The organism is Gramella sp. AN32 (assembly GCF_023718305.1).
GTDB classification, from domain to species: Bacteria; Bacteroidota; Bacteroidia; order Flavobacteriales; family Flavobacteriaceae; genus Christiangramia; species Christiangramia antarctica.
Map to the genome: position 1 here is coordinate 1 of NZ_QEYO01000007.1, position 115,343 is coordinate 115,343.

Consider the following 115,343-nt stretch of genomic DNA (forward strand, 5'->3'; position numbering starts at 1 on the left):
ACCAAAAGCGCAAATTAAAAATCGTAACCAGACTCAAAAAAAATATTGCTAAATTGGAACTCAAACCAGAAGATTTGGGGTTTTTACCAGGTTTAATACAAAACAACATTTGACGTTAGTCAGAATTATAAAAACCCGAATGTAATGTTTAGAAATACACCGACTAAATGGTTGGATGAACTTTATGGATTTGATTGGGACAGTCAGTTAGATAGTGATATAGGTATCATCTATACACACGTAAATCAATTTACTTCAAACCATATTTATCAGACCAAGGGCTTAGGACTGCGTATTGAACGTGAAGCTGTAACTAAAAAACAAGATGAAGGTTTAACCGAAAAAATTCAAAGCCTTACTTGACACGCGAAGGTACTTGCAGAATATGCGGCAAATTTGGCAAACTAACGTTTGAGCACGTTCCGCCTCAGAGCGCGTTCAACACTAACCCCGTATTTTTTCAGAAATCAGTACATCTTCACGATAAGAAAAGTCCCCTGTATGGAAAGCGTATTCGCAGTAATCAAGGTGCTGGCGGCTATTATCTTTGTAAATCTTGCAATAACCTAACAGGTAGTTATTATGGGGAAAGTTATAAGAAATTTGCCTACATAGGAATGATGGCCTTGACTAATAGAATCTGGGCATCAAAAATTATAACCTTTGAATATGCCATACAACCGTTAAATATTTTGAAACAGGTATTGTCAATGTTTATGTCCATTGACACGAGCGACCAACTTTTAAATTTAAAGGGGCTTTCAGTATTTATTTTGGATAAAAATTCCAATGAATTACCAGATAGTTTAAGGGTTTTTATCTATCATACAGCAACAAAACAAGTCAGAAATGGCTGGGGAATGGCAAGAACCGAAAAAGGTACTCACTTCCTTGGGGAAATTACTTTTCCGCCTTTTGGCGTTGTTTATGCATTGAATTCTGAACCTACTCGAAAAGATTTTTATGAAATTACTGACTTCAAGAATTATCAGTTTAATCAAACTGTTCAGACAAGATTGAAAATCCCTTTTTTGACACCCAAAACTTATATTCCCGGATTGTATCTTTAGAACGAAATATTAATTATTCTAAATATTCTTCATCCGTAACAACTTCCAGCCATTTAGTAGGTCCATCAACCCGACTTGTAATCGCAACTTGAATGAATTCTTTATCCTCTGATGCTCCGTGCCAATGAGGAATGTTAGCAGGACATTTTACTAAATCTCCTTTCAGTAATATTTTTTTTGGACTACCTTTCTCCTGATAATAACCTTTTCCATCAATTGCTAAAATGATTTGACCGTTCGGATGTGAATGCCAATTCGTTCTTGCCCCAGGTTCAAAAGTGACATTTCCAACAGAGTTTTTATTTATACTATCTGCATAAACCATCATTGATAAGTAAGCATTACCAGTAAAATTATTGTTCTTAATTAATTCCCCTTTTGGAAAAACCAAAGATTGTTGGACTTCAGCATTATTTGTTGGTTTTTGATTGCAAGAAAATAGTGCAGCTCCAACCAATAATATGACTAATCTATTTTTAAAATTCATTTTTTTAGGTTTTAAAGATTTGTTTGATAAAATTCAACCAATTTATTTACTGCTTGTGATACATATTCAGGCTTCCAATACGTTTGGATATGTGTTGCACCATCAATTAAAAATAATTCTTTGGTTTTAGCATTAGTTGCTTTTGGAAAAGCATCTAAAGTCAAGTATAATGTTTGCGCCTTACTACCTGCTATCATTAATAGTGGTTGATCGATGAGGTCAATGTTGTCAGTAGCATCCCAAGACATTAAATCCATCAAACTGCTTGTGGTATAAAGAAAAGTTGAATTAGGATGTGCGTGGGTTCTAAAGTAATATTCATACCCTTGTCTATAAAAAAGTGTTGAAACTTTTGCTAATTCTTCATCGGTAATACCATCTACGCCAGAATACATAATCTCTTCACCCGAAGCTTCCTTTCTTCTTGCATCTGAAGCCTCTTGTAACCTTTTTTGAATTGTATTGGTTTGAGAGTTTAAAAAACCATTTCTTCTAACAACTCCTGTATTAAACATACTCAAAGTTGCTACCGTTTTAAATCGTTTATCCGATTGTACCGCTTTCAGCGTATAGCCACCACCACCGCAAATGCCTAAAGCTCCCAAACGCGCGGTATCTACCCCTGGATATTGCAAAATAAAATCTGCCATACCGTGAATATCTTCGGTTCGGAATTGCGGTTTGTCGGTGTGACGTGGTTCACCACCACTTGCGCCTTGATAAGCTGCATCGGCTGTAATGGAAATATAACCGAGTTCTGCTAAACGTTGGGCGTATAATCCGGCTGTTTGCTCTTTTATACCTCCATTGGGGTGTGCAATTGTTATTGCAGGATATTTTTTTGAAGGGTCGTAATTAGCGGGTGTATAAACATTTGCTGCAATATCAATACCGTTCAACTTGTAGGTAACGGGATGAATGTTTACTTGCTCTTTTACGTTCTCGGTTATGGCACTGGCATAGACCAGACCGAAATCATTTTTAATCCTATTTTGGGCTATTGCTGTGTTCATAAAAAATAAGCATATAAGAATTTTAACTGTCCTAAATTTCATTTTGATATTATTCTTCGCTGTTTTCTAAATACCTCTATTTTGTAGTTTCGTCCTGATTTTTACAGCTTTCTCAATCAAATCCAATCTAACTTGTCTAGTATCTGATTTGCCTATAATTTCACCGTCTGGCTGTATCTCTAAAATCTGATTGTTCTCTGTATTGTATTGGGGCCACACGGGTAAACCATCACCGTTTGGATTACCGCTTTTTGCAAAATTTGCCCAATATGCATTCATTATATTGGCTATTATTTCATCTGTCGGGGATATTACAGGATTTCCCCAACGTGCATTCAAAGTATTGAAAACGTATGAGATGTCAGTACCGTGCCCAGCTCCATAGGGCATACGTTCTTTCATAGGATCAGAAACATAATCAAAATGAAAGACATAAGTAGGTTCACCGGCTTCAAAAAAGGTATTGGCTGCAAAACGAGCTGGTTCACCCCATACCCAATCTGTATTGAACTTTGCAATAACCTCGACAAATTCTTTTTTATCCTTTGGATCGTAAGCCATTTTCGCTTTATCAGCCAAATCTCCAAACAAATTGAAGAGCTCTTCTTTTGTAGCACTATTGTTTACGAAACTCCCGCCAACCTCTGCACTGCAAGACCCTATCATTAAAGGCACTTTGGCTTGTCTACCGGTATTGTATGCGCTTTCGGCGGTTTCTACAACAAGCCTACCATCAAGTATAGGTCCAGAATAGATACGAGGACCTCCTTGTCCATCGGTTTCTTGACCGCTATCCACAATTTCCTCAACGGGTAAAGCTCGCAGTCTTGCCAATGCATCTGCATCAAATCCTTCAATACCGTGTTTTTTGGCAAAATTAACTCCTATGGTTTCCGCAGAGATTTTATAAAAAATATCAGCATTTTCATCCCGGATGGGTCTGCCTGTTAGCACACCATCCCTTGAACCCCCAGAATGACTTATAGCTTTTTGAAATAAACCTTGCGCACTTGGTATTGTTAGTAGGGAATGTACCGATACACCACCTGCAGAAAAACCGAAAATAGTGACATTTTCAGGGTCTCCGCCGAATGAGGCTATGTTTTTTTTCACCCATTCTAGTGCAGCAATTTGATCCATATAGGCATAACTCCCTTTAGGTTCATCAGGATGCTCTTTACTGAGGGCAGGAAAGGCAAAATGCCCCAATCTACCTAATCTATAATTGAATGTAATTAAAATTACCTGCTGTTTAGCAAATGCATCACCTGCAATTCCAGAACCAGAACCGCTTCCTCCTGTAAAACCTCCCCCGTGTATCCAGACCATTACGGGTAGTTTAGCATCTTTAGAAAGTTTTTCAGGTTTCCAAATGTTGAGATATAAGCAATCTTCAGAGGAACCTTCGGAAATAGTTCCTGGCTCACCTCCCCAGCCCGATTGAGCACAATTAGCTCCATAATCGGAAGCATCCAATTCTCCTTCCCAAGGTTTTACTGGTTGTGGCGGTCTCCATCTCAATTCACCAACAGGTGGTGAAGCATAAGGAATTCCTTTAAAGGACACTACACTTTCTTCAATAACCCCTCGTACTTTTCCTTCATTTGTCTGGACAACTTCGGCATATAAATTTTGATCTTCCTTTTTTTGGGCTGTAACACTCCCGATAAAAAGAAGTATCAAAATCAAAGAGTATTTTATTTCAGTTTTTAAAAGTACCACTGCAACTATTTTTAAACATTCTATTTTATGTTTCATTATTGATGAAGTTTTTTCGCCACGTTATCATAGTATTCTTGGGTTAAAACCTCTGTCCAGGTGGTTGGTGTATCTCCACCGTATATTGCCAAGTACGTGACATCACTTTCTTTGGAGGAAGAGTGCCAATGCTCTACCTCTTTTTCACATTTAAGAATATCGCCCGCTTTAAGTATGATTGGGTCTTTTCCTCTTTCTTGGTAATACCCTATTCCTTCAACATAAATCAACACTTGCGTTGAGGCGTGTTTGTGCCAGTCGAGTGTAGAATTTGCCTTAAAATTAGCTTTAGTAATGTGAAAGTTCAAGTCTCCTTCAACCTCTAAAACGCCGTTTAGCCAAGCTTCACCGATATAATGTGTGTTGGGAGCCTTAAAACCTTCGTCGTGAAACGAAGAAATACTATACTCTTCTGTTTGTGCGGAAATAAATAGTGGAGCAATAAATAAAAATGTTGCAATTAGATTCTTCATTTGTGTAAATTTTAATTTAATCCTTTTTCTTTGAGCCAATCATACATTAATTGTGCTATCTCTTTATTATTCAAGTCCGACATAGGAAAATGAGTATTACCCTTTATACCCTTTTCAGGCAATACGACAAGGGTTACATCACCTCCAGCATCGTTTACTGCCTTTGTCCATTTGCGTGCCATAAGTAGTGCAGCCCGCCATTGTTCTTGACCTGGATTCTTAACTTCCTCTTCAGGTATGTAATCGCCATAATAAATAACAATGGGGATCTTTGTCAGTTTCTCAAATTCTTTCATCGGTACCCCTCGGGCACGTAAAATACCACCAACATAAGGGATTGCATCAGGCACCTGAGTTTCTGGGAAAATGAAATTACTTCCTGGTTCGTAGGCCACAATCCCTTTAATATTATTCGTTTTAAGTACTGTACCCCAACCTTGACCACCACTGTGGGAGTGGGTTACCAAAACACCATCACCAACTTTATCAAATAAATTGGCCACTGCATCCATATTTAAATTAATATCCAAGGGCCCAGTATCGGGAGTGCTTTGTCGAAAAAACTGGTTAAGAGCTTCTGGGTCTTTGGAGAACTGAATATTTGGATAAAATTTTGTCCCTTCCCCCATTCGGAAAATACCAAACCAGAGCTGGTCTTCTGTTCTTGCTTCTAACATTCTAGGTTCTAAACTCTGACCTGCAAGACCTCTTCTAGGCTGATCCAATAAATAGATTGAAAAACCCTTTCTCAAAAAAATGCTTTGAAATCCTTCCCTGCCATCTGGTGTTGTTTGCCAGGTACGCATAGACTGGCCATAGCCGTGCCAGAAAAGAAGGGGTAGTTTACGAGGTTCGGCAGGAATTTGATATAAAACTGAAGCGTGATCGCCGTGGAGTGTCTGTCCTTGTGTACTTTGGTTTGTAGGATTGAACGCTCCGTGCTCAATAGGATCAAAAATACCTTCACTCTTTTTTATTGAACCCCCAACAGCAAATGTACCCTGCTCCTTAATAATTATAAGGTCTTTTCTATCTTCCTGCGCCTTGCTTGAAAAAAGAAATAATAGGAACAAAAAAGTTAATATGTATGTTTTCATTTTAATGATTTTCAATATTATAGGACAAATTTCAGAATAAAATCACATTAAAACTTATATGTATTACAGAGGTACCTACCAATGTTACAGATACAGTTATGCTTTTGCCTTAATTTCTCATAATCCTTCAATTATGTCATTGGCAGATTTTAATTTATAATTATTTAAATAAGGCTTTAAAGTTTCGACTACTTGAATTAATTGATCTTTAGTAAGGCCCTGTTTTATACAAATTCCCAAATGCCCTTTAAGCATAGGTTCTACATTGCCCAAAGCAATTAATGCTGAAACAGTAATCAATTCCCGCTGTTGAAAGGACAATACATCTCGCTCGAAAATATCGGCAAATAGATGTTCTTTTAAAAAGGTGTCAATCTCGGGTGAAAATTGTTGGTAATCGGGTTTTGTCTCTGATAATGGATTTTTAGTAAGTTCTTCCAAAACTTTTTTACCTCTCTCGTATTTTGGATTGGTATCATCAATAGGCGATGCTTCTTTTCCCAAATTGTCCTTAATACCATTGGCTTTTCGTTCATCTAAAACAGTAAGGAAGGTTCGTAAACCCATTATACTTTTAGGGAAGCCAACATAGGCATACAAATGCACCAGTTCTTCTTTTATTTGATTAATGGTCAATCCGTTGTCCAGTCCTTTGGAAAGTTCAGTTTTTAATACTTCCCAATCGCTTTTTGCCGTTAGTGCGGAAATTGAAGCTATGCTTTTCTGTTGCTTATCTAAATTTTGGTGTTGTGCATACAAACTGATATTGCATATCAATAGTATTATTATAACTCTAATTGTTTTCATTTTCTATTTTGTTTTTATACCTATTTTTTGAAGCCATTCTGATACTTGTCTTTCAACTTCAATTAGTTTCTCACCTTCCATCACGAAGAGAATTCCATCTCTTTCAATTACTCCTTTGGGAGAATATCCCTCTAAAATATTTGCATTAGGACAAAGTGCTTTTACAGTTTTAAACCCACTACCTACACCATATCCGGCATTAGTATTAAATGGAATTACTGTTTTACCATCTAAATTGTAATTTGTTAGGAAACTTTTCATTGGTGGAGGCATTTGCATATCCCAAGTGGGAAAGCCAAGAAACACAATATCATATTCATCCAAATTATTGATTTGGGTTTTTAAATCGGGTAAAAAATCTTTCTCATTTTCACTGTCCACCTGTGCAACAATTTCTTTATAGTTTTCGGGATATGGGTTTACCAATTCCAAACCTACAAGTTTGCCACCTACCTTATCTTGAATAATTTCTGCAACCGTTTTGGTATTGTTTGTTCTTGATAAATAAACGATAAGCACATTACCTTCAGTTATTTTTTTTGTTGCTTTTTGGGCACAGGCCGATACTCCCATTAGTTGCAGGATGCAAAAAAACCATATTGTGATTTTTGAAAGATTCATTTATTTGTTTACATATTTTTTAGAGTTGCCAGAATATCTTTCGCCTATAATTTCAATTTTATTTAAAGCTGTCTCAATTTGGCTTAAATCATTATGAGTCAAGTTAATTGAAGTACTACCAACATTTTCTTGTAAACGATGTTTTTTAGTTGTACCCGGTATTGGTGCTATAAATGGTTTTTGAGCTAACAACCACGCTAAAGCTATTTGTGCAGGTGTTGCTTGTTTTTGTGTTGCTATCTGCTTTACCAAATCTACCAAAGCCTGATTTGCTTTCCGGTTTTCTTCTGAAAAGCGAGGAACAGTATTCCTGAAATCAGAGGCTTCAAACTTTGTATTTTCATCAATAGCTCCTGTTAAAAAGCCTTTTCCTAATGGGCTAAAAGGCACAAAACCAATATTCAATTCTTCCAATAAAGGCAAGATTTCTTTTTCAGGCTCACGGTAAAACATTGAATACTCGCTTTGTAAAGCTGTAAGTGGCTGTTCTTTATGCGCTCTTTTAATGATGTTAACACCAGCTTCCGACAATCCCCAATGCTTCACTTTTCCTTTGGCAATCAAGTCTTTAATAGTTCCCGCAACTTCTTCAATAGGTACATTAGGGTCCACTCGGTGTTGGTACAACAAATCGATAAAATCGGTATCTAAATACCGTAATGAGTTTTCAACTACTTGTCTAATGCGTTTTGGTGAGCTATCTAAACCTTGTGTTGGGTCGCCATTTTTAAAACCGAATTTGGTTGCCAATACCACTTCATCACGAAACGGTTTTACTGCTTTACCCAACAATTGTTCGTTAAAACCTTTACTGTAAGCTTCTGCGGAATCAAAAAAAGTAATGCCTAAATCGTGAGCTTTTCGGATTAAATCAACACCAGTTTTTTCATCTGTTGGTGTACCGTAGCCAAAGGTTAAACCCATACAGCCCAAACCCAGTTCGGAAACTTCTAATCCTTGTCCTAATATTCTTGTCTTCATTTTCTAATTTTTTAATGGTGCTTCTACTTTAGAGAATTGCAATACAAATTCAGGCAATCTCAATCCTTTAATCTCGATAGCATCAATTTGACTGTTCAAGCTATTCAATTCTTCAGCAGTAAACTTTATGTTATCTGCTCCAATGTTTTGCTCCATATGCGCCATTTGTGTAGTACCAGGTATCGGAACGATAAACTGTTTTTGAGCCTGTAACCAGGCTAACGAAATTTGAGCTGGTGACGCATTTTTCTCTTTAGCCCAAGTTTTAATAACATCGACTAATTTCAAATTTTGCGGTAAATTTTCAGGTGAGTAGCGAGAGGTATTAGCACGAATATCTGAAGTCACAAAACGTGTTTGTTCGTCAATATTCCCTGTGAGAAGTTGGCAAGCTAATGGCCACCAAGGCACAAAGCCTATTCCTAATTCTTCACATAGTGGTATTATATCAGTTTCTGGTTCTCTCCAAATCATAGAATATTCATTTTGAATAGCTGTAAGCGGAAGTTCAGCGTGAGCACGTCTTACCGTTTGAAGTCCAGGTTCTGATAATCCCCAGTTAAGTACCTTACCTTCATCAATTAAATTTTTTACAGCTCCAGCTACATCCTCAATAGGTACTTCTGGGTCAACTCTGTGTTGATAAAGCAAATCGATTCGGTCTGTGCGAAGTCTTTTAAGCATTCCTTCGACAGCTTTTTTTATATGTTCGGGTTTGCTGTTTAAACCAGGTAAACGCTGTCCGGTTTCTAAATCTATGTTCCATCCAAATTTTGAAGTAATCACAACATCGCTTCTGAAAGATTGAATTGCTTCGCCCAGAATTTTCTCATTCTCAAAAGGCCCATAAGCTTCGGCAGTATCAAAAAATGTTACGCCTTTATCATAAGCCGCTTGAAGAATTTTAATCATATCTGGTCTGTAAGGTACAGTTGACGTGTATTTGCGGTGCATATTCTGAACACCCATACCAATGGCAGAAACTTCAAGGTTTCCTAATTTTCTTTTACCTGAAAGTACAACCGATTTAACGCCTTCTTTGTTTTTCTTTTCTTCATCGGTGCGCGATGCCAATAAAGATGATGGTACTAACGCAGAAGCAAAGGTTGCCAATCCTGCTGTTTTTAAGAGATTTCTACGATTCATTGTATTATGGTTTTAGGATGTTAGAATTTATTTATACGTTAAGAACTAATATCCTGCCCAAGTTTTAAATTGCTCAACCATTTTTACATCTCTATGGTCAAAGAATTTAGTTGTATTGGTGTTTAATGTTGAAATGGCATCCATATCTTCGTTAGAAAGTTTAAAATCAAAGACATCAATATTTTGTTTGATTCTGGAAGGTGTAACCGATTTTGGAATAACCACAATATTTCTTTGAATCATCCAACGTAAAGTAACTTGTGCAACAGATTTTCCATATTTCTTACCAATGTTGGTCAATAATTCATTTTGGAAGAAATCGCCATTACCCTCTGCAAATGGTGCCCAACTTTCGTGTTGCACGTCATACTCGACCATTACCTTGTTATCTTCTTCTCTTTGGTGAAACACATTGGTTTCAATTTGATTTAAAGCAGGTTTGATTTCGTTAAAACTTATTAAATCTACTAATCTATCAGGATGGAAGTTGCTCACGCCAATAGCACGAATTTTACCTTCTTTGTATAATTCTTCTAAGGCTTTCCAAGAACCATACACATCGTTAAACGGTTGGTGCAATAAGTACAAGTCTAAGTACTCTAATTGCAGTTTTTCCATAGAGTCTGCAAATGCTTTTTTTGCCTTTTCATAACCATAATCGGAAACCCAAAGTTTTGTTGTGATGAATAATTTCTCTCGCGGAATACCACTTTCTTTAATAGCATCACCAACTGCTTTTTCGTTGCCATAAGCTTGAGCTGTATCTATGCTTCTATAACCCGCTTTTAGTGCTTCTAACACACTTTTTTTACATTCTTCATAATCTGAAATTTGAAAGACACCATATCCGAGAACAGGCATTTCAACTCCGTTATTCAACGTTATATTTTTCATTATATATGTGAATTAAAATATTGGTTTTTATGACATTACAAAATTAAGAAACCATTCCCGCGTTGTGGTTATACCAATTACAGATGCACCTACCAATATTACTGATATCACTTATATATTAGTTATTTAGAAGTGCAATTGACTATTTTTGAATTGTAATTCTGAAGATATGAAAGCAATATATAATTTTGATTCGGTTGCCGACTACAACAAATTCAATCAGCACGAAACATTGCATCCTTTGGTGAATATCATCGATTTTTCAAAAGCCGATGTTCGTACTGGCTCTAAAATGTTTTTTAACCTGTATTGTGTGTTTTTGAAAGATGTAAAATGCGGTGATTTAAAGTATGGCAAACAAACTTACGATTACCAAGAAGGAACTTTGGTATTTGTGTCTCCAGGTCAGGTAATTGACGTTTTGAACAAAACCGATGCTTATCAGCCAATGGGACACGGCTTGGTCTTCCATCCTGACTTGTTATTGGGAACTACGTTGAGCAATGTTATTCACAACTATAATTTTTTCCACTATAATTCCAATGAGGCTTTGCATATCTCCAAAAAGGAACAGCACATTGTTTTTGATTGTTTCAATAAAATAAATTTTGAATTACAGCAAGGTGTTGACAAACACAGCAAAAAGTTGATTACAACCAATATTGAACTGTTTTTGGATTATTGCGAACGTTTTTATGACCGCCAATTTATCACAAGGGAACACGTAAACTCTGGCGTTTTGGCCAAGTTTGAAATGCTCTTGATTGATTATTTCAATTCAGAAAAACCTGAAGAAATAGGTTTTCCTATGGTTCAATACTTTGCAGAAATAATGAATTTTTCGCCTAATTATTTTGGTGATTTGATAAAAAAGGAAACAGGCCACACGGCGCAGGACTATATACAAGCCAAAGTTATTAATATAGCTAAGGAACGGGTTTTTGACCTTAATAAATCCATAAGCGAAATTGCCTATGAAATGGGTTTTAAATACCCTCAACACTTTACTAGGCTTTTTAAACAAAGGGTTGGTGTTAGCCCGAGTGAGTTTCGAAATTTGAATTGACACTTTAGATAAAAAGGCTAAAGATTATTAGGTTATAGGTAGTTTAATTTTTTAATGAGCATACCAAAAATGATATATATTATTACAACTGGTGGCACCATCGAAGGACTGGATTATATAGATGGTAAAGGAATCACCCAATCAAACATTACTATTCAAGGTTTTCTTGAGAAAGCAAATATAGATTTTGATTACACCATTGAAAGTGTACTCAAAAAGGATAGCAGAGCTATAACAGATGAGGACAGAGCGCAGTTGGTTTGGAAGATTAAAGAATCTGCCGCGACAAAGATTTTAATTACTCACGGTACTTTCACGATGGAAGATACCGCAAAATATATAGGAAAACTCAACCTGAATAAAACCATTGTACTGGTTGGGTCTTTCATTTTAGGTTCATCTGCAGAGACAGATGCACCGTTTAATTTAGGCTATGCACTGAGCTCATTACAGCTTCTAAAACCGGATGTTTATATTGCTATGAACGGAAAGATTTTCAATTGGAACAATGTTTCAAAAAATTTAGAAACCAACAAATTTGAGCGCAATGACCAATAATATAAATGTTTGGCACATCAATACATTGGACCACATTCTTCTATCTTTTAACAGATACGGTCATTGTATTGCTCACGTTTTATTTTTCGAGAAGAAATACACGTAGTAGCCTTAGACGCTTTCTATATCTAGGCATCTTATTCATTGCCTACAATGCAACTGGCGGTTTTTTACCCGTCAGCAATTTCCCTGGCCCATTCATACTACAATATATCATTACGTATGGCGTGGCTATTGCATTGTGCGTTTACATTGTTTACTACCTTTACAAAGAATATGATATCGTTGTATTAAAATTCAACTCTTCGATTAGAAATCTTGCATTGTTGGCAAGTGGCAGTTACGTTGTTCTTTTTTTGATGCCTTATTTTCTGACGGATTCATTGGATGCATCTCGCTTTCTTTTTACGATTCCCATATCCGTATTGGCCTTTATATTTCTCATTATTTTCTATCGTCGTATTTCCAATCCAAGCAACCCGAATGCCTTTATCTTAAGGCGAAACAAACTGTCTATGGTAAGTGTAGCAAGTATAGCCCTGTTACCCATCTGCACCGTAATAGGTGATTATCAATGGATAACCTTTACCGTAATGAACTTGGCTTTTTTTGCCATTACAGCCATAGAGGTAGACAGGTATCTGTACTTTTTGGAAAACAATACCCGAATGTATGAAGTGTTTGCCCTGAAGAAAAAACAACGCGAAGAATCTTTAGAGCGCAAGATAATCTATGAGGATTTAACCCGACGGGAAATAGAAGTAGCACTTTCAATACTAAGCAATTTAAGTTATAAAAATATTGCCAAAGACCTGTTCATTGCCGAAAGCACCGTATCAAAACACGCCTCAAACATCTTCAAAAAAACTGGTGTGAAGAATCGCCGTGAATTCTTAAAGCGATTTCGTAAAAAAAGATGAGAAAATTACCTCGGAAAGAATCCCTGTGAATTCAGCGTCTCACAGGGTTTCCGTAGAAAAATACGGCACGTTCCGTAATTAAATACGGTGAGTTTTCCTTGTACGTTTACGAAGTAAAATTATTTTAGTGAGAGTTCCATAAAATACACCAATGAGCCACAAAATAAATGACCCGTGGCATTCATTTATACCGTTTTGCAGGACTATGATTTCATCAAACCAACCGTAACAACTAAATCCCATTTCTATGGTTTCATATCAAAAAACACCTGCTTATGGACTTTCGATTATTAACACAACAACTAAAAAAAGAACTCAATGATATAAAACTTCAAAATGAGAGCATTCTTGAAAGGGCACACCGTTCAATTGGGCTATGTCGTGATTCATTGAGCACACTTAAAAAAGAGGTCTTGGCACAAGGCTTTGAATCCATACAAGAAGAAATCCATTTTTTCAAGGTAATTAAACAAGTTGCGCTCGTTGAGTTAATTTATTTTTCTGAAATCCATTCTTTTGAAATCCAATTCCCAAAAATCGACCTAAAAAGCCAGCTTAAATCCATCAAAAAGAAAAGCAACAAACTCAATCGATTCTTTCTCTACAATCTCGATTTTGGCAGGTATATCGAGTCTGGACAAACCCACTTTGACAAAGAATATTACACTCGTGATTATCTCAATGGATACCATATCACACTTTCCAGATTCTACTTCCAGGACCCAGAATTTTGTACAGCAAGAGATATGTTGCTCGGCAAGTACAATGCCTATAAATCCTTGACAAAATATTTAGTGGACAAGCAAAATAGATTGAAGAACGGACTGAATGGAAATGAGATTTCCGTTTCTAACACCGAAAAAATGCATTGGCCTTTCAGTAATACGGACTATGTGGAACTCATTTATGCGCTTCACGCTAAAGGGCTTGGCGCTAAAAACAATCTGAGCATTGTTAAAATTTCAGATAATTTAAGCCAGCTTTTTGATGTTGAGCCAAAAGACATCTACAAAACCTATCAGGACATCAAATACAGGAAAAAAAGCCGGACGCTTTTCCTTGATGAGCTGTCCACTTCCCTTCTTTCTGAAATGGACAGAAGCGAGAAATAGTAGCTTGTACCAGCTATTTATACTTCTAATCCAAAGGTTAAAAAAAGACCGTAGTACGGTTGACCTACGGTGATTTCATTTTGCCTTATTTACCATAAAATTCAGTTCGTTTTGAGTGTAAGTTTCGGAATTAACTCTATTAAATAATACCAAATCACACCAAAATTCAAGATGTTAAATTTTCACCGTACCACGGTCGTACTGGGGAAGAAAATCCATTAATCCACATCAAATTTGTAGAACGAAAGTCAAATTGGGTCAGGGGCTATCAAATTAGTTGACAGCGATGCGATAGTCCCTTTCTTTTAAAATCCTTCTATTATGCCGACAAGTATCATTACCACAGACGACCTTCGGGAATTCAAGATGGAATTGCTCGATGACATTAAAAAGCTGCTAACCAATCAAACCAAAGGAAAGCTCAAAAAATATCTCAAATCTTCGGAAGTAATGGATTTGCTTCAAGTAAGTCCAGGCACGCTTCAAAATCTTCGCATCAATGGCACATTACCCTACACAAAGGTGGGCGGCATTATCTATTACGATGCAGAAGAAATTCAAAAGGTTATGGATGCCAACCGTGTGCACCACGCATTAAATTCCTGATGTTATGAACTACATAAAGCTACTCAATGCGGCTTTTGAAACGTTCTATTTTGATGACCGCCTAAATCCTACCCATATAAGTCTGTATATGGCGCTGTTCCAAGAATGGAACAGTTGCCGTTTTATGGACGAATTCTACGTAAACCGCAGGGAACTGATGCGAGTGGCCAAAATTGGCTCAAAATCTACCTACCATCGATGCATAACCGAGCTTCACACTTGGGAATACCTATCCTATTTCCCGTCCAACAATCCATACAAGGGCAGCAAAATCAAGATGTCCATTATTGGGACAAGTGATGAACCAGTTTCGGGACAGTACAATCCCATATTGGAACAGCTTGCGGAACAGTACTATCCCAGAGGTGTACCGCTTGAAGGACACCACCATCCCAAAAATGGACAAGTAATGAACCAACACCGTCCCACCAATGGACAAGCATTGGTATCTAATACAAACAATACCAAACAAGAAAACTATATAAAACAGCCAAAGGACTGTCTGGCTGTCGTTGATTTTTTTGAAGAAAAGAATTTTGATAAAGCTGAAGCTGAAAAGTTCTACCAGCACTACGCTGACCGAGATTGGCAAACAGGCGATGGTGAACCGATTCGCGATTGGCGAGCTGTGGCCATCAATTGGATGGACAGGACAGAATTATTTGACGCTGAAAACAAACCAAACAAAAAACGAACGTCCCAAATCAAGGACAACTTGCGAACCACTAAAACAAAAGACTATGGACAACCCCTCTAAAATTACCGAAGGCGGCGTGGAATATTCGCTGGGAAAATTTGATGGGAAAAGCGTGTTATACGACTTCCCTAAAATTTTGATTTACCTGAATGCCAAAGGCAAGCTATTGTTTGGTAAAAAGTTTAGGATTTATGACGAGGACAAAGGCATTCTGTTGAAGCTCTGTTCTTATTTCATAAAGGACAAGGAAAATTGCGAAACCTACGGCATCGACGTGGATAAAGGCATCTTGCTTTCTGGACCGGTAGGTTGTGGAAAGACCAGTTTAATGAAATTGCTACGGCATTTAGTACCCTTGCAACGACCTTACGAAATGATTCCCTGTCGGAATGTCACATTTAGTTTCAATCATCTTGGCTTTAAAACGGTTGAGGAATATGGCAACACCAAATTTTATTGTTTTGATGATTTGGGTGTCGAACCCGCTGGAAGATTCTACGGTAAAGATTTGAACGTTATGGGCGAAGTGCTATTATCGCGATATGAGCTCTATCTCGATACCAAACGAAAAATCAAGACCCACGCCACAACCAATCTCAACGCCGAGGAATTGGAAGAACGTTATGGTAACCGAGTCCGTAGCCGTATGCGGGAACTCTTTAATTTGATTGCTTTTGATAAAGGGGCTGGGGATAAAAGGAAGTAGCTCAATTTCTGAAGGACTTATACAGCAGAATCACTTCTGAGATGAATTGTAACACAATATCCTTTAAGCTCTTGGTTAACTCTAAAAATAGTTCTTTCATAATACTAATATTTTTGAAGGGATTGTAATATGGTCATTGCAATAGGTTGGATGCCATTGGAATCTGAAATATACTTGCCTTCATCCTCATTACTCAAAAATCCCAATTCCAAAAGTACAGAGGGACAATCATCAATAGTTTCCCGAAGCACCTGAAAGTTGGCAAACTTTACGCCTCTACTTTCAAAACCCAACTGCTTATTCAAGTCAGCTTGCAACTGAAATGCCAACCAAGGAGCGTCATTACTATATTCAGATTTCTGATTTGCTACATACACTTCCACACCTCTCGCATTTGGATTATCCGAATGGTTACTATGCAAGGACACAAACAAATCAGCTTTAAGGGCTTTAGCCAACTTCGTTCTATCAAATAAAGAAATGAGCGTATCGGTGTACCTGGTCAAGTAAATATCTAAAGGGGTATCTAATTCATTATTTAGCTTCAGAATGGCATTTGCAATATTGAGCGCAACATCCTTTTCTTGGATGCCATTTATACCGATTGCACCCGAATCTTTTCCACCGTGTCCAACATCAATTACAATTCGTTTTTGAGTACTCGTTTCCTGTCCGAAAACGATGCACATTTTCAAAAGCAAAAAGACAAAACTGACGTTTTTGAGCACTTTTTTCATTTTCAATTTTCGGGTTATCAACAACTTCACTTCAAAAATCCATAGCATTTGATGCCAAATAATAGCAACGGAATTCAAACAAAACCAAATAATATTTTATACACAAATATTTGATTTTCAGTTATTTATATTCAAATATATGTAAATTTCCCATAGCGAAAACAACACAAAAATTTAAACTGTTACGTTATGAAAAAATCACTTTATTTAGCATCCTTTCTTTCGCTCTTATCCACTTCGCTATTTGCTCAAATTGGTGGCATTGAAGATTCCGTTAACGATGTGGGCGATACCATCAGGACCGTATTTCCCATTTTACTTGGTGTCATTTTCCTTGTTGGTTTCCTCTTTAATGCAGGCCATTTCTTTGGCGAAAATGCTGACCTTAAAAAAGGGATTACCCGAGTTCTCGTCTTTGTTTTGATTGCCGGTGCGGTAGTCGGCATCTTCACTTACCTCATAGGAATTGTTGTGTAAATGAAACGGTTCGAGGTCTATAAAAACATCAGGAAACGGGCGGTTATTTTTGGGCTGCCCATTTCCCTGTTTGCCTTAATGATGGTTTCCATACTCGCATCGCTTTTGGTAATTATTTTCTCTTTCAGCTTCGGGATGATTATAGGTGTACTGGTTTTTAATGCTGGGCTTTACGTGGCATTGACGAGAATAACCCATAACCCACAGCTATTTCAAACTGTCAATGCATTCCCTAAAATTATCAGCAACAAAAGAAATTTAGGTTTCAACTATGAACAAGATTAACCTTTCTAAATATCAACCCATTGCAGATATTCAGGACAATATCGTGTTTGCCAATAATGGCAATGTGGTTTTGTGCTATGAAGGGAATTTGCCAGAAATCTATTCTTTATCCGAAAAGGATTTTGAGGATATGCACGGTGCTTGGTTTCAGGCTCTGAAATCATTGCCTGTTGGGACTGTGGTTCACAAACAGGATATCTACCTCAAGAAATCCTATACTTCAGAACAGCTTCCTAATACAACCTTTCTGGAAAAAGCAACACACGAACATTTTAAAGGTCGTGGATACATAAAACATAAGTGTTATCTGTTCTTCATTTTGACCAAGAACAAGGCACTTAATAATTCAAAATATGTTAATCCTTTCAGAAAAGTTTCAAAGGGAATCGTGCAAGAACTGGATGACAACGTTAAGAGCTTTGTCAACTCGGTAAGTGATTCTGTTTCGTTTATCAATAATAGCCGAAAGATGGAATTCATTTCGCTTAAGGCGAAAGAGATTCAGCAACTCACAAATGGCTACTTCAATGGCTTCAACGAAGGTTTTGACACCGACATCATATTAGAAAAGAAAAGCGTCAATATTGGCGAAAACCATTTTGATGCCCTGGCCATCAATAGCGAACTGTGCTTTGGCGAAAGTGTACAAAGTAGCAAGACCAATGAGAAATTCACTTCAGACGAATTTGTGTTTCATCAAGGGTTTATTGATGGTTTGGGGCTTACGCTTAACGAAAATCATATCGTAAATCAGATTCTCTATCTCGACGACAAACAGAAGTGGCGCAAGCTACTGGATAAGAAAATCGAGGAACTCAACAAAAGCTCAAATTTTGGTTCACAGAATAAAGTGGTACTTGGTAAAATCCAGCACATCCTTGACCAAATCAATGCCGATGATAATGCACGGATTATTCGAGGTCATCTTAATGTGGTGTATTGGGCAAAGGACAAAAAGAGCCTCGATTCCATTACCTCAAAAATTAAGACCGAGTTTAAGGAACTGGACATCATCCCATATTATCCAAGAGGCGAAGAGCGAAAGAATTACATCCTGAATAGCTTCTGCTGTTTCTCTTCCAACTTTTCAAACAACGATTTGTACGTAACGGATTTGAAGCACGCACTTTGCCTGTTCATTAATAATACCAACTACAAATCTGATAATACCGGAATCATCTTCAATGACCGAGAGCATAACATTCCTGTACTGAAAGATGTTTGGGACGAACGAAAGAAACGCATCAAAGCTCGGAACTTTGCCATTTTTGCACCAACGGGCGAAGGCAAATCGTTCCTTGCCAATAACATACTGCGCCAATATTTTGAAAGTGGCGTTCGCTTGGTTATTATCGATTTGGGTGGATCCTACACCAAGTTTGCCAAACTCTATCCTGAAAAATATACCGTGCTTCGCTATGAAAGTGGAAAGAACTTGGGCATCAATCCATTTTACATCAGCAATTCAAATGACCTCACACCGGAACGATTAGAGGATTTATCGGTGTTCCTATTTGAACTTTTTGCTTCTGATTTAAAGGTGACCAAGGCACAGTCCGTTTCCGTTAAAAAGATACTGCGCCATTATTACGACAGCACTTCAGAAAACCATTCTCTGGATGGCTTTTACAATTTTATAGAAAGGAATCAAGAAAATCTTCTTGACACCCTTAAAATCCATCCCGACTACTTCAATATTACGAGTTTTTTGCACGTAATGTCTGAATACGTCGGTGATGGTCTATATAGCTTTCTTTTTGAGGTCAGTGAAGACCAAACCTATAAAATCGAGGACAAACGTCTGATTGTTTTTGAACTTGATGAAGTCAAGGACAACAAGGAAATCCTATCGGTTATGTTGAAGCTTATTAAGTCAGCCATACAACGGACCATTTGGAAGAACCGTGCTGAAAAAGGTATCATCCTGTTCGATGAGTTTGCCAAGCAGCTGAAGTTTGAAAACGTTCTGGAAAGTGTGGAATTCTACTATCAGGCTATCCGTAAACAGAATGGTGCGATTGGCATCATCCTACAATCCATCAATCAACTGCCCAACAATTCCACCTCGGCAAGCATCCTTGAAAATACGCAGGTCATCTATAGCCTGAACAATGAAAAAGGCTATACCGAACTGGTCAAACGCCTCAATCTGTCCAGCCACGACCTGAACCAGTTAAAATCCATCAAGAACAATCTTACAGGACCTCGCAAGTACACGGAGATGTTCATCAAAATAGGAAAAGAAAGCAACATTTTTAGGCTCGAAGTTCCTAAGGAAGTGTATGCAGCTTATCTAACCGATGGACAGGAAAACGAGGCCATAATGGCCATTTATGAAAAGACCCAAGATATGGAGAAAGCTATCATTGAATTCACATCTAAAACATAATATTATGAAATCAAAGATTCACGAATACCAAAACAACTATTTGGCGATGAGCAAAACGAAAATCAAAACAATTTTGTTGGGGTTAATCCTTATGATTGCCATTTTATCGCCTGGCGGTGCTACCGCCCAAGGAATGCCTACCTATGACAACACCAACTTTATCAGCTTGGTAAAGCAATTGGTGGAATCCGGGAAGCAGACCGCCCAACTTATCAAGTCCGTTAAATTCCTCAAGGATGCCAAGGAAAGCATCGAGAAAGTCTCCAATGTAGTCAGACAACTTAGGGCTGTGGAAGAAATTGGAAGAAACAACCAACGTCTTATTGAGGTAATGCAAAATGACTTGCAGGATATTCTGAACTCACCCTATATCAAACCCGATGAAGTGGCCAGGGTGTCCGAATCCTTTAACACCATTGTCCAGAATTCCTTGGACACAATGGACTTCATTGACGAAATCCTGTCCAGCGACTACCTCAAAATGAGCGATGCCGAACGTGCAGAAATATTAAAGCAAAAGGAAACCGAGTCCAAGGAAATGGTCTCCGATATCACCATCCGGACCAAACGCTATCGGGATATAATTTCTTTCCGAAAAATGCAGGATAAAATCAATAACCGCGAAACAGAATACTAAAGATGACCGCAAACATCATTTTGGGGATAGGGCTTGAATATGTAGATACCGTATTCCAGACGATTCAAAACAGCGACTTCTCACAATATACCATTGTGGGAATGAAAACGCTTGCCGTTCTGTTTTTCCTGGTCAATATCCTTAAAAAATATAATGAAGGTGTTGCGGATAAGGACGGGTATACTTGGGGATTGAGTCCGGGAGAATTGGCCAAGAATTTTGCAGTCGTTCTCCTAGTAATTTTCTCGACTCAGGTCTTGGGCTTTTTTGATGCCATCCTCGTGTCCATCGAAGGACAGTATCGGGGAACTGCTCCTGCCTTGTTACCCTTGCAGATGCAGGATATTCCTATTGAAGAGGACGTTAGTCTAATAGATGCAGCAAAAAATGCAATGACTTTGCTTTATGAAGCTCTGGTTACACCCCTTTTTGGGTTTAAGATATTTGCCTTTATCGTCAGCATCATCCTTTGGATTCTGGATCTTTTCATCTATCCGCTATTCTTGGCGGAACGCTTTTTCCTTTTGGGAATTATGCAGGCATTTTTTCCTTTGGTCATCAGTTTGGCTGTTTTTGAAAAATTCCGCTCCTTGGCCTATACCTTTTTTAAATTGTATGCTGCGGTGTATATGCTGGTACCGGCATTCTTTCTGGTCAATGTTTTTGTCAATACGCTCTATACGGAAATCAATACCAACTTCTGGAACAACCTTTTTGGTACGGATGTCGGTCAAGGTTTCTTTGCCCCCGTGGTGCAATTGGGTTCTGTTGGCTTTATCGTGTTCTTGAAATTCAAGTTGTACCGACGTGCCACTTCCTTCACCTTACGACTTTTCACCAACTAATCGAACATCTATGAAAACACCTTATAAAAACATCTATGCCATTCTAAAATTAAACAAGTTCATTGTTTTGGCGGTTATTATATGTGCCACACTCTTGGGCATATTTTCGGTTATAATGGCTTTTAATATGCACAGGAAAGCATTGAACAGTGCCTTTGCCATCAACACCGATGGCAGTATTATTCCTTTAAAATTGGTTACTCAAAAGGAAAATTTTAAAGTGGAGGCTTTGGCACACCTGGAACTGTTCCACACCTATTTCTATAATATCGATGCGAGCAATTATGAAAAGAACCTAAAAAAAGCCCTTTGGTTGGGTAATAGCTCCGTAGACAATCTTTATCGGCAAAAGAAAGCGGATGGGGTGTATAATCGCCTTCTGCAATATTCCTTGGTACAAAAAGTACTGCGTATCGATTCTCAAATTGCGGAAAAGAATGATACTTATAGCTTCCGAACGGTTACCCTATTTGAAATCAATCGAGGGTCGATAATCGACACCTACGAACTGGTTTCCACCGGAAACCTGATTACGGTTGACCGAAACTTTCCTAACAATCCACACGGACTGTTGATTACAGATTACTTCGAGAACACTTTAAAAAAACAATCCAATGAAAGCAGAAAAGAATAAAATAGTATTTGCAGCCGTACTTGCCGTACTGTTCATTTTCCTGATATCATACTCCCTTATGATAATGGGTGATGACGATAGTGAAAATGAGAACCTTGAACAGACCTTGATCCCAGAATTGGAACAGAACCAAAAGGAATATGACTCAAAATTGGATGCCATCAATGATCTAAAAGAAGTGCGAGAAACCAACGCACCGAGTATCTATGATGAAAAGATGATAGATTCGCTCGGGTTCTATAATCGAGATTTGCCCGAAATGGAAAAAGAACGCATAGTAGACAGCATTTACGCTGCTGGAAAAATTAAATATTCAGCTACGTCCTACGAACATATCGGCAAAAAAAGAACTGCTCCAAAGAACGAAAAGGAAATTGATTCCACGGAACTGAAGAAAGAACAAAAAATTGCAGCCAAAGAGCTGGGTCTGGAGCATCAACTGTTTTTCGCAGCTGCTCCCAAGAAAAATGAGCTATCGATTTTGGGTAGTACGGACAAAATGATGTATGCGGTTGTGGATGGAGACCAAGTGGTACAGGCCAATTCCAGATTGCGGATGCGTCTGGTTCAGGACGCAGTCATTAATAATAAAAAAGTATCAAAAAACACACCTATTTATGGGTTTATCAGTTTTCAACCCAATCGTGCCTTGATTACGATTGAAAATATCCAAAACCATCCCACCAGTTTAAAAGCTTTTGACCTCCAAGATGGCAGCGAAGGGATTTATGTAGAAAACAATTTTCGTGCAGACGCCACCAGTGAGGTTTTAGATGACATTATAGGTGACATCAATATCCCTAGTGTACCACAAGTCGGTGGAATCACAAAAGTACTAAAGCGCAATAATCGAAAAGTAAAGGTGACCGTACTCAATAATTACCAACTGCTATTAAAACCTAAACTATAAGCTCATACTGGGCATTTTAAAACGCACTCTTATGAAAAATCATCTATTTATTTCCGCCTTTATCTTGGTTTCCACATTTACTAAAGCACAAAATACTATAGTACTGGATACCATTTATGCCAATGACCAAAAGAATGTCGCGCTATTCTTTCCTGAACCCATCCGCCAGGGCATAACCGGATCGGATAATTTTGTGTTCACCTATAATCGGGAAAAAGAACAACATTTAGGACTTTTGCAGGCAAAACCCGGAAAGGAAAGTAACTTACTGGTCGTCAATAGAGATGGTTCGGTTTTCTCCTATATTATAAAATATAAGGAGCGACTATCTAAACTAAATTATTTTATCCCGATGTCAAGTAGCATCGGGAATGAAAGGCCGATAGCGAACGACTCGATAAAAGTTGCCAATTCTGAATTCAGTATTGCAAACAGAGAGCATTATTATAAAAGATTCTGCTCTTACCTTCTTGATAGAAAACAACGTATTGGTCGGATCAAAAAACGCAAGGAGGGCGTCGCTTTGAGTGTTGAAAACATTGTTTTTGACAAAGATGGGCTCTATTTCTTAATCCAAATAAAGAACAGTTCCAGCTTGGATTATGACTTGAATTTCCTGAACCTTTCCATAGAAACTAGACAGAAAGGCAAAAAGAAATCCTTGCAGAAATTATATCAAGGACCTTTGTTCCAATATAATGTACCTTCCAGAATTGCTAAAAACGAAACCGTGAGATTGGTGTATGTTTTGCCTAAATTTTCATTGTCCAATGAACGTAGAGCTGTTTTGGAGCTGAACGAGAAGGGTGGCGAACGAAATATAATACTGAGCATATCCCATAGATATATCAATAATCCAAATTAATAATATTATGAAAAAAATTGTCATTTGTTCATTCGTACTTTTTTCATTTCCTGTTCAGAAAACAAGAAGATGGCCAATGAAAGGCTACACCTAATGGGCTTAAGCATAAGGGGACTTTATAAAAAAATCATCTTATAGTAGATAAAAGATTTTTAAAATTATCATTTACAATTTTATTGGCTTCAGAATAAGAACAGTTCCACAATTGCGATAAATAAATAATTATTTCCTTCACATCGCTAGATTTAACAGGTTTGCCTTTAATTTCCACAAAAGGGCCATCAGTTTCGGTTAAAATTTTATTTCGAGGAATTTTAGAAATTCTAGCTTGACCGGCTTTACTTTTAATCATAGCATTATTTATAGAAAAAAAATAGCCAGAATTTGCAATTTCTAGTATAAGTTTAATTGGACCCGAATACCAATGGAATATAGCTCCTTTTGCCTTAAATTCGATTAAATGGGATAGTACTTCTCGTTCGGCCTTTCTTGAATGAATGCTAAGTATTTTTTTTTTATCCTGAATCAATTTTAATATTTTACGAAAACTGCTAACCTGTATATCTTTTGTTGAAAGACCCTCTCTAGAAAAGTCCAAACCCACTTCGCCAATATAACTAGTGATATCAACCAATCTTGTAAACGACGGAAATTCCTTGAAGTGATTTTCCGCATATAGTGGATGCATTCCTAGCGCCAATCTAATTCTCTTTAAAGATTTGAAATATGGTATTCCCATCTCGAAATGACTTGGAAGATTAGTCACTGATATTACGGTAATTCCCTGTTTATCTAATTCTCTGAGAAGTTTTTCAGGATTGGGGTATAAATCAATATGACAATGAGTGTCAATCATCGGATTTTAAGTATTTCTTTCAGTTGGTCATTACCTTTATCACGAATCCAATTTAAAATCTCAACCCTTGAAGTATGTACTAGTTTAGCATATGCATCAAGATCCGACATTTCAATACTACCATTTACTAGCAGATTCCGTTTAATATCTTTTAAACTGATAGATGTTCCAAGGTAATCAAATAAAGCTCTTATATCAGGTTTAGCATCTTTTATGCTTCTTATGGATAATAAGTCATTTCCATAAGTATCAGTATCCCAACCTCTTTTGTGCAATGCCGCCCTTCTATAAATACAGGGCATACAAATTCCGCATTGCTTTGCGTTACGATTTTCCCAATGGGTTTTGTGACCTCTTTTACCGCAAGAAACGGAAAGTGGATATGTTTTTTGAAGTATGACTGTGTTATCACATTCAACGACCATTTTCCCTTTAGTATCCAAATTGAAGGGATTAATTAAAGAAACATTCAAATTGGCTATTGCTAATGATTCTTGCAGCTTTCTAAAAAAGTACGGGTGAGTCGTTCTGGTACTTAATGAACTTGTCCTTGATTTGGTCAAAGGATGGTTCAAAGAAATAGTACCATTCTCTGGAATTAAAATTGTGTTTGAGGACGGCACTTTGTTCAAAAGGTAAGTCGCTATTCCTATAAATAGAATTGATCTACTCCTCTGATTAGTATCCCTGGTTATTTCATCTCCATTAGTATATGTTTGGGAAATACCAATCGTGGCTCTGATATGCTTATATCTATTAACAAAATTTTTGTAGAATTCATTTAGAATAAGATTTTGGTCTTTTTTAGGACCATTATAAGCAGGGTCAAAATGGGACACAAGTAATCCTATATTGTCATTATCTATTTTATTCAACATATTAATCACTCCTATTAATGAGTCAAGACCACCAGAAAATAAGCTTACAAACTCAATATGGGAATAATTATATTCTGGTATTTTACTTTTCCAGCGTTTCTTCTTTGGTAAATAAAGCACTTTTACTTCTAATTGTCTGAAAGCAATAGACCAAGTGTCCCCAGTTAGAAAATTAAGAGTTTCTTCAAGTTGAGGAATGGCAGGTTCCCAATAATCGATATTATTTACGGGAAATTCGATTTCAATCTCCCTAGTCCAACCATTATACGAGTACAGTTTTCGTGCAAGTAAATCATCTGTTCCATATACGATTGCAGCAATTAGAAAAAAGTCAAAACCTGTTGATGATGTTTCTTTAGTAAAATCATATAAACTGTGAAAATGAGCTATATTTAATTGTACCTTTTTCTGCGCCCCGTTAATCTCCTGACATAAGAATGTCTCCGAAAATTGGCCATTTTTTGCGGGATTTATTTCTACATTAATTTTCATCTTCAAATACTTTTAACACATCTTCTTGAATATTCTTAATAAGCCTATCTCCATCATCACCACCCCAATCTATTTTGTCTAAAGAATTCGTCTTGTTCATTTCAGCTAGGCTAGAATTTATAAAGTCTTTAATCTGCTTAAAAAGACTTGAGCATTCCGTTTTTCCTTTACTTTCCACTAACTTTTCATAAAACATTATTGACAAATGTTCTAAAATATAATGACTGAAGTACTTAATTATTACTTCTTCCAGAGACTCACTATCAAGGGTCGTTTTTAAGGATATTTCTAAATCCTCTGCGGTTTCAGCCCCAGCGGCTAATTCTTCCAGTAATTTTCGGGTGGCTTCCTTGGCAGCGCTATCGTCAATGGTAGAGGCAGGACCGCTACAATATTCTATGAGATGGTTAATAATATCTTCAGCGGATTTACTTTTTAAATCCGTTAGACCAATTGAGTTTAGGGCTTCTGAAAGATTACCTCCATTAGATGAAAAACTACCTAAAAACCTTCCGATATTCTTGGCATTTCTAATGCCGCTTCGACCTGCGATGCGAGAATTACCTCTTCCCGCTCTTTTTGAACCGCCAACCACTCTAACAAATTTCCCTGCTATATTTCTAAGGTTGTCAGTAGGTATCTTCGCCGTTGTACAATTTCGTGTAACCTCACTACTAAGTTCTCCCCACTGAGGTTGACCTTTAACAGAAGCTGAATATGATTTTGATGTTCCCATACTTATTTTTTAAATGCCTTTGCTACCTTGGAGTTAGAAGTTGATAATAATTCTGAAAGAAAGTCTCCCAGAACTGGATTATTCTTGAGACTTCTCAAATCAACGCCAATAGCAGGCGGTATTTTTTCCAAATCTATTAGGTTAAGCAAATATTTATATGACTCCTCAGAACCTCTTACACCTTCTTCTATCATAAATTGAAAAAGTTTATATGAAAGGGTACTTTCTTGATTTCTTTGTGCCATAGCTACGGCGAACTCAAGGAACTGATTTAATTCCGATTCGTTTAGTAACATAACATCTTTTTTGATTATCGCCTTTGTTGCTTTAACCGGCAACCCTTCTTGGTTCAACTTATTATAGGTGGATTTTATAATTGGCGGAATTAGACTTGCTCCAGAAATAGTAGATGAGATATTATCTCTTGAAATCCAATAATAATCACGAAGGTCGATTTCGCACAAAGCTGGTTCTACCTTTAACCACTGTATTACTTTATCCTTATTCCAATTACTATAATCTCCTTTGGTCAAAAACTCTTTGAAATCAGTTTCAGAATATTCCGAACACTTATTTTCTAGCTCCAAAATTTGATCTGGTCTGCCCTCTTTGGTAGATTGCCATTCATATAGTTTAAGGAATAATGGTAACTCTGTATATTCAAGAATCATAAGTTTAGCTAGAACAGATTCATCAAACCCAGAGATGTTAGCGACTTTAGCCAATCTATTTCTTAATATAAAAGTGTTTAGAAAACGCTTTATCTGTCGTGGATTTCCGTAAAGGCTTTGTGTTATTATAGATGATAATGCAGGAAGAGAACCCAAACTTTTTGAAAGTTTTTCATAATCATCAGGACCTATTACTTCTTTAATATTGGTCAGACCAAAAACGCTATATCGATTTTTTTCGCGATATTCATTAAATGTATCTAAAACTTTTTGAAATATCTTCAGATCTAATTCTCTTTTGCATATTAATAAGGAGATATAAGTTTCAACTTCAGAATCTGATAGCTTTGGCAAATAATAAGGTATTTGAATAAGTTTTTCTAAATAGTCATCAACAACTCTATTTGTGGTACCAGGCTCTACATCTCTTACCTTAAATCTATGTGAAATAGCGTGTCTAACAATTCGTGGATCTGCACCTATAATAAATGCTGTATTCTCTACATTAAGAAAAAGTTTAATCGCTTCAAGGTTTTCAATAATTCTATCCGGCTGACAACGATCCAAATCATCAATGATTATTACCAGCTTACTTATTTTCGATTCCTTAATTAACTCTTTAAAATTTTCTCGAAATTCCCTGACTAGCATTGAAGGATCATCTTTCGGTAAATCCTCCACCAAAGATTTAAGAAAATTTTCTGCTCCATCTCCTTGAAGGTTTTCAATAATATGAGAACCATCTATTTTTGATAGTTTTCCCGCCAAAAAAGGCAAGATCGAAACTCCTCCTGTAAAATAGGCGTCTGCAACTGGAAGTGCTATATTTTTGAAACCAAGCCCCAAAATGCGCATCCAATTAACCGATTTAATCAATTTTTTGGCTTTTTGTTTTATTTCAGGGGTAAATCTTTTATTCTCCTCAAATTCTTTTATAATTGATTCCAAAAGAGCTGCCTTTGCATCGTCATATCCCTCGAAAAGCCAACCATTAAAATAGAGCACAAACGTTCCGTCCTCTTCTTGCTTTAAATGATTACTTAATATTTTTAGAATACTAGACTTGCCACTTCCCCAATCCCCAAAGATGCCCATTGTAATTGGCAATAAATCTGGATCGTTAATGACCTCTGCAATTAAATCTGCGTGTACTTTAAAACCTAGAAGGTCTTCGGTTGTTTCATTATCTGACCACATATATTGCCATTAAAATTTATATCACAATATAACGATATTGTTAAATTTTTAACAATAAATGTAACGATAAATTTTAAATGAGCTTTTATTAGGTTGGGAAGTCACACCGTCTTCTTCTTAAGCTGTCCTTACACCATCTATAGTAATTATATTACCAGCAAAAATGATTCTTAAAAAGTTATCGGAGAAATTGAAACTTTATTTTCCATAATACTGTAGTATAGAGGGGTACAAAACCCAAATGCTCTACTAATTCCAAATCTTTATGAAGCGTTTAGCTTTTATATGTTACCATTTGGCTTTTATCCGATATTAAATGGATTGCTCTTCAAAACGTGGTTAATTAAATTGTCCATATTGTCAGCAAACCATTTCAACGGTTTTGTTCTGTACTTTTTTATCCGGGTGATTTTTGCAAAAGGAATTTCTAAAATTTTATCATCCTGTCTGTTCAATTTCATAATCTTGAAAAACTCTTTTCTTGGATAATAATCGTCATCTCTAACTGAAGTAATGAGAATATTGCACCTAACATTTGCGTCAAAAAAGTCTTTAAATGCTTTAATAATATCTTCCGTATCTGTGGCCGAATTGATTATTACCGTAACTCTTTTTCCATTATTATCTATTCCGTCCAAAACAACCATAAAATCTTTAAAAGACAATGGAATTGAACCTTTGATAACTTTAAATCCTTTTGTTTGTAAAGTGTGCGCTATTTTGTAAATCGCTTGACTTTTACCAGTATTTTGAGCTCCACCGATTAGAAGAATATTCATTATTTTCTTTTTTTAATTGAATTTATTACCTTTTCTTGAAACTTACCAATTAAATAGCTTTCAACTTCTAATCTCCCAAAATTAATAGGCAAAAATGAAACGTAAATATTATTAGCAAAATATTCATCCAATAGCATTTCGATATCGTCAGTAAATTTTTTTCTTGATTTAATTCCCCGGTATCTTAAATATCCGAATTGCTTTCTAAAAGAATGATTTACGGTTCTATTTATTTCATTCATTCTATCCTTTAAATTTCCGCTTTCTCCAATGTAAATCAAATTATCATCATTCTCAAAAATCGCATAAATTCCGGGCTCGTTCGGTACATTATTTTTTCTCCAATCTTTACACTTTTTAAATTTAATACGCTTGGAGTTAAATAATTCTTTTTCTATTCTTTCTAAAATTTCAATGAGTTCAGATTGGTTCAATTTGTATTTCATTTAGATGTTTTTTAACTTGATAGCAACGTGCTTTTTATATTCCCATTTGAAGCTCGTAGCTTTTATTTTCTCACATACTTTCTAAATGCTGAAATAAACTGAAAAATAAAAAAACCTACAATTAATTTATTTCCAAAATCGAGAAACAATGTCCAAAATGTATATTCCGATTTAGATATTAAAAAATCCTTTCTGTGAGTTAAATCCAAGAACGAAAAATAATGTCCGACCAAATTCCAGTCAAATTCTGTGGACTTAAAAATTCTACCAATACTTGAAAGATAAAAAATGTAAAAGAGTATAGAGAAGAATAAAAGTCCCACAATTGGTCGTTTAATTGATAAGCCGTGATTATTTGAAATACTGTTTAAACAGAGAATAAATTTGTCAGATGTCGGTAAACTCGAAATCTTTCTCAAAGAATCTTTTGAAATAGCATCAAGTTTTTGCGCCTCAAAATAATTTCCAGAGGCCTCTAATGATTTTCTCAATTGAAGAAACGTTTCATACTGGTCTTTATAATAGTTTTGTGGTTTTTGTTCGGGGTAATGTATGTTTTCTAACGTCTTAAATTTTTCAAAGCTCAAACTATCTTTTGGAAAATTACAACTTGTAAAAGTTGCTTTAGCAAAACGTGTTCTATAAAAGGATAATGTCTTATAACCATTAAAATCAATATTATCAAACCAACTGTTATCCATATTTGATTTATGAACTTCAACTTTGGAATCAGTTAAGTAAGGCGAAATGTTATAAAGTAGCATTTCTGATTGAGAGCTAAAATCTCTAATAAAAAGGTTGTTTATTTCTGTATTTTCAATAGATATTTTGCCATTGGCTGAACCTCTAAATGAGAGAGAATTTAAGATGCAATTTTCAATTTTTAGTTGTTCGTCGTTTTCTTTGGAAAGATCTAAACTTAAATTGATATTAAGTTTCTTTTTATCCTCCTTGGTTAAATAATAACGAATTTTATATTCTTTGATTTGTTCGTGTCGTGAAAGATAAACACCAGATTGTTCTTTCTTATTATGGCTGAAACGAACATTTACGTTTTTTGAATGATTAACATAAACGGATTGCTTAAGCCCTATTAATCCATTCGCTGATTTCACGTCTGAGCCTGTAAGTAAAGTTTTCCACTTGCTTATAAAAATGTTTTCCTCCGTATAAGATATATCTATTCGCTTTTGATACTGTAGGAATAGGGAAGGCGTAATACAATTATTAATTGAGATACTTTTAATCTTACTGTTATTAATATTGCCACTAATAATGCAACCGTGAAAATGAAATGAAATTTGTTCTGTTGTAATTGATTCAATTTGAATATTTTGAATTTGACAGAAAGAAAAGTTTAATGAAATGCTTTCAAATTCAATTTCAGATTCATTGATTAAAACTAACTTTTTAAATCGGCAATTCTCAAAGTTCAAAACTGTTTGATTATTCACAAACGCAATGTCCTTGAAAACCTCCTGCGTTATTTTTATTTCCGCAGTTCCGTAATCTTGATCCTTAATTGTTTTGTATGGTTCTAATTTTATTTCCAAGGTTTTTCAGCTTGTGGATAATTTAACAAATAGGTTACAAAGATAGAAGTATTGATTAATTTAACAGAGTTAAACCTACATTCTATTGAAAATCAAAGCAATATCTAATTAAAAATAGAATGTGCCTCCTCATAAATCCGCTCAAAATTATCCTCTAAATCAGACATTGAAAATTGCTTTGAATCCTCTGGTAACCCCTTTTGAATATTGGCTAATTTAAACTGCACTTTTTTGTCAGTTCCATCTGCATACGTAATAAACTCCCCCTGCTTCAGCCGAAAGAAAACATCCGCCCTGATTTTTGGAATTTCCTTTTCTCCGGTGGTTATACGGGTATCAAAATCCAGATTATGCCCACGGCTCACGCTCTTTGTCGGGTAGTTTATAATCTCAAAAAAACGTTCGTAATATTTTGCGGTGTCCGGGTCATTGACCTTTCCAAAGAATTGATAAGAAAGGTTACTCAATATTGCCTTACTAGCCTTATCTCCATACATCATATCGTTCTGGATCTTGTCCTGCATCACATAGACCGTAGAAATATTATAGCTCCGTAATGTTGCCGGAATGCGGTGCATATTCAATAAGCGTATGGTAGGTGCTTCTTCCATTAACAAGAATGAAGGTTTGAAATTCCGCACACTCATTTGTTTGGTGATGGTATGGACAATGGTAGCAATCACCGGTGAATACGAAGTCTCAAATTTTGGATTATTTACGACTGAAATTACCGCAGGATTTTCTTCACTATTGATATTGAGTGGGACTTCATCTGCGGACAAGGCCATAAAAATTCGTTGTGTACTGATGCGTTTTAATGCATTGGCCAGGGTACTTTTTACCCCGGCAGTTTGCCGTTCCGAATCCTTACCACTTATAAAGGCATCTGCCATAGCCCTTGAGGTGGTATTGGTTTCCAAAAACTGTATGAGACTGTCGGTGTCCAGATATTGATAAATAGCAATCAAATGGGGAAGGGTGCAGAATTGGGGATAGGTCGTTTTGAGTTTCCAGATGAGTCCGCCAATCAAGCCTTCGGCAGCATCGTTAAAGAATTTAGTCGTTCCTGTCGTGCCCGATTCCCTTTGCTCCAATAGGTTCTCTATCAGTACCCGAGAAACTTCGTTGACGCTTTCCTCGTTCTCTAAATACCGGGGAGCAATCGGATTGACCCGATGGATGATTTTATCAAAGGAAATCACCTTAAACGGAATATGCCCATCCTTAAAAAGTGGATACGCCATTTCGGTCAGCTCAAAATCCTTGTAATCGTGGATGATGCCACAAAAACCTTCTTTCCGAAAATGTTTCAAAAATCCATACACTACACTTTCGGTCTTTCCGCTTCCTGCAGAACCAATGATGGATGCCCCGCGCTTGATATTGTCAAGCTTAAAATTCCCTTTCGTAGTTTCAAAATTAACTTGATATCGGTCGTCACCATTTTTTGGTCTTTCTTTTTTATGCAAGAAAACATACAATGTTATATTGATCAACAAAAGTGGACAGACAACATTCAGCAACACTAAAACCAAACCGTTCCAATGCTGTAAAAAATAAACTAGCATACACAACACAAAGCTGCTCAGCGCAAATGCATATCTTGATATTCGATATAATCCATAAAATAGCATACTGACCAAGCCAATGGTTAAAAGAACGGTAAAAAGGTTATCTATATACATCATACTGGAATTAGATTCCTATAGAACTTGATTTGATGGCCACTTCCACGCCACGGCGCAGTCGGTTGAATACTTTCATTGCCAATTGCGCCTGTGTTACCGGAATGCTTGGCAGCATTGGAACACCACTTTCCTTCATCATTTTAAAGGCGATTACCTTTTCATTGGTGGGCAATTTCATCAGCGAGGCAAAATAGACTTTGGGATTCTTTATAAAATCCTTTCGAGCTTTGTAGGTCTCGGCAAAGTTTCTTTGATAGCCAAAAGTCCTATCAAAGGTCTTTTCCGCACGTTCAAAAAACTGGTCACGGTCAAAGCCCCGTTTTACATTCTTACCGTGCATTTCCACTTCCGATGCCTTATGCTTGCTCCCCGGGGAAAGGCTGAAGGTGTTGGAGGCATCCTTCCGGCTTACGATGATATGGATATGGCTTTGGTTTCCCGCCTTTGGCATTCCCTGGACAATTCGTTTCCCGTCCTGTTGGTACGGGGCTTCCTTTTCCAATCGATCAATTTTCTTCTGCAATAGTTTGCTATTGCCCTCAGTCTGCCCTTCTTCAATACTTCTGATTTCAGTTTTGAGCTGAAGGATTTTCGTTGCATAAGGCTGGTTTTCCTTGATCTGCCAATCCGTTCCCTTGAAAGTGCGTTGGTGTTCGATTTTCGCATAATATTTTATATCATCAATTTTAATGGGTCTTCCGTTTATTTCACGGTTAAAGGATGCCACATAATCCTTCATCAGTTCACGGGTGTATCTTTTTAAATCTTGGCTACTGTTCTGTAACCGGTTCAGTTCGTATTTGGAAGGACTGACCGTAATGGAATAGAATTTGGGTTCGGTCTTTTTGAGTTTGGCACCGTTGCCATCAATTTCCTTTACGACTTTGTCAGCCGATATTTCATCATCATATTGATTGAAAAAATGCTCCATTCCCGCCTGTCCGGCCGGCAGGTCTTCCTGTTCCAGACTCTGGTTTTCCTTCTCCAGATAGCCGACAAAATCGCCTGAACTTTGTGAATAATTTCCTCCCAGTTTTTGAGGTGTAATTGTGATATACATAGCTCAAAAATTTAGAGTTCGTTAGTATGGTTTTGCTTTTCCTGAAATCTTACTTTAGGTTTTTCTTCGACCGTTTTCTTTTCCAAAATCAAAGGTTTTTTTGAAGGTTCGCTCGTCTGAAAAAGGGATTCAATCATTGCCACGGTGGGTTTGGTCTGTGTCTTTTCCATATCCCGCATTATGGCGATGACTGCATTGATGCGTTTCTTTAGGGAAGCTTCGATTGTCCTTCCCGTTGGTCCCAATTTTTCCTTTGGGGAAATCTCGTTGTAGAAGAAAAAGTCGAGCATTGTTTCCAATGCTTCGGTGTGTGATTTGAAGTGTGTCCTTGAAAATTCTTGAAAACGTTTTGCCGTTTCCTTTTTGAACCTGATGCCGATAAATGAGTCCATAATTCGCCGATTTGTCGCAAATCCTTCCCTAAAAATGGACGTTCACAGGGCATTTGTCGCAAATTGTAGGAGGTCGGGAATTTTATATTTTTTCAAATTACTGAATATCAGTTATTTGAAAATAAAAAGGAGTTCTAAACATCGCATCGCGTGTTACCCTCTTGCTACTCCTTTTCGTCCCGCCCAGCGGGACAAAATTCCGTACAATTTGGCTCAAAGCCAATTGCCAGTTTCAGGGAAATAATTTCCTGTTATGTAATTTTTCGATGGGTACGGTTATCGGCGAAAGTCAAAAAATGGATAACCCTACGTAAATTTGAATGCTGAATTTCAGCGAAATAAAGATAGTGATTTTTATTGAATTGAAATCGGTGAAACAGAAAAACACCTCCAAGAATTTAGAGGTGCTTGACTATGCAGTTTATAAAATCAGATGTTGAATACAAACGTATAGGAATACAAATTGCATAAAGCTTCTTCGGCTATCATCTTTTCAAAACTGGTGTGATTTTTTCTTACGTATTTGCGGATGTCCTCCCCAAATTTTCGTTCCACATCCTTCTTGGAATTTTCCAAAAGTCGGGTTTGAGCCTCTTCGCTCAAGTCTGTAAAATTTAGATAAATCATACCCTTGATTTTAAAGGATTCCGTTATCTGCAAAACTGTAATAGTCGCCATCAGGGGTCAATATCAAATGGTCTAAAACTTTGATATCAAGTAGCTCCCCAGCCTTTTTAATTTTTTGGGTCAGGCTTTTATCCGCTTCACTGGGCTTTAAAGTACCGCTCGGGTGGTTGTGAGCTTTATGTAAAGCTTTACATAAAGCCCATTATGCAAAGTAAATAGTTATGTAAAGTAAACGGCTGAACCTCCTTATTCCCCTGATTAATCTACCAAATTACTTTACATAGCTTTTTTAGAATTTCTTCAGCCACATCATTAGATTTTCATTTTTTGTCCATGTGGCTGTTTCGTCAGGATTAATATTTACATAAGCCTTTTCTAAAGCTTTGCGTTTTTGTTTGGAATCTGCCCTGGCATAGATTTCTGTAGTTTGAACGGATACGTGCCCCAGTATATCCCGGATATAGACCAGGTTCACTCCTGCTTGCAGTAGGTGCATTGCTTTAGAGTGCCGCAGGGAATGACAGCTTATTTTGTCAGGTAGCAGCATCTTATTTGCTTCCTTTGCCTTTTTATAATATTTCTGTACAATGTAATGGATCCCGGCACGGGTGAGTTTCTCCTTTCTACTATTAAAGAACAGCGGATACCTATTAGCAAAAGCTGCATCTAACCGGTTTTCTTTTAAATAGTTCTTTAGGTGCCGGGTTTGAGCATCCAGCATCGGTACCACACGCGCTTTATTTCCCTTTCCAATGATTTTGATCACAGGAGGAGTATCCAGTCTGACCATAGATGGGGTCAAGTCAATAATTTCTTGTACCCTGGCCCCGGTATCATACATTAAAGACATTAGCGCCAGGTCCCTCCGGCCTTTGAGGCTAGTAGTGTCCGGTTGTTCCAATAATAATTTCATTGCTTCGATGGTGAGGTAGGTAATGGATTTATGCTGAGATCTTTTAAACCTGATGGATAAAATCTTTTGGCATTGGTGCAGATATTCCAGGCTTTCATGTTGTAAAAACCTGTAGAATGAATGGATGGCCGCCAGGCGTGCATTGCGAGTAGCATTGCTACAGCTCCTAGTGCTTTGTAGCCAGTCGAGATAATCCAGTACTACTTCTTTGGTTACCTTATCTAAAGTGAGTTTCTCTACTTTTAAGCATTTTTCCTTTTGGAGGTACTCTAGTAGTAAAACAAAGGTATCCCGATACGCCCTAATCGTATTGTTACTTAGCCCTTTCTCATGGGGCAGGTACCTGGATATAAAATCAGAGATATACTTGGAAAAATCAGTTGGCTTCATAGTTATTATATTTAGGAAATACATTCAGGGAGGTCATATCTACGTCCCTGATCAAATCCGGGTACATATTGGCCGTGAGCCTTACATAATGATTAGTGGCCCCTATTGACCCATGGCCCAGATAATTGGAAAGAACCGGTAAGGAAGCATAAAGGTCCACACCAGCTTCAGCCATACTCGCCAATGATGTCACTGCAAAGGTATGTCGGAGATCATGGACACGTGGTCCATGGTTTCGGCCAGTATAAGGGATAGCTGCTTTGCCTAAACACTTTTTAAACCAGCTTCCCACCCCTTGGCCACATTTATTTCCGTTGGTGTTCACAAAGAAATATTCCGATCTGTTCTCAATAGGGAGTTGATCCCTGTAAAGTTTGTATTCTTTACAAACAGCGACCAGCGAAGTTGAAATAGGAATGATACGCTCCTTCCCATTCTTGGAGTCTTTCACCTGTAAATAATTTTCTTCCAGGTTTACATCCTCATCTGTCATGGCCAAAGCTTCTCCAATACGAATTCCGGTGCAGTACAATAGCCTGATTAGTGCCGGCATACAAATCAAACAGGAATTCATATTCCTTTTTACAGATCTTAATTCATCAGCAGCCTTAAATAAGGCATGGACCTCCTTTTGGGAATAGATGTAGGGAATAAAGGTATTTTTCGGATAACGTGGAAGCTTGGAAATATAAGAGGGGATACCCAAATCACAGAGGTAAGAAGAAAATTGTGCAAGGAACCTTATTCTATCATACCGATATCGTTCAGACTCATTGCATCGCTCTTCACCCCATTTTTGGGCAAACTCCTTTGTGATCCCTTTCGTTTTTTCTTCACGTTGATGGGCTAATTGGTCAATTTGGGATAAGATAAGTTTCCCCGTGGTATACTTAAAACCCAGCTTTGTTTTCATATCAATGAATTGGGTAATATCCGGGCCGTATATGCTGTCATAACTAATCATAAAAAGTACCCCCTTTCTGCAAGTAAAAATCAGGGGATACAGGAGGTACTTCCAGTATACATTGCTGCATGGATTTAAGATCGATCCTTAAGTAATACCGTGTGGATTCCGTGCTTTTATGTCCCAGTACTTCAGAGATGACAGGGAGCACTGTACTTTCTTCCAGCATCCTAAACCCAAGGCTGTGCCGCAGGGAGCGAGGGCCGTACCTTCTACCCTTAATATTGATCCCTGCTTTTATATAAGCCCTTTGGACAATATGGGTAACCACATTGCTTGAAGTAAAATAACTATAGGGTGGCCTTTCCGATAAAAAGATACATGCCTCCTCTGACTTTGCCCGTCCGTATTTTAAATAATCGATGATCGCATTTCCAACGTCAGGTAATAAGGGGAGTATTAATTCTATGCCTGTTTTGACTTGTTCTATTTCAATAGTACTTGTATCCCAATGCAGGTTCGTAAACTTCAATCTGGCAATATCCGAAGCCCGAAGCCCCAGTCTTGCAGCCAAAAGGATAATGGCATAATTCCGTTTTCCTATTGGACTGGACCGTTCCACCGATGCAATTAGTTTTTCTATTTCTCCTTTTGAATAGGTAGAAGGTAATTTAGGTTGATCGACGATCCGGTACTTTGGGATTCCCTTGGAAAAATCGACCATTAAAAGTCCCTGTTTAAATAAGTACTTTATAAAACCCCGAAGTGTTGAAAGAACAGGAACTACCACAGTTTTTCCACAATCCAGGGTATTGATATATTTTAGAAGTACCGCTAAATCAATGTCCTTTATAGCATGGACTTTGTTTTTATTACAATATTCCAGAAAACGAAAAAGACAACGTTTATAGCAATGTAGGCGGATGGTGGATAATCTTTCTTCTATTCTTTTATAATCCAGGAACCTGACTATGGCCTCACCTAAGACCCCATTAAAGACCAGGGGAGCTTTCGCCGGTGGTAGGTTCGGGACTTTAATCTGGCCGGTATTTTGGAATTCGGTGAGTTTTCGGGTGCCATTAACTAGAAATTGTTCCTGTTTAGAGAGCTTACGACCCTTACGGACCTCAAACTCATTGTGAAGGAATTGCTCTTCTACTTTCTGGTCATAATGATGGATTCCGTTGGAAACCATAAATTCTCTTAGTCGTTGCCAACCCCTTCGATAGGCTCCAACTGTATTGCCGGAATACGCATGTTTGGATTCAAGATAATTCCCGGCCTGGGTCATCAACTCATTAAAAGCTCTGATTTGTTCAGTCATAAGACAAGTATTTAGATGTGAATAATTCCTCTAAATAAAAGATTGTCTTGTGAAGTTCAACAAAGGGAAGAAAATATTATGTAAAGTAAATCCAGTATAACACATTGGTAACTAGATCAATATATTAATCACTTTACATAACTATTTACTTTGCATAATGCAGTAATATGACCGCTGTGGTCAAACTTTTTAAGAGTACGGCAAACAGGATGCGGACATCCACTAAAGTTCCAGTAATTCCTCCGTTGGAAGCTTCATATATTCCTTTTACCTTATTGGCGTTGTTGAGCAACATTATTTTAAAGGTCTCGTGAAGTTCAATGGTTTCTTTGTTCCATTGGCTGTAGGCTATATCGGCAGCACTTTGAGAACAGGTTACTTTGGGAAGCAAATTTGCCTTAGTGCTTCCGCTGTAACTTATGGCTATTTCATTAACTTTGCTTTTCATTGTTTTTCAATTATTTGTGAATGATGAATAAGAGGGCGCAACTTTCCACGGGAACGCCCTCTTAAATTTTAAGGATTACTTATCGCTTTTGCTTCCAAGTAAAAGGATTTCATTGGCTTCAACTTCGGTTACATAGCGTTGGTTTCCATCATCGGTGGTATAGGTACGGGTTCTCAATTTTCCCGTAATGGCGATTTCCTTTCCCTTACCTACATAATTTTCGATAATTTCGGCAGTCTTGCCCCAAGCTACAACGGTGTGCCAGTCGGTGGACTGTACTTTTTCGCCCTTGTTGTTTTTGTGGTGTTCAGTGGTGGCGATTGAAAAACGGGCTACTTTTTTACCGCTTTCAAGGTTGGTAACGGTTGGCTCTTGCCCAACGTTTCCAATTAACTGTACGTGATTTTTTAGAGTACTCATAATAAAAGAATTAAAGATTAATTAAAATACTATCTGAACCATTCAGACAGTTTGCGTTTGTATTTTTTTGAAATGATTTACTTATTATATCCAGAGCGTTTTCCTTTTTTGTTTTTTTTGGTGCCGCTTCCTTTTTGATGTTTTGGTACGATTTCATAAGATTCATTTTAGATTTACTTCCCATAGTGCCGTCGCTGTTACCTTTTTTTGTTGCTGATACAGTTTCAATATTTGGAATTGATAAGGACTTATAAAAGGGAGGCACGACCGGTTATGCAGTCCGTTCAACTTCCAAATGTTGGTATTTTGCTGGCTAAAAAAGGGTATAACGGTGATGGTAAGGGAGTAGGTCTAAAGGCTTTTGTGAAGTACCAACACATAGGAAGCGGCACCAAATGAATAAATGGAATTCCGATGGAGCGGACTCCGTTCACGATTTCGGATTGGGAATGTAGCCCTTCGACTCCGCTCAGGACAGGTTCTCCTTTCCAGAGCATCGGGAAGGGTTAACGGAATGGAAAGGAGAAATTGGGAATGGTGTCCAAGACTTTTTCAGGGAAGCGCTGCCGACCGGAATGCAGCTTTACGCGAAATGGAGGGGGGATGTGCTGAGTGAACTCCATAAAGGAGTATCCGTTTTGGACAAATTATGCTTTATAATGGAAAATATTTAGCTACAATGTAATCATAATGGAAAATATTTGTTTAAAATAATATAAAGACCTTCTTAATGGAAAATATTTTCATCGCTCTTTTGCTTTTATATTGGAAATATTTTGTAAAAAACCACATCATAATGGAAAATATTTGTAATTTTAGCTCCTTAATTTAATTATAATGGAAAATAGTTTACCCATACACCTTCAAGAAATTATTTTTTCTTCGAGCGATTCCAATATAAGCAGGCAAATTTCGGTATTAGAAAACGAAGGGAAAATCAGAAAAATTGCATCCCGTATATATACCTCAAACTTTACGGATAGTGATGAAGATATTGTTAAAAGGAATCTTTTTACCATTCTCGGAAAACTATACCCGGGATCATTATTAAGCCATAGATCTGCTATTGAATTCAAACCTACTTCAAAAGGGCATATATTCATAACCTATACCTATACCAAAAAAGTAAGTTTACCAGGGATAACTATACGGTTTCTTCAAGGAGAAGGCCCCATTGAAGGAGATACAATTTTTTCGGGGGAATTGTATGTTTCCCAAAGAGAAAGGGCTTTTCTTGAAAATTTGCAAGTTTCCAGAAGACCAGGGCCAGAATCCAAAACACTGACCCTGCCTGAAATAGAAGAAAAACTGGAACAAATTGTTAGAGTAAACGGGGAAGATGCTTTAAATGAGGTCAGGGATAAATCTAGGGTCATAGCAGAAATGTTGATGATGCAAAAGGAATTTGAAAAACTGGACAGGCTGATAAGTGCTTTATTGACCACCCATACCTCAAAAATATTGACTTCCCCAGTAGCAATGGCCAGGGCATTTGGAACCCCATTTGATCCCGCAAGAATCAAGTTGTTCGAAATCTTATTTTTAGCATTGCACCAACGTGAGTTTAAAAGCTATCCCGATGCAAACTTAGAGCCATCTGCATTTAAAAACTTTGCTTTTTTTGAGGCCTATTTTTCCAATTACATCGAAGGAACGGTATTTGAACTTGAAGAGGCAAAAGACATTATAAGTACAGAAAAGCCTTTGCCCAACAGAAATGAGGATTCCCACGATATATTGGGCACCTATAAATTGGTAAGCAATGTGAAGGAAATGAAAGCCCTACCTACATCGGCAGAAGAGCTTTTAAGGATTTTGGAATACCGACATCAAGTCCTTTTAGGGGCTAGATTGGACAAAAAACCAGGAAAGTTCAAGGACAAGAACAATAGAGCAGGAAATACGCATTTTGTTGATTATACAATGGTTCGGGGTACTTTAATAAAGGGGTTTGAATATTACAATGTTTTAAATGATCCTTTTGCCAAAGCAGCCTACATTATGTTTATGGTCAGTGAGATCCATCCGTTTTTGGATGGCAATGGAAGGATAGCAAGGGTGATGATGAATGCCGAACTTGTAAAGGCAGGACAGACCAGAATTATGATTCCTACCGTTTACAGGGATGATTACTTAGGGGCTTTGAGACGGTTGACAAGACAATCAGACCCAGAGGTATATATTAGGATGTTGCAAAGAGCACAACTTTTTTGTAGTACGCTAAAAGCAAACTCTGTAGATATTATGGAGAATCAACTGGAAAGTAGTAATGCTTTTAAAGAACACGACGAAGCTCGGTTAGTATTCTGACCAAATAGACTATGGACTTTAATCATTTTAATAAGTTTTATTCTCCTTTATACTTTTGACAGAGTGACAAATTCAAAAGATTGCCAAAAAAGTAAAAAAGTGGTAACTATTTGAAATAGCAGATATTCACTTCAGTAAAAATCAGGTTGTGATTTCCTAAAAATGTTTCTTTAACAACAAATTAATTTGTCCCAAAAAAAGCCTGTTTTTGGGACAAAAATTAACTTTAAAGATTTCTCCAATATAAAGTAAGTAGCCAAGAATGATTAATATCCCATCTAATATTTATTCAAAAAACATTTTGTGCTTTCTATTAAACGAATAAATTTTATGATTTTAATGACATTTAAAGGAAAATGAAATCAATTAAGGTCAGATAAAATGATTGGATAAAAAAACCGAAAATGTTGTACCTATGTTGTACCCAGTACATAAAAAAAGGCTCTCGATTTCTCGAAAGCCTTGATTTTACTAGTAGCGGGAACTGGACTCGAACCAGTGACCTTCGGGTTATGAGCCCGACGAGCTACCTACTGCTCTATCCCGCGATATTGGACGGCAAATATACTACAGATTTTAGTATTCCACCAAACTTTTTTAAAAAATTATTCAGAGATCCACTGAATTGCTTCTATCCTCTCTTTTAGATCGAAAGTTCGTACATCTATAGATAAAAATACATCTGAAATCCCAACTGCCATTTGGAATTTTTTATTATCAGAAACAACCGGAATTTTGTTAAAATGTTTAGCATGCGCATACTTATATTTTAAGCATTCCATGAACCCGTCAAATTCAATCCGCTTACCTTTTTCAACCTCAAAATATAAATTAATCACTTCATGATCTAACAGTTTTTCGTCAATTTTTGCAATAGACTCCTGCATGACTTCTTTAGTCATATCGCTATTGATCATAATTCCATAAACATGTCCAGCTAAATCAAAGCTTGAAATCATAATTACAAATTGGTAAAAAAGGAATAATTAATACGATAAGGTATAACTATATGTCTAAGCAGTAAAGATTTTAGCTAATTAATTACGGAAAACTTATTGTTCAATTGGTTGTGCGTCGAATTGTTTTAATTCATTTTCATCAAATTCAACATGGATTTCTATAGGATTACAGCAAATCTCACAATCTTCTATATACGTTTGCTTGGATACGGAAGGATCCAGCAATACCGAGATTTCTTCCCAACAATAAGGGCATTGAAAAAAATGTTCGAACATTCTATTATAATTCTACATTCAATAATTGTCCCGTAAGCTGTAAAACCTGCAATTCTGCAAGCTTGGCATCATATTTTGCCAGATTTAAACTGGTTCTTGCATTCAGTAAATTAATTTGTGCCTGCCTGAATTCAATAGAAGTGATTCGTCCCAATTTATATTGTTCTTCTGAGCGATTGAAGTTATCTAAATTGGTGGCAACATTTTCTTCCTGCACATTTAGTATAAATAATTTATTACGATAGTTCCCTAATGCATTGGCAACATCACGTTCGATTTCAGCTTCAATTTGCTGCTTGATAATTTCCTGATTTTCATATCGAACTTTTGCATTTTGAATTTGCACGCTTGTAGACCCTCCATCAAAAATATCCCAAACCAGGTTCACTCCTGCCGAAAGTCCATCTGTAGTTGTAGTAGAACCTGGAAAGAATGCGGTGGCAGCACTTCTATTCCGGTTCCAGCCGTATGAACCGGTTAAACCAATACTGGGCAAATAACCAGATTTCGCAATTTTAATATCATAATCACTAATTACAATATTACTTTCAGCCTGAAGTAAGGAAACATTATTTGCTTCAACCGAAGTCAGGTAATCTTCTAAAACCAGTTCAGAAATAAAATTAATAGTGGTGTCCACAGTATAATCACGATCGGTCACTTCCCTATTCAGCAGTACATTGAGATCTCTTTTAGTATTTCTAAGTTGCTGTTGGGATTCAATAAGTGCCACACTATCGTTGTTCACGTCTACACGGGCGTTTAGAACCACAAGATTATTCACCTGCCCATATTCAAACTGATATTGTGCCCTGGTCACACGATTCTTTGAAATTTCAAGGGTTTCTTCCAAAACATTTAAATTTTCGGAGAGCCTGGCAATTTCATAATAAATACTCATGATCTGCAAAATGGAATTTTCAATCGTTTCACGAGCATCCAGCTTGGACAGGTTATATTGCTGCTTTAAACTTTTGAAATTGTAAAGTCTCCCCAGTCCGTCAAATAAAGTATAATTCAGATTAATTGAAGCATTGTAGCGATTGCTCTCTATCCCAGATTGTGTAAAGGTCTCGCCTTCTTCCGGTTCGGTAAGCCGGTCATTCAGATCATAAGTTGTACCCGCTAAAGCCTGTATGCGTGGAAGGTATCCTGAATTCAAAATACTCTGATTATTATCTGCTATCTCTACATTGTTTTCTGAAATTCTAATCCCAAAATTTTCTTCCAATGCTCGAGCGATTACTTCCTCCTTGGTAAGGACTTCTTCCTGAGAATGCATTCCGAAGGATATAAAAAGCAATACAATGAAGAATGAACTATATTTTTCCATGCGCCTCTTCTTCTTTTTTCTCTTTAATCGCTCTTTCCATATCCTCTTTCTCAGCTTTTTTACCGGTTCGCAGCCAATGACCTCCAACTTTGGCCGAATTACTAATTGAAATTAATAAAGGAAGTAGCAGTAAGGTTAAGAACGTTGCAATGGTGATCCCGTAGGATATTGAAATTGCCATTGGTTTTAAAAATTGTGCCTGCCTGCTTTTTTCTAAAAGTAACGGAGCCAAACCGGCCACCGTGGTAAGTGAGGTTAAGAAAATAGCTCTAAATCTCGATCTACCTGCTTCATAGAGCGCATCGTTAAAAGACATGCCTTCCCTCAGAAAACTGTTGTATTTCCCAATGAGTACGAGGCCGTCGTTTACCATAATTCCCACCAGCGCAATAATTCCCAATGCTGAAAGTACGTTGATAGGGAAATCATGAAGCCAGTGTCCCCAGGCTACCCCAATAATACTAAAAGGAATCATAAGCATTAAAATTAGTGGCTGACTGTAACTTCTAAATGTAAACGCTATGGTTGCGTAGATCAAAAACAAAATAATTGGAAGCACTTTAGCTGCGGAAGAAGATAATTTACTCGCTTCGCGATTCTGGCCTTCGTAAGAAACCGTAAGACTACTAAACTTTTCGATTAATGGCGGCATTATATTTTCACGAATATCCTCCAAAATTTCAGTAGAACTGCCATTGGGATCTTCCATATCTGCGGAAACCCTTATTTCTCTAAGTCCGTCCAAATGACTAATGGATTCAGTTCCCCGAACGATCTCATAATTGGCGATTTCATCAAAAGGAACCCGTGTTCCGGAAGGTGTCATTAAGCGCATTTCATCAAGGTCATTAATAGAAGACCTGTTATCCAGATCATAACGCACCCACACCCTAATTTCATCCTGCCCACGCTGAAAACGCTGGGCCTGTGTTCCAAAGAAACCATTTCTAATTTGGCCCATTACATTTCCAAGATCCAATCCCAACGCATAAGCATTATCCTTTAACTGCACGTTGATTTCTTTTATTCCTTTGGGATCACTATCGGTAACATCTTTTAACAACGGGTTATTCTCAAAAATTTCTTTTAGTTCCTCTTTCGCAGCTTCCAGTTCTTCCAGATTATTTCCTAAAAGTGATACTGAAACCGGTGAACCCCCAAAATTTCCTCCGGAACCAAAAGTGAGGCTTTCTACTCCAAATACAGGACCTACTTCGTCACGAATAGCATTGGTTATTTCCGGCGAACCCATATCTCTTTCCTCACCCGGAAGTAAGTTTACATCCAGAGAAGCTTTATTATTCCCAGGACCCACCCTTTTTATCACATTTTCAACAACCTGTTTATTATCGGTTTGGCTTTCTGTAAATTTATCATTAACCCTCCACACCGCAGCTTCCACCATTGAAATGATAGAATCTGTTCGGGCAGGGTTCACCCCTTCCGGCATTAAAAGATCGATACTTACACGATCACTGGCAATACTTGGAAAAAGTGTTACCCGAATCCAATTTCCGCCAATGGCGCCCACAGTAAATATTAAGATTACCAACAAAATGGCAAATGCCAGCACCTGCTGTCTCAGCACAAATCTTAAGGCAGGACTATAAATCCTATCCCTTAAATAATTCATTGCCTTATCGCCATAGGAATTAATCGAGCGCATTTTGCTGAAAAACCTGCCCATTCCCTTCTTCTTTTTCTTCGGATTAAGATCTTTTCTTAAAGCTTTGGAATGGGCAATATGCGCAGGTAGGATTATAAGAGCTTCAATAAGTGAAATCACCAAGGTTAATATCACCACCGTGGAAACTTCCCCGAAAAATTCACCAATCCGGCTATCTAAAAACAGGAAAGTAGAAAAGGCCAGAACCGTTGTAATAATTGCTGAAAGGATGGGAGGCAAAACCTCCATAGTACCATCAAGTGCGGCCTGGATAGGATTTTTACCCATTTCAGAATGCTGGTAAATATTTTCAGAAATTACAATCCCATCATCTACCAGGATCCCAATTACAATGATCATCCCGAATAGGGAAAGTACGTTTATGGTCACACCAAGCGATCCCGCGAAAATAAACATTCCTAAAAATGCTACAGGAAGCCCAAAGGCCACCCAAAAAGCAAGTCGTATGTTCAGGAACATGGAAAGAAAGAAAAGCACTAAGAGCATCCCCATAATCCCGTTCTCCACAAGTAACTTCGTTCTTTGCTGTAAGGTAATCGATGCATCGCTAACCACACTTAACTGTACATTCGAATTCTTCTCATTGAATTCATCAACATATTCATTCACCTGTTCAGCCGTGGAAAGAAGATCTTCTGAATTCGTGTTGCTAATGGACATGTTAACCGCAACATTGCCATTATAGTAGAGTGCATTGGGGGTTTCTGAAAATTGATCCCGCACAATTGCAATGTCACCCAGTTTTACGATTTCCCCGGTCGCATTAGATTTTAATACAATATCATTGAGTTCATCGGCATAATAAGCCCTATTATTCGCCCGGATAAGATAATCTTCCGCATCGGTTTTAATTGTACCACCGGTTGACAATAAATTAGAATTCCTAACGGCATTTGCAACCTGCTCAAAGCTTAAATTGTAGGCTAAAAGATCGCTTTCACTCACGGCAATTTCTATCTCTTCCTCTGGAAATCCTGAAATGCTTATTTGAGAAACACCATCCAGTAACCTCAGATCATTTTCAATTTGCTGGCTTATCCTTTTCAGGGTATTTAAAGGAACATTATCGCCGCTTACCGCAAAATTTATGGTTTCCCGAACAAACTCCTGCTTAGAAACCACTAAAGGTTCCATACCGCCCGGGAAAGTTGGAACACGGTCTACCGCATTTTTGACTTCGGTAAGCATCGCATCGATGTTTTCACCTCGTTCAATTTCTACAGTAATCGACCCCCCACTTTCACGAGCTGTAGAGGTTACCCGATCTATCCCTTCTAAACCTTTTAGGTTATCCTCTATTTTCAGTATGATTCCTTCTTCTATTTCTTCAGGTGCAGAACCGGGATACGCAATAGAAACATTAATAATCTTGCTTTCCTGTAAAGGAAAGAAAGAAGATTTCATGCTCAAAACTCCAATAACCCCGAAAATTATAAAGGCGAGGATGATGACATTTACTGCCACCGAATATTTTATAAAATAACTGATTAATTTCCTCAAGATGGATCTTTTTTAAGCAGTTCTTTTTTACCCTCAATTTTAACCAGCATTCCGGAATATGCTCCGGGAACGTTTGCAGATACAATTTGGGTACCGTCTTCAAGACCTTTAATAATTACGGTATTATTGGTGAAATAAATTGGCTCTACATTAACCAGATTCAAAGTACTGTCTTTAACCACAAAAACTTTAGATCGATCTACCAGCAATTCCCTGGGGATTTCGATAGCATTTTCTTCGTCTTTGGCATCAAGCCTTGCCTCGAGATATAAACCTTCACTTAGTTCCGGATCTTCCACTTTTATAAACACCCGTATGCTTTGAGTTTCCTGATTCACTTTCCCATTGATCCTGCTTACCGTACCTTCATACGTTTTGCTACCTTCCAGATTACTCAATGCTACATTTTCCCCAACTTTGAGCAGGTCTCCAAATTTCTTGGCTATGGAAACCTCAAGTTCGTAAACGCTGGGATCTATAAATTCCCCAAGTTTTTGACCAGGACGAATTAAAGTCCCTTTATTTACTAAGGCTTCAGTAAGAATCCCATCATAAGGTGCGGTAATAACATATTTAGACAAACGTTCCTCCAAATTCTTAACCTGGTAGTAAGATGAAACAATTCCGCGACCCGTTATAAAATATTGTTCCTGCTCATTTTCGGTTTCAGGTAAAGGTGGAACCGCCTTGCTCATATCAAAATTGTTCAGGTATTTTTCCCATTTCTGAAAAACCTCCGGATAATCTAAACGAAGATCTGGCATGATGGAAGTAATGGAATTATAAAGCTCGCTTTTTGCCGATTGGACACTGGCACGATATTCCTGAGCATCAATACTCAATAAAACCTGCCCTTTTTTAAATTGCTGTCCGGGCCTGAAGTCTTTGCTACTATACCTGAAAATTCCCTGAACTTCAGAAAATAATTCGAACCTGTGGAGTGCGGTGATATTTCCATTTGCCGGGACCACTATGGGTACCGTTCTATTCTTTACCGTATCTATAAAAACACTTTTTACAATTTTCTTGACCGGTGGTTTTTCCTGAACGTTACTGTCTATGATTAGTTTTGCCCCGAAGATGGCAAGTACGACGAGAACAACGCCCAAAACTGATAGAATGATCTTTCTTTTATCCATAATAAATATGCCTTTGGACTTCTTTTCATAATAATGGTTTAATGAGAGAAGGCACGATTTTTCTACACTATCCTATTTTTCAATTTTCATCTGGATTTCTTCCCACTCCTGCATCAAATTTTCCAGTTGCTTTTTAGATTTATTATAATTTGATAAGAAATCTGGTTTGGTAGCTGTTTTTTCGTAGTTATGTAACAATTCCTTATCTTTCTTTTTGATCTCCTTTTCCAGTTTGGTAATCTGGGCTTCAGTCTTGCTTAATTTATTTTTGAGTTTGCGCACATCTTTATGATCGGAATAGGAAACGTTTTCTTCTACAGGTTTAGATTTTGAAACTTTTACTTTATCCTTTTTCTCCACCGCCCGCATATCCTGAAGTTTTCGCTGCTCCAGATAATAATCGATGTCCCCAAGGTATTCCTTGATCTTATGATTTCTGAATTCGTAAACCCTCCCGGTTAAATTCTGAAGAAAATCACGATCGTGGGAAACAAGGATCAAAGTTCCTTCAAATTTAAGCAAAGCTTCTTTTAAAACATTCTTGGATTTTATATCAAGGTGATTGGTAGGTTCATCCATAACCAGCACATTAAAGGGCTCCAGTAACATTTTACATAATGCCAGCCTATTCCTTTCGCCTCCGGAAAGTACTTTTACTTTTTTCTCCACTTCATCCCCACGGAATAGAAATGAACCAAGCATATCCCGAACTTTCATTCGGTTCTTTTCATTCGCGGAATCTATCATGGTTTCCAGAACGGTCTTTTCACCATTCAAATAATCGGCCTGGTTTTGTGCAAAATATCCCAGCTGCACATTATGACCCAATTTTAATTTTCCTGAATGTTCCGCTTCCCCAATGATGATTTTCGCCAGCGTTGTTTTCCCCTGGCCGTTTTGACCTACAAAGGCAATTTTACTTTGCCTTTCGATCAATAAATTTACATCATTCAGAACCTTTTTATCTCCATATGATTTGGAAAGGTGCTCCGCTTCGATCACCACTTTCCCGGGATTGACTGATATTGGGAAATTAACCGACATTACCGCGTTATCATCTTCATCAACTTCAATGCGGTTTACCTTATCAAGCCTTTTGATAAGCGACTGCGCCATAGAAGCTTTACTGGCTTTCGCCCTAAATTTGTCAATCAGTTTCTCGGTAGCTTCAATTTCTTTCTGCTGATTCTTTTGCGCGGCCAATTGCTGTTCCCTCAATTCTTTTCTAAATTCCAGGAATTCAGAATAAGGTTTTCTATAATCATATATACTTCCCAGGGAAATTTCAATACTTCTGTTGGTCACATTGTTCAGGAACATTTTATCGTGAGAAACCAGCATGACAGATCCTGTATAATTGTTCAGGAAACTTTCCAGCCAGATGATACTCTCGATATCCAAATGGTTGGTAGGCTCATCCAGCAACAAAATATCATTATTCTGAAGCAGTAATTTTGCCAGTTCTATCCGCATCCTCCAGCCCCCGGAGAAGGTTTCCGTAAGTTTATGAAAATCTTCCCTTTCAAAACCAAGTCCCTGAAGCACTTTCTCCGTTTCACCTTCATAATTATATCCCCCAATAATTTCATACTGATGGGTGTATTCGCTAAGATCTTCAATTAACTGACTATAGGAATCACTTTCATAGTCGGTTCTGGTGACGAGTTGCTCATTGATCTCTGCCATCTTCGCTTCCATCAGTTTTATTTCTTCAAACGCCTGATGGGCTTCATCTATAACCGTCCTGCCTTTTTCAAAGTCAAGATCCTGTTTTAAAAAACCAATTTTTAGTTCCTTATCCTTTGCAATTTGGCCGGTATCGTATTCCTGTTCTCCGGAAATGATTTTTAATAAGGTGGATTTTCCTGCACCGTTTTTTCCAATAAGGCCTACGCGGTCGCCTGCGCCCAACCTAAAGCTGATTTCTTCAAAAAGGTATTCGCCCTGAAATGAAACTGAAAGATTATGAATATTTAGCACTCTGTAACTTATGTTCTTTAATAATGCTGCAAAGATGCTTAAATTTGCATTGCAAAAAAAATATGATGAGCATACTTAAAGGGACAAAGATTTATAGCATTATTACGGGCACCTGCCCGGTTTGTCACGAAGAAAGTATGTATAGGGAAAGTAATCCTTATAAATTAAACCGTGTTTTTGAAATGCATGAGCGGTGCAGCCATTGTGGCACGAAGTATAAAATTGAACCGAGCTTTTTCTATGGCGCAATGTATGTGAGTTATGCGGTGGGAATTGCCTTTGCGGTGGCCGCCTTCGTAATTTCCTATTTATTTCTGAACAGTACCATACTTACCTCGTTTTTCGCGATAGTAGCTACCCTGATTATTTTTATGCCGGTGATCATGCGGCTATCCAGGAATATCTGGATCAATATGTTTTTTTCCTATAAAGAGGAAGCCGGGGAGTTCTAATATTGGGAAATTGCGGTTAAGAATAAAAATTGTAGAAGCTCCTCGACAAGCTCGGTGTGACGCAAATTGAAGAAACATTTCAATATAAAACAAAAGTGATCTTGTCCTGCTTAGCCTGTCGAAGCACATCCAATAAACACCTTGACAGCTTTACATTTGCATTCCTTTATAATACTTTTCGGCAAAACGTTTTAAATCAATTTCAGCATCAAGGCCTTTCCCTTCTTCTATATGTCTCACCAATTCCCGGGCCATATTGGGCGCAATAATGACACCCCGACTACCAAAGCCATTGCAACAATATAAATTCCGGTATTCCGGGTGAGAGCCAATCATTGGTTTTCTATCTGGAACCGTTGGCCTTATTCCGGCAACCTGACCGATCACTTCAAAATCACATTCTGTAAATTTTTTGAATTCTGAAATTAATTTTACTTGGGCAGATTCTGTTGGCCCTTTGGATTGGTCATAATTATCATACGTAGCGCCAATTTTATAAATATCGTTTCCTTCAGGCATTATAAAGACCGAAGATTTAACTATTCGGTCAAGTTTCAATTCCGGGCAACGAACAAGAAGATATTCGCCTTTATTTCCCTGAAGGGGCAAATACTTAAAGAAAGGATTTTTTTTCATTCCGAAGCCTTCACAAAAGATTATTGATTTTGCTTTGATATTTTTATACTGAAATGATCCTTCTTGAAACTCAATTTCTGAGTATTGAAATTTTTCAGTTTTCAGTTTTTCAGATACTTTCAAATAATCTGAATATGCCTTGAGCAATAATTTGGTATCGATCTTTCCGGTATCTATAACTTCCCCATATCCATATTCGGCTTTTATATTTTCGTTCTTATAAAAAATGATTTTCGGATTTAGAAATTGCTTCAATCCTGGCTTATCGGTGGCTACGCTCCAGTCATTTTGTTCTTCGGCTGAATGAAACTTTCTGTAGATATTCCTTTTCTGAATTAATTCCCGGCCGAGCTTTTGTTCGAGCTTTTCATAAAATGGAAGGGCATATTCCATTTGTTCACCGGCCTTCCAGGCCAGCGTGAATCTTTTCAGGATCACAGGATTAAAAATCCCTCCCGCCACCGTAGATGAACTTTGGGAAGCATTGTCAAAAACCAGGAAACTTTTACCTCTTACCTCCAGTTCTTCAGCAATAGCAATTCCACTTAAACCAAGCCCAACAATGATATAATCGACCATATAAAAACAAAAAAAAGCGCCCTAAAAAGGGCGCTAATTACTTAAATTATTAAAACTTAGTAACTCCAAACATCCTGTTCAAAATTACGGATTCGTTCTTTTATTCTTTCCGATTCCATGAGTTGCATAAATGCATTCTCAGCAATATATTCATCAATTTCACGGTCACCCTGAACGTTGTCTTCTTTATAGATCACCCCATCAAACCTTCTCGAATTAAGCAAATGATCAAAGTTTATGGATTGGGAAGTGTTTTCCCCGACAAATACTTCAGATTTATATAAAATATCCCGTGCATCCGGGTAAAATACCCAAAATAATTCTACCATATCTACCTGATCTGTATCTATAAAATTCACATCTGGTGCAACGGGTGCAATCCCAAGAATTCTATACTTTAGTTCCGCTAAACGCTTATCAAAGTACCAAATCCCACGAATGTGATATTCAGAAATATCGGCAGAAGTTAAATCCCGACGGTCAATAAACTGCGCATCGATTTCTTCTCCCGCATTATACTGCTCCACACCAAGATCTGTAGTGTCAATCTTAGATAATGTCGCTCCAAGATCCTTTAAGGTTCTTTTTTCTTTAAAATAAGAATCAGCATAAATATTCTGGATTTTCCCCTGTTTGATACCTGTTATAAGCACATCATAAAGGGAACGCCTATTTTTACCAATATTATTGGTGTCTATTGGATAATAGAGTGGGAAATTTACTCTTTCATCAAGATCAATTATTTCCCATGTCCCTTTAGACCAAAGAATGTCACGTTCTCCCACATATCCATACTCCAAAGGTTTATCCTGTTTATCAACCGCTATCTGAGCCTCGGATTTTTTAAAAATATCCTCCGGCTTCGAAGCATTCAAAATGTTTGCCTGCCCAAAAGAAGCAGCACCCATAAAAATCATACAATTGAATACAAAAAATCTTTTCCAGCTCATTTTTAAATCATTTTAATTGGTAAGCTCAACAAATACAGGAGCCACTTTCTTAAGCTTATATCCTGAATTTCCGGCCAACTGGGCATTGATGTCATAAATTTGAACAGCCTCACCACGACCAGCCCTTCTTAAGGCAGCCTTCGCTCTGTCATCTAATCTCTGCCCATTGACCTGAATGGTAGGCTGGCCAGGAACTTTAAATTTAAAACCTGTAACCACAAGTCCTAATTCGAAATCAAAATCAGGCAATGCAGCACCAATAGTCGAAATTTCTAAACTATTACGTTGCATAGACACTGAACCGTCTTCTCCACGAATCGTACCAACAGGTCTTGGAATATCTTTAATTCGGAAGGTTTTACTATCTGAAACCGATTCTCCACCAGGAAGTTTACCACTCACACTAATATTTACTTCTCTCGCCTGAAGGGTGGTTACATCCATCATATACTTTCCAGCGCCACCGGCAGGCCTTAACCCGGGTGCATTCGCCGTAACACTTCCCACACCAGGAATAGATATGGTCATCGGGTTTTGAACCCCACGATATACCACGTTCATTTTATCTGCGGAAATTACTGCAGAATTTGGTTTTGGAATTACTGCGTAAGAGTCCTTTATAGGAATTATTTTTATGGAATCATTCTCCATATATTGCAATTCGCCAGTAATTTCATTTTCACCCACATTTCCTGTCGGGAAATCAAGTACAACCTGCCCAGCCTGAAGGTTATCAACTTCTTTACCGTTGATCACTACTTTTTCAAACTGAAGGGTATTATCAAAACGTCCAAGAACCACTCTACCTTTAAAATTTTCCCCGGTAAAGAATGCGGTTTTATCAGGTATTACAATCGCCTTATAATTTTTTAAAGAAACGTCACTGGTCAACTGTCCAGATAACATTGCAGATAAAATCTCACTTTCAGTATCTTTTACGTCAGCCTGGATTTGAGTCATTTTAGTTAAAGAAGCAATTAAAGGGAATCCCTGAAAATGATAATCCAACCATGGTTTGGTTACATTTTCACCGTCTGTAACTTCAGTTGTTGAAAATTCATCTCTAACCTTGTTAGCGATATCCGGGAATTCATCTTCCAAAATACCTGCTACTCCTTCACGATAAGTGCTAATTTGATTTAAAAATTCTTCTCCCTCTGGGGAAATCCTACCACTTTGGAAGAACATTTCATCAAGTTCATCAGCTTTATCCATGGCTTCGTAATCCCTGGGATCATCCAGATTAGCCTTTAATTCAGTTTTTAATCCTTCCAGATACTGGTTAAAACTATTTGAAAGTTGGTCTATACTATCTGCCTTAGCTTTTAAGGGCGCATATTTCTTGGGTTGCTCTTCAACTTTTGCTTCTAAACCAGTCATAAACGCTGAATTTCTTGCCGTAGTAGTTGTATTGGAAGAGATCAATTTTTCATTCATTAGTCCAAAAGCGGTAAGTACCTCTTTAGACATATTAAGTGCCATCATAGCGATGAAAACCAGATACATAAGGTTTATCATCTTCTGTCTAGGCGATTGTTTTCCGGATGCCATGCTCTAATTTGTTTTTAAATTAATTAAACTGCTTAATTGAAAAATCAATTAGACTCTTGGGTTTCCGTTCATAGCAGTTAACATTCCACCGTAAACATTGTTCAGGGAAGCCATATTATTCGCTAAAGAATCCATTTGGGTCTTCAGTTTACCTGCGTTTTCAGCAACTTCCAGATTAATTTCAGCTTGTCTAGCCGCACTTTCAACCTGTGCCTTGTAGATATGGTTAAGTGTTTCCATTTGTGCCGCAGCAACACTCATTTCTTCGCTATATTTTTTCTGAGAAGCCATGGAATCTACAGTAGGGGCAATTCCTCTAGCAACACCTTCAAAGTTTCTAATGCTATCCCCCAATGAGGTCATTAGACCAGCATCAATCTTTGCTTCTCTCAACATTTCATCAAGTTTTTTAGAAAGTAAACCATCAGCTTCTTTTTCTTCCATAAGCGCTTCTTCCCTTCGGCGTGCATCGCCACCAGCTAATTCTGGATAAACCAATGCCCAGTCAAGTTCATCGTCTACCGGTTCGAAAGCTGAGTAAGCGAATACTAATGCTTCCACAACAAGACCTGCGATAAGCATAGGGTTTGCAAAAGGCCAGTGCATGATTTTAAAAAGTGCACCTAAGATCACTACAGATGCTCCCAGACCATACACCATATTGGTCACTTTTTTTGTTACTCTTGAATTTGCCATAATTCTTTTGTTTAGTTTTCTTGGTATTAGTTATAGGTTAAAGTTCAATTAATTAGATGCATTGAGGGTAACATCGGTTCCTAGGTAATCCTGAACAGTCCTGAAGCCAATATAACTTCTTGCTGAATCCATATATTCGTAATCCCTGGAACTCACCTGAAGAAAATATGCAACATCTTTCCAGGATCCACCGCGAACTACTTTTCTCATGTCATCAGGATTATTAACTGTAGGGTTCATTGTAGACATGTATTCATAAGATCCCGGATCGTAAGAAGAATCGACCCATTCGGCGACGTTTCCGGCCATATTGTACAAACCATAATCATTAGGGTCATAAGATTTTGCTTCCACAGTATATAAAGCCTGATCTGCAGCGTAATCACCTCTTAAAGGTTTGAAATTTGCCATAAAACATCCACGGTCATTTTTAGTATAAGGCCCACCCCATGGGTAAGAACCTCCTTCGAGACCACCTCTTGCGGCATATTCCCATTCCCCTTCAGTAGGTAGACGATAGGTGGGAACATTTTCATTTCCTTTCTTTCTGCGGTAATCATTATTGTATTTTGTTCTCCACTGCGTAAATGCCCTTGCCTGTTTCCAGGAAACACCCACTACCGGGTAATCGTTATAAGCACTATGCCAGAAATAATCGTTGTGCATAGGTTCGTTATAACTATAATTAAAGTCTTTGATCCAAACAGTAGTATCTGGATAAATAGCCAACTCCTCGCTTTTTATAAAATCGGTCCTTTTCTGATTCCCGTTTCTCGCAGCTGCCTGAATATCCATCCAAGTATACTTATACTTTAATTTTTTGACATTAATGGTTCTTTGTCCATTATATGCTTCTTCCATAGGAATATACATACTGTCCATAACCTCGGCATAATACACATCGGGATAATCATCAGTATCCCAATAAATATCCACATCGGTATTTAATTTTCTGTTTTCGTAACTATCAGTTGGCCCGCCCTGCCCGTAAGAATTCAGCATGTATTCCTGATAAGGAGTGAGATCTGAAGGATCTGCATCGGCAAAAGCAAATTCACCAATGGCATTATCACCCGGGGTAGCACCCTGGAGTTCAGCCATGATAGCAAGGTTCACGCGAACGATACTATCACGTACATTTTCAACAAATTGTCTGTATTCTGAATTTGTGATTTCAGTTTCGTCCATATAAAATGAACGAACAGTTACCGTCTTTGGGGGAGCGTTTAAATTACCGGCAATATCATCATCAGATTTACCCATGATGAAAGAACCGCCAGGTATAAGCGTCATCCCGAAAGGTTTCTCCGGATTCCACTTTTTGCCCTCTACACCTACCAGCTGTCCACGATCGCCACCACCACAACTCGAAAGCAAGGCCAGAACAGCAATGAGCGAAAAATACTTCTTCATAATTCTCTTAGGTTAAGACATTTTGATTTACGGCAGTAAACCTATCTAAATATTTTTTAAAAAACAATATTTCGGGTAAAAATACAGTAAATACAAATACGTCTGAATATATTTTTTAGACTTCGTTTTTTCTTTTGGCTTTATACCATCTCTCAGGGATTACCTGATTGCAGGCTTCTAAATAATCTTCCTCGCTGCATGGTAATAACGTGTGCCTTTTTAATTTAGTATTTGCATTCGTTAAAAATGGGATTTCTATCCACCAACGACCACTAACCGGACTCTTGAAAAACACCAGAATTTCATCATCAATAGGCACCTGATATTTTGTAAACTCATTTTTTGCTGAAATAGTATTTTCATTAGTGCGGTAATTGACACCTTCTATAAAATACCACACAATTTGAGCAACCAGCGTATTTGCCAGGCTTCCAAAGCGATTCTGATATTCATAAATACCAAAAGATGATACTTTATCACTAATCCCGGCATACCGGGACAGTGCACATATCTCCCTGCCATTGAAACCATTAGGTGAATTAAAATAGGCTGTGTTAGCAGAAGCCGAATCTACCGAATTCAGGTCTAAACCTACGAGATTGGCATTCCGGAATATAGGTTCCATCAAGGTGATATTTCCAGTAACTTCCCCCAGCCTATATGCTTCGAAAAACAACCTTTCCATCAACTCAATTTCTTCCTGTGAATTGAAATAAGTCTGGTATCCCAGGGCAGAATAATTAAATAAATTATAGGGCTTATCTACTACGATTTTTCCTACATAACTTTGATTCGAAATAGGATTATCTGCATCGCCAAGATCAAATTTGCTATCAATATTTACTAAACTAACCATTTGATCCAATTGATCATAGGCGCGATACTGAGCATAGATTAAATCCTGGCTCCCTCCTATAATGATGGGTAGTATATCTTTTTTTATGAGCTGCTCCACCAGGTTTTGAACTGCAAAGTAAGTGTCTTCAACGGTAGCTCCCGGTTCGATATCACCAAGATCTGCAAGGTTGAGCTTCCAGTTTCCCGGAAACAACCTATAAAATTGCTCCCTGAATTCTGTAAAAACAGGAGTGTCATTTTTTTTAACCGCCCTGCGGTTTTCCCTAATTCCGAAAATAGCAATTTGCACCCCCTCTATTTCAGGAACACCAGATCTTTCACTGTGTACTCTTATATTGGCGCCAATACTTTGCGGATGCAAGCCGGACAGGCTTTCCAATAACTCCGATTCTATGGGGCTTAGAAAATCGAGGTTCATATTTTATTTCTTTTTGGTTGTTTTTTTGGCAGTCTTCTTTTTAGCAGTGGTTTTTTTACGGGTAGTTTTTTTCTTCCCTTTTCCATTTTTCTCAAGAATAGCTTTGGCTTCTTCCAGGGTCATCTCTTCTGCCTGTGTCGTTTTAGGTAATTCTAATTTGCTTTTACCCTGGATCAAATTAAATCTTCCCCAACGCGCCTTTTCTAATCGAATCCCTTCCTCTTCCCAATTATGGATGACCTTGTCTCTTTCCTTCTTGAGTTTATCCTCGATCAATTCTTCAATATTGGCATCAGATAAATTATCGAAATCGTACTTTTTATTTACGTTGATGAAGATACTGTTCCACTTTAGATAAGGCCCAAAACGGCCCACACCTTTTTGAACCGGATGATCCTGATACGTATAGATAGGCGCATCTGCTTTTTCCTTTTCTTTGATCAATTCCATGGCACGATCAAAATCGGTATTTAAAGGGTCCTCCCCTTTTTCCAGGGAAACGAATTTCTTCCCATAACGAACATAAGGACCGTAACGGCCATTATTCACTTCTACATCTTCCCCTTCATATTCCCCTAATTTTTTGGGAAGCTGAAAAAGGTCCATCGCCTCTTCATACGTTAGCGTTTCCATGTTTTGATCGGGACTTAGACTCGCAAACTTGGGTTTTTCATCATCTTCCACAGAACCAATTTGAACCATGGGCCCAAATTTTCCTAATCTCACACTCACCGGTTTTCCACTCTCAGGATCTTCCCCCAAAATTCTCTCGCCCACTTCACGTTCAGCATTTTTAGCCACATCCTGTACATGTGGATGAAAATCTTTATAGAAATTCTTCATCATGGATTTCCACTCCTCATTACCTTCAGCAATATTGTCAAAACTTTCTTCTACCCGGGCCGTAAAATTGTAATCGAGGATATTTGCAAAATGGTTGACCAGAAAGTCATTTACTACCATCCCGGTTGCTGTAGGAACAATTTTCCCTTTATCGCTCCCTACGGTTTCGGTTAGTTTTTTTTCTGCTACTTTATTCTCTTTCAGGGTAAACTGAATATAATCCCGCTCATTTCCATCTACAGAACCTTTTTCCACATAATTTCTACTTTGAATTGTGGAAATTGTTGGCGCATAGGTGGAAGGTCTTCCAATCCCAAGTTCTTCCAGTTTTTTAACCAGAGAAGCTTCGGTATATCTGTAAGGTGGCCTGGTAAATCTTTCCGTAGCGGTGATATAATCATTCAGCAGTTTTTGTCCCTGCTTCATTGCCGGCAGCATTCCGCTTTGTTCTTCATCTTCCTCATCGCTTCCTTCCAGATAAACCTTTAAAAAACCATCAAATTTCAAGACTTCTCCATTGGCTGTGAATTGATTGTCATGCTTATCAGCATCAATTTTCACATTGGTCCTTTCCAGCTGGGCATCGCTCATCTGGGATGAGATTGCACGTTTCCAGATTAAATCATATAAACGCTGCTGATCCCTTTCCCCGGAAATTCCATGCTTCTGAAAACTGGTTGGGCGAATGGCCTCGTGGGCTTCCTGCGCTCCTTTGGACTTTCCTTTGAATTGCCTGGTTTTGGAATATTTATCACCGTAAGCCTTTAAAATCTCGTCTTTTGCCCCTTTTCTGGCTTCTTCAGATAAATTCACGCTATCGGTCCTCATATAAGTAATATGACCGGCTTCATAAAGACGTTGCGCCAGGGTCATGGTTTTACTCACAGAGAAATATAATTTTCGCGATGCTTCCTGCTGAAGTGTAGACGTGGTGAAAGGTGGTGCCGGACTTTTCTTTGCCGGTTTCGTACTTAGATCTGCAACCTTAAAATTAGCACCAATATTATCTTTTAAGAACTTTTCTGCTTCTTCTTTGGTGTCAAAGTTCTTCGGAATTTTTGCTTTGAAGGCTTTTCCCCCTTCTGTAGAAAATTCAGCATCGATCCTGAAAGAACCTTCCGGGGTAAAATCCTGAATTTCGCGTTCTCTTTCAACAATGAGACGCACCGCAACAGATTGCACCCGACCGGCAGAAAGTCCGCCTTTAACTTTTCTCCATAATACCGGGGATAATTCATAACCAACCAATCGATCTAGAACCCTTCTTGCCTGTTGCGCATTAACCAGGTTATAATCAATATCCCGCGGATTTTCAATCGCTTTTAAAATGGCTGTTTTCGTGATCTCATGAAAAACGATCCTTTTTGTTTTAGCTTCGGTAAGCCCTAATTCTTCAGATAAATGCCAGGCAATTGCTTCCCCCTCCCGATCTTCATCACTTGCCAGCCAAACCATTTCTGCATTTTTCGCAAGGTTCTTCAATTTCTTTACAACATCTTTCTTATCCTTGGAAACAATATATTTAGGAGTAAAATCGCCTTCGGTATCTACACCAATCTCTTTTGTAGGTAAATCTGCAATATGCCCAAAACTGGAAGCGACCTTGTAATCTGATCCCAGGAACTTCTCTATAGTTTTTGCCTTTGCAGGTGACTCTACAATCACTAAATTCTTTGCCATAAAATCGTTGGTTTGTAGGTGCAAAAGTATACGAATTTTTTATTCTGCTTCTAAAAGTTCATTTAAAAGCGAAAAATCACCCATAAGAAGGTAGTATTTTCCTGCCCTTTGATAGCCTATTTGGTATAGAAAAATATGGAAGTAACCCCGGGAACTGAATATTTTAAATCGGGTGCAAAATTGCCCTCTATCGCATCAGCATTATTAAAAGCAATGATCCTACCGCCACCGTTAAGGCTCTCTGCAACGAAAACTGCGTTGTAATCTGGATTGTATTCAATATCTACAGGATTCCCTAAGAGGGTGTTATTCCCGGCAAGCCGCTTCTGGTCACCAAAGGCAATTTTCCCCAGATTTTCTACGGAATTAAACTTGTCCAAAAATTTCCTTACCACCTGAATGGCTCCATCTGAATCTGACTCTACAGTACCCCGATCCCCAATGAACATGATCCCATCTTTGAACTCTAATGCCGAAATTGCCGTAACCCCATCAATTGAAACTGTTTTGGTGGGAAATCCCCAGGGATTATTGACATAGGATGTGACAAAATTTGGAAATTTGGCAATTTTATCGGTATTCTGGCTGGCTACATAAAGGTCGTTATCTATAAATATGATAGAACCCACTTTTAAGTTGGTATTAAGAATATTCCTTAATATATAGGTATCCCCATTTCGCTGATAGATATAAAATTTACTGTCTATAGTGGCAGGATTACCATCAGCATCTGTATTATCTGAAACCACATAAAAGTCATCTTTTTGAGCGAGATCAACCGGATTTTGCAGATTGGAACTTCCAAATAACGAAGGCTGAATAGAGACATTTTGCTGCTCCGCAAATCGCTCCATATTGGTATAGGTTTGTAATTGGTTGGAGGATTTTGAAACAATAGTAACTTCATCTCCATTTTCCCGATAAACAATACCGGTAGCGTTGGAAGAAGAAGTTTTAAAAATAAATTTCTTACCATTATTGATATTAAAACGTCTTATCTCCCCGGAATTTGTGGTTGCAAAAAGATAGGCGGTATCTGAAATCCTCACATCACCATTTAAACCATCATTGCTACACGAGAATAACGAAAAAGATAAAATTGCTATGAATAAAAATGGGTTTATTTTCACTTCGAAATTTTAGACGAATATATAACGTTCCACAATTCTTGATATTTTAAAAATAAAAAATCTCCAGTTTTTAATGATAAATTAACGATTTGAACCTTTAGATTTTAGCCTTCTACATCTAAAAACCTATTTCCTAAATCAAAATAAATACGTAAAAACATGAATTTCTTAACTTCAGCTCAAACGATTAAAAAATGAAAATCCGTAAAAAAATCCTATATCTGTTTTTGTTTTATATTGCTGCCCTTTCTTCTCAAAACCCACCTGAAAATTGCGCCTGCTGTGGTTCAGATTATCAAAGTTTTGATTTTTGGATTGGAGACTGGGAGGTTTACAATACAGAAGGGGGGAAAATTGGAGAAAATTTGGTGGAAGCACTGGAAGGGCACTGTATTATTAACGAAAATTGGACAGGATCTACCGGTGGAAGCGGAAAAAGTTATAATTATTATGATCCCACCGATGAAACCTGGAATCAGTTATGGATAAGTTCAACGGGGAAAATCCTAAAATTGAAAGGCAAAGCTGAAGCCAACAAAATGGTATTGAAGAGCCAGCTTACTTCAGGAAAAAAAGGAAATTATTTTAACCAGATTACCTGGACAAAAAATTCAGATGGCAGCGTAACCCAATTATGGGAATTGTTGGATACTGAAGGCAAACTAATTTCCGAAACTTTCGAAGGAATCTATAAAAAGAAAAATGCTCAATAGAATTTGACAGCTTTTTCAAATTCAGGCGGAGAATCATTTTTAAATGCATCGATTCCCTTCTGAAGCCATTCTAAATATTTTTCAGCATCAGGCTCGTAGGCAATAGGTTCGATCAGGTTTTTTTCATCATGCCCTATCAACACATAATAAGGTTGGGCATTGGCCTTATAATTTTTGATTTGAAAATCACTCCATTTATTACCAATGGTCTCAATATCTTTTCCGGTAGTTTCTGAAGTATATTGTTCAGCTTCGGGCAACTTCCGTTGGTCGTCAACATACAACGAAACAAGCACAACTTCAGATTTTAATATTTCCAGAACAGCTGCTTCGCTCCATACACGTTCTTCCATTTTTCGGCAATTTACACAGGCATGCCCCGTGAAATCGATCAAAACAGGAAGATCCTTCTTTTTAGCATAGGCCAAGCCTTCTTCATAATCATGAAAGGAGATAAGATCATGTGGCCCATAAACTGCACCTTCAGGCAGCGTATTTTCAGGAGAACTTATCCCAACCGATTTTGAATTTCCCACGCCGTAGGGTGATTCACTGTATTGTAAGGGTGGAGGAAATCCGCTAATGATCTTTAATGGTGCCCCCCATAAGCCGGGAATAAGATAAATAGTAAAGGCTAAAACAATAAGCCCCATCAATAATCTTCCCACCGAAATAAAGGGCATTTCAGAATCGTGGGGCAATTTAATTTTTCCGAATAAATACAGCGCCAAACCTCCAAAAATTGCGATCCAGATCGCCAGGAACAATTCCCTTTCCAGCAGATGTAGTTGTAAAACAAGATCTGCATTCGATAAAAATTTAAAAGCAAGGGCAAGTTCTAAAAAGCCCAAAAATACTTTTACCGTATTCAACCAGCCACCGGACTTTGGTAAGGAATTTAACCAGCCCGGGAAAGCAGCAAAGAGTGCGAAGGGAAGGGCCAGGGCCAGAGAAAATCCAAGCATGCCAATTATAGGTGCCAATCCACCTTTAGAAGCGGCTTCAACGAGCAAAGTTCCAACGATGGGACCCGTACAGGAAAAAGAGACAATGGCTAAGGCTAAGGCCATAAAAAATATTCCTATTACACCGCCGCGATCTGCCTGGGAATCAATTTTATTCCCCCAACTATTTGGCAACATAATTTCAAAAGCGCCCATAAATGAAATAGCAAAAACCACCAATAATATGAAAAAGATCACATTGAACCAGACGTTCGTGGATAAAGCATTTAAGGCATCGGCTCCAAAAATAAGCGTGACCAGGGAACCTAATAAAACATAGATGACGATGATTGAAATTCCGTAGAAAATAGCATTTCTAATCCCCATCGCCCTGGTTTTGCTTTGTTTGGTAAAAAAGCTTACCGTCATTGGGATCATGGGGAATACACATGGCGTTAATAAAGCCGCAAAGCCCGATAAAAAAGCGATGATAAAAATCCCCCAAAAGGAACGTTTTGAACTTGTTTCAATTTCTGTATTTCCCGACTTTGAACGCTCATCTTTATCCTGAGCAATACCATTATTTTCAGAATTATCCTGTCCTGAAGCGTTTTCTTTAAGTTTAAATTCAAAGGTTTTACTATCAAAAATACAGGCGGTATCATCACAAACCTGATATTCAACTTCTACATTTACTGTACTTAAAGTTGAATCGAGAACTTTGATATTTTGCGTAAAAGTCGCCGTATTTTTAAAAAAAGTGAGCTCCATTTCGAAGACCTTATCATACTCTGTAACCGTCTCACTTTCTTCGGTCTTTCCAATTAATTCATAAGTAGATCCTGCATCTTCGTATTTAAAAACCGTAGCATTTACTGCATCTTCAGGTAAAAACTGGGAATATAAATGCCAGTGATTTTCAATAAATGCATTAAAAATTAATTGATATTCGTTCTCAGAAACCTGTTTGATTTCTGTTTCCCATTCTACCGGTTTCAATATCTGAGCTTCCGCAGTACATGCAGAAAAAACGATAAAAAACAGTAAAAGCGGTTTTATGAAGTCGTGCATTGTTCTTTAAAACTAAATTATACAGGCAGGAATTAGTAGAAAATAATACGCTGCCTTACAAAATGAATCCCAGCAAAAGTATTGAAAATGAAAGAATTTTCAGAAAATTGACCGTATAGTTTATTTATAATTTAGAAGTTAGCCCTAACATTGATATCCCCTATGAGCAAATGCCTAAATATTTCTTTAAAAAAGCTAGAAAGACAGGTGCCAAGGCTAAATATACTTACAGGAATTCACGAAATTTGACTACATTCAAACGGATAACAGTATTTTTGATTCCCCTTAAACCCTGATCCATGAAAAAAGATTATATCCTTTACTTATTTATTTTTCTGAATTTTTCAGTTTTTTCCCAACAAGAAGAATGGGTGCTGGGGCCGTTTGAAAGGTTTACAGATTCCAAACCCATTCTGGAAAAAAATGAACAATCGGTTTTCCAGGATCCCATTTCCGGAAAGACTGCCCATTGGGAATCGATGGCAACATTTAACCCCGCCGCGATCCTAAGAAACGATACTATTTTTGTTTTATATAGAGCGGAAGAAAAACTGGGTGAAAAGGAGATTGGCGGTCATCGATCACGAATTGGAATGGCTTATTCTCTGGATGGATTGCAATATACCTCATTGCCCGAACCTGTTTTTTATCCCCAAAATGACGCGCAAAAAGGAAATGAATTTCCCGGTGGGGTAGAAGACCCCAGGATTGTGGAAACTGAAGATGGTGTATATGTTTTAACCTATACCCAGTGGAACCGCGAGGTACCAAGACTTGCGGTGGCAACTTCAAAAGACTTGAAAACCTGGCAGAAATTTGGCCCGGTATTTCACCAGCATAAAGAAGGAAAGTATTTGGATAGGGAGACAAAATCCGGGGCTATCGTTACAAAATTAGAAGATGGAAAACTTCTTGCGGTGAAAATTGATGGGAAATACTGGATGTATTTTGGGGTTCCCAATATATATCTGGCCAGTTCAGAAGATTTGATCCACTGGACTCCGGTGGAAAATCATGAAGGAAACCTGGCGCCAGTTCTCACCCCAAGGCCGGGATATTTTGATTCATGGCTGGTAGAAGCAGGCCCTCCACCATTGCTAACAGAGAATGGGATTGTAGTTTTATATAATGCGGGGAATTCAGGAAATATTGGCATCCCTGAATTGGGAAATCGGGTTTACACCGGCGGACAGGCTTTGTTTTCTTCTGAAGTTCCCTGGAAATTAATGGATAGATCTGAAGTACCTTTTATTAAACCAGAACTGGATTTCGAAAAATCTGGCCAGTATGAAGACGGGACTACCTTTGTAGAGGGTTTAATCTGGTTCAAAAAATCATGGTACTTATATTATGGGACGGCCGATAGTATGGTGGGAGTGGTTCGAACTAAAGAGTAAATGATACAAGCTTTATAAAACAAAAAAGCCTCTTTCCGTTTAACGGAAAAAAGCTTCTCATTGGCTAACCTGAATTCACACAACACAGAATTCATTTAGGCTAACTACTTATCCCTATTGGGATCACAACACAACTTTGTGCAAACCGGTCTTAACCGATCTTTTTTCATATTATAGAAAAATTTTCTTTAAACAAGGCCTGCAAATATACGATCGACATTCAGATTTTTACAAATTTTATTTCTTTATCGCATCATAAATTACCTGCTGAATATTGGTTCTCGTATTTAATTGGTACAATCTGGTATTATCTCGAGTGGGTAAAACACGATTACTGAGAAAAATATAAACTATGTTCGTTTCCGGATCTGCCCAGGCCATGGTTCCCGTAAAGCCGGTATGGCCAAAACTATCCATACTTGCATCTTTTGCGGTATTGCTGCTTTCACCTTTGTACTCAAGATAGGGTTTGTCAAAACCAAGTCCGCGATGATTGTCGTTATCAGGAAACGGGGCTTTTGTAAATTCTTCTAAAGTGGAGGTTTCAATAAATCGTTCTCCCCCGTATTCACCCATATTCACATACATTTGCATAAGCTTGGCCAGATCGTTTGCATTGGCAAATAATCCCGCGTTCCCGGAAACCCCTCCCATCATAATGGCGCCTTCATCATGTACATTTCCGTGGATATTCTCATGCCTGAAGAAGAAATCATTTTCCGTAGGAACTATTCTGGAAATAGGAAATTTTTCCATAGGGTTATAAGTTAAGCTTGTTGCCCCCAATTTATTGTAAATACGGTCATACAAAACTTCTTCAAACGGACTTTCATTGGTCAAACGTTCCACAATTTCGGGCAGTAAATAAAATGCAAGCCCACTGTATTTATATTTAGCTTCTTTTTCCAGCGGAATTTTTTTGATCGCACTATAGATCTTTTTTTTATAATTTCTATGCAACCACAAATCATCGCTAATTTTAAGGGGAAATCTCGCAGAAGAATCTTTCTGAAAAGTGTTCCATTTAAAACTGCCATTATTTCTCAACGTAGTTTTCCAATAGGGGATCCAGGGCTGCAAACGTCCCTGGTGCGCGAGAATTTGCCTAAAAGGAATGCCCTCTTTATTCGAATTTTTAAAATACGGCAGGTAATCATCTATGCTCGCATTTAAATCGAATTTCCCCTCATCATACAACTGCATCACCAAAGGCAGCGTACTCGAAATTTTGGTGATACTGGCCAGGTCATAGATATCTTCATTTTCCACAGCAATGGTATCGGTATACGATTGAAAACCGTAAGATTTGTAAAAAACGATCTTTTCATCTTTCGCCACTAAAATTTGTGCACCGGGGATTGCCCGGGCATCTATGGCCTGCTTCACCAAAGAATCAATTCCTTTATACAAAATTTCTGAATCCATCCCGGCAGCTTCCGGGACAGTATATTGGAAACGTAGACCACCTTCAAGATCCAAACCATACCCAGCTTTAAATTTATCACCAATGCTCACCGGTAATCGGCCTTTGGCGCCAACACCGCCAAAAATGAGTTGCGCGACCATTTCTTCAGTAAGCGGGGAATCCTGATAAGCTTCAATGAGAACATTAGAATTTTCAATATTTTCAAGATCATTTAGCACATAAGGATTCTTAAAAATGGCGAAAATCGTATTATCTTCTGAAGACATTTCAGTTATAAAATTTTTGAGCTCTTCGGAAATTTTTAAAATATTTTGCGGCCTTATACTGAAATCGTGTAAGCCAATTATGTTTACGTTATACCCTTTAAGTTTTGCTTTTACACTGTCAATCAGTTTTTCTGAAGCATCTACAGGCAGTTGAAAGTGTTTTACTTTTCCATACCAGTCCAGACTTTTTTGAAAATGTGATTTTTGATCGACCCCAATACTCACCGAGGCCATTTTTACCTGATCCAGTTTTTGAATGGGAATTAACTGGTTTTCATTTTTCAAAACGGTAAGGGAAGCTTCGGTCAATTTCTGTAGAATTAACCTGGCCTGCCCATTATTTATTTCTTTATCCAAATTTTCCAGTTTCCCGGGTTGATAATGATCCAAGCCTACCCATTGTTTTGCCGCAAGTATTTTTCGGCATCGCGCATCAATTTCTTTTTGAGAGATCAGCCCTTGTTTAATGGCTTTTTCAATTTCATCGATGGCTTTGGGAACATCTTCAGTAAATTCAATGAGATCGTTTCCGGCAAGGATAGCGTCCTTATCAACAATACCGGGATCATTGCCTTTGGTAACTCCTTTCATGTTCATGGCATCGGTCACGATAAGCCCTTGAAAGCCCAATTCATTTTTAAGCAATTCTGTAACAATAGGTTTCGATAAGGTGGAAGGCATACCTGTAGAATCCAGTTCAGGAATATCCAAATGTGCGATCATCACACCCGTAATCCCGGCTTCGATCAATTTTTTAAAGGGATAAATCTCCAGGCTATCCAGCCTTGTACGCTTGTGATTAATTTGAGGCAGGTCATAATGAGAATCGGTATCGGTATCTCCATGACCGGGGAAATGTTTCGCCGTGGTCATTAAATTTTCACTTTGCATGCCCTGCATATAAGCGATTCCCTTCCTTACCACATTCATTTTATCCTCCCCAAACGACCTGTAGTTGATCACGGGATTATCAGGATTATTATTTACATCTACCACCGGTGCAAAATTCATATGCAAACCCACCCTTTTTAACTGGCGTGCGATCTCCTGTCCCATTTCAAAGATCAAATCTTCGCCCTGGATCGCTCCCAAAGCCATTTCATACGGGAAATTGATCGTATTCTGCAGGCGCATTCCCAACCCCCATTCAGCATCGGTAGCTCCAATCAAGGGAACTTCAGAAATCAACTGATAGGTATTCATCAATTTTAACTGGGATTCGGGATCACCCTGCATAAAAATGAGTCCGCCAATTTTCTCTTTTTCAATGAGCTCTAAAACTGAATTGACATGGGTTTGATCTCTATTGGAATAGGCCGGGATCATAAATAACTGGGCGATCCTTTCTCTGGGGCTTAAATCCTGCATGATGGAATCTACCCATTTACTCTGTTGATATTGAAGGAATTCAGGTTGTTTTATTTCAGGATTCTGGCTAAAGATACAGGTATAGGAAAATATGGTAAAAAGTAAGGCAAGCTTTAATTTCATCTGAAGGTTATATTTTTAGGATTTATGATCAGCTCTATTCCCCGCGAACAATTTTATCCCGAATTTCCTTCCAGGTAACCAGAATGATATTATTATCGGCAATAAGTTTTTTAACCTTTTCTCCTGTAAAAAAATCAAGATCGTCCTGTCTCCATTGGCTTCCCCACATAGGATGTTCTTTGGTAACGGCCATCATTTCTTCATTATTTACGGCAAGATGAATAAGGATACATGACAAACCGGGTTGCAAATCATTCAAGATCTCTTCATAGAATATTTCCATGCCTTTGCTAGTATAAACTTCCGGATAAGCCTGATAAACTGAATCTACCATGACATCTTTTTCAGTCAATTCAAAATCCCCTAATTCTGAAAGTGCTTCAATTTTACTATTCAACAAAACCGGGACTTTATATTCCCTTCCTTTTTTTATATAAGCTTTTAAAAATTCCGGAGTACTCATCACCGCGCCCATATGCGCATCAAAATGGGTCACATCGATTCCATAAGAGAGTGCTTTTTGAATCTGGTTATCTAATTCTTTTTCCACATCTTTCGCATTCCCATGCATTTTCACGCTATCCACCAGATGATAAAAGTAGCCATTGGGATCGATCAAACTTTTTACCTCATTTTTAGAAGCTGAAGGCCCCCATTTATAGTCTTTCCATTCGCTGGTTACAGTTAGGTGCAATCCAAAGTCGGCAGAATCGGCATGTTTTTTCGCATAGGCAGCAATTTCCGGAAACCAGGGGCAGGGCACCATAATACTTGCCGAATTTACCACACCTTCTTCCAGGCCTTTAATTGTGGCAATATTTTCAGAATGGCTTACACCCGCATCATCGGCATGAATAATCAGTAATTTTGAATTTGCCGGGTAACCGAGTTTTTCAGCAATTGTATGAGAAGGAGTTTGTGCATTTAGAATAAAAGCAGAAAACAAAATGGGAAGAAGATAGAAATAACTTTTCATGAAATAACCATATTTGATTGGTAAAGGAAGATAATCATTTTTGAACTTTTGAGAACGGAAACCATTGCAAAATTAGAGGTTATGTCGAAATTTTAAATAAAAAAACTAACTTGATGCTTCTAAAGTTTCCATTATAATCCATGAATCGAAATATATTACAAATTTCACTTTTTTCAATTTTCGTTTTGCTACTAATATCCTGTCAAAAGAAGGAACAGTCTAAAGAAGCGCTTTTATACAAAAACCATTGTGCGAGGTGCCACATTGTCCCGGATATCCAGGATCTTCCAAAAAATATCTGGCAGAAAAACATATTACCAGATATGGGTGCCAGAATGGGAATTTCAACGCCGGGCTATAATCCTCTGGAAGGTTACTCTTATGAAGAACAGCTCGCCATGATGCAAAGCAACACCTATCCAAACAAACCCACTATTTCTGCGGAAGATTGGAAAATATTACAGGACTATATTATTGAACTCGCACCAGACAGCCTTGTTCCAAATCGAGGCCTGCCTAAGCTGGAAGATTCAGAACAATTTGAAACTTCCCCTGTAAAAATAGATAACCAACCCGGTTCCTTTATTACCTATTTACATTATCGGAATGATGAAAATGAAATGATCCTGGGCGACATGCAGGGAAATCTCAAGGCCTATGATTTTAAGAGCAATACTTTAAAAAAAGATGAAAACTTTGGAAGCCCTGTAATCGCTTATAATTCTTCTAAAGGAAAAGAATACTATACACAAATTGGCCAGTTAAATCCCTCGGAAATCCCTACCGGGGCATTTTCAGTAAAAAAAGGGGAGAGTCTGGAAATTATTTTTGAAGACTTACACCGCCCGGTGCATACTTTGACAGAAGATCTTGATGGGGATGGTAAAGATGAATTTGTGATTAGTGAATTTGGAAATTTGACCGGACAAATAACCCTGGCATACCAGGATGAAAATGCTAAGTTTCAGAAAAAACTTTTATTGAACCAGCCGGGAGTGATTCGTGTCCTTGCCGAAGATATGGATGGAGATGGCAAAAAAGACCTTGTAGCCCTTACTTCTCAGGGTGATGAAAGCATCATGATCTTTTACCAAACCGAAGCTTTAGAATTCAGAAGGGACAAAGCCATCAGGTTTAGCCCGGTTTATGGGAGCAGTTGGTTTGAATTAATGGATTATGATCATGACGGCGATATGGATATCGCAACAGTTCACGGAGATAATGCCGATAAATCTTCTATCCCAAAACCTTATCACGGTTTACGAATTCATTTAAATGATGGTGAAAATAATTTTACTGAGTCCTATTTTTATCCTTTAAATGGCGCCACCAGAGTACTAGCTCGCGATTTTGACCAGGACAAGGATATTGATTTTGCGATTATCGCCACTTTTCCAGATTACGAAAATGCTCCCAAACGTTCCTTTATTTATCTGGAAAATACTGATGCTGAAAACTTTAAATTTTTGACCTCAACTTTTGAAGATGTAGACAAGGCACGATGGTTTTTGATGGATGCAGGGGATATAGACCAGGATGGGGACCTCGATATTATCCTCAGTTCATTTTCCTATTCTTTTATACCTATTCCGAAGGAAATTCAGCAAAAATGGGGTAGAAATGAGGTTGATCTTATAATCCTGAAAAATAAATTGAAGTAGCTTATTCTCCTGAGTTGCTGACTAAGGCGATAAATTTACTGTCCGGCGACCAGGAGGGGACGTTAATAGTTCCCTGCCCGCCATATAGATAAGCGATAGTTTTAGGAGCGCCACCTTCTGCAGGCATTAATTTTAGCTCTACCCTTTTAAAGGAAGGATGGTCATTTACCGGAATTGTAGCAGGAAAAGAGATGTAAACGATCCATTTACCGTCGGGGGAAATATGTGGAAACCAGTCATTATTTTCATCAAAAGTAATTTGTTCCTTTTCGCTTCCATCTGGTTTCATCCTCCAGATTTGCATGGTCCCGGAAGAACTTCCGTTATAATAAATATATTTTCCGTCAGGAGAATATTCGCAACCATCCACATGTTCGCCGTCACCGGTATTGGTTAAAGCAATTTCCTCACCGCCATCGATGGATTTCTTATAAATATCGTAAGTGGGATTGTTTTCGCGGGTCGCCACATAAACCACATCTTTGTTGTTCGGGGACCAGCCATGCCAGTAAGATGGAGTTTGCGGGGTAATTAATTGAGGTTCGCCTCCGGAAATTGGCAATACATATACTGCAGAACCTGAACCATTTTCGTCATCTTTATGATTACTTATGGCCAGTAATTTCCCGTCGAAAGAAATACCATGGTCGTTATTGAGATCTTTAGCAAAACCCGTATTGAAAGCTTCTATTTCTCCACCTTCTACCGGGATCGTGTGTAGTAAACCGTCCATATTGAATAGAAGTTTATCCCCATTTGGCATCCAGTTGGGAGCTTCAAAGCGATCAGATTTTTTATAGATCACTTTTCTTTCCCCGGTTTGAACATTCATGGTTTCCATTCGGCAGCCAATCCAACCGCTTTCATAAGGATTGTAGTTTTCAGCAACCGGATAATCGATGCGCAAATTCCATATTTTGGCTTTTTCAACGGCCGTTTCATCATGGGATGAAATAAAAATCCCCACTAAAACCTCTCCCGAAAGTTCAGCTAAGACTTTTGAACCAATTTCCTGAAGTGGCTCTCCAAAATGGGCTCCCCGCATAATAAGCAGACTGTCACGCTTTTCTACCTGAAGAATTTCGTAATTGGATTTTAAGGCTTTCGATTCATTTTCAGGATCTTTCATTTCCTCCCCCTCTTTCGATCGCCATTGCATAGAAGTCAAACCATCGCCGTGAAGGGCAGCGGTAAAATGAGCAGCACTTTCTGAAGTAGATTTCCTAAGCATGATCCCGGTTTTTCGATGAGGATCTTTTCCCTCTCCCAAAAATTTAAAATTGGCGGTGATAATGAAATTTTTTACGCTTTTTGAGTAAGCATACTGAAATTCATCACGTTCAAACCAGATGTTATAACCGCTTCCTTCAATTTCATAGGTTTGCTCCGAAATATTATATTTTACTGAGCCTTCTAATTTGGGATTTCCAATATCATTGTGATAGGAAAAAATACCAATACCATCCTGTTGCGCGAAACTGAGTAAGCACCCCATTAGAAAAAACAGGACGGTATTAGTAAAATTTTTCATATAGAGATGATTATTGTTTTTAATGGTCATATGCAATTCGCATATCTTCATCGGTGTTTGCATAAGATTCTCGTTATGCTCATTTCATAATTTGAAACTAATTTTAACTTTGCACAAGGGAATTTATAATGTAATCATGGCTTTGTTTTAAACTGGCGTAAGCTTCCATATCGAAATTTTCCTGTTCTACGATAAAATGTTTCGCGCCTGCAAGTTTCGCCTTTTCAAAGATTTTTTTAAAGTCAATAGTTCCGTTTCCAATTTCAGTATTTTTCTCATTATTGGTTTTGCTCATGTCTTTTACATGCCATAAGGGAAATCTCCCCGGATATTTTTCAAAAAGAGCCACCGGATCTTTTCCAGCCCTTACCACCCAATAAATATCCATTTCGAAATCTACCAATGAAGCATCTGTATTCTGAAGAAAATATTCATATCCATTTTCGCCATTGTAATCCTTAAATTCAAAATCATGGTTATGATAAGCAAGTTTTAACCCTGCATCTTTACAAATCTGCCCGGCTTCATTCAGCTTATTTGCCATTCGTTTGTAATCATCTAAAGAACCTCGGAGGCCATCTGATAGATAAGGAATGATTACGTATTTCTGGTCAAGGCCCTTGGCAACATCAATCGCATATTGAAAATCTGACCGCTTTCCGCTTTCCGCCATATAAGGATCCATCCCGTAATGCCCGCTTGGAGAAGAAAGCCCGTTAGCAGCCATTATATTTTTAAATTCGCTAACACTGGTGCCCCAAAATCCTTTTCCCGGAGCAAAACCGAATGTTTCCACTTCTTTATAACCTGCTTTGGCGACTTTTTCCAAAGTGCCTTTTACATCCCCTCCAATAGTTTCCCGTAAGGAATATAGTTGCACTCCCAATGCCCTGTTAGGGTCGCATGAATAGAACATACTTGGTAATATTGCAGTTGCCGCCACCGCCAATCCAGACTGCTTGATAAAAAATCTTCTACTAATCATAATGTTATATTATTAACTAAAACGAAGCTGTTTAAAAGTTTTAATACTAGTTGTTCAAATTGAGCCTTCCGTACTAAAACAAATCAGAAAATCGTCAGGCTTAAATGAGCAACTAAAACTACTTTTAAACAGCTTCGCTCTATAAAAATTAAAATGTCACTCTATGCTGATTAAATTAATAACCAGGATTTTGTGTAAGTACGCCACCGCTTAAATCAATCGCATTTAGCGGTATTGGAAGTAGGGAATTCGTCTCTTTGAATGTAGAGACTTTCCCTGGAAAATTAGTAATAGTCCTTCCTTCTTTTTGCACATAAGAATTTAATACTTGTGCTGCAATATCCCAACGGGTAAGATCAAAGAATCTATGTCCTTCCAATGCCAGTTCTAGCCTTCTTTCAAATCGAATCGCTTTAATCGCAAAATCTTTACTTGCAAAGGAATCATATAATTCAATTTGATAATTAGCGGCATCACCGTCTCCATCTACTTTCTTAACATAAGTCATATTCTTAGCACGCTCCCGCACCATATTTACATAATCTAAGGCAGTCTCCAAGTCTCCGGTTTCTGCTGCAGCTTCTGCGGCCAATAATAGCAAACCTGAATACCTCATGATGTTATAATTAACCCCTGAATGTTGCTGTCCCCAGCCCCCGGTTCCCATGTTCACATCTTCCCCGGCATAATAAATATTCTTTTTGGGCAAATATGGACCGGAAATATCAGCTGCACTTGCACGGATCCATTCTTTCCCAGGATTGATCCCAAAACCATTATAATCGATACCTCTTCGGCCTACGGTATAATCCAGTCTTGGATCTAATGGCCCGGATTCGGGAGTAAAAGCATCAGCACTTTCAATTCCATAGTCATTGGCCACATCTGTATTGCCATAAGTATCTAATAAAGGAAGTCCATTTTGAGTTTGGTAGGCATTAACAAGATCCTGGGTAGGCTGGTAAAAACCACAACAAGAATTAAAAGGCCCACCACCAGGAAAATTCAAGGTGCTTCCTACATTTCCATTATACGATTGACCATCATCAGCAGCAAATTGCACGGCAAAAATAGATTCTGCACTATTTTCTCCACCTGCCCTAAAATTATCTACAAATTCAGTATTTAAAGCATAAGGCCCATTTTGGATCACATCCTGGAGAATCGAAAGACCTTCAGACCATTTTTCCTGAAAAATATAAGTTTTGCCAAGAAAAGCCTTTGCTGTCCATGAAGTTGGCCTACCTGCTTCAGCTTGAGTATCTGGTAAATTATCGACCGCGAATTGCTGATCAGCCTCAATCTGGGCCCAAATAGGACCGGAATTCGGCTGATTGAATTCGGTATTTGCATAATTTTCTTCAGAAATATATGATGGATTTCCAAAGATCTTCTGCAATTCAAAATTGAAATAGCCCCTTAAAAATCTTGCTTCAGCAAGTTTACCGTTGAAATCTCCTCCTTCGATACCATTTATAACATTTATAACGTTATTTGCTCTGTTAACTCCGGCATACAAGGCTTCCCACTTTCCTAGGATATAAGGATTACCTGAAGTAAATGAGTAAGTCTCAATCAAAAATAAATCTGCCTGGTCACCATCTGTACTTCCTTTATGTGCATCATCTGAAAGTACGTCGAACCACCAGTTATCTGCACTTACAGCAAAGCCATTTCCACCATTCTCTCCAACTACACCATCTAAAGCAGAATAAGCACCGGTAAGTAATAAATCTACACCTTGAGCATTTTTAAGCGCGTCATCTGAGAGCGCCCCTATAGCAGGTGTTTTCGTGAAATCTTCGCTACAACCAATAAAGATCAGTAACGGAAGAATGTAATAAACTAACTTCTTTTTCATTTTTATTATAGTTTTATATTAACTCCTAAAGTAAATACCTTGGCGATTGGATAAACATTATCGTCTACCCCTAAGGTTAATGCATTTCCATTATAGGTTGAACTAATTTCAGGATCAAACCCATCATATCCGGTAATGGTAAACAGGTTGGTACCCTGAATATATAATCTTAGATCCTGAACCCTTAATCTATCTGCCACACCTTCAGAAAAATTATACCCAACCTGAAGGTTCTTCATTCTAAAATACGAACCATCTTCTACAAAATACGAATTTGGATTGGTTTCCCCATTTCTAATAGTTTGACTTAAAGCCGGTAAACTAGCGCTCGTATTGGTTTCAGACCATGAATCAAGAACTCTTACACTTCTATTTCCGTTAAAAAATGTTGGAAAATCGGTATAAATTTTCTCGTAGTTATAAACATCATTCCCCTGTGAACCAGCAAAAAATGCGGAAAGGTCAAATCCTTTGTAGCCTGCGGTCAGGTTTAAACCATACGTAAAATCTGGATGTGGAGAGCCTATATAGGTCCTGTCATTATCATCAATCACATTATTGCCGTCAATATTTGCATATCTAAAGCGGCCTACCCCATCTTCAGGATTTTCAAATCCCTGGCTTGGAGCACTCGAAACTTCTTCAGCACTTTGGAATATTCCGATAACTTCCCTTCCATAAAAAGAAGATAAAGGCCTTCCAACTTCGGTTCTTGTAACTGCGCCTCCTCTGAATCCTCCAAAACCTGGCTGAAAATCACTTATTAAGTCAATCACCTCATTTTTATAATGCGATAAATTGAGATTAAATCCATAAGAAAAGTCAGTATCTGTAACATGATTGTATCCAAGGCTAAAATCCACACCCGTATTCCTCACAGAACCCAAGTTGACAAACGGTGCGGCTGCATCGATTGCCGTAGTACTAATAAGACTGTTATCCTGGGTAATTAAATCTTCTGTATCGATCTGGAAAAATTCCAAACTGGCATCTAATTTGTCTTCGAAGAATCCAAAATCGAAACCAAGGTTTTTAGTAACACTCGTTTCCCATTTCAAATTGGGGTTCCCTACAGCACTTAGAATTGCACCTGTGGTAATAGATCCACTACCATTAAATGCATAATTGGCTAGAGATTCATTCAACCCATTAATATTGATCGTAGGATTTCCAACTGGTAAAGTTTGGTTACCCACCTGACCCCATGAGGCTTTTATTTTTAGAAAGCTCATAAAAGAAGAGTTGAAAAAATCTTCTTCACTTACTACCCATCCCGCACTAAAAGAAGGAAAGATATCACTTTTATTATCTCCTAAAAATCTAGATGATTCATCACGTCTCACTGTCGCGGTAAGAAAATATTTTCCGGCAAAATTATAATTGGCTGTTCCAAATAAGGAATATAACGTGGAGGTTCCATCATACGCATAATCTACGATTGCTGCTCCTGAACCATTTTCCAATAAATAAAAATCGGGAGTTTCAAATAAGTAACCCGTTCTACTGATTTGTTTTCCTTTATTCCGTGATGATAAAGCTTCAATACCGGCTACAGCATTGATACTGTGATCGCCGAAAGTATCGTTATAATTCACGGTATTGGTCCAAATCCATTGATAATTATTGAAATCTTGTTCAGATAAAGTATTTGTAGATCTTGCCTCCGAATGTTCCGGATTTACAGGTAAAAAATTTCGGTTGTTGAAAGACTGGATATCCGCTCCAATGGAAGTTTTTACGCTTAATTGGTCAATAATTTCCAACACGGCATACACGTCACCAAATAACCTTAAAGATTTATTATAATTATCTGAGGCTCTTTTAAGGTCTGCAACCGGGTTGGTTGGGTTTGAAAGACCTGCTGAAGCAACGTAAGTTCCTGCAAAGTCCCCATTATCTGCGTATACCGGTATTAATGGACTCATTCTCAGAGCCAGGTCAGTTACATTACCTCCTCGTGTATTTGAAAATGAAGCATTCAAGTGTTCTCCCACTCTTAGCCTATCCCCAATCTTAAATTCTGAATTCAAGCGGGTTGTTGCTCTTTCAAATCCTGTTTCCTGCTGAATACCTTCACGTTTTAAATAGTTAACAGATAATAAATATTTTCCAAATTCATTACCATTCTGTAATCCTACGGAAGCATTGAATGTAGGAGCATTTCTGAAAACTTCATCCAGCCAATCTGTTCCGTTAGGCTGCTCTACAGTTACATCTACAGGAATACCCTGAAGCATCGAGGGAACCACTGGTTGCGCACCACTTCCATATTGTGGATGTGAAACAGTAACACCATCATTTCTTAAACTTTCAAAAATCATTTCACCATGTTGCTGGGCATTTAACAGATCAGGCAAATTTGTAGCCCTACTGAAACCAACATATGTGTCTACTGAAATTGTTGGCTTAGACATATTGTATCCACCGCCTTTCGTTGTAATAATCACTACGCCGTTTGACGCCCTTGCCCCGTATATGGCTGCAGCACCATCTTTAAGCACGTTCATTTGTGCTATATCATTAGAGTTTAGGTTATTTAAGATAGAAGGATCATCGGTTTGCACTCCATCAATAATATATAATGGATTGTTATTATTACTGGTACCAAAACCACGAATCCTTACAATTGGAGATGCTCCCGGAGCCCCACTATTGATTACCGTAACACCAGTCACCCGGCCTTCCAAAGCTTCAGCAGCATTTACGATGGGTGCTTTTGTAGCTTCAGACATATCTACAGAAGATACAGAGCCCGTAATATCAGCTCTTGTTTGGGCGGTATATCCTAAAACCACAATTTCATCCAACTGGCTTGCATCTTCATCCATGGTAACATTCAATGAAGTTTGATTGGTAATAACGATTTCCTGGGTTACATATCCTACATAACTAAATACCAGGGTTTGATCGGTCGGCACATCCAGACTATAATTTCCATCGAAATCTGTTTGGGTTCCTGTGTTTGTTCCCTTCACGAAAACATTCACTCCCGGGAGCGGCATTCCATTCTGGTCTACTACAGTCCCACTTACGGATTGCTGCAGAATGATCTCAGCTGATGAGGCTGCAAAAACATCCGGGTTTCCTCCAACGAAAAACATTGATAACATGCATATGCATAGGAGGATCTTTTTGCCCTTACCCCGAGAGTGTTTCACGGGAATGGTAATAATCTTCACATTCATAAAATTGATTTTAAAGGTTAATTAGTTAACAGGTCAATGATAAATGTATAAATTTTTCTTAATAACTCAATCGTTATCGTAATAAAATTAATAATAATATTTTTCAAGTTCAGTCTGTTACCTTATTTTTTTCATAATGAGGACTTTATTTTCTAAACAAAAAACTTTTTAATGTATTTCATCGATTAGTGCTTCTAAAATTCAATTTTCTGCTAATTAAACCTTTAAAAAAGTTTGATTTTTTTATAATAATATTGAATAAATTCAATTTTTGTGGAAAAGACTTTAAAATTTAATTTGCTGTATTTCAGATTTATATAATTATTATTTTGTTTTATTTAGCCCATTTCTAGATATTAATTTTCGTTTTGTAAATCTTTACTTTAATTATAAAATTTTTTACAAAAGTTTTTTATCTTTATTTTTAATATAGTTTTGTAACTGGAATTTTGATTTCTTTAACCTTTTTTGTTGAAAAAATAAATTATGTCTAACGTATTAGAAGAATTTATTCTTAATAAAGATCTACACCAGAGTTCGCATGTAGAAAGAAAAAAACACTTTCAAAAATTGCGTATCCTCAAGCATTTATATCTTAATGGAGCGAGTTCTAATGCAGAAATATGTACCGCCTTCAGCTTTAGTTTGCCCACATCTATGTCCCTTCTTACCCAAATGGCTCAAGAAGGTATTATAGAGAAAAACGGAAGAGGCGAATCTTTTGGAGGGAGGAGACCAGATCTCTATGCCCTAAAAAATAAAACCTTTTACGTATTAAGTATACATATAGACAGGTTCAACATTCGTCTTGCTTTAATAGATAATACTAATGCCACTGTTTACGAAGAAAATATTGCATCCAAAATCACAGGTGATGTAGATATTGTAAACTTCCTTTTCGAAAACGCTAATCTTCTAATACAAGCATCCAAAATCGATACAACCAGCCTATTAGGAATTGGTATAAGTATGCCCGGTCTTGTTTCTTCAAAAGAAGGTAAGAACTTTACTTATTTTCTAACGGAACAGGAATCTGAATCTTTACAAGCTGTCCTAAAAAAGAGGTTTAATAAGCCTGTATATATCTTAAATGACGCGAAAAGTGCCTGTCTTGCTGAAGTGAAATTTGGATTAGCCAAAGATATAAAAGAAGTGCTGGTTATTTCGATGGATTGGGGTGTAGGTTTGGGAATCGTGATGAATGGCAAAATGCTAACTGGAGCTTCAGGCTTTGCTGGCGAATTTGGTCATATCCCCATGATCGAAGATGGCGAACTTTGCCATTGTGGTAAAAGGGGCTGTCTTGAAACTATTGCTTCCGGGCTAGCTCTGGTAAATAATGCTAAAAAGGGTTTAAAAAATGGGGAAACTTCACTACTTCAGGATATGATTGGGAAAGATCTGGAGCAATTGAACCCTGATATCATCATTGAAGCCGCCAATCGCGGCGATCAGTTTGCGATTAATTTAATTTCTGAAGTGGGGATCAATATGGGAAAAGGAATCGCCATACTTATTCAAATCTTTAACCCCGAATTGATCATTTTAGAAGGTAAGATTGCCGAAGCCAAAAAATTCATAACCACGCCTATTCAGCAGTCTATTAATACCTATTGTATGATTCAGCTAAAAGAAAGAACAAAAATAAGCCTGTCCAATCTTGGGAAAAATTCAAGTTCCCTGGGCTCTACGGTTGCCGTGGTTAGTAATGTGATAAAAAGTCAGCTAGCGCTGGAAAATATTGAAACAAATTAAAAGATTATGGCTCGATTAAATCTCTTAGAAGAAACTCGATTTGAGAAATTACCTGTAAAAGTTTTTGCTTCGGAAGATGAAGCTGCTTTAAAAGTTGCTCAGAATATCGCTAATATTATTCAGAAAAAACAGGCAAAAGGAGAGTATGCGGTTTTAGGCCTCGCGACCGGAGCTACGCCAATTGAAGTTTATAACAATTTGGTGAAAATGTACCAGGAACAAGGTTTAAGCTTTAAAAATGTAATCACTTTTAACCTCGACGAATATTATCCTATGCAGCCAGATTCAAGACAAAGTTATGTCGCGTTTATGGACGAGCATTTGTTTAATCATATTGATATAAAAAGGGAAAACATCCATATTCCCGATGGGACTTTAGATAAAGACAAAATTGCAGATTATTGCCTTGCCTATGAAAATAAAATTGAATCTGTAGGAGGATTGGACCTTCAAATTCTGGGAATTGGCCGTACCGGTCACATAGGTTTCAACGAACCGGGTTCCGCACCAAATTCCGGAACCAGACTTGTTACCCTCGATGATCTTACACGGCGTGATGCCTCCAGGGATTTTGGGGGAAAAGAAAATGTTCCTACCAAGGCTATTACCATGGGCGTTGGTACAATTTTCAAAGCAAAAGAAATCATTCTAATGGCCTGGAGCAAGAAAAAAGCTTCCATCATTAAAAAAGCGGTTGAAGGCGAAATTTCCGGAAATGTACCTGCCACTTACCTGCAACTTTCAGATAACGTCACCTTTATTCTGGATGAAGAGGCAGCTTCAGAATTGACCCGTTTTAACACACCCTGGTTGGTTAAGGATTGTGTCTGGACAAAAAAAATGATAAAAAAAGCAGTTATCTGGCTCTCTTCGGAAGTAAATAAACCAGTTCTTAAACTTACCGACGAAGATTACAATAATAATGGGATGGCTCAACTGGTTACGGAACAGGGACCGGTCTATGATATTAATATTGATGTATTTAATCAATTACAACACAGTATAACAGGCTGGCCGGGAGGTAAACCAGAAGCAGATGATTCCCAAAGACCTGAACGAGCCGAACCATCTCATAAACGCAGCCTGATCTTTGCTCCACATCCAGATGATGACGTTATTTCTATGGGGGGAACTTTTATTCGACTGGTGGACCAGGGACATGAAGTACATGTAGCTTATCAAACCTCCGGAAATACAGCAGTTTGGGACACAGATGTCTTAAGATATGTTGAATTCACCATAGATTTTAATAAGAGTATTGGGGAAGAAACTGAACATCTGGAAAAAGTATATCAAAATATGCGTGCATTCCTGAAAACAAAACAACCCAATCAAATCGACCTTACCGAAATCAAAAATGTAAAGGCTTTTATTAGAAAATCTGAAGCCTATGCTGGCGCTCGGTATGCCGGCTTAGAGGACAAGCATATTCATTTTATGGCACTGCCCTTTTATGAAACCGGTAAAAAGATAAAAAACCCAATTAAAGAGGAAGATATTAAGCAAACCATGGCTCTGCTTCAGAAAATTCAACCCCATCAGGTTTTCGCCGCAGGAGATTTTGACGATCCCCATGGCACCCATATCGTATGTTTTCATATTATCCTGGAAGCTATGAAAAGACTACGAAAGACCGAAAATTGGACTAAGGATTGCTGGCTTTGGATGTACCGGGGAGCCTGGGATGAATTTGAAACTCACGAAATTGAAATGGCCGTGCCTTTATCCCCTCATGAAGTGACGCGTAAAAGAAATGCTATTTTTCAGCATCAATCACAAAAAGACAGGCCTGTTTTCCCCGGGGATGATGAACGTGAATTTTGGGTACGCGCTGCGGAAAGAAATCGGGAAACTGCCGTGAATTACCATCAACTTGGCCTGGCAAATTACGAAGCTATGGAAGCCTTCGTTCGCTGGAAATTTGAGGAATAATAGTTAATTTTTTACTTCAAAACCTGCGTAGACATTTCCAGGATCAACCATCACTTTTGATTTCGTAACCCAGTCAATTTCAGGGCTTGGATGAAACCTGATCCCCATATTTCTCAATCGGTTTTCGTGTTTTTTAAGTCGGGTTATGAAATCTTCAAAATTACGGTTCGAATCCTGAGACCAGCCAATTTCAGCGACTGCTGCTAATCTTGGCCAAAAACGATCATCCATCATAGCATCATTTGTAACATGCTCTGTCCAAACAGGTGCTTCCACACCTATAACATTGGGATTATTAGTTTTAAAATCATACACATTTTTGATGCTCACCCCATCAGGTTTGCACCAGTTCAACGTATTCTCCTGCCCTGGAAAATTGGCGTGATCCAGGTAGAAATTGGAGCATATAGATTCAATAATTTTTACATCTACAATACTTTTAGTTTTTCCATTCCAATTCTGGCTAATTAAAGATCCGTCAACTTCCGCCTTGGTCACTTCTTCCCAACCAATACTGGTTTTACCATAATGCCGCACAATAGAATCAGCTTTTACCACGAATTCTTCGTAGCGTGGATCTTCGATCTCGTCACCTCCCAAATGTATCCAGGGCCCTTTGGTGATTTTAGCCAGCTCCCCTACTATTTCAGATACAAAATCATAGGTTTTCTCATCTTCTAAACAAAACCGGCTCCAGCCTACTTCATAGCCCGAATACAAATCTGGAGGGGTTGCTTTTTTAGGGTTAATATTTGAGTTTTCAGCACAATTCAATTCAGGATAAGAAACCAAAGCAGCATATACGTGACCCGGCATATCCACTTCCGGAATAATCACAATATTTCTGGCCAGGGCATAATCCTGTAATTCTATATATTCTTCCTGGGTGATAAAACCGGAATTTCCATCTTTTACAGCGCTTTTTCCTCCAATTTCGGTCAGTTTTGGTTTGCTTTTTATTTCAATTCTCCAACCCTGGTCATCGGTCAAATGCAAATGCAAACGGTTTAGCTTGTAAAGTGCCATTCTATCTACGTGCCTTTTTAAATAGTCTATACCAAAAAAACTTCTGGCCATATCTACCATACTTCCGCGCCAGCTATATTTAGGCGAATCCTTAATTTCAACATTTCTAAGTGCAGGAACTTTTTCTGCTGAAGCATTTTCCACGCCCGCTGGCATAAATTGTCTCAAGGTCTGGATCCCGTAAAAGAGTCCTGTTTCCGTAGCACTTTTTAGGGAAACCCCGGTATTGGTAATACTTAAAGCATAACCCTCTTCCCCCAGATCTTGCAGTGAACTATCCAGAATAATATTCCAGTTTCCACAAGTATCGCCACTGGTCACTTCTGAATTTATTTTTGCTGCCTGTAATAAATGCTGAAGCCATTCTGCAGAAATTTTTGCCCCGGAATTATAACAGATCGTATTGTTTTCAGGAATGATAAACTGGCCGGAACCCCAGTTGGCTTCTGTAGGCGCTGGGATAATTGCCGGGATTTCAACTAATGCAACATCTCCAGAAATAGTCCCGGTACTTTTACATCCAAAAATCAGGAAAATAAAAACTGCAGCTAACTGAAAAATTCTTTTAATTGTGCTCATATGCTAAAAATTATAAGGAGAAAATTTTAAGTATTCTCGTAACGTTTTTCAATAGTTATATCTGAAACTTCTTTGATCAAACCCGCTAGTTGCATAGCGGTAGCTTCAAAAAATTGCCTGCCCTTTTCTGCCGTGGCTAATTTGGGATCTCCCACTCCGGTATCTTTCGTGACCAAAGACCATTGTCTTTCAGACCAGGCCCAACCCTCTTTGATCCCGGTTATTTTTGATTTATTCTCAGCACCATCCCCGGCTTCATTTAAAGGGAGGACCAATTCCGGCTTCAAGTGCATCATCAAACTGGTTTCCATTTCATCGGCATGGTCACCTTTCTTTTCAAAAAATTGAGACTTATCCACGGTTTGAAAAAAATTGGTCGTGATCAGGAACATTTTAGGGAATTTCAGGCCCAATTCACGAAGGATTGGTTTGAAATCATTGCCGCCGTGACCATTAAAAATAATGAGCTTAAAAATTTCCTGTCGGTTCAAAACCTCAATAATGTCTGATAAAATGGCAAACTGAGTTGTAGGATTCAAATTAATATCCAATCTTATATCTGCCTGACCTGTATTTACACCAAAAGGAATATTTGGGAGAATGACAAATTTCGCGTCCTGTTCATAAGCTAATTCGCCTGCTCTTGCCGCAATTGCTTCAATTTGATAATTATCTGTTGCATAGGGAAGATGGTAATTGTGAGCTTCAGTCGCGCCCCAGGTGAGCACGGCAACTTCAATTTCCATTTCTTTTATAGATTTCCAGTTATTTTCAGCTAAAATATAAGGTCTCATGATCTTCGAATTTTATGTCCTGCGATCGCATAGTATAGAATAAACAGGTAGCATGGGATCAACACCCAATATGCAGACTGGGCGTTCCACGAATCTGCAAACGCGCCATAGGCCAGGGGAACAATTGCACCTCCCGCAATTCCCATTACCAATAAAGAGGATGCGGCTTTCGTAAACCTACCCACATCTGCCAGAGCCATAGGCCAGATTGCCGGCCACATCAAGGCGTTCGCTAAACCAAGAAGGGCTATAAATCCCAGTGAAACATAGCCACTGGTAAAAATTGCCAGGAGGGAAAAGACAATTCCTACGATCGCTGATAATTTTAAAGCATTTTCTTGTTTTATATATTTTGGGATCGTGATAATTCCTATGATATAACCCGCGATCATGGCGAACATCGTCCCGGTAGCAAAATATTTCGCGGTGGTAAGGGGAATTCCCTGGGATGCACCATAACTAATAATACTATCTGCAGAAATTACCTCAACACCCACGTATAAAAACAAAGTAATTACTCCTAAAATCACATGAGGGAAATCGAAGACACTGTTTTTCCCTTTATTGACAGCACTTAGACTTTCATCTTCCTCATCGGTATCAACTTCCGGGAGGGATGATTTATAAACCCAAAATGCTAAAATTAAAAGAACGATGATAATCCCAATATAAGGCGGGATTACCCTTAAAGCCATCGCATCCAGTTCCGCAGTTCGTTCTGAAGCCGTTAGATTGGCAATTTCAGATCTTAAAGCGTCTGCCTTATCCAGCTGAAGAAAAAAGCCAATAATGATTGGCGCCAAAGCCCCGGCAACTTTATTACAAATTCCCATGATGCTGATTCGTTTGGCCGCGCTTTCCGCAGGCCCCACGATGGTGACATAAGGATTGGAAGCCGTTTGCAAAATTGCCAATCCGCTACCAATAATAAACAGTCCTATAAGAAATATGATGTACGTTCTGGAATATGCCGCAGGAATAAACAGAAAAGCTCCAAAAGCCATAAGCACCAAAGCCAGCGCCATTCCTTTTTTAAATCCAAATTTCTTCAATGTACGGCTGGAAACAGGCGCCATTACTACATAAGCAATGTAGAAGGCGAAAGTGACAAAAAATGCCTGAAAAGTGGTTAATTCACAGGCAATCTCGAGATATGGAATTAAAAGCGAATTAAGCCAGGTGACAAAGCCGAAAATAAAAAATAGCGCTCCAATGATGATGATCGATCTGTTTACATTCGATGGCGGCTGAATGGTTTTGGTTTGATTCATGGCAATGTTTTAATATTCTTTGATTTTTGAATTTTCGAATAGGCTTACTGCACCAAGGAGTGCAATATTATCAATTTCTGAAACCTCAATAATAAGGTTTTCTATGATCTTTTTAAAAGGAAAGGTATGCACTGCCTCCCACATGGATTTTTCAAAATAGGGAAAGGAGCGGCTAATGGAACCTCCTATGAATATAGCTTCAGGAGCCAGGGTATATAAGATTACTTTAAAAGCATTTCCAACATGATTCCCAAAATCTTCGAAGATTTTGAGCGCTTTTTCATCACCAGCCTCAGCTTTTTGAAAAAGGCTTTTTCCATCTTCTGAATAAACCGTTGAAAAGAATTTACCACTACAATAATCTTCAATCGTTTTATCTAAATAGGGAATGTCACCAAGTTCACCTGCCCCGGAAAGTGTTCCGGAATAAAGCTGGTGGTTGGCAATAATTCCGGTTCCAAACCCGGTCCCCAAACTTACCGTAACAAGATTTTTATAATTTTGGCCTTTGCCATAGTATTTTTCACCTAAAGCAAACGTGTTTGCATCGTTGGTAATTTTAACCGGGCGATCATATTTCTTTTCAAGAAAATCTTTTAAGGCCACTTCTTTCCAGGAAGGAATATTCCAGAGATCATAGATAATCCCGCTATTTTCATCAACCAGGCCGGGAACACCAATCCCAAATCCTGCTATATCTTCAGCAAAAATGGTATCGATCTCCTTACAAAGTTGATCAATAATTTCTTTTTCAGGTAAATGTGCAGGTGTGGGAAATTGAATTTCTTTTAATAATTGACTTCCGGAAACAATTCCTAAATGAATCTTTGTTCCGCCAATATCAATACCGATATATTTTTTCGCCATTAAGTATGGATGTAAGAATGAAAATCCTTAGAATTCGAATTGCATATTTCAAAAATTCCAAAGGAAATCTAAAGATATCTTAAAATTTTTAAGATATCAATAGGAATACAGGAGAAATTAGAAAAATTATTTTGGATAAAACCATAATTACCAAAAGCGATCAAGTCATTTTAAAATTTATTGGCTATTAAAATCTAATTCATAAATTGTTGATTAAACTTTGAGATTATGAAGTCCATACTTAACTGCCTGCTCCTTCTTTTTTTTACCTCCATTTTTGCCCAGGAAGGAATCCCAACCGACTATCTCTCATCAGAATTCCACAAGAGCCGCCGCGATGCCTATAGAAGTGAAATGCCCACTAATTCTGTTGCGGTGTTTTTTGCCAATCCCGTGAGAAATCGCGCAAATGATGTAGAATATGTTTATCATCAGGATCCAAACTTTTATTATCTAACCGGCTACAAAGAACCCCATGCCGTTTTGGTTATTTTTTCTGAAGATCAAAAAGGGGAGAATGCGGACTATAATGAATTGTTTTATGTTCAGGAAAAAAATGAGAGAGCTGAAATGTGGACAGGAAGACGTTTAGGAACTGAAGGTGCTCATGATGAATTAGGTTTTGAGAATGTATTTAATGGAAAAGAATTTTTAGAGAATAAAATCGATTTTAATGCCTACGATCAGGTTTTAATCACCACATTCCATGACGATTATCGCGACACGCGGGATCCAGCAGATTTGGCCAGTCTTATTGAGCATTTTAAGAAACAAACAAACTATGGCAAAAGTTCACCAAAGCAAGTTTCTAATAAAAACGTCAATAATATTGAACTAAACCAGGGCGGGGAAGTACAAGCGAAAATTTCCAGGATTGAAACGGGCACTTCAGAAAAAATTATGGCAAAATTGCGTCAGGTTAAAACTCCGAAAGAATTGAAATTGTTGACTAAAGCGGTTAAAATTTCCGCGCAGGGTCAACGGGAGATCATGAAAGCAATGCACCCGGGAATGTCTGAAACCGAAATTCAGGGAATTCACGAATATGTATATAAAAAGTATGGTAGCGAATATGAAGGTTATCCATCTATTGTAGGTGCCGGTTCCAACGGCTGCGTTTTGCATTATATAGAAAATTCTAAAACAAAGGTGGAAAATGATCTGGTTTTGATGGATTTAGGAGCCGAATATCATGGCTATACTGCTGATGTTACCAGGACTATCCCGGCAAATGGAAAATTTTCTTCGGAGCAAAAGCAAATCTATGACCTGGTTTATCAGGCACAGGAAGCCGGGATTGCTGCAGCAACTGCTGGCTCCGAAATACAAGGCACACATGCAGCAACTTCACAAGTGATTAATGAAGGCCTGGCTGAATTAGGAATTATTGAAAATGCTGAAGAAAAGCATCGCTACTTCCCGCACGGAACTTCCCATTATATTGGACTTGATGTCCATGATGCCGGACTTTACGGTATTCTTGAACCTAATATGGTCATTACGGTAGAACCAGGCATTTATATTCCGGAAGGAAGTGCCTGTGATGAAAAATGGTGGGGAATTGCCGTAAGGATAGAAGATGATATTTTAATCACCGAAGATGGACCGGTAAACCTATCTGTAGATGCGCCTCGAAAATCTAAAGAAATTGAAGCTTTAATGAAAGAAACGAGCCCTTTTGCACATTATAAATTGCCGATACTGGACTAATTACCTAACATTTCAAACCCTTAAAGGTCTTTAAAATTAAGATTTTCTCAATTTTTATTATAATGATAGGTCATATAATTATTATAACATCCATAAGTACTATTAGCTAATATCTGACCGTCGTCAAAAAACATCATATATGAAGGTGAAGATTGCATAGTAAGGTGTATGGCAGCAATGCCCCTGCCTTTAAACTCATAATCCTGGCAGTCTTGCCAATAATAATTATTAATTTGTGGTGTAAAACTATAATTTCCTTCACGTATCAAACTTCCATCTAAATAAGTAGAATAAGTTCCATTATCATTAAATTTAATTATAGATACTGCCCCAAATGGCACTCCATAAAGACCCAATTGCATTGTAAATGAGTTGTTTACAATTTTTTTATATGCTTCGTTGACTAAGGTTAAATCAAGATTTATAGTGATTACTCTATTGTTAGTTGCATCTCTGAGGTAAATTGGAAATTTATTCATGGTAATAGTATCACCAGTTTTGGGTACATCCCCCAGTAAAACTCTTGACCATTCACTTCCATTATCTACCAGTACCGGTTCATTATCTAATAACAATCGATAGTGATGCCATACGAAATTTGGAATTGTATATGAGTCTCCATTACTAAGTGTTTCCACCGGTACTATTGCGCCATAGTTTGGATTTTCTATAAACTGAATTTTATAATTATAATTTTTATGAAGCCTTATAGGATATTTCCCCTCCAATTCATTAAATTCATCAGTATAGGTGAATTCTAAAAAGGTATCCAGGTAATTATCTGTAGAATTTTGATCTGCATAACTTGCATTAATCAATATGTGACCATCGCTAAAGCTAACATTGTTCAAATTAACCCGGGAATCACTAATGGTAAATTTTGAAGCATAAAAGATTGTCTGGTCCGCAGGTATATTTTCAACCTGTGCTGAATCAGGAAAGAAATCTCTTTCGAACAAGGACACATTTGAAAACCAAATTTCATCGTTTACAAATTGAATAGCACTGTTCAGCTTTTCCAATACTGTGTTGAACGTTAAAAAACTTCCGAAGAAATCTTTCAAATTCTTGTTCGAGTCATTCTTATCTGAACTTATAATAGATCTTTCTCTGGTTTCAAATGGAAAAACCTCATTCTCATTATTATATAACTCCAATATATTATCTTCATTCTGCGTAGATAGCGAAGATTCAATAGAATTGATAGCTATATCCACTTTTTTCAACGTAGATGCAGATAACTGATCTTTGTAATCATAGGACTTATAAAGTGCGATAGCGGCGATGGTTACCAATCCTGATTTGGAGATTAGTTCTGGGTCGATGGTAGCTGCCACGGTAGCAGCAGAAAATGTGGTTACAGATAAAATATATTTCCCAACAATCGCCAGCTGATCGTGGTTAATCCGCTCATAGTCATCCAAAATTGTATCATCTATAAACGATTTATTGGCTGTATATAATTTTGCCAACTGCAATTTATCGTCGTTAGATAATGTCGCGTAGTTTTTTTTGAAAGCTTCAAGAATAGACAAGACGTTAGTGCCCTTTTCAGAGGCTGGATTTACCGATTCTTCAAAAGCTAAAATATTATCAAAGAATGGTTTTAAAGCATCTTCCGCACTATTCGTAATTGTAGTTTCTAAAATATTTACAGATAGTACAAAGTTATCTATTTCTGAAATTTTTATTTCCTGTTTACCTAAACTGGTGACTCCAGGAATTACTAAAATATATTCAATAGCATTGAATTTTTCAATAGTAATTGCCTGCCCATCCAACGTTACTTGATACTGTTGTGCAATCAATTTATCACTACTAAACCTAATAATTTCCTGGGTTTTGACTGTCCCTAAATCTAAGGTTTCAGCTTGTTGATTTTCCTCCTCCGCAGGCTCTTCTGTCTCTTCCGCCACTTCTTCTCTCTCAATTACAGGCTCTTCTTCTGTTTCGCAGGCAGTGATAAAAAATACCAACGTCAGTAAAAACAGGAACTTTTTCATAATAAATAATTTATTAAGCTAAAGTAATATTGTTAACTACGGTAGTAAATACCCTTTATTGGGTATATTTTGAGTCCAACAACTATAAAAGGTAAGAAAATGAAGCCTGTCGAAGATTGGAAAGACAACTCATTAGCATAGTCTAATATGTCCTTTAAAATATAACCACTCAGGGAAAATCTCCTCAATCTTAAATTGTTCGAACATAGGTTTTACTTCTGTAAACATTTAGAGAAGACTGGATAAGTAAATAAAATTTGAGTTTTCCGGCCATATTTTCGGCAAAAAATTCATCTTTCGAACTAGAGCTTTTGAGATAAAATTTTATCATACTTCGAATTCTAAATCTACGCTAAAGAGTAAAAAAATAAAATTATACAACGTGCTGATTTATTGAATATTACATTATTATTTCATGTTTTTTGCATATTTTTAGAGGTAGTAATACATGCATTCTAACCCATTAATTTGGAACATCTATTGTTAACTTTACAAAATAGATTATGGCACTTGGCACACTCATTTTTTTGGCACTTTTGGCAGGTGGATTCTATCTTGCCAAGCGATTTGGATTAATTTTCTGGTTTATCACGCTTATCAACACGCGTAAGGCCAAATTTACACGCCGCAATAATTCAGGCAATTCTGTATTTGATATTAGCCCGGCAAGACCATCATGGACCCTCATATTAATTTGTTTAATATTATACTTAATCGGCAACTGGATCTTTCAAATCGATACGGCTTCCGGTCATCCCGGGACAGTTGCATACCTCATTTGGATTTTTATTCCCGTCTTTCTATTCTTTTTATTGATTGGCGCACGCTATCGCAGGCCGGCGCAGCTAACAATTTCAGACAAAGAACTTGCTGATGGGAAAAATTCCTGGGGCTTTCCTGAAATTGCCGGATTTTATATCCGCAAAGGCAGTAGAAGAGGGGAAGAAGAAGTGGGGTCTAGTCTCTCCATCGATCCATGGACCGGGATGGTATTTGGTGGCAAATCAACATCTGCCCTATTAGGAAAATTCCTCGGCGGAAAAATGGCTCAGCGTTCCTATTTGCTTACGATGAGGACGCGTCAAGGCAGCCGTGAAATCGTATTGGCAGGTGGTCTAACCCTCGAAACTGCAGAAGCTTTACTCCAAGATCTTACCGAAGTTATTAAGCCTCACAGCTAAAAAAGGTGTAGAAACTATGTTCATTTTATTAAGGGAAGGAACAAGAAGGGCGACATGGGTTTGCTTTGGAAACCCATTAGGCATAATCATGAATTTTAATGTCTAGACTATTCAGCAGAATGTTATTGATCCATAATAAATACATTTCATCTACTACAGTTGACCCATAATGATTAAATACCTATATTAGAGATAGATACACCCTGCTCTCTATCTTTAAAAACAACCACCATTATGAGAATAGGGTTACTTTTGATATTTATATTTTACCTTCAGGATGCATCTTCCCAACAGGCAGAAATAGACTCCATTCAAAATTTACTCAAAGGGCAAATAAGTGACTCCCTGAAAGCACACTATCTTAATGAACTTTCATATTACCATTCCACCTGCGATGCGGTGCAGGGACTTAAATTTGCGGAAGAAGCACTTGATGTTGCAAAAGCCATAAAGAATAAGCCGCAAATCGCTACGGCATTTAAACGTAAAAGCCAAAACTTCACGGTGCTGGGTTTGAACGAAGAAGCTATTAAAATGTATACCACGGCCATTAATATCTTTAAAGAAAGCAGGGATAGCACGCAATGGGCAAGAACCCTTTACTCACAGGGGCTGGTATATTATAACCAATCTGAATATACAAAATCCACAAAAAACTATCGTTTGGCCTTTCAGCTTTTTAAAGGTTCAAAAGATACACTATTGATGGGGAAAATGCTCAATAGTATCAGTATCAATTTAATGTATGAAGCTAACTATTCTGCAGCCCTTCAAAACTACTTAAAGGCTATTAAATTGTATGAGTCCATAGGTGCAACAAAAAGTATTGAATATGCCCAAATCATTAGTAACTTAGGTCTATTATATGCCAGGTTAAAAGATTATAAAAAATCCCTGGATTACCATGAACAGGCCTTGGCCAGCTTTAGGCGGTTAGGGCATAAACAACTTGAGGCTGATGCGCTTTCTAATTTGGCAAACACTCTGGATTATCTAGGTAAACCCCTTAAGGCATTAAAATTATACCAAGAATCCTATGACCTGCAAGAAGAGGTTGGCAACAAATTAGGGAAGGCGAATGCCCTTACCAACATAGGGGTCGTACTCATTCCCCTAGGAAAAAATCTGGAAGCAATAAAAAACCTTAGTAGTGCATCTTCTGTTTACGAAGAACTGGGCAACAAAGCAAACCTTTCCATTGCACAAGAAAATATGGGGGAGGCATACCTGAATTTGTACGAAGAAAAAAACGCAAAGAACTTCTTGCAAAATGCAAAAGAACAGTTCAATAAAGCTCTTCTTAATTCCCAGGAAGCGGCTACTATAAATACCGAAGAAAGAATTTTGGGCCATTTGTCCAAGATCCATGCACAGCTAAACGATTACCAGGCCGCCTATGAAGCAAAGGCAAAAAGTAGCCAGTTAAAAGATAGTATTACCTCCACGGGAAGCGAAGCAGAAATTGCGCGTCTTGAAGCCCAACATGAATATGAGAAAAAAGAAACTGCGCTGGAGACAACCCATGCAAAACAGGAGGCCATTGCCCAAGCAGAGATTTACAAACAAAAATATATAAAAAACACCGTAATCATTGGGGGTAGTGGCCTTTTGGCAGCGGGTATTTTGACTTTATTCTTATTAAAAAGGAAAAGGGATGCCGTAGCCCGGCAAGAACGCGCTGAATTTGATACCAAAGTATGCGATACCGAGTTGAAGGCACTAAGGGCACAGATGAACCCCCACTTCATCTTTAACGCCTTGAATTCCATTAATCATTTTATAGATAAAAACGATAAGGAACAAGCGGGGGATTATCTTACAAAATTTGCAGACTTAATGCGTAAAACGCTCGTCAATTCCGAAAAAAAGGAAGTCCTGCTGGAAGATGACTTAGAATTATTACGGCTCTACCTGGAAATAGAAACCAAAAGGCTCAATAACAAATTTACTTCTAGCATTGAAGTAGATCCGGGGATAGACATACATAGAACCCTTATTCCACCCTGTATCCTACAACCCTTTGTAGAAAATAGTATCTGGCACGGAATCTCGCAAATGAAGGGGAAAGGCCATATAAAAATCGAAGTAAAAGAGAGGGATAAGATGTTGGTCTGTTCTGTGGAAGACAATGGTCAAGGGAGGGCAAATACCATAAATACACTTAGAAAAGAATCTGAAGTAAAAGGCATAAATATCACCCAAAATCGAGTAAATATAATTAATCAAGTAAAAAACAGTAAGGGTAACGTAAATTTTATCGATAAGCCACAAGGAGTACGTGTAGAGGTAAGCCTGCCCCTGGAAATAGCATTTTAACTATGATAAACACATTGATAATAGACGATGAAAAACACTGCATTGACCGGATAGAAGGTCTCCTAAGAACATGTGGATCAGAATTTCAGCTAACGGCAAAAGCGCAAACCGTGGAAGAGGCAATTAGTGAAACCAAAAAACACCATCCAGACCTCGTTTTTTTAGACGTTCAGATTGGTACTCAAACCGGCTTTGATTATTTGGCACAATGGGACCAGCCAGATTTTGATGTAGTCTTCACCACAGCTTATGACCAGTATGCCATAGAAGCTTTTAAATTCAGTGCCCTGGATTATTTACTAAAGCCCATCGACAAAGAAAATTTTAAAGTGGCCATTAATAAGTACACCTCCAGATTGTCCAAAAATTATTTTGACAAAAAAATGGAGGTGTTGATGCACAATCTAAGAAGCAACCAGGCAACGAAAAAAATTAGCATTCCTACCCAAGAAGGTTACGAATTCCTGACACTTCAGGAGGTTTTAAGATTGGAAGCTGATGGCAATTATACTCATATCTTCCATAAAAATGGAACAAAGCTTACCGTTGCCAAAACTCTAAAGGTTTTTGATGAGATGCTGGTTGGATCCAATTTTTTCAGGATTCACCATTCGCATTTAATCAACCTTATCCATATCAAAAAATATTATAAGGGCAAAGGCGGATATGTGGTTATGGAAGATGGTGCTTCGGTTGATGTATCTACCAGAAAAAAAGAAGAATTCTTAAAATTCCTTACCAATTATTACCACTAAGAGCCTACATTTCACCAGATTTCCAGAATTTATTTTTAGCAAAAAATTACCTAAAATCCCCCCTATGTTTTAATTCTCTTCAATACCTTTAAGAATGTTCTCATTTTTTACATATAGGCTCTCACTGTTGATCAACCAGTTTTTATATTCCGCTTTGGTCATAGTAGTTCGTATATTCCTGGAGTTATAGGCGGTGCCTTCTACCTCTACCGTGGCAACAAAAAAGTAATTGGAATAACGCACCACTCCGTCCATCAGCATATCATACTCAGGTCCGGCATTTTCCAGTGCAAGGTCAAGGGCATCTTTTATATTAAAACCGAACCCAAAAACATAGGACTTCGATCCTTCAGTCTTTACACCTTCGGAAGTATTTACATTCAAGTTTACATTTTTTGAACTAATGGCCGTAAAATCAACCAACCTCACCGAACAGGAAACAGATAAAATACCGGCTAAAACAATAAGGGCGAATAGTTTGAATTTTGAAAGCATCATATAAATTTTAGTTTTCCTACTCGTAAGGCTTTTCGGTTGCGCCCCGTTATTAGGTTTCTGGACTCCTCAATATTATTAATAATTTGCCTAAATTTAGATTGTTAGATTTCTTCTGGTTAGCAGAAATTAGTGAGCGTTCAGGCTTATTTAGCAACTGTCCCGTTATACTTAGGAAGTGCGATAAACTGGATTTGTTTATAAAACAGATAAAAACCACAGGGGCTGACTATTCCTTTCAGCTATTCATAAAAATTATACAGATACTAAACCTGCCCAAACACTTACTCATTTCAGGTTTGGAGACGCATTTTTGATGCCTATTTTAGGGTTACTGTTTTACCTACTTCTAAGTTTCTTACTCCCAGTTTGCCTATTTATACCGTATAATCTAAAAGCTGGTACAATGAAAAAAATAAGCAAATCGGCATTTCTACTTTTAGCCATTATAATGTTGATAGCCCTGGCCGTTATAAAGGAGAGAAAAACATCTGATATGGCAGATAAGCTGGGAGATATAAAGAATACAGAACTTATTGTTCATGAGAATAGTCAATTTCCTTCTTTCATAGAATTTAATACCCAAGGCCTGAATTATGAAGTAGAGTTAACCGACATTTTTTTAGGCAATTTTGAAGCAGTTCCTTTTAAACGGGAGGAAATGTTGTTTGGCACCTTGTTCAATATGTACGTCACTACCTATGCTAAATATTGTCCTGGCAGCCTTCCGAAAGATAAGATCGAATTAACAAAACAGGAATGCGAAACATACCAGATTACCAAGAATGGCTACGGTATGGAAATCAGCCGAACTTGTATCAACTATCGAACTGTTGGAACAGATCTGTTTACCACGCCCGAAATGTTTGCTGCTATGCAGGTATTGAGTAATTTTCAGTTAGGCAATACACTTTCATTAATGTCACCAGATGGTGGATTTGGCGCCATTGCCAAGACTACGGGTGAAATGAAAGCCGTTTATACAGATATGACAAACCTTCTTAGGATGAACGCTTGTGATAGCCCTGGTCTAAAAAGGTTTCAGGAAAACCTAAGACGGTATGCACTTAATGAGCAACCTAAACGATTGGAGGCATTGATTGCGGAAAGAAAATCTAACAAGGTTGAAATTTCCGAAAATCAAAATGCACAACAACTCCTTGAAGACCTGGTATATCAAAATTCCCTGCAGTGGAATTTTAACCGCTTTCAAAAGGGTAGTGTCCATGATATAAATATCTTAAGCACAGATGCCCTAGGTAGGCCGAGCAAGATCAAGGGAACGTATACCTTCTCTGGGTTTGGTGGAAAAAAAAGAGGTACGGTTACGCTTACCTTTAATGCTAAAGGAATGCCAGATTGCCTGTATTTCTTCGACTTCCCAACTACCTGTAGACCAGCCAACCGGAAAATCGCCAACGAATATGCTAAAAATAGCTATGCCAATAATTAGCAAATGAAAAATCTATAACTATTCAAAATCGAACTCTTTTAATATTTTAAATTATGAAAAATAGAAGACAACCGTCCTACATGAGCATATTTATAATAGCCATCTTTTTATTTTTTCACTTCTCCTGTGATACAAATGACGACAACCCCAACCAGATCGAAGGCGAATTAGGTAACGGCGAAACTACTGCCTTGGTAAATGGTGAAAGTTTTGAGGCGCCTCCAGGCTCTACTGGGGGCCTTTTACAACCCGAGGCGGGCGGTTCTGAAAATTTCTATCTATTCAATATTACTGCTTTGGTATCCCTAAACAACTCCGGTAGTGACAGGAATATTATAGCATTGGGACTGGTTGGTTCTAATACCGATGACATTGAAGCAGGAACAGTGTGGCTGGCAAATGGTACGGTGAGGGCCTATACTGGTTCGTATAGTGAAGTAAGAAATGAAGAGATAAAAGTTCTTGCTAGTTCAAAAATAGGCAGTGGTGATAGTTTTAAATTAACTGCAATTGACACCGAAGCTAAAACAATCTCGGGGGAATTTAGCTTTTCAGGAGAAGACCTGTATTCAGGAAATACATATACCGTAACCAATGGTAAATTCAAAAATGTAAGCTATAGTGAATTGTAATTAGGCATTAAACTGAAGAGGTAAGAATAAGTAAGGATACCATAGGAGCCAGATATCGATTTCCCCGCCCGTTCGTCCTTTAATCATATTATTAGTAATCATTAAAACTTTCACATTATGAAATCAAACTTTAAAATACTAATACTGATACTCTGCTTTGGAATCTTCTTATCCGGATATGACTGCAGAGCACAAGAATCTGATAAAGAAAGAATTATCCCTCCCAAAAAGCTCAGTAAGGTTAAAAGTATAGACGAATTTTCAGCTTATACTTTTGATATATACAATAACCTTTACGTATACGACAGTTTAGTGGAAGCAGAAATTGAAATACCTGCGGAACTGGAAGATGCGCTAGCTGAAAACATCGAGACGCGCGTAGATAGTTTGTTGAACGTTGTGCCCGATATGCTGGATGATATAGATAGCGCACCTATAATGCGGAAATTACGAGCAGCGGGCAGCCTGAACAAATCCCGAAAAGCAATTACCTACATGCTCGAATTTACTAAAAAATACACACTAGGGGAGCCCCAAGAAGCTGAACCCGAGATTGTTAAAAATTAGTTTGATCTATCTCTTATACCAGAATTGGATTACTACTAATTCGCACTTGAACTGGATTCCAATAAATACTTCTTTAATAAATTTAATGATAAAATGTAAAAAAGGGTAGAAAAAAGTCCAACCCAAATTAATATACTATCCATTGTTTTAGTGTTTTGGATTATTTTTTAAAGGAATCAAAAGTAGCTTTCGGACTAATTCTAATTGCACTACACACAAAAAGTATCTTGACTTTTAGCTAAAAAATTTGCGCAGTTAAATGATTGCACATATATTAGCAGTCAAATAACTGCATAATGGAATTAAGAAGAGACCCATTTCAAGCATTAGCGGATCCAACGCGCAGGGCAATTATTACTTTAGTTGCCCTTCAAGCAATGACACCTGGTGCCATTGCCGAGAATTTTGATTCTTCTAGACAAACTATATCCAAACACATACAAATCTTAACGGAGTGCGAACTGCTAGAAAAGGAGCAGGAAGGACGAGAAATATACTATCTACTTAATCCTCAAAAGATAAAAGAGATAGCAGACTTTATTGAGCCATTTCGAAAATTGTGGGACGATAGGTTTAACAAATTGGAAGCCATAATGAAACAACACCAATTAAAAAAATAGATCCCGTGGAACAAAAAACAAAAGTCAATGCTGAGGAAGGCAAACAGGAATTACTCATTACAAGGGAGTTTGATTTGCCTTTGGAACTACTTTTTAAAGCCTATGTAGAACCTGAAATCGTTGAACAGTGGATGGGGACTAATGTCCTGAAACTCGAAAGCAAGAATCACGGGAGTTATCAGTTTGAAACGAAGGATGACAAGGGCAAGGTAATGTTCAAAGCAAATGGGGTAATTCACGAGCTTGTAACCAACAAAATCATTACACGCACTTTTCAAATGGAAAACACCTCTTTTCCTGTTCAGTTGGAATATCTCGAATTCGAAGAATTGACTGATCAAACCAGCAAACTGGAAATAAAAATAGTATTCAAGTCCATCGAGGACAGAAATCAACTGATGAAGCTGCCTTTCACCTACGGTCTAAATATGGCACATAATAGACTGCAAGACATTGTGAAAAAATTAAAGTAGCATTTTATGGAAAAAGCTAAAAATGTAGATGAATATATCACAAATTCGACCGAAGACTCCCAATCTATAATGGAAGAACTTCGAAAAATCATTAAGTCCACCGTTCCAGAAGCTAAAGAAAGAATTGCCTGGAATGTTCCAAATTACAATCTTAATGGAGTTTTAACAGGTTTTGCCGCCTACAGCAAACATGTAAGTTTGGGATTTAGTGAGGGTGGATTAAGCGATGATGAACGTAAACTCTTTGAAGATAAAGGCTATAAAACTGGAAAGGGAACAGTTCAAATTAAATTTGACCAAGAGGTTCCTTCCAATATAATCAAGCAAGTTCTTAAATCCCACGCTAAAATGAATGTAGCAAAAAAGAAATAGACCCAAACAGCAAGTCGGTATCATAGCATAAAATTTTATGAAGAAAAGTATTGAATCTTTTTTTGAAGAAAGTAAAAAGTGGAAGAAGGAATATGCTTATTTGAGGAGGCTAATTCTTGACACGGGACTTAGTGAAGAATTCAAATGGGGCAAGCCATGTTATACTTTCAAAAGTAACAACATAGTTCTCATTCACGGATTTAAAGACTATTGTGCTCTGCTATTTCATAAGGGTGTTTTGTTGAAAGACACAAATGATATATTAGTTCAACAAACAAAAAATATGCAATCTGCACGTCAAATTCGTTTTACGAATATTGAGGAAATCAAAGAACTACAGGCTTCTGTTAAAACTTACATTTTTGAGGCGATTGAGGTAGAAAAGGCGGGCTTGAAAGTGAAGATGAAAAAGACTTCCGAATTTGATATGCCTGAAGAATTTAAAAAGGCATTAGAAGAAAATACGAATTTAAGAAAAGCATTCGAATCATTAACGCCAGGGCGACAAAGAGGATATCTATTATACTTTTCAAATGCCCAGCAATCGAAAACACGTCAATCACGCATCAAAAAATACATGCCAAAAATTCTCTATGGGAAAGGATTGAATGACGAATGAGTAAATAAGCGGACAATAAATAATACCATCTCTATCGAATGTGGTCTAAAAATTAACAAGGGTCAATAATTTTAAGCTGTAGTCAGGAAGGAGAATAAACGATTGTTTATGCCGGACAATCCAAAAAATGCCTAATCGTAATGGCTTGCATAAAAACATTCTAAAATAAACTCAAATTGTTGAGACTAAAATTTGCGTAACTTAAAAGTTACGTATATATTTGTGTAACCTTAAAGTTACACGTTTATGAAAACTGAAATTAAACACAGGTGGTTTTATAACCAAAGCCCAGCACAAATTTGGGAATACCTAACCAAGGCGGAGTTAATCGAAAAATGGCTTATGCCCAATGATTTTGAGCCAAAAGTTGGACACGAATTTAAGTTTACGACAAATCCAATACCAAGTTTAAGTCTTGATGGAAACTTCCATTGCAAAGTGATGGAAATTATCCCTCTAAAAAAACTGGTTTATAGTTGGAAAGGTGGCTCTGGTGGCGAAATAACACTTGATACCATTGTTGAGTGGACTTTGGTGCCGAAAGAAAATGGGACTGAGTTGACGCTTTTACACAGCGGATTTAAAGAAGAAAACGCATCAATCCTTACCGCAATGTTTGATGGTTGGGACAAAAATATTAAAAAAATGCTTGAACATTTAAACGCGGAAGATAATGCCAACACCAAATCTTGATGCCTTTCAGGTAATTGCAGACCCAAGCCGAAGGGAGATATTGGGAATGCTTACCAAAGACACTTATAACATTAATGCCTTGGCAGAAAATTTTGATATGAGCCGGCCTGCGGTTTCAAAGCATATCAAAATATTACAGACGGCGGGCTTTATCACTATCCAGGAAATTGGCAGGGAACGACATTGCATTTTAAATCAAGAGGGTTTTAACGAACTTAAAAATTGGATAAGCCATTTTGATAAATTTTGGAGCAGAAAACTGCAAAAATTGGAGAATGTGCTAAACGATAAAAACAAAACTTAATTACAAAAAGCATTTCAATATGGACCAACAAGATTTTACGGCAACTATTTTGGTTAAACAATCACCTGCCATAGCATTCGAAGCTATCAAGAATTTTCGAGCGTGGTGGTCAGAGGACATAGAAGGCAAGACAGACAAACTAAACGAGGTGTTTTTCTACCATTACAAAGACGTTCATTTATGCAAAATGAAACTCATAGAAATAGAACCAAATAAGAAATTGATTTATCAAGTACTGGACAATCAATTCAACTTCGTTGCAGATAAAAATGAGTGGATAAACACCAAATTGGTTTTTGAGGTTTCGGAAGAAAATGAAAGAACAAAGGTGAAATTTACACATAAAGGGCTTGTTCCAGAATACGAGTGTTATAAGGTATGCGAAGATGCCTGGGGCAATTATATCAAGAAAAGTCTATATGATTTGATAACCACCGGAGAAGGACAACCAAACCCAAAGAATAAAGAGGGTTTCAATGCCGAGATAGTAAAAGAATGGATAACTTAATTAAAATAAGTAATTTAAGATAACAAATCTTGCAGATACTGTCTCCACGACCCCTCAATTCATTAATTTTATTTGTGAAGGTCTTTAAGGAATGTCAAGAAATGAATCACCCAGTTCCAACAGTAACACTATATTTATTCAAATAATTCATAGGTGTCATATCGGTAATCTTCCTAAAAACATCTCGGAACGCTTTAGGATCCGAATAGCCCACTTCGTACATCACCTCGTTTACAGTTTTACGGCCTTTTTCCAGTTCCTTTTTAGCCGCTTCTACTTTTACCCTGTGAAGGTATTCCAAAACTGTGTTGGAAGTAGCTTTTTTAAAGCGACGCTCGAAAGTACGTCGGCTTAATGCCATATCTCCACACAAATCGTTGACTGAAATTTTATCCTTATAATTCTGTTCTATATATTCCTGAGCTTTCAGGACTTCCTCGTCCTTATGTGCTTTCTGACCCGAAAATATCATAAAAGGGGATTGACTGCTTCGGTCAATATCAATCATAAATCCTTTGGCGGCCAGAATAGCCGTTTCCCGTCCAGCATATTTCTCAATCAAATAGATAACCAGATTGGTAAAGGCATAGGCACCCCCGCTGGTGTAGATACCATCAGCTTCAGTCACGATTCTTTCGTCGGTCAAAATAACATTGGGAAATAGTTCCCTGAACATATTGGCCGATTGCCAATGGGTGGAACAAGGTTTCCCGTCCAACAATCCGGTGGCGGCAAGAAAAAAGGAGGAAATACAGAGACTTACGATTTCCGCACCTTCTTTGTATTGTTCGATAAGCCAAGGTACCAATGCACTATTTTCTTTAAAACTTTTCTCAAAACCTGAATGGATAGCGGGAAGGATAATCAAATCGGTTTTATGAATTTTATCTATTACTGTTTCCGGGGTAACAGGAAAAAGTCCCCCACCACTGTCCGGTTGCTCTTCCAAGCCTACTAATTGAATGTTAAAGAGTACTTCTTTACCTGATTGTTGTAGAAATTCATTGACCCACGACAGCATCTGATGGGTGCCTGCAATGTTCACCACACTTACGTGACCTTTTGGAACTAGAATGGATACGTGTTTCATAATGAGTGATTTTAAAGATATGAAAGATATAAAAATCGAATGTCGCAATCAACCCGTAAGATTGACGTAAACACACCTGTGAAGTTTGGTTTTTCTCAGATATCTTTGGGTAAGTGAATCAATAACAACCATTTAAACCGATAGCGTAATGAAATCAATCTGGCTGAACCTTCCCGTAAAGGACATACAAAAATCAAAAAAATTCTTTAAGGCGATTGGCTTTCGCGAAAATCCAATGTATTCAAAAGTCGAACATTTTGCGAGCTTCTTTATTGGAGAAAACGATTTTGTGATGATGCTTTTCCCCGAAGATACCTTTAAATCCTTTTCGCACAATGAAGTCCCGAGTACTTTAAAAGGAACGGAGGCACTCTTTAGTATCGATGCACAAGACAAGACCGAAGTTGACGAAATGGCGGAAAAAGTCAGCAAGGCCGGAGGGGAAATTTTTGCCGAGCCTGCCGAAAGGGATGGATGGATGTATGGATTTGGCTTTACGGATATGGATGGCCACCGCTGGAATATGCTCTATATGGACCCGCCTGCGGAACGGGCAGGTATGGAGAAAATGCCGGAACAATAGATTAACTGAAAATTAAAAATGTACTTAATCTTTAATTTTATGAGAAAGGTGGTTTTATCAATGATGATGTCCCTTGACGGATATATTGAAGGAGTGAGCAATGACATACATTGGCACGTTTGGGATGATAAAATGGAAGATTATATGATGGACTTTTTCAAAACAGTCGATACTTTTATTTATGGCCGAAAATCCTATGAACTGATGCTAGGCTATTGGCCGGGCCAAACCGGAGCGTTCGCCAATGTGATGAACAGCACCCCTAAGCTGGTTTTCTCCAAAACATTGGAGAAGGTGGAATGGAATTCTGAGTTAGTGTCTAAAAACGTGGTCGAGGAAATTAACATGGAGAAAAATAAGAAAGGGAAGGATTTGGTACTGTTTGCAGGAGGGGGTATCGCATCTACTTTTATAATGCACGGGTTGATCGATGAATACCGCCTTATCATTAATCCGGTCGTGTTGGGTAAAGGTACACGCTTGTTTCCAGACAAGAAACGATTGAAATTTAAACTACTAGAGGTCAAAGCATTTGATTGTGGAAATATCTTACTTATTTATAAGCCTGAGAAAAGAATCAAATCTAGTCAATTATGAAACAGAAAGAATTCAAAACAATTATTAATGCTCCCAAAGAAAAAGTTTGGAGTGTGCTTTGGAGCGATGAGACATATCACATATGGACTGCCCCTTTTTGTGAAGGCTCACGTGCTGAAACCGATTGGCAGGAAGGGGACAAAATACTTTTCTTAGGTTCAAACAATAATGGGATGGTTAGCAGGATCCTGTCTAAAATAGTCAATGAATATATTTCTTTTGAGCATCAGGGAATTATTGAAAATGGCAAAGAGGATGTAACTAGTTCGGATGCGAAATCGGTGCAAGGTGCGCAAGAAAATTACATCCTGCAGGAAAAAGACGGTCGAACAGAATTAAAGGTAGTCGTTGATATTACCGAAGAATATTCAGAATATTTTCAAAAAGCATTTCCTAAAGCGTTACAGATCGTGAAGGAACTATCAGAAAAATAAATTTAATTCTAAAAAATCCAATATTTAAATTATGAAAACGTCAAATTCAATAGTCTGGTTCGAAATCTATGTGGATGATATGGAGAGAGCATCAAAGTTTTATGAAAGCGTTCTAGATATGAAGTTGGAAGCACTATCTAATCCCTTCGGCGACGATACTGAAATGAGAAGTTTCCCAGGCGATATGGAAAAATATGGAGCAAATGGAAGCTTGGTCAAAATGGAAGGTGTTAAGTCGGGTGGAAACAGCAGCCTTGTTTATTTTAATAGTGAAGACTGTACGACGGAAGAAAGCCGAGTAGAAAAAGCGGGAGGTAAAATCTTTAAACCAAAAATGTCTATTGGCAAGTTTGGGTTTATTTCCCTATTCATTGATACTGAAGGTAATATGGTCGGATTTCATTCGATGCAGTAGAATATTTAATGGTATTTTTTAATACTTTAGTAAGATAACGCTTTTTTATAGTCTGTATTTGTAGAAAAATCTTGCAAATGGTGGAGATATTTAGAACCAATGTTGATAGTGAATATAAGGCCAAGAAAATTGTGGATGCTGTTCATTCCAACTTTCAGCACTATAGGGTCAATTTTGATTTGGAAGATTGCGATAGGATTTTGCGTGTGGAAAGTACCAATGACAGACTAAACATGTCTAAAATTTTACAATTCTTAAAGCGACTGGGTCTTGAGGTAGAAGTTTTACCAGATTAGGAACATTTTTTAAATAGTATTATTAACCTTTAAAATCAATTATTATGAAAGTAAATCCATATTTAAACTTCGACGGCAATGCCGAAAAAGCGTTCAATTTTTACAAATCGATCTTTGGTGGCGAATTTATCGCCAATATGAAAATGAGTGATGCTCCCAATACAGAAAAACTACCTAAAGAAGAACAGAAACGGACAATGCATATCTCGTTGCCCATAGGAAATGATACCATCCTAATGGCCTCGGATATTGTACCCTCGATGGGCCATATCCTGAACAAAGGGAACAATATGTATGTTTCACTTCATCCCGAAAGCAGGGAAGAAGCAGATCGATTATTCAATGGACTTTCCACAGGGGGCGATATCGAAATGCCCATCGAAGATCAGTTCTGGGGAGATTATTTTGGAAGTTTTAGCGATAAGTTCGGGATTAAATGGATGGTGAATTATAACGAACAGAACAAGCAATGAGCAAACTTACAGCCATAACCGTAAAAACTGCTATTAATGCCAATTCTGATAAGGTTTGGAGTTTTTGGACGGAACCCGAACACATTAAACAATGGAACAACGCTTCCCCAGATTGGTACACCCCAAAAGCAGAGAACGACCTGAAAAAAGGTGGCAAATTCAGTTCAAGGATGGAAGCCAAAGATGGTAGTATGGGATTTGATTTTGAAGGCACTTATGATGAAGTGATTCCTAATAAACGAATCAAGTATACGCTGGATGATGGTAGAAAGGTGAATATCGCATTTGTGAAAGCTAATAAGGGAATAACAATTACGGAAACATTCGAACCTGAAAGTCAGAATCCTGTCGATATGCAGCGACAAGGCTGGCAGGCCATTTTGGACAATTTCAAAAAATATGTAGAATCCAGGTAAAAAATCACCCGAAAGATCATTCTATATCCACAGTTTTTCCGCAGATATTTAAAGAATCCTGTAGACTCAAATTCAATAAAACCATGAACCAGGAACAAGTTAAAAAATTAAAATGTTTCCATTAAATTAGTACTACAAACTTAAAATAGAACCTATGGACACATTACAGCAATTGAGGGATGAACTTACCTATGAGTATACGGTTACTAAAAACTTCTTCGACAATTATCCCGAAGGAAGAAACAACTATGCTCCACACGAGAAAAGTATGAAAATGATCGACTTAGTCACGCACATCGCATCAATCTTTGGGTGGCCGGTTATTATGTTGGATACTTCTGAGCTTGATATTTCCGAAGAAAATCAAACAGAAAAGATAGAAAACAAAAAGCAGTTGAAAGCGCTATTGGAGAAAGAATACAAGGCTTCAATATCAGCACTTGAAGTGGCTGCAGAGTCTGATCTGGAGCCTAGTTGGGGACTCACTATGAAGGGTGAAAAATTGATGGAGCGGACAAAATATGGCGCCATTCGCCATGCACTCGATCAAATTACCCATCATCGTGCCCAACTGGGCGTTTACTATCGCTTGCTGGATATCCCAGTCCCCGCAAGTTATGGCCCTTCTGCAGATGATCAGAATTTTTAAGCCAAATCTAACACATACACACTAACAGAATTGGTAGATCATCACGCTTTTGGGGAACCAGATGAAGACTGCGAATATTCGAATACGATTTTTTAATTTTCAAAAACGGAAAAAAGACACACTGAATTGCGCACCACATAGTTGCGTTTAAATGCTTTCAAATGAGATTAAATGAAATAAAAAAAGCCCCTAATTCTTTAGAGGCTTTCTGCACTTTGCGGTCTGGACGAGACTCGAACTCGCGACCCCCTGCGTGACAGGCAGGTATTCTAACCAACTGAACTACCAGACCGTTGCTTTAATGCGAGGGCAAATATACTACCCTTTTTAGTTTCACCAAACCTTTTTTATAATTTTTTAAAACTAGTTTCTTAGCGGCTATCCAAACTTTTGTTTTTCAATGAGAAAGGTGGTAAGAATCTGGTTGAAATTGGAATTGATATCGGCCTGCACATATTTAATTTGGTACTTTGCACACTGCAGTTTCAAATTTTGAAGATAAGTATTTACCAGCGTTTTATAATTCTCTTTTATATTTTCTGAATAAAGGTCTATGTGAGATCCAGATTCAACATCGGTAAACCTTCTGGGGGAATTTTCAAAATCAAAAGAAAGTTCTTTTTTTACATCTACTACATGAAAAAGCACTACTTCATGCCGGTTGTATTTTAAATGCCTTAGCGCCTCAAACAATTTGGTTTCTGAAGTATCTTCCTGGAACATATCGGTAAAAAGGAACACCAGTGATCTTCTCTTCAGCTTTTCCGCGATCTGATGTAAAAAAGTATAGGTATCAGTGCTTTTTGATTCCGGCTTATTTTTCACTATATCATTAAGCGTATTCAGCAATAAATGATGATGGCGTTCACCCGATTTTTCCGGAGCATAAAAATCGAATGAATCACTATAAACGCTCATTCCTACCGCATCGCGTTGCCGTTTTAGAATATGCATAATACTCGCCGATGCCAGGGCGGATAAACCTATTTTGTTTAACTTATCAATACTTTGACCAACAATTGTAGGATAATGCATCGAAGAAGAATTATCTAAAATGAGATGGCAGCGCAAATTTGTCTCTTCTTCATATCTCCGGGTGTAAAGCTTATCAGTTTTTGCAAATAATTTCCAGTCGATATGACGCGTACTCTCCCCGGAATTATAAATCTTATGCTCGGCAAATTCAGAAGAAAATCCGTGAAACGGACTCTTATGCATTCCGGATATATAACCCTCAACCACCGTTTTGGCCAGTAGATCAAGGTTAAGGAAACCGCCGGTTTCGTGGAGCGTTTTTTCAATATTCATCAGCAACAATTTAAACCAATAAAAAAAGCCACGCAAGAAGCGTGGCTTTCAATTATATTAAAATTTCTTATTACAATAACTGGTCGATCGCATCAGCATAGGTTTGCTTTGGAGCAACTCCAACCTGACGGCCAACAACTTCACCATTTTGAAAAACCAAAACGGTTGGAATATTTCTAACCCCATATTTTGCGGCAAATTCCTGGTTTGCATCAACATCAAGTTTTCCAACTAAAGCTTTTCCTTCGTATTCAGAACTAATTTCGTCAATGATAGGTCCCACCATTCTACAAGGGCCGCACCATGCTGCCCAAAAGTCAACCATTACCGGTTTGTCACTTTTTAATACTTGCTCTTCAAAATTTGCATCGGTTATTTCAATTGCCATAATATATTTTTTTACTTGATTTTTATTCAGATTATAAAAATAGTCAATAATTCATGGATTCCTTACACCACCAACATTAGATTTGACTATGCGTATATTGGCTGGTATTATTAAGAGACCCTATCCTCGCCTTTGGGAGGGGAGGATGAAAGGTGGGGTCAGTTCAACTTATATACAAATTGTTCCTGTTCCAGGACATCAATTAATTCCTGGGAGATCTTTACTTTACTTTTTCTGCTGGGCATATGCAACTTTACCTGTTCTTTCATTTCGTAAACCACAAAATTCAACCTGCTTTCTCCCGCATGATTCTGAAAAGTATCCTTTAACCATTCAATTTTATCATTTTGAAGATCATCGATGTTCAGCTGAATAGTAAGTTTTTTAGCAAATTTATCCATCACATCATGTAACAGGAACATTTCCCTAAACTGTATCCTGGGTTCTCCCTTTTTCCCGGTTTCCCGGTTGGTCCAGCCTTCTTTCACAAAACATTTTATATGCACAAAATTATTGGGTACAAAGAAATGTTTCATTCTTAAATACTCTTCCCCAAAAATCCTGAACTCATAAGATTCTTCATAATCTTCGATGATAAATGTCGCCCAGCCTTTCCCATTTTTGCTCATTCTATGCTGAACGTCTACTACCACACCACCAACAGTTAGGTCACGATTTACTACGCTCTCCAGGTCCTTAAAATCTGAAAGTTTTCCATTGCAAAAACAGGTCATTTCGATCTTAAAATCATCTAAAGGATGCCCGGAAATATAAATCCCAACTACCTCTTTTTCACGCCGAAGTTTCTCCATAGTACCCCACTCTTCACAGGGTGGCACCACAGGCTCCGGAATTTGAACTTCACTGGCTTCTCCAAACAGACTCACCTGCGAAGAATTTTCATTTTCCTGAAATTTAGCCGCATATTTAATTACCTTTTCTAAAAAGCTCATTCCGCTGCCATCATCATGAAAATATTGCGCGCGGTGCGTGCCCCCAAAACCATCAAACCCACCGGCCAGTGCCAGGTTTTCAAAAGCTTTTTTATTCGCAGCTCGTAAATCGATACGTTTAGCCATATCGAAGATAGATCGATAATGGCCTTCCTTTGTTTTCCGGTTTTCTACAATGGTAGCTACCGCTCCAGAACCCACTCCCTTAATGGCGCCCATTCCAAAGCGAACTGCATTGTTTTTGTTTACGGAGAATTTATAATAAGATTCGTTCACATCGGGTCCCAGAACATTCAGGCGCATTCTTTTGCATTCCTCCATAAAGAAGGTCACCTGCTTAATGTCATTCATATTATTTGAAAGTACCGCCGCCATATATTCCGCTGGATAATGCGCTTTTAAATAAGCGGTCTGGTAGGCAATCCAGGCATAACAGGTGGAATGGGACTTATTAAAGGCGTACGAGGCAAAAGCTTCCCAATCTTTCCATATTTTCTCCAATACTTCCGAAGGATGACCTTTTTTCTCTCCTCCTTCGATAAATTGCGGTTTTAATTGCGCGAGGAGTGAATGAATCTTTTTACCCATAGCCTTTCTTAAAAGATCGGCGTCACCTTTGCTAAATCCGGCAATCTTCTGGGATAATAGCATCACCTGTTCCTGATAAACCGTAATTCCGTAGGTTTCTTCCAGGTACTCCTTCATTTCCGGAAGGTCATAAGCAATCTCTTCATCCCCATGTTTCCGCGCGATAAAACTTGGAATATATTCCATAGGTCCCGGGCGGTACAAAGCATTCATGGCAATTAGATCATCGAAAGAAGTGGGCTTTAAATCTTTCATATGCTTCTGCATTCCGGGTGATTCATATTGAAATATCCCCACCGTGTCACCTCTTTGGAAAAGTGTGTAAGTCTCCTCATCATCCAGGGGAAAACTATCAGGATCCAGATCGATATCATACCTGCCTTTTACAATTTTTACAGTATCCTTGATTAAGGTTAGTGTTTTTAATCCCAGGAAATCCATTTTCAACAATCCGGCACTTTCCACCACCGAATTATCGAACTGAGTCACATAAAGATCGGAATCTTTGGCCACCGCGACCGGCACATAATCTGTAATATCGCCTGGCGTAATGATCACCCCGCAGGCATGGATCCCCGTATTTCTTACGGAACCTTCTAAAATTCTTGCCTGGTTTACGGTTTGCGCTTCCAGGTCATCACCTTCGGAAATGTTTAAAAGTTCGTTGATCTTCTCAATTTCATCTCCACGGAATTTGCTTCTGATGGTTTTATCATCCATCGCGAATAACTTCGATAACTTGGTATTCGGAATTAATTTCGCGATCCTGTCAGAATCCATTAAGGGTAGATCCAAAACCCTGGCTGTATCCCTTATCGATGATTTCGCAGCCATAGTCCCGTAAGTAATAATCTGCGCCACCTGATTGGCTCCATATTTTTTAATTACATAATCCATCACCTTGCTCCTGCCCTCGTCATCAAAATCGATATCGATATCGGGCATACTCACACGATCGGGATTTAGAAAACGCTCAAAAAGCAGGTTATATTTAATAGGATCGATATTGGTAATCCCAAGACAGTAAGCCACAGCTGAACCCGCAGCCGAACCACGGCCTGGCCCTACTGAAACGCCCATCTCCCGTGCAGCCCTGATAAAATCTTCAACGATCAGGAAATATCCGGGATATCCTGTATTTTCAATTACAGATAATTCAAAATTTAAGCGTTCCTCAATATCACTAGGAAGGTCTGGATATCTTTTTTCTGCACCTTTAAAAGTAATATGTTTTAAATAGGCATTTTCTCCTCTGTTCTTCCCGTCTTTTAAATCTTCTTCGTTTTGAAATTCCTGAGGAATATCAAACTTTGGAAGTAGAACGTCCCGCGCCAGTTCAAAAGGTTCGATTTTATCTACGACTTCCTGAATATTGCTAATGGCTTCGGGCAAATCTTTAAATAAAGATTTCATTTCCGCAGAAGATTTAAAGTAGTACTCTTCATTGGGAAGTCCGTACCGGTAGCCCCGCCCGCGACCAATTGGAGTCGCCTGTTTTTCGCCATCCTTTACACACAATAAAATATCATGCGCATTGGCATCTTCCTGATTGCGATAGTAATTGTTATTCGTAGCGGTAAGTTTTACTGCATGCTTTTTAGCGAATTCAACCAGAATGGGATTTACCCTGTTCTCATCTTCCTGGTCATGGCGCATGATCTCAAGGTAAAAATCCTCCCCAAATTGTTCCTTCCACCAAATTAAAGCTTCTTCAGCCTGTTTCTCACCAACATTCAGGATTTTACTGGCAATTTCCCCATACAGGTTTCCGCTTAGAACAATAATATCCTTTTTATATTTTTGAACAACTTCCCTATCAATCCTGGGCACATAATAGAATCCGTCGGTATAAGCCTTTGAAGACATTTTCGCAAGATTATGGTAGCCGGCCTTATTTTTTGCCAATAGCACCATTTGATAACCATTATCCTTTCGGGTTTTATCTTTATGATTTTCACAAACAAAAAACTCACAGCCAATTATTCCCTTCATTGGCTCTTTAAGCGGTTCGCCGGCTGCTTTAAGATCAACATTTTCATCCTTGATTTTGGAATTATAAATTCCTATCTCTTTTACAAAATGAAAGGCACCCATCATATTTGCATGATCGGTGAGGGCAACGGCATTCATTTCTTCTTCTGCCGCGGCCTGTATAAGATCTGGAATACTAATGGTAGATTGTAATACGGAAAACTGGGAATGATTATGCAGATGTACAAAGCGAACCTCATCTAACTTCTCAAGATTATCCTGAATTTCTTCTTTTGAAATATCTTCGGAAGGCTGATTTTTGGCCAGCCTTTTTCTAATCTCTTCGGAAGCTTTCTTAAGATTGATGTGTTTTAAACCAATTAACTCAATGGGTTGTGGATTTGCTTCTGAAAAATTTTCAAAATAATCAGCAGGGACATCGAGTTCTTCTATAGTAAAAACCCTTTTTCTGATCAATTCCAGAAAACAACGTGTGGTGGCTTCAACATCGGCAGTCGCATTATGCGCTTCTCCAAAGGCTTCATCAAATAGAAATTCATGAAGTTCAGTTAGAGTAGGTAATTTAAATTTACCGCCTCTCCCGCCGGGAATTTTGCATAATTCCGCCGTGGTTTCTGTACAGGTATCCAAAACAGGGAATTCCTGCAAAGAATTTTGAAAATTTCTGCGAAGGAACTCAGCACCCATAATATTTAAATCGAAACCAACATTCTGGCCCACAACAAATTTGGCCTGTTTCAGGATCGCATCAAATTTCTCTAACATTTCATCTAACCCAATCCCTCTCTCTTCAGCGAGGGCAGTAGATATCCCATGAATTCTTTCAGCATCATAAGGAATATCAAAACCATCAGGTTTTATTAAATAATCCTCGTGGGATATTAAATTCCCCACCTCATCGTGTAACTGCCAGGCAATTTGTATACATCTTGGCCAGTTATCAGCATCAGTTAGAGGAGCGTCCCATCTTTTTGGGAGCCCAGTAGTTTCAGTGTCAAATATGAGATACATCCTTAATTTCGCTTGATTTGGAGAAAAGCAGCTATGCAGGGCATAACAGAATCAGGCTAAATTAAGGAACTTTATAGGGTTTAAAAAGGGAAGTTTTCAGGAATTATTAACCATAAAAAAAAGCCTCACAAAAACCTGAAAAATCCAGATGCTTTGTGAGGCTCGATACGAACGCTTAAACTACTACTTCAATCAAACATTGTTCGTATCTAGAATTTTAAATATGAATATTAGGTTTTTAGGCCCAATCTTCCATAGCTTTTGCTTCTTCTAAAGCAGTAACTATAGAGTTTTTTTGCTTCATTAATATATTAGCTGTAGATGCAGGGATTTCAGCTTCATTTAACACTTCTTCATATTCTTCAACAGAGGCTTTTTCTCCTCTAATCGCTTCTTCTAAAACAGCTTCATCTTTATCTCCAGATAAACTGGTTTTAAGATTGATCCATCCCCTATGGATATCTCCGGCAACACTGGTTCCTTTCTTTGGTGTTCCTCCAAAATTTGCAATTTCAGACTTTAATTCATGACCAAAATCATAACGATCTTTAGCACGGCTTTCAAAATATGACTTTAACCTAGTGTTTTTTACTTTTTCCGCAGCAAGTTTATATCCTTTTTCTGCATCATAATTCTTTTCTAAAAGCTCATTCAACTTTTTAGAAACTTCTTTTGAATAACTCATATCTTCTAATTTTTTTCAGTTCTACAGTGCTAATATACTTGCATAAATATCTCGAAACAACCACTTTAACAGGGTTTAGCACTAATTAACTGCTTTTAACAGCGGCAGCGTTTTTTAACCAAAAATCTTCATAAATACCTGTATTCAAACTTTTTTAAGACTTTATAGATGAGAAATTAAAAAGTCTTGGGAATTAGAAAAATAACGTATCTTTGCGCACTTATTAATAATAGGGGTCGAGAACCCCAAAATTTAATTTTTTATGCCAGTAAAAATAAGATTACAAAGACACGGTAAAAAAGGAAAACCTTTTTTCTGGATTGTTGCTGCAGATGTACGCGCAAAAAGAGACGGTAAATTTTTGGACAAATTGGGAATCTATAATCCTAATACAAATCCTGCAACTATCGAATTAGATGTTGATGGGACTGTAAAGTGGTTAGAAAATGGTGCTCAACCAACAGATACCGCAAGAGCTATTCTTTCTTACAAAGGGGTTCTTCTTAAAAAACACCTTAAAGGTGGAGTTAAGAAAGGTGCTTTAACTGAAGAGCAGGCTGAAGAGAAATTCAAGTCCTGGGTGGAAGAAAAAGAAGGGAAAATTGGAGCTAAGAAAGAAGATCTTACGAAAGCCCAGGAAGCTGAAAAAGCAAAAGCATTAGATGCTGAAAAAGAAGCAAACGCTAAACGTGAAGCTGAAGTAAAAGAAGCTGAGGAAGCTGAAGCCAAAGCTACCGCAGAGGCTGAAGCAGCTGCGAATGCAGAAGCTACAGATGAGGCCACAGTGGAACAAGCTGAAGAGGAAGTTGGCGCTGCTACGGCAGAAGAAGCTAAGACTGAAGAAAAGAAAGACGCTTAATCCTTTTTCCAGCATGATCACTAAGGAAGAATGTTTCTACCTGGGAAAAATTGTTGGTAAATTCAGTTTTAAAGGGGAGGTATTGATTAAACTTGATACCGATGAACCTGAAACTTACACAGAAATGGAATCGGTTTTCATTGAATACAATGAAAATCTGGTTCCATTTTTTATTACCCGGTCTTCCTTGCACAAAAGCACTCTTCTCCGTGTTAAATT

The 115,343-nt window shown here is 37.9% G+C and carries 108 protein-coding genes, 2 tRNA genes and 1 pseudogene (1 of these 111 running past the window's edge); 49 read left to right on the forward strand and 62 right to left on the reverse strand.

From position 1 onward, the window contains the following. The first annotated feature begins 144 nt into the window (after positions 1–144). Both DHD80_RS09375 and DHD80_RS09380 read left to right on the forward strand, forming a co-directional pair. Positions 145–363 (forward strand): hypothetical protein, encoded by a 219-nt coding sequence (locus DHD80_RS09375; protein WP_251740910.1) that lies wholly within the window; start codon positions 145–147, stop codon positions 361–363. Beyond that, on the forward strand, positions 360–1,070 hold the full coding sequence (locus DHD80_RS09380) for a hypothetical protein (RefSeq protein ID WP_251740911.1): 711 nt from the start codon (positions 360–362) through the stop codon (positions 1,068–1,070). Before DHD80_RS09375 ends, DHD80_RS09380 begins: the two co-directional genes overlap by 4 nt. 13 nt (positions 1,071–1,083) lie before the next feature. Here the strand turns inward: DHD80_RS09380 and DHD80_RS09385 are convergent, their stop codons facing one another. The 10 genes from DHD80_RS09385 to DHD80_RS09430 all read right to left on the reverse strand — a co-directional run bounded on the left by DHD80_RS09385 (position 1,084) and on the right by DHD80_RS09430 (position 10,347). Next, a complete protein-coding gene (locus DHD80_RS09385) occupies positions 1,084–1,557 on the reverse strand; it encodes a cupin domain-containing protein (RefSeq protein WP_251740912.1) in 474 nt (157 codons plus the stop codon). Between the two features lie 11 nt (positions 1,558–1,568). After that, positions 1,569–2,570 carry an alpha/beta hydrolase gene (locus tag DHD80_RS09390; RefSeq protein WP_251740913.1) on the reverse strand — a complete coding sequence of 334 codons (1,002 nt, stop codon included), beginning with the start codon at positions 2,568–2,570 and terminating at the stop codon, positions 1,569–1,571. A 66-nt stretch (positions 2,571–2,636) separates the two neighbouring features. Continuing rightward, on the reverse strand, positions 2,637–4,328 hold the full coding sequence (locus tag DHD80_RS09395; RefSeq protein WP_251740914.1) for a carboxylesterase family protein: 1,692 nt from the start codon (positions 4,326–4,328) through the stop codon (positions 2,637–2,639). Then, a complete protein-coding gene (locus DHD80_RS09400) occupies positions 4,328–4,801 on the reverse strand; it encodes a cupin domain-containing protein (RefSeq protein WP_251740915.1) in 474 nt (157 codons plus the stop codon). Before DHD80_RS09400 ends, DHD80_RS09395 begins: the two co-directional genes overlap by 1 nt. A gap of 11 nt (positions 4,802–4,812) precedes the next feature. Beyond that, positions 4,813–5,898: an alpha/beta fold hydrolase gene (locus DHD80_RS09405; protein ID WP_251740916.1), complete on the reverse strand. Its 1,086-nt coding sequence runs from the start codon at positions 5,896–5,898 to the stop codon at positions 4,813–4,815. Positions 5,899–6,015: 117 nt separating this feature from the next. Next, positions 6,016–6,705: a carboxymuconolactone decarboxylase family protein gene (locus DHD80_RS09410; protein ID WP_251740917.1), complete on the reverse strand. Its 690-nt coding sequence runs from the start codon at positions 6,703–6,705 to the stop codon at positions 6,016–6,018. Between the two features lie 3 nt (positions 6,706–6,708). Next, a complete protein-coding gene (locus DHD80_RS09415; protein WP_251740918.1) occupies positions 6,709–7,326 on the reverse strand; it encodes a flavodoxin in 618 nt (205 codons plus the stop codon). Then, positions 7,327–8,307 (reverse strand): aldo/keto reductase, encoded by a 981-nt coding sequence (locus tag DHD80_RS09420; protein WP_251740919.1) that lies wholly within the window; start codon positions 8,305–8,307, stop codon positions 7,327–7,329. A gap of 3 nt (positions 8,308–8,310) precedes the next feature. Beyond that, positions 8,311–9,453: an aldo/keto reductase gene (locus tag DHD80_RS09425; RefSeq protein WP_251740920.1), complete on the reverse strand. Its 1,143-nt coding sequence runs from the start codon at positions 9,451–9,453 to the stop codon at positions 8,311–8,313. 45 nt (positions 9,454–9,498) lie between these two features. After that, positions 9,499–10,347 (reverse strand): aldo/keto reductase, encoded by an 849-nt coding sequence (locus DHD80_RS09430; RefSeq protein ID WP_251740921.1) that lies wholly within the window; start codon positions 10,345–10,347, stop codon positions 9,499–9,501. 169 nt (positions 10,348–10,516) lie between these two features. Between DHD80_RS09430 and DHD80_RS09435 the strand changes: the two genes are divergently transcribed. The 7 genes from DHD80_RS09435 to DHD80_RS09465 all read left to right on the forward strand — a co-directional run bounded on the left by DHD80_RS09435 (position 10,517) and on the right by DHD80_RS09465 (position 16,012). Next, the gene (locus DHD80_RS09435) at positions 10,517–11,413 is read left to right on the forward strand and encodes a helix-turn-helix transcriptional regulator (RefSeq protein ID WP_251740922.1); all 897 of its coding nucleotides are present in this window, start codon (positions 10,517–10,519) and stop codon (positions 11,411–11,413) included. A gap of 54 nt (positions 11,414–11,467) precedes the next feature. Continuing rightward, positions 11,468–11,971, forward strand: coding sequence for an asparaginase domain-containing protein (locus DHD80_RS09440; protein ID WP_251740923.1), 504 nt, complete (start codon positions 11,468–11,470; stop codon positions 11,969–11,971). Positions 11,972–11,976: 5 nt separating this feature from the next. Next, positions 11,977–12,891, forward strand: a complete 915-nt coding sequence (locus DHD80_RS09445) for a helix-turn-helix transcriptional regulator (RefSeq protein WP_251740924.1) — start codon at positions 11,977–11,979, stop codon at positions 12,889–12,891. A 275-nt stretch (positions 12,892–13,166) separates the two neighbouring features. Further along, positions 13,167–14,003: an RteC domain-containing protein gene (locus DHD80_RS09450; protein WP_251740925.1), complete on the forward strand. Its 837-nt coding sequence runs from the start codon at positions 13,167–13,169 to the stop codon at positions 14,001–14,003. Between the two features lie 321 nt (positions 14,004–14,324). Then, entirely contained in the window at positions 14,325–14,609 is a 285-nt protein-coding gene (locus tag DHD80_RS09455; protein WP_251740926.1) for a helix-turn-helix domain-containing protein, read from the forward strand. Between the two features lie 4 nt (positions 14,610–14,613). Next, positions 14,614–15,366 (forward strand): hypothetical protein, encoded by a 753-nt coding sequence (locus DHD80_RS09460; RefSeq protein ID WP_251740927.1) that lies wholly within the window; start codon positions 14,614–14,616, stop codon positions 15,364–15,366. After that, a complete protein-coding gene (locus tag DHD80_RS09465) occupies positions 15,350–16,012 on the forward strand; it encodes an ATPase (protein WP_251740928.1) in 663 nt (220 codons plus the stop codon). The genes DHD80_RS09460 and DHD80_RS09465 overlap by 17 nt, the downstream gene beginning before the upstream one ends. 104 nt (positions 16,013–16,116) lie before the next feature. Here the strand turns inward: DHD80_RS09465 and DHD80_RS09470 are convergent, their stop codons facing one another. Continuing rightward, positions 16,117–16,749, reverse strand: a complete 633-nt coding sequence (locus tag DHD80_RS09470) for an N-acetylmuramoyl-L-alanine amidase (protein ID WP_251740929.1) — start codon at positions 16,747–16,749, stop codon at positions 16,117–16,119. Positions 16,750–16,938: 189 nt separating this feature from the next. Between DHD80_RS09470 and DHD80_RS09475 the strand changes: the two genes are divergently transcribed. From DHD80_RS09475 to DHD80_RS09510, 8 genes are all read left to right on the forward strand, one after another. Further along, positions 16,939–17,226 (forward strand): hypothetical protein, encoded by a 288-nt coding sequence (locus tag DHD80_RS09475; RefSeq protein ID WP_034260587.1) that lies wholly within the window; start codon positions 16,939–16,941, stop codon positions 17,224–17,226. Continuing rightward, positions 17,227–17,511: a hypothetical protein gene (locus DHD80_RS09480; protein ID WP_251740930.1), complete on the forward strand. Its 285-nt coding sequence runs from the start codon at positions 17,227–17,229 to the stop codon at positions 17,509–17,511. Beyond that, on the forward strand, positions 17,498–19,900 hold the full coding sequence (locus DHD80_RS09485; RefSeq protein ID WP_251740931.1) for a TraG family conjugative transposon ATPase: 2,403 nt from the start codon (positions 17,498–17,500) through the stop codon (positions 19,898–19,900). The genes DHD80_RS09480 and DHD80_RS09485 overlap by 14 nt, the downstream gene beginning before the upstream one ends. A 91-nt stretch (positions 19,901–19,991) precedes the next feature. Continuing rightward, positions 19,992–20,537 (forward strand): conjugal transfer protein, encoded by a 546-nt coding sequence (locus DHD80_RS09490; protein WP_251741108.1) that lies wholly within the window; start codon positions 19,992–19,994, stop codon positions 20,535–20,537. Between the two features lie 2 nt (positions 20,538–20,539). Then, positions 20,540–21,382 (forward strand): hypothetical protein, encoded by an 843-nt coding sequence (locus DHD80_RS09495; protein ID WP_251740932.1) that lies wholly within the window; start codon positions 20,540–20,542, stop codon positions 21,380–21,382. Between the two features lie 10 nt (positions 21,383–21,392). Then, the gene (locus DHD80_RS09500; RefSeq protein ID WP_251740933.1) at positions 21,393–22,016 is read left to right on the forward strand and encodes a conjugal transfer protein TraK; all 624 of its coding nucleotides are present in this window, start codon (positions 21,393–21,395) and stop codon (positions 22,014–22,016) included. Next, positions 21,997–22,926, forward strand: coding sequence for a conjugative transposon protein TraM (gene traM, locus DHD80_RS09505; RefSeq protein ID WP_251740934.1), 930 nt, complete (start codon positions 21,997–21,999; stop codon positions 22,924–22,926). Before DHD80_RS09500 ends, traM begins: the two co-directional genes overlap by 20 nt. Before the next feature lie 31 nt (positions 22,927–22,957). Next, positions 22,958–23,791: a DUF4138 domain-containing protein gene (locus DHD80_RS09510; RefSeq protein WP_251740935.1), complete on the forward strand. Its 834-nt coding sequence runs from the start codon at positions 22,958–22,960 to the stop codon at positions 23,789–23,791. Positions 23,792–23,918: 127 nt separating this feature from the next. Here the strand turns inward: DHD80_RS09510 and qatD are convergent, their stop codons facing one another. From qatD to ssb, 17 genes and pseudogenes are all read right to left on the reverse strand, one after another. After that, the gene (gene qatD, locus DHD80_RS09515; RefSeq protein ID WP_251740936.1) at positions 23,919–24,647 is read right to left on the reverse strand and encodes a Qat anti-phage system TatD family nuclease QatD; all 729 of its coding nucleotides are present in this window, start codon (positions 24,645–24,647) and stop codon (positions 23,919–23,921) included. Further along, complete coding sequence (gene qatC, locus DHD80_RS09520) at positions 24,644–26,017, reverse strand: Qat anti-phage system QueC-like protein QatC (RefSeq protein ID WP_251740937.1); 1,374 nt, start codon at positions 26,015–26,017, stop codon at positions 24,644–24,646. The genes qatD and qatC overlap by 4 nt, the downstream gene beginning before the upstream one ends. After that, on the reverse strand, positions 26,007–26,753 hold the full coding sequence (locus DHD80_RS09525) for a hypothetical protein (RefSeq protein ID WP_251740938.1): 747 nt from the start codon (positions 26,751–26,753) through the stop codon (positions 26,007–26,009). Before DHD80_RS09525 ends, qatC begins: the two co-directional genes overlap by 11 nt. A gap of 2 nt (positions 26,754–26,755) precedes the next feature. After that, positions 26,756–28,621 carry a P-loop NTPase fold protein gene (locus DHD80_RS09530; protein ID WP_251740939.1) on the reverse strand — a complete coding sequence of 622 codons (1,866 nt, stop codon included), beginning with the start codon at positions 28,619–28,621 and terminating at the stop codon, positions 26,756–26,758. Positions 28,622–28,923: 302 nt separating this feature from the next. Beyond that, positions 28,924–29,400, reverse strand: a complete 477-nt coding sequence (locus DHD80_RS09535) for a hypothetical protein (protein ID WP_251740940.1) — start codon at positions 29,398–29,400, stop codon at positions 28,924–28,926. Beyond that, on the reverse strand, positions 29,400–29,846 hold the full coding sequence (locus DHD80_RS09540) for a GIY-YIG nuclease family protein (protein ID WP_251740941.1): 447 nt from the start codon (positions 29,844–29,846) through the stop codon (positions 29,400–29,402). Before DHD80_RS09540 ends, DHD80_RS09535 begins: the two co-directional genes overlap by 1 nt. A 62-nt stretch (positions 29,847–29,908) precedes the next feature. Beyond that, a complete protein-coding gene (locus tag DHD80_RS09545; RefSeq protein ID WP_251740942.1) occupies positions 29,909–31,399 on the reverse strand; it encodes a hypothetical protein in 1,491 nt (496 codons plus the stop codon). Positions 31,400–31,503: 104 nt separating this feature from the next. After that, positions 31,504–33,084 (reverse strand): type IV secretory system conjugative DNA transfer family protein, encoded by a 1,581-nt coding sequence (locus tag DHD80_RS09550; RefSeq protein WP_251741109.1) that lies wholly within the window; start codon positions 33,082–33,084, stop codon positions 31,504–31,506. A gap of 10 nt (positions 33,085–33,094) precedes the next feature. Further along, complete coding sequence (gene mobB, locus DHD80_RS09555; RefSeq protein ID WP_251740943.1) at positions 33,095–34,147, reverse strand: MobB family relaxase; 1,053 nt, start codon at positions 34,145–34,147, stop codon at positions 33,095–33,097. An 11-nt stretch (positions 34,148–34,158) separates the two neighbouring features. Continuing rightward, positions 34,159–34,539, reverse strand: a complete 381-nt coding sequence (locus DHD80_RS09560) for a BfmA/BtgA family mobilization protein (protein ID WP_251740944.1) — start codon at positions 34,537–34,539, stop codon at positions 34,159–34,161. Positions 34,540–34,968: 429 nt separating this feature from the next. After that, positions 34,969–35,166, reverse strand: coding sequence for a hypothetical protein (locus DHD80_RS09565; RefSeq protein WP_251740945.1), 198 nt, complete (start codon positions 35,164–35,166; stop codon positions 34,969–34,971). A gap of 10 nt (positions 35,167–35,176) precedes the next feature. Then, a pseudogene (locus DHD80_RS09570) lies at positions 35,177–35,341 on the reverse strand (JAB domain-containing protein); the annotation flags it as partial. 114 nt (positions 35,342–35,455) lie between these two features. Beyond that, on the reverse strand, positions 35,456–36,469 hold the full coding sequence (locus DHD80_RS09575) for a site-specific integrase (RefSeq protein WP_251740946.1): 1,014 nt from the start codon (positions 36,467–36,469) through the stop codon (positions 35,456–35,458). Beyond that, positions 36,456–37,382 carry a tyrosine-type recombinase/integrase gene (locus DHD80_RS09580; protein WP_251740947.1) on the reverse strand — a complete coding sequence of 309 codons (927 nt, stop codon included), beginning with the start codon at positions 37,380–37,382 and terminating at the stop codon, positions 36,456–36,458. The genes DHD80_RS09575 and DHD80_RS09580 overlap by 14 nt, the downstream gene beginning before the upstream one ends. A 43-nt stretch (positions 37,383–37,425) precedes the next feature. After that, a complete protein-coding gene (locus DHD80_RS09585; protein ID WP_251740948.1) occupies positions 37,426–38,697 on the reverse strand; it encodes a site-specific integrase in 1,272 nt (423 codons plus the stop codon). A gap of 145 nt (positions 38,698–38,842) precedes the next feature. Beyond that, a complete protein-coding gene (locus DHD80_RS09590; protein WP_251740949.1) occupies positions 38,843–39,145 on the reverse strand; it encodes a JAB domain-containing protein in 303 nt (100 codons plus the stop codon). 75 nt (positions 39,146–39,220) lie between these two features. Next, positions 39,221–39,565, reverse strand: coding sequence for a single-stranded DNA-binding protein (gene ssb / locus DHD80_RS09595; RefSeq protein WP_251740950.1), 345 nt, complete (start codon positions 39,563–39,565; stop codon positions 39,221–39,223). A gap of 403 nt (positions 39,566–39,968) precedes the next feature. On the opposite strand from ssb, the gene DHD80_RS09600 reads away from it, so the two are divergent. Together DHD80_RS09600 and DHD80_RS09605 are read left to right on the forward strand one after the other, a co-directional pair. After that, positions 39,969–40,181: a hypothetical protein gene (locus DHD80_RS09600; protein ID WP_251740951.1), complete on the forward strand. Its 213-nt coding sequence runs from the start codon at positions 39,969–39,971 to the stop codon at positions 40,179–40,181. 221 nt (positions 40,182–40,402) lie between these two features. Continuing rightward, positions 40,403–41,875: a Fic family protein gene (locus DHD80_RS09605; protein ID WP_251740952.1), complete on the forward strand. Its 1,473-nt coding sequence runs from the start codon at positions 40,403–40,405 to the stop codon at positions 41,873–41,875. A 475-nt stretch (positions 41,876–42,350) separates the two neighbouring features. Here DHD80_RS09605 and DHD80_RS09610 read toward each other — a convergent pair. The 7 genes from DHD80_RS09610 to DHD80_RS09640 form a co-directional block, all read right to left on the reverse strand. Then, positions 42,351–42,423 (reverse strand) — tRNA-Met (locus tag DHD80_RS09610). A gap of 57 nt (positions 42,424–42,480) precedes the next feature. After that, positions 42,481–42,834, reverse strand: coding sequence for an STAS/SEC14 domain-containing protein (locus DHD80_RS09615; protein ID WP_251740953.1), 354 nt, complete (start codon positions 42,832–42,834; stop codon positions 42,481–42,483). Between the two features lie 93 nt (positions 42,835–42,927). Continuing rightward, complete coding sequence (locus DHD80_RS09620) at positions 42,928–43,110, reverse strand: CPXCG motif-containing cysteine-rich protein (protein ID WP_251740954.1); 183 nt, start codon at positions 43,108–43,110, stop codon at positions 42,928–42,930. A 4-nt stretch (positions 43,111–43,114) separates the two neighbouring features. Continuing rightward, positions 43,115–44,443 (reverse strand): TolC family protein, encoded by a 1,329-nt coding sequence (locus DHD80_RS09625; RefSeq protein ID WP_251740955.1) that lies wholly within the window; start codon positions 44,441–44,443, stop codon positions 43,115–43,117. Next, the gene (locus DHD80_RS09630; protein WP_251740956.1) at positions 44,430–47,630 is read right to left on the reverse strand and encodes an efflux RND transporter permease subunit; all 3,201 of its coding nucleotides are present in this window, start codon (positions 47,628–47,630) and stop codon (positions 44,430–44,432) included. The genes DHD80_RS09625 and DHD80_RS09630 overlap by 14 nt, the downstream gene beginning before the upstream one ends. Continuing rightward, positions 47,627–48,769, reverse strand: a complete 1,143-nt coding sequence (locus DHD80_RS09635) for an efflux RND transporter periplasmic adaptor subunit (RefSeq protein WP_251740957.1) — start codon at positions 48,767–48,769, stop codon at positions 47,627–47,629. Before DHD80_RS09635 ends, DHD80_RS09630 begins: the two co-directional genes overlap by 4 nt. A 72-nt stretch (positions 48,770–48,841) precedes the next feature. Continuing rightward, on the reverse strand, positions 48,842–50,749 hold the full coding sequence (locus DHD80_RS09640; RefSeq protein WP_251740958.1) for an ABC-F family ATP-binding cassette domain-containing protein: 1,908 nt from the start codon (positions 50,747–50,749) through the stop codon (positions 48,842–48,844). A gap of 65 nt (positions 50,750–50,814) precedes the next feature. Here DHD80_RS09640 and DHD80_RS09645 point away from each other — a divergent pair, with 65 nt between their 5' ends. After that, positions 50,815–51,201 (forward strand): DUF983 domain-containing protein, encoded by a 387-nt coding sequence (locus DHD80_RS09645; RefSeq protein ID WP_251740959.1) that lies wholly within the window; start codon positions 50,815–50,817, stop codon positions 51,199–51,201. 150 nt (positions 51,202–51,351) lie between these two features. Here the strand turns inward: DHD80_RS09645 and DHD80_RS09650 are convergent, their stop codons facing one another. From DHD80_RS09650 to DHD80_RS09685, 8 genes are all read right to left on the reverse strand, one after another. After that, positions 51,352–52,416 (reverse strand): FAD-binding oxidoreductase, encoded by a 1,065-nt coding sequence (locus tag DHD80_RS09650; RefSeq protein ID WP_251740960.1) that lies wholly within the window; start codon positions 52,414–52,416, stop codon positions 51,352–51,354. 56 nt (positions 52,417–52,472) lie between these two features. Then, the gene (gldN, locus tag DHD80_RS09655; RefSeq protein WP_251740961.1) at positions 52,473–53,366 is read right to left on the reverse strand and encodes a gliding motility protein GldN; all 894 of its coding nucleotides are present in this window, start codon (positions 53,364–53,366) and stop codon (positions 52,473–52,475) included. A 12-nt stretch (positions 53,367–53,378) separates the two neighbouring features. Continuing rightward, positions 53,379–54,917 (reverse strand): gliding motility protein GldM, encoded by a 1,539-nt coding sequence (gene gldM, locus DHD80_RS09660; protein WP_251740962.1) that lies wholly within the window; start codon positions 54,915–54,917, stop codon positions 53,379–53,381. A gap of 48 nt (positions 54,918–54,965) precedes the next feature. Beyond that, positions 54,966–55,613 (reverse strand): gliding motility protein GldL, encoded by a 648-nt coding sequence (gene gldL, locus DHD80_RS09665; RefSeq protein WP_251740963.1) that lies wholly within the window; start codon positions 55,611–55,613, stop codon positions 54,966–54,968. Positions 55,614–55,661: 48 nt separating this feature from the next. Further along, positions 55,662–57,026, reverse strand: coding sequence for a gliding motility lipoprotein GldK (gene gldK, locus DHD80_RS09670; RefSeq protein WP_251740964.1), 1,365 nt, complete (start codon positions 57,024–57,026; stop codon positions 55,662–55,664). A 115-nt stretch (positions 57,027–57,141) separates the two neighbouring features. After that, positions 57,142–58,302 (reverse strand): formimidoylglutamase, encoded by a 1,161-nt coding sequence (locus DHD80_RS09675; protein ID WP_251740965.1) that lies wholly within the window; start codon positions 58,300–58,302, stop codon positions 57,142–57,144. A 3-nt stretch (positions 58,303–58,305) separates the two neighbouring features. Next, positions 58,306–60,825 (reverse strand): type I DNA topoisomerase, encoded by a 2,520-nt coding sequence (gene topA, locus DHD80_RS09680; RefSeq protein ID WP_251740966.1) that lies wholly within the window; start codon positions 60,823–60,825, stop codon positions 58,306–58,308. 116 nt (positions 60,826–60,941) lie between these two features. Then, positions 60,942–61,955 (reverse strand): hypothetical protein, encoded by a 1,014-nt coding sequence (locus DHD80_RS09685; RefSeq protein WP_251740967.1) that lies wholly within the window; start codon positions 61,953–61,955, stop codon positions 60,942–60,944. Positions 61,956–62,149: 194 nt separating this feature from the next. On the opposite strand from DHD80_RS09685, the gene DHD80_RS09690 reads away from it, so the two are divergent. Continuing rightward, positions 62,150–62,668 (forward strand): hypothetical protein, encoded by a 519-nt coding sequence (locus DHD80_RS09690; RefSeq protein WP_251740968.1) that lies wholly within the window; start codon positions 62,150–62,152, stop codon positions 62,666–62,668. Here DHD80_RS09690 and DHD80_RS09695 read toward each other — a convergent pair. Then, the gene (locus DHD80_RS09695; protein ID WP_251740969.1) at positions 62,662–64,683 is read right to left on the reverse strand and encodes a cytochrome c biogenesis protein CcdA; all 2,022 of its coding nucleotides are present in this window, start codon (positions 64,681–64,683) and stop codon (positions 62,662–62,664) included. The two genes, DHD80_RS09690 and DHD80_RS09695, sit on opposite strands and share 7 nt — an antisense overlap. A 299-nt stretch (positions 64,684–64,982) precedes the next feature. Here DHD80_RS09695 and DHD80_RS09700 point away from each other — a divergent pair, with 299 nt between their 5' ends. Next, positions 64,983–66,080 (forward strand): glycoside hydrolase family 130 protein, encoded by a 1,098-nt coding sequence (locus DHD80_RS09700; protein WP_251740970.1) that lies wholly within the window; start codon positions 64,983–64,985, stop codon positions 66,078–66,080. 237 nt (positions 66,081–66,317) lie between these two features. Here the strand turns inward: DHD80_RS09700 and DHD80_RS09705 are convergent, their stop codons facing one another. Beyond that, positions 66,318–69,263 carry a glycoside hydrolase family 3 N-terminal domain-containing protein gene (locus tag DHD80_RS09705; protein ID WP_251740971.1) on the reverse strand — a complete coding sequence of 982 codons (2,946 nt, stop codon included), beginning with the start codon at positions 69,261–69,263 and terminating at the stop codon, positions 66,318–66,320. Between the two features lie 34 nt (positions 69,264–69,297). Then, entirely contained in the window at positions 69,298–70,239 is a 942-nt protein-coding gene (locus DHD80_RS09710) for a polysaccharide deacetylase family protein (RefSeq protein ID WP_251740972.1), read from the reverse strand. Positions 70,240–70,379: 140 nt separating this feature from the next. Here DHD80_RS09710 and DHD80_RS09715 point away from each other — a divergent pair, with 140 nt between their 5' ends. After that, positions 70,380–71,900: a VCBS repeat-containing protein gene (locus DHD80_RS09715; RefSeq protein WP_251740973.1), complete on the forward strand. Its 1,521-nt coding sequence runs from the start codon at positions 70,380–70,382 to the stop codon at positions 71,898–71,900. A gap of 1 nt (position 71,901) precedes the next feature. On the opposite strand, the gene DHD80_RS09720 is transcribed toward DHD80_RS09715, so the two are convergent. The 4 genes from DHD80_RS09720 to DHD80_RS09735 all read right to left on the reverse strand — a co-directional run bounded on the left by DHD80_RS09720 (position 71,902) and on the right by DHD80_RS09735 (position 79,462). Beyond that, positions 71,902–73,431 carry a biopolymer transporter TolR gene (locus tag DHD80_RS09720; protein ID WP_251740974.1) on the reverse strand — a complete coding sequence of 510 codons (1,530 nt, stop codon included), beginning with the start codon at positions 73,429–73,431 and terminating at the stop codon, positions 71,902–71,904. 103 nt (positions 73,432–73,534) lie between these two features. Then, the gene (locus tag DHD80_RS09725; protein WP_251740975.1) at positions 73,535–74,416 is read right to left on the reverse strand and encodes a sugar phosphate isomerase/epimerase; all 882 of its coding nucleotides are present in this window, start codon (positions 74,414–74,416) and stop codon (positions 73,535–73,537) included. Between the two features lie 175 nt (positions 74,417–74,591). Then, positions 74,592–76,277, reverse strand: coding sequence for a RagB/SusD family nutrient uptake outer membrane protein (locus DHD80_RS09730; RefSeq protein WP_251740976.1), 1,686 nt, complete (start codon positions 76,275–76,277; stop codon positions 74,592–74,594). Between the two features lie 5 nt (positions 76,278–76,282). Further along, positions 76,283–79,462 (reverse strand): TonB-dependent receptor, encoded by a 3,180-nt coding sequence (locus tag DHD80_RS09735; protein WP_251740977.1) that lies wholly within the window; start codon positions 79,460–79,462, stop codon positions 76,283–76,285. Positions 79,463–79,948: 486 nt separating this feature from the next. On the opposite strand from DHD80_RS09735, the gene DHD80_RS09740 reads away from it, so the two are divergent. Both DHD80_RS09740 and nagB read left to right on the forward strand, forming a co-directional pair. Further along, positions 79,949–81,217: an ROK family protein gene (locus tag DHD80_RS09740; RefSeq protein WP_251740978.1), complete on the forward strand. Its 1,269-nt coding sequence runs from the start codon at positions 79,949–79,951 to the stop codon at positions 81,215–81,217. Between the two features lie 6 nt (positions 81,218–81,223). Then, a complete protein-coding gene (gene nagB, locus DHD80_RS09745) occupies positions 81,224–83,149 on the forward strand; it encodes a glucosamine-6-phosphate deaminase (RefSeq protein ID WP_251740979.1) in 1,926 nt (641 codons plus the stop codon). Positions 83,150–83,152: 3 nt separating this feature from the next. Here the strand turns inward: nagB and DHD80_RS09750 are convergent, their stop codons facing one another. Genes DHD80_RS09750 through DHD80_RS09765 form a run of 4 tightly spaced genes read right to left on the reverse strand, consistent with a single transcriptional unit; the run spans position 83,153 to position 87,686 of the window. Next, complete coding sequence (locus DHD80_RS09750; protein WP_251740980.1) at positions 83,153–84,754, reverse strand: beta-N-acetylhexosaminidase; 1,602 nt, start codon at positions 84,752–84,754, stop codon at positions 83,153–83,155. 26 nt (positions 84,755–84,780) lie between these two features. Then, positions 84,781–85,548, reverse strand: coding sequence for a creatininase family protein (locus DHD80_RS09755; RefSeq protein WP_251740981.1), 768 nt, complete (start codon positions 85,546–85,548; stop codon positions 84,781–84,783). Further along, positions 85,545–86,819 carry a sugar MFS transporter gene (locus DHD80_RS09760; RefSeq protein ID WP_251740982.1) on the reverse strand — a complete coding sequence of 425 codons (1,275 nt, stop codon included), beginning with the start codon at positions 86,817–86,819 and terminating at the stop codon, positions 85,545–85,547. Before DHD80_RS09760 ends, DHD80_RS09755 begins: the two co-directional genes overlap by 4 nt. Before the next feature lie 9 nt (positions 86,820–86,828). Beyond that, the gene (locus DHD80_RS09765; RefSeq protein ID WP_251740983.1) at positions 86,829–87,686 is read right to left on the reverse strand and encodes an ROK family protein; all 858 of its coding nucleotides are present in this window, start codon (positions 87,684–87,686) and stop codon (positions 86,829–86,831) included. 228 nt (positions 87,687–87,914) lie between these two features. Here DHD80_RS09765 and DHD80_RS09770 point away from each other — a divergent pair, with 228 nt between their 5' ends. Further along, on the forward strand, positions 87,915–89,396 hold the full coding sequence (locus tag DHD80_RS09770) for an aminopeptidase P N-terminal domain-containing protein (protein WP_251740984.1): 1,482 nt from the start codon (positions 87,915–87,917) through the stop codon (positions 89,394–89,396). 47 nt (positions 89,397–89,443) lie between these two features. Here the strand turns inward: DHD80_RS09770 and DHD80_RS09775 are convergent, their stop codons facing one another. Then, a complete protein-coding gene (locus DHD80_RS09775) occupies positions 89,444–91,399 on the reverse strand; it encodes a hypothetical protein (RefSeq protein ID WP_251740985.1) in 1,956 nt (651 codons plus the stop codon). 503 nt (positions 91,400–91,902) lie between these two features. Here DHD80_RS09775 and DHD80_RS09780 point away from each other — a divergent pair. From DHD80_RS09780 to DHD80_RS09790, 3 genes are all read left to right on the forward strand, one after another. Next, positions 91,903–92,580 (forward strand): hypothetical protein, encoded by a 678-nt coding sequence (locus tag DHD80_RS09780; protein WP_251740986.1) that lies wholly within the window; start codon positions 91,903–91,905, stop codon positions 92,578–92,580. A gap of 234 nt (positions 92,581–92,814) precedes the next feature. After that, complete coding sequence (locus DHD80_RS09785) at positions 92,815–94,896, forward strand: tetratricopeptide repeat protein (RefSeq protein WP_251740987.1); 2,082 nt, start codon at positions 92,815–92,817, stop codon at positions 94,894–94,896. Between the two features lie 2 nt (positions 94,897–94,898). Next, positions 94,899–95,651 carry a LytTR family DNA-binding domain-containing protein gene (locus DHD80_RS09790; RefSeq protein WP_251740988.1) on the forward strand — a complete coding sequence of 251 codons (753 nt, stop codon included), beginning with the start codon at positions 94,899–94,901 and terminating at the stop codon, positions 95,649–95,651. Between the two features lie 69 nt (positions 95,652–95,720). Here DHD80_RS09790 and DHD80_RS09795 read toward each other — a convergent pair whose 3' ends face one another. Beyond that, positions 95,721–96,149 carry a hypothetical protein gene (locus DHD80_RS09795; RefSeq protein WP_251740989.1) on the reverse strand — a complete coding sequence of 143 codons (429 nt, stop codon included), beginning with the start codon at positions 96,147–96,149 and terminating at the stop codon, positions 95,721–95,723. 403 nt (positions 96,150–96,552) lie between these two features. Between DHD80_RS09795 and DHD80_RS09800 the strand changes: the two genes are divergently transcribed. The 10 genes from DHD80_RS09800 (at position 96,553) to DHD80_RS09845 (ending at position 102,387) form a co-directional block, all read left to right on the forward strand. Then, on the forward strand, positions 96,553–97,599 hold the full coding sequence (locus DHD80_RS09800) for a hypothetical protein (RefSeq protein WP_251740990.1): 1,047 nt from the start codon (positions 96,553–96,555) through the stop codon (positions 97,597–97,599). 53 nt (positions 97,600–97,652) lie between these two features. After that, a complete protein-coding gene (locus DHD80_RS09805) occupies positions 97,653–98,231 on the forward strand; it encodes a DUF6252 family protein (RefSeq protein WP_251740991.1) in 579 nt (192 codons plus the stop codon). Between the two features lie 117 nt (positions 98,232–98,348). Further along, positions 98,349–98,798: a hypothetical protein gene (locus DHD80_RS09810; protein ID WP_251740992.1), complete on the forward strand. Its 450-nt coding sequence runs from the start codon at positions 98,349–98,351 to the stop codon at positions 98,796–98,798. A 296-nt stretch (positions 98,799–99,094) separates the two neighbouring features. Then, positions 99,095–99,418, forward strand: coding sequence for a metalloregulator ArsR/SmtB family transcription factor (locus tag DHD80_RS09815; RefSeq protein WP_251740993.1), 324 nt, complete (start codon positions 99,095–99,097; stop codon positions 99,416–99,418). A 5-nt stretch (positions 99,419–99,423) separates the two neighbouring features. Continuing rightward, positions 99,424–99,891, forward strand: coding sequence for an SRPBCC domain-containing protein (locus DHD80_RS09820; protein ID WP_251740994.1), 468 nt, complete (start codon positions 99,424–99,426; stop codon positions 99,889–99,891). A gap of 6 nt (positions 99,892–99,897) precedes the next feature. Beyond that, a complete protein-coding gene (locus DHD80_RS09825; protein WP_251740995.1) occupies positions 99,898–100,263 on the forward strand; it encodes a DUF1801 domain-containing protein in 366 nt (121 codons plus the stop codon). A gap of 37 nt (positions 100,264–100,300) precedes the next feature. Next, the gene (locus tag DHD80_RS09830) at positions 100,301–100,882 is read left to right on the forward strand and encodes a YdeI/OmpD-associated family protein (protein WP_251740996.1); all 582 of its coding nucleotides are present in this window, start codon (positions 100,301–100,303) and stop codon (positions 100,880–100,882) included. A gap of 246 nt (positions 100,883–101,128) precedes the next feature. Next, the gene (locus tag DHD80_RS09835) at positions 101,129–101,575 is read left to right on the forward strand and encodes an SRPBCC domain-containing protein (protein WP_251740997.1); all 447 of its coding nucleotides are present in this window, start codon (positions 101,129–101,131) and stop codon (positions 101,573–101,575) included. Next, positions 101,556–101,879 carry a metalloregulator ArsR/SmtB family transcription factor gene (locus DHD80_RS09840; protein ID WP_251740998.1) on the forward strand — a complete coding sequence of 108 codons (324 nt, stop codon included), beginning with the start codon at positions 101,556–101,558 and terminating at the stop codon, positions 101,877–101,879. Before DHD80_RS09835 ends, DHD80_RS09840 begins: the two co-directional genes overlap by 20 nt. 19 nt (positions 101,880–101,898) lie before the next feature. Further along, on the forward strand, positions 101,899–102,387 hold the full coding sequence (locus DHD80_RS09845) for an SRPBCC domain-containing protein (RefSeq protein WP_251740999.1): 489 nt from the start codon (positions 101,899–101,901) through the stop codon (positions 102,385–102,387). 106 nt (positions 102,388–102,493) lie between these two features. Here DHD80_RS09845 and DHD80_RS09850 read toward each other — a convergent pair whose 3' ends face one another. Further along, the gene (locus DHD80_RS09850; protein WP_251741000.1) at positions 102,494–103,477 is read right to left on the reverse strand and encodes a helix-turn-helix domain-containing protein; all 984 of its coding nucleotides are present in this window, start codon (positions 103,475–103,477) and stop codon (positions 102,494–102,496) included. A gap of 148 nt (positions 103,478–103,625) precedes the next feature. Here DHD80_RS09850 and DHD80_RS09855 point away from each other — a divergent pair, with 148 nt between their 5' ends. From DHD80_RS09855 to DHD80_RS09890, 8 genes are all read left to right on the forward strand, one after another. Next, positions 103,626–104,060, forward strand: a complete 435-nt coding sequence (locus tag DHD80_RS09855) for a VOC family protein (RefSeq protein ID WP_251741001.1) — start codon at positions 103,626–103,628, stop codon at positions 104,058–104,060. Between the two features lie 39 nt (positions 104,061–104,099). Then, positions 104,100–104,657: a dihydrofolate reductase family protein gene (locus DHD80_RS09860; protein WP_251741002.1), complete on the forward strand. Its 558-nt coding sequence runs from the start codon at positions 104,100–104,102 to the stop codon at positions 104,655–104,657. Next, positions 104,654–105,091 carry an SRPBCC domain-containing protein gene (locus DHD80_RS09865; RefSeq protein ID WP_251741003.1) on the forward strand — a complete coding sequence of 146 codons (438 nt, stop codon included), beginning with the start codon at positions 104,654–104,656 and terminating at the stop codon, positions 105,089–105,091. Before DHD80_RS09860 ends, DHD80_RS09865 begins: the two co-directional genes overlap by 4 nt. A 31-nt stretch (positions 105,092–105,122) precedes the next feature. Then, on the forward strand, positions 105,123–105,506 hold the full coding sequence (locus DHD80_RS09870) for a VOC family protein (RefSeq protein WP_251741004.1): 384 nt from the start codon (positions 105,123–105,125) through the stop codon (positions 105,504–105,506). A 77-nt stretch (positions 105,507–105,583) separates the two neighbouring features. Then, positions 105,584–105,802: a hypothetical protein gene (locus DHD80_RS09875; RefSeq protein ID WP_251741005.1), complete on the forward strand. Its 219-nt coding sequence runs from the start codon at positions 105,584–105,586 to the stop codon at positions 105,800–105,802. A gap of 44 nt (positions 105,803–105,846) precedes the next feature. Continuing rightward, positions 105,847–106,275 (forward strand): VOC family protein, encoded by a 429-nt coding sequence (locus DHD80_RS09880; RefSeq protein WP_251741006.1) that lies wholly within the window; start codon positions 105,847–105,849, stop codon positions 106,273–106,275. Further along, positions 106,272–106,691 (forward strand): SRPBCC family protein, encoded by a 420-nt coding sequence (locus DHD80_RS09885; RefSeq protein ID WP_251741007.1) that lies wholly within the window; start codon positions 106,272–106,274, stop codon positions 106,689–106,691. Before DHD80_RS09880 ends, DHD80_RS09885 begins: the two co-directional genes overlap by 4 nt. Positions 106,692–106,845: 154 nt before the next feature. Further along, complete coding sequence (locus DHD80_RS09890) at positions 106,846–107,340, forward strand: DinB family protein (protein WP_251741008.1); 495 nt, start codon at positions 106,846–106,848, stop codon at positions 107,338–107,340. Between the two features lie 218 nt (positions 107,341–107,558). On the opposite strand, the gene DHD80_RS09895 is transcribed toward DHD80_RS09890, so the two are convergent. The 5 genes from DHD80_RS09895 to DHD80_RS09915 all read right to left on the reverse strand — a co-directional run bounded on the left by DHD80_RS09895 (position 107,559) and on the right by DHD80_RS09915 (position 114,265). After that, a tRNA-Asp gene (locus tag DHD80_RS09895) sits at positions 107,559–107,632 on the reverse strand. An 86-nt stretch (positions 107,633–107,718) separates the two neighbouring features. Next, positions 107,719–108,648 (reverse strand): DUF58 domain-containing protein, encoded by a 930-nt coding sequence (locus tag DHD80_RS09900; protein ID WP_251741009.1) that lies wholly within the window; start codon positions 108,646–108,648, stop codon positions 107,719–107,721. Positions 108,649–108,718: 70 nt separating this feature from the next. After that, positions 108,719–109,066 carry a thioredoxin gene (gene trxA / locus DHD80_RS09905; RefSeq protein ID WP_279347023.1) on the reverse strand — a complete coding sequence of 116 codons (348 nt, stop codon included), beginning with the start codon at positions 109,064–109,066 and terminating at the stop codon, positions 108,719–108,721. 128 nt (positions 109,067–109,194) lie between these two features. Further along, on the reverse strand, positions 109,195–113,580 hold the full coding sequence (gene dnaE, locus DHD80_RS09910; protein ID WP_251741011.1) for a DNA polymerase III subunit alpha: 4,386 nt from the start codon (positions 113,578–113,580) through the stop codon (positions 109,195–109,197). Between the two features lie 238 nt (positions 113,581–113,818). Beyond that, entirely contained in the window at positions 113,819–114,265 is a 447-nt protein-coding gene (locus tag DHD80_RS09915) for a PA2169 family four-helix-bundle protein (RefSeq protein WP_251741012.1), read from the reverse strand. A 262-nt stretch (positions 114,266–114,527) separates the two neighbouring features. Between DHD80_RS09915 and DHD80_RS09920 the strand changes: the two genes are divergently transcribed. Together DHD80_RS09920 and rimM are read left to right on the forward strand one after the other, a co-directional pair. After that, positions 114,528–115,124 (forward strand): 30S ribosomal protein S16, encoded by a 597-nt coding sequence (locus tag DHD80_RS09920; RefSeq protein WP_251741013.1) that lies wholly within the window; start codon positions 114,528–114,530, stop codon positions 115,122–115,124. A gap of 16 nt (positions 115,125–115,140) precedes the next feature. Next, on the forward strand, positions 115,141–115,343 hold the 5' portion of the coding sequence (rimM, locus tag DHD80_RS09925) for a ribosome maturation factor RimM (protein WP_251741110.1). It continues 325 nt past the right edge of the window; 203 of the gene's 528 nt are visible here — the first part of the coding sequence; the start codon lies at positions 115,141–115,143; its stop codon lies beyond the right edge, outside the window.

What these genes read in the sequence shown, in the direction of transcription:
- DHD80_RS09375 (WP_251740910.1), top strand. Translation starts at nt 145, where the DNA reads ATGTTTAGAAATACACCGACTAAATGGTTGGATGAACTTTATGGATTT.
- DHD80_RS09385 (WP_251740912.1), bottom strand. Translation starts at nt 1,557, where the DNA reads ATGAATTTTAAAAATAGATTAGTCATATTATTGGTTGGAGCTGCACTA.
- DHD80_RS09390 (WP_251740913.1), bottom strand. Translation starts at nt 2,570, where the DNA reads ATGAACACAGCAATAGCCCAAAATAGGATTAAAAATGATTTCGGTCTG.
- DHD80_RS09395 (WP_251740914.1), bottom strand. Translation starts at nt 4,328, where the DNA reads ATGAAACATAAAATAGAATGTTTAAAAATAGTTGCAGTGGTACTTTTA.
- DHD80_RS09400 (WP_251740915.1), bottom strand. Translation starts at nt 4,801, where the DNA reads ATGAAGAATCTAATTGCAACATTTTTATTTATTGCTCCACTATTTATT.
- DHD80_RS09405 (WP_251740916.1), bottom strand. Translation starts at nt 5,898, where the DNA reads ATGAAAACATACATATTAACTTTTTTGTTCCTATTATTTCTTTTTTCA.
- DHD80_RS09410 (WP_251740917.1), bottom strand. Translation starts at nt 6,705, where the DNA reads ATGAAAACAATTAGAGTTATAATAATACTATTGATATGCAATATCAGT.
- DHD80_RS09415 (WP_251740918.1), bottom strand. Translation starts at nt 7,326, where the DNA reads ATGAATCTTTCAAAAATCACAATATGGTTTTTTTGCATCCTGCAACTA.
- DHD80_RS09420 (WP_251740919.1), bottom strand. Translation starts at nt 8,307, where the DNA reads ATGAAGACAAGAATATTAGGACAAGGATTAGAAGTTTCCGAACTGGGT.
- DHD80_RS09425 (WP_251740920.1), bottom strand. Translation starts at nt 9,453, where the DNA reads ATGAATCGTAGAAATCTCTTAAAAACAGCAGGATTGGCAACCTTTGCT.
- DHD80_RS09430 (WP_251740921.1), bottom strand. Translation starts at nt 10,347, where the DNA reads ATGAAAAATATAACGTTGAATAACGGAGTTGAAATGCCTGTTCTCGGA.
- DHD80_RS09435 (WP_251740922.1), top strand. Translation starts at nt 10,517, where the DNA reads ATGAAAGCAATATATAATTTTGATTCGGTTGCCGACTACAACAAATTC.
- DHD80_RS09440 (WP_251740923.1), top strand. Translation starts at nt 11,468, where the DNA reads ATGAGCATACCAAAAATGATATATATTATTACAACTGGTGGCACCATC.
- DHD80_RS09445 (WP_251740924.1), top strand. Translation starts at nt 11,977, where the DNA reads ATGTTTGGCACATCAATACATTGGACCACATTCTTCTATCTTTTAACA.
- DHD80_RS09450 (WP_251740925.1), top strand. Translation starts at nt 13,167, where the DNA reads ATGGACTTTCGATTATTAACACAACAACTAAAAAAAGAACTCAATGAT.
- DHD80_RS09455 (WP_251740926.1), top strand. Translation starts at nt 14,325, where the DNA reads ATGCCGACAAGTATCATTACCACAGACGACCTTCGGGAATTCAAGATG.
- DHD80_RS09460 (WP_251740927.1), top strand. Translation starts at nt 14,614, where the DNA reads ATGAACTACATAAAGCTACTCAATGCGGCTTTTGAAACGTTCTATTTT.
- DHD80_RS09465 (WP_251740928.1), top strand. Translation starts at nt 15,350, where the DNA reads ATGGACAACCCCTCTAAAATTACCGAAGGCGGCGTGGAATATTCGCTG.
- DHD80_RS09470 (WP_251740929.1), bottom strand. Translation starts at nt 16,749, where the DNA reads ATGAAAAAAGTGCTCAAAAACGTCAGTTTTGTCTTTTTGCTTTTGAAA.
- DHD80_RS09475 (WP_034260587.1), top strand. Translation starts at nt 16,939, where the DNA reads ATGAAAAAATCACTTTATTTAGCATCCTTTCTTTCGCTCTTATCCACT.
- DHD80_RS09480 (WP_251740930.1), top strand. Translation starts at nt 17,227, where the DNA reads ATGAAACGGTTCGAGGTCTATAAAAACATCAGGAAACGGGCGGTTATT.
- DHD80_RS09485 (WP_251740931.1), top strand. Translation starts at nt 17,498, where the DNA reads ATGAACAAGATTAACCTTTCTAAATATCAACCCATTGCAGATATTCAG.
- DHD80_RS09490 (WP_251741108.1), top strand. Translation starts at nt 19,992, where the DNA reads ATGATTGCCATTTTATCGCCTGGCGGTGCTACCGCCCAAGGAATGCCT.
- DHD80_RS09495 (WP_251740932.1), top strand. Translation starts at nt 20,540, where the DNA reads ATGACCGCAAACATCATTTTGGGGATAGGGCTTGAATATGTAGATACC.
- DHD80_RS09500 (WP_251740933.1), top strand. Translation starts at nt 21,393, where the DNA reads ATGAAAACACCTTATAAAAACATCTATGCCATTCTAAAATTAAACAAG.
- traM (WP_251740934.1), top strand. Translation starts at nt 21,997, where the DNA reads ATGAAAGCAGAAAAGAATAAAATAGTATTTGCAGCCGTACTTGCCGTA.
- DHD80_RS09510 (WP_251740935.1), top strand. Translation starts at nt 22,958, where the DNA reads ATGAAAAATCATCTATTTATTTCCGCCTTTATCTTGGTTTCCACATTT.
- qatD (WP_251740936.1), bottom strand. Translation starts at nt 24,647, where the DNA reads ATGATTGACACTCATTGTCATATTGATTTATACCCCAATCCTGAAAAA.
- qatC (WP_251740937.1), bottom strand. Translation starts at nt 26,017, where the DNA reads ATGAAAATTAATGTAGAAATAAATCCCGCAAAAAATGGCCAATTTTCG.
- DHD80_RS09525 (WP_251740938.1), bottom strand. Translation starts at nt 26,753, where the DNA reads ATGGGAACATCAAAATCATATTCAGCTTCTGTTAAAGGTCAACCTCAG.
- DHD80_RS09530 (WP_251740939.1), bottom strand. Translation starts at nt 28,621, where the DNA reads ATGTGGTCAGATAATGAAACAACCGAAGACCTTCTAGGTTTTAAAGTA.
- DHD80_RS09535 (WP_251740940.1), bottom strand. Translation starts at nt 29,400, where the DNA reads ATGAATATTCTTCTAATCGGTGGAGCTCAAAATACTGGTAAAAGTCAA.
- DHD80_RS09540 (WP_251740941.1), bottom strand. Translation starts at nt 29,846, where the DNA reads ATGAAATACAAATTGAACCAATCTGAACTCATTGAAATTTTAGAAAGA.
- DHD80_RS09550 (WP_251741109.1), bottom strand. Translation starts at nt 33,084, where the DNA reads ATGTATATAGATAACCTTTTTACCGTTCTTTTAACCATTGGCTTGGTC.
- mobB (WP_251740943.1), bottom strand. Translation starts at nt 34,147, where the DNA reads ATGTATATCACAATTACACCTCAAAAACTGGGAGGAAATTATTCACAA.
- DHD80_RS09560 (WP_251740944.1), bottom strand. Translation starts at nt 34,539, where the DNA reads ATGGACTCATTTATCGGCATCAGGTTCAAAAAGGAAACGGCAAAACGT.
- DHD80_RS09565 (WP_251740945.1), bottom strand. Translation starts at nt 35,166, where the DNA reads ATGATTTATCTAAATTTTACAGACTTGAGCGAAGAGGCTCAAACCCGA.
- DHD80_RS09575 (WP_251740946.1), bottom strand. Translation starts at nt 36,469, where the DNA reads ATGAAGCCAACTGATTTTTCCAAGTATATCTCTGATTTTATATCCAGG.
- DHD80_RS09580 (WP_251740947.1), bottom strand. Translation starts at nt 37,382, where the DNA reads ATGAAAACAAAGCTGGGTTTTAAGTATACCACGGGGAAACTTATCTTA.
- DHD80_RS09585 (WP_251740948.1), bottom strand. Translation starts at nt 38,697, where the DNA reads ATGACTGAACAAATCAGAGCTTTTAATGAGTTGATGACCCAGGCCGGG.
- DHD80_RS09590 (WP_251740949.1), bottom strand. Translation starts at nt 39,145, where the DNA reads ATGAAAAGCAAAGTTAATGAAATAGCCATAAGTTACAGCGGAAGCACT.
- ssb (WP_251740950.1), bottom strand. Translation starts at nt 39,565, where the DNA reads ATGAGTACTCTAAAAAATCACGTACAGTTAATTGGAAACGTTGGGCAA.
- DHD80_RS09600 (WP_251740951.1), top strand. Translation starts at nt 39,969, where the DNA reads ATGGAATTCCGATGGAGCGGACTCCGTTCACGATTTCGGATTGGGAAT.
- DHD80_RS09605 (WP_251740952.1), top strand. Translation starts at nt 40,403, where the DNA reads ATGGAAAATAGTTTACCCATACACCTTCAAGAAATTATTTTTTCTTCG.
- DHD80_RS09615 (WP_251740953.1), bottom strand. Translation starts at nt 42,834, where the DNA reads ATGATTTCAAGCTTTGATTTAGCTGGACATGTTTATGGAATTATGATC.
- DHD80_RS09620 (WP_251740954.1), bottom strand. Translation starts at nt 43,110, where the DNA reads ATGTTCGAACATTTTTTTCAATGCCCTTATTGTTGGGAAGAAATCTCG.
- DHD80_RS09625 (WP_251740955.1), bottom strand. Translation starts at nt 44,443, where the DNA reads ATGGAAAAATATAGTTCATTCTTCATTGTATTGCTTTTTATATCCTTC.
- DHD80_RS09635 (WP_251740957.1), bottom strand. Translation starts at nt 48,769, where the DNA reads ATGGATAAAAGAAAGATCATTCTATCAGTTTTGGGCGTTGTTCTCGTC.
- DHD80_RS09645 (WP_251740959.1), top strand. Translation starts at nt 50,815, where the DNA reads ATGAGCATACTTAAAGGGACAAAGATTTATAGCATTATTACGGGCACC.
- DHD80_RS09650 (WP_251740960.1), bottom strand. Translation starts at nt 52,416, where the DNA reads ATGGTCGATTATATCATTGTTGGGCTTGGTTTAAGTGGAATTGCTATT.
- gldN (WP_251740961.1), bottom strand. Translation starts at nt 53,366, where the DNA reads ATGAGCTGGAAAAGATTTTTTGTATTCAATTGTATGATTTTTATGGGT.
- gldM (WP_251740962.1), bottom strand. Translation starts at nt 54,917, where the DNA reads ATGGCATCCGGAAAACAATCGCCTAGACAGAAGATGATAAACCTTATG.
- gldL (WP_251740963.1), bottom strand. Translation starts at nt 55,613, where the DNA reads ATGGCAAATTCAAGAGTAACAAAAAAAGTGACCAATATGGTGTATGGT.
- gldK (WP_251740964.1), bottom strand. Translation starts at nt 57,026, where the DNA reads ATGAAGAAGTATTTTTCGCTCATTGCTGTTCTGGCCTTGCTTTCGAGT.
- DHD80_RS09675 (WP_251740965.1), bottom strand. Translation starts at nt 58,302, where the DNA reads ATGAACCTCGATTTTCTAAGCCCCATAGAATCGGAGTTATTGGAAAGC.
- topA (WP_251740966.1), bottom strand. Translation starts at nt 60,825, where the DNA reads ATGGCAAAGAATTTAGTGATTGTAGAGTCACCTGCAAAGGCAAAAACT.
- DHD80_RS09690 (WP_251740968.1), top strand. Translation starts at nt 62,150, where the DNA reads ATGAAAATCCGTAAAAAAATCCTATATCTGTTTTTGTTTTATATTGCT.
- DHD80_RS09695 (WP_251740969.1), bottom strand. Translation starts at nt 64,683, where the DNA reads ATGCACGACTTCATAAAACCGCTTTTACTGTTTTTTATCGTTTTTTCT.
- DHD80_RS09700 (WP_251740970.1), top strand. Translation starts at nt 64,983, where the DNA reads ATGAAAAAAGATTATATCCTTTACTTATTTATTTTTCTGAATTTTTCA.
- DHD80_RS09705 (WP_251740971.1), bottom strand. Translation starts at nt 69,263, where the DNA reads ATGAAATTAAAGCTTGCCTTACTTTTTACCATATTTTCCTATACCTGT.
- DHD80_RS09710 (WP_251740972.1), bottom strand. Translation starts at nt 70,239, where the DNA reads ATGAAAAGTTATTTCTATCTTCTTCCCATTTTGTTTTCTGCTTTTATT.
- DHD80_RS09715 (WP_251740973.1), top strand. Translation starts at nt 70,380, where the DNA reads ATGAATCGAAATATATTACAAATTTCACTTTTTTCAATTTTCGTTTTG.
- DHD80_RS09720 (WP_251740974.1), bottom strand. Translation starts at nt 73,431, where the DNA reads ATGAAAAATTTTACTAATACCGTCCTGTTTTTTCTAATGGGGTGCTTA.
- DHD80_RS09725 (WP_251740975.1), bottom strand. Translation starts at nt 74,416, where the DNA reads ATGATTAGTAGAAGATTTTTTATCAAGCAGTCTGGATTGGCGGTGGCG.
- DHD80_RS09730 (WP_251740976.1), bottom strand. Translation starts at nt 76,277, where the DNA reads ATGAAAAAGAAGTTAGTTTATTACATTCTTCCGTTACTGATCTTTATT.
- DHD80_RS09735 (WP_251740977.1), bottom strand. Translation starts at nt 79,462, where the DNA reads ATGAATGTGAAGATTATTACCATTCCCGTGAAACACTCTCGGGGTAAG.
- DHD80_RS09740 (WP_251740978.1), top strand. Translation starts at nt 79,949, where the DNA reads ATGTCTAACGTATTAGAAGAATTTATTCTTAATAAAGATCTACACCAG.
- nagB (WP_251740979.1), top strand. Translation starts at nt 81,224, where the DNA reads ATGGCTCGATTAAATCTCTTAGAAGAAACTCGATTTGAGAAATTACCT.
- DHD80_RS09750 (WP_251740980.1), bottom strand. Translation starts at nt 84,754, where the DNA reads ATGAGCACAATTAAAAGAATTTTTCAGTTAGCTGCAGTTTTTATTTTC.
- DHD80_RS09755 (WP_251740981.1), bottom strand. Translation starts at nt 85,548, where the DNA reads ATGAGACCTTATATTTTAGCTGAAAATAACTGGAAATCTATAAAAGAA.
- DHD80_RS09760 (WP_251740982.1), bottom strand. Translation starts at nt 86,819, where the DNA reads ATGAATCAAACCAAAACCATTCAGCCGCCATCGAATGTAAACAGATCG.
- DHD80_RS09765 (WP_251740983.1), bottom strand. Translation starts at nt 87,686, where the DNA reads ATGGCGAAAAAATATATCGGTATTGATATTGGCGGAACAAAGATTCAT.
- DHD80_RS09770 (WP_251740984.1), top strand. Translation starts at nt 87,915, where the DNA reads ATGAAGTCCATACTTAACTGCCTGCTCCTTCTTTTTTTTACCTCCATT.
- DHD80_RS09775 (WP_251740985.1), bottom strand. Translation starts at nt 91,399, where the DNA reads ATGAAAAAGTTCCTGTTTTTACTGACGTTGGTATTTTTTATCACTGCC.
- DHD80_RS09780 (WP_251740986.1), top strand. Translation starts at nt 91,903, where the DNA reads ATGGCACTTGGCACACTCATTTTTTTGGCACTTTTGGCAGGTGGATTC.
- DHD80_RS09785 (WP_251740987.1), top strand. Translation starts at nt 92,815, where the DNA reads ATGAGAATAGGGTTACTTTTGATATTTATATTTTACCTTCAGGATGCA.
- DHD80_RS09790 (WP_251740988.1), top strand. Translation starts at nt 94,899, where the DNA reads ATGATAAACACATTGATAATAGACGATGAAAAACACTGCATTGACCGG.
- DHD80_RS09795 (WP_251740989.1), bottom strand. Translation starts at nt 96,149, where the DNA reads ATGATGCTTTCAAAATTCAAACTATTCGCCCTTATTGTTTTAGCCGGT.
- DHD80_RS09800 (WP_251740990.1), top strand. Translation starts at nt 96,553, where the DNA reads ATGAAAAAAATAAGCAAATCGGCATTTCTACTTTTAGCCATTATAATG.
- DHD80_RS09805 (WP_251740991.1), top strand. Translation starts at nt 97,653, where the DNA reads ATGAAAAATAGAAGACAACCGTCCTACATGAGCATATTTATAATAGCC.
- DHD80_RS09810 (WP_251740992.1), top strand. Translation starts at nt 98,349, where the DNA reads ATGAAATCAAACTTTAAAATACTAATACTGATACTCTGCTTTGGAATC.
- DHD80_RS09815 (WP_251740993.1), top strand. Translation starts at nt 99,095, where the DNA reads ATGGAATTAAGAAGAGACCCATTTCAAGCATTAGCGGATCCAACGCGC.
- DHD80_RS09825 (WP_251740995.1), top strand. Translation starts at nt 99,898, where the DNA reads ATGGAAAAAGCTAAAAATGTAGATGAATATATCACAAATTCGACCGAA.
- DHD80_RS09830 (WP_251740996.1), top strand. Translation starts at nt 100,301, where the DNA reads ATGAAGAAAAGTATTGAATCTTTTTTTGAAGAAAGTAAAAAGTGGAAG.
- DHD80_RS09835 (WP_251740997.1), top strand. Translation starts at nt 101,129, where the DNA reads ATGAAAACTGAAATTAAACACAGGTGGTTTTATAACCAAAGCCCAGCA.
- DHD80_RS09840 (WP_251740998.1), top strand. Translation starts at nt 101,556, where the DNA reads ATGCCAACACCAAATCTTGATGCCTTTCAGGTAATTGCAGACCCAAGC.
- DHD80_RS09845 (WP_251740999.1), top strand. Translation starts at nt 101,899, where the DNA reads ATGGACCAACAAGATTTTACGGCAACTATTTTGGTTAAACAATCACCT.
- DHD80_RS09850 (WP_251741000.1), bottom strand. Translation starts at nt 103,477, where the DNA reads ATGAAACACGTATCCATTCTAGTTCCAAAAGGTCACGTAAGTGTGGTG.
- DHD80_RS09855 (WP_251741001.1), top strand. Translation starts at nt 103,626, where the DNA reads ATGAAATCAATCTGGCTGAACCTTCCCGTAAAGGACATACAAAAATCA.
- DHD80_RS09860 (WP_251741002.1), top strand. Translation starts at nt 104,100, where the DNA reads ATGAGAAAGGTGGTTTTATCAATGATGATGTCCCTTGACGGATATATT.
- DHD80_RS09865 (WP_251741003.1), top strand. Translation starts at nt 104,654, where the DNA reads ATGAAACAGAAAGAATTCAAAACAATTATTAATGCTCCCAAAGAAAAA.
- DHD80_RS09870 (WP_251741004.1), top strand. Translation starts at nt 105,123, where the DNA reads ATGAAAACGTCAAATTCAATAGTCTGGTTCGAAATCTATGTGGATGAT.
- DHD80_RS09875 (WP_251741005.1), top strand. Translation starts at nt 105,584, where the DNA reads ATGGTGGAGATATTTAGAACCAATGTTGATAGTGAATATAAGGCCAAG.
- DHD80_RS09880 (WP_251741006.1), top strand. Translation starts at nt 105,847, where the DNA reads ATGAAAGTAAATCCATATTTAAACTTCGACGGCAATGCCGAAAAAGCG.
- DHD80_RS09885 (WP_251741007.1), top strand. Translation starts at nt 106,272, where the DNA reads ATGAGCAAACTTACAGCCATAACCGTAAAAACTGCTATTAATGCCAAT.
- DHD80_RS09890 (WP_251741008.1), top strand. Translation starts at nt 106,846, where the DNA reads ATGGACACATTACAGCAATTGAGGGATGAACTTACCTATGAGTATACG.
- DHD80_RS09900 (WP_251741009.1), bottom strand. Translation starts at nt 108,648, where the DNA reads ATGAATATTGAAAAAACGCTCCACGAAACCGGCGGTTTCCTTAACCTT.
- dnaE (WP_251741011.1), bottom strand. Translation starts at nt 113,580, where the DNA reads ATGTATCTCATATTTGACACTGAAACTACTGGGCTCCCAAAAAGATGG.
- DHD80_RS09915 (WP_251741012.1), bottom strand. Translation starts at nt 114,265, where the DNA reads ATGAGTTATTCAAAAGAAGTTTCTAAAAAGTTGAATGAGCTTTTAGAA.
- DHD80_RS09920 (WP_251741013.1), top strand. Translation starts at nt 114,528, where the DNA reads ATGCCAGTAAAAATAAGATTACAAAGACACGGTAAAAAAGGAAAACCT.